The organism is Comamonas guangdongensis (genome assembly GCF_041079535.1).
In the GTDB taxonomy this organism is placed as follows: domain Bacteria; phylum Pseudomonadota; class Gammaproteobacteria; order Burkholderiales; family Burkholderiaceae_C; genus Comamonas; species Comamonas guangdongensis.
Window position 1 is genome coordinate 1 of the sequence record NZ_JBFYGN010000019.1, and the last position, 94,333, is coordinate 94,333.

General features: G+C 63.8%; 84 protein-coding genes, 5 tRNA genes, 1 other RNA gene and 1 pseudogene. 44 read left to right on the forward strand and 47 right to left on the reverse strand.

The window, feature by feature from the left end; all coding sequences use genetic code 11:
- The 3 genes from AB6724_RS15480 to AB6724_RS15490 form a co-directional block, all read right to left on the reverse strand.
- A partial coding sequence (locus AB6724_RS15480; RefSeq protein ID WP_369339425.1) for a hypothetical protein occupies positions 1–188 on the reverse strand: 188 nt, incomplete at its 3' end.
- A gap of 547 nt (positions 189–735) precedes the next feature.
- Positions 736–1,869, reverse strand: a complete 1,134-nt coding sequence (locus tag AB6724_RS15485; RefSeq protein ID WP_369339426.1) for a thiolase family protein — start codon at positions 1,867–1,869, stop codon at positions 736–738.
- Between the two features lie 21 nt (positions 1,870–1,890).
- Positions 1,891–2,691 (reverse strand): SDR family NAD(P)-dependent oxidoreductase, encoded by an 801-nt coding sequence (locus AB6724_RS15490; protein WP_369339427.1) that lies wholly within the window; start codon positions 2,689–2,691, stop codon positions 1,891–1,893.
- Between the two features lie 117 nt (positions 2,692–2,808).
- On the opposite strand from AB6724_RS15490, the gene AB6724_RS15495 reads away from it, so the two are divergent.
- Positions 2,809–3,765 (forward strand): GlxA family transcriptional regulator, encoded by a 957-nt coding sequence (locus tag AB6724_RS15495; RefSeq protein ID WP_369339428.1) that lies wholly within the window; start codon positions 2,809–2,811, stop codon positions 3,763–3,765.
- On the opposite strand, the gene AB6724_RS15500 is transcribed toward AB6724_RS15495, so the two are convergent.
- From AB6724_RS15500 to AB6724_RS15510, 3 genes are all read right to left on the reverse strand, one after another.
- Positions 3,762–4,121, reverse strand: a complete 360-nt coding sequence (locus AB6724_RS15500; protein ID WP_369339429.1) for a hypothetical protein — start codon at positions 4,119–4,121, stop codon at positions 3,762–3,764. The two genes, AB6724_RS15495 and AB6724_RS15500, sit on opposite strands and share 4 nt — an antisense overlap.
- A gap of 160 nt (positions 4,122–4,281) precedes the next feature.
- Positions 4,282–4,443: a hypothetical protein gene (locus tag AB6724_RS15505; protein ID WP_439329880.1), complete on the reverse strand. Its 162-nt coding sequence runs from the start codon at positions 4,441–4,443 to the stop codon at positions 4,282–4,284.
- Between the two features lie 73 nt (positions 4,444–4,516).
- The gene (locus AB6724_RS15510; RefSeq protein ID WP_369339430.1) at positions 4,517–5,530 is read right to left on the reverse strand and encodes an NAD-dependent epimerase/dehydratase family protein; all 1,014 of its coding nucleotides are present in this window, start codon (positions 5,528–5,530) and stop codon (positions 4,517–4,519) included.
- A gap of 94 nt (positions 5,531–5,624) precedes the next feature.
- On the opposite strand from AB6724_RS15510, the gene AB6724_RS15515 reads away from it, so the two are divergent.
- Positions 5,625–6,506: a LysR family transcriptional regulator gene (locus AB6724_RS15515; protein WP_369339431.1), complete on the forward strand. Its 882-nt coding sequence runs from the start codon at positions 5,625–5,627 to the stop codon at positions 6,504–6,506.
- A gap of 174 nt (positions 6,507–6,680) precedes the next feature.
- On the opposite strand, the gene AB6724_RS15520 is transcribed toward AB6724_RS15515, so the two are convergent.
- Positions 6,681–8,159 carry a sensor histidine kinase gene (locus AB6724_RS15520; protein ID WP_369339432.1) on the reverse strand — a complete coding sequence of 493 codons (1,479 nt, stop codon included), beginning with the start codon at positions 8,157–8,159 and terminating at the stop codon, positions 6,681–6,683.
- Positions 8,159–8,869 (reverse strand): winged helix-turn-helix domain-containing protein, encoded by a 711-nt coding sequence (locus AB6724_RS15525; protein WP_369339433.1) that lies wholly within the window; start codon positions 8,867–8,869, stop codon positions 8,159–8,161. The genes AB6724_RS15520 and AB6724_RS15525 overlap by 1 nt, the downstream gene beginning before the upstream one ends.
- A 95-nt stretch (positions 8,870–8,964) precedes the next feature.
- Here AB6724_RS15525 and AB6724_RS15530 point away from each other — a divergent pair, with 95 nt between their 5' ends.
- From AB6724_RS15530 to AB6724_RS15565, 8 genes are all read left to right on the forward strand, one after another.
- Complete coding sequence (locus tag AB6724_RS15530) at positions 8,965–9,615, forward strand: cytochrome b/b6 domain-containing protein (RefSeq protein ID WP_369339434.1); 651 nt, start codon at positions 8,965–8,967, stop codon at positions 9,613–9,615.
- Complete coding sequence (locus AB6724_RS15535) at positions 9,612–10,394, forward strand: molybdopterin-dependent oxidoreductase (RefSeq protein ID WP_369339435.1); 783 nt, start codon at positions 9,612–9,614, stop codon at positions 10,392–10,394. The genes AB6724_RS15530 and AB6724_RS15535 overlap by 4 nt, the downstream gene beginning before the upstream one ends.
- A 74-nt stretch (positions 10,395–10,468) precedes the next feature.
- Positions 10,469–10,780 (forward strand): hypothetical protein, encoded by a 312-nt coding sequence (locus AB6724_RS15540; protein WP_369339436.1) that lies wholly within the window; start codon positions 10,469–10,471, stop codon positions 10,778–10,780.
- A 506-nt stretch (positions 10,781–11,286) separates the two neighbouring features.
- The gene (locus AB6724_RS15545) at positions 11,287–12,288 is read left to right on the forward strand and encodes an HlyD family secretion protein (RefSeq protein WP_369339437.1); all 1,002 of its coding nucleotides are present in this window, start codon (positions 11,287–11,289) and stop codon (positions 12,286–12,288) included.
- A complete protein-coding gene (locus AB6724_RS15550; protein ID WP_369339438.1) occupies positions 12,285–14,057 on the forward strand; it encodes an ATP-binding cassette domain-containing protein in 1,773 nt (590 codons plus the stop codon). The genes AB6724_RS15545 and AB6724_RS15550 overlap by 4 nt, the downstream gene beginning before the upstream one ends.
- Positions 14,054–15,193, forward strand: a complete 1,140-nt coding sequence (locus AB6724_RS15555) for an ABC transporter permease (protein WP_369339439.1) — start codon at positions 14,054–14,056, stop codon at positions 15,191–15,193. The genes AB6724_RS15550 and AB6724_RS15555 overlap by 4 nt, the downstream gene beginning before the upstream one ends.
- Before the next feature lie 5 nt (positions 15,194–15,198).
- Positions 15,199–16,302: an ABC transporter permease gene (locus AB6724_RS15560; protein WP_369339440.1), complete on the forward strand. Its 1,104-nt coding sequence runs from the start codon at positions 15,199–15,201 to the stop codon at positions 16,300–16,302.
- Between the two features lie 14 nt (positions 16,303–16,316).
- Entirely contained in the window at positions 16,317–17,819 is a 1,503-nt protein-coding gene (locus AB6724_RS15565; protein ID WP_369339441.1) for an efflux transporter outer membrane subunit, read from the forward strand.
- Between the two features lie 107 nt (positions 17,820–17,926).
- On the opposite strand, the gene AB6724_RS15570 is transcribed toward AB6724_RS15565, so the two are convergent.
- A tRNA-Pro gene (locus AB6724_RS15570) sits at positions 17,927–18,003 on the reverse strand.
- Positions 18,004–18,519: 516 nt separating this feature from the next.
- Between AB6724_RS15570 and AB6724_RS15575 the strand changes: the two genes are divergently transcribed.
- The gene (locus tag AB6724_RS15575; RefSeq protein ID WP_369339442.1) at positions 18,520–19,557 is read left to right on the forward strand and encodes a porin; all 1,038 of its coding nucleotides are present in this window, start codon (positions 18,520–18,522) and stop codon (positions 19,555–19,557) included.
- Positions 19,558–19,644: 87 nt separating this feature from the next.
- Here AB6724_RS15575 and AB6724_RS15580 read toward each other — a convergent pair whose 3' ends face one another.
- From AB6724_RS15580 to AB6724_RS15595, 4 genes are all read right to left on the reverse strand, one after another.
- Positions 19,645–20,301: a hypothetical protein gene (locus AB6724_RS15580; protein ID WP_369339443.1), complete on the reverse strand. Its 657-nt coding sequence runs from the start codon at positions 20,299–20,301 to the stop codon at positions 19,645–19,647.
- A gap of 56 nt (positions 20,302–20,357) precedes the next feature.
- The gene (locus AB6724_RS15585) at positions 20,358–21,332 is read right to left on the reverse strand and encodes an MlaD family protein (RefSeq protein WP_369339505.1); all 975 of its coding nucleotides are present in this window, start codon (positions 21,330–21,332) and stop codon (positions 20,358–20,360) included.
- A gap of 79 nt (positions 21,333–21,411) precedes the next feature.
- Positions 21,412–22,215: an MlaE family ABC transporter permease gene (locus tag AB6724_RS15590; RefSeq protein ID WP_369339444.1), complete on the reverse strand. Its 804-nt coding sequence runs from the start codon at positions 22,213–22,215 to the stop codon at positions 21,412–21,414.
- Positions 22,216–22,272: 57 nt separating this feature from the next.
- Positions 22,273–22,746 carry a Cd(II)/Pb(II)-responsive transcriptional regulator gene (locus tag AB6724_RS15595; RefSeq protein ID WP_369339445.1) on the reverse strand — a complete coding sequence of 158 codons (474 nt, stop codon included), beginning with the start codon at positions 22,744–22,746 and terminating at the stop codon, positions 22,273–22,275.
- Between the two features lie 39 nt (positions 22,747–22,785).
- Here AB6724_RS15595 and AB6724_RS15600 point away from each other — a divergent pair, with 39 nt between their 5' ends.
- The 8 genes and pseudogenes from AB6724_RS15600 (at position 22,786) to AB6724_RS15635 (ending at position 30,176) form a co-directional block, all read left to right on the forward strand.
- Complete coding sequence (locus AB6724_RS15600; protein WP_369339446.1) at positions 22,786–24,939, forward strand: heavy metal translocating P-type ATPase; 2,154 nt, start codon at positions 22,786–22,788, stop codon at positions 24,937–24,939.
- 111 nt (positions 24,940–25,050) lie between these two features.
- The gene (locus AB6724_RS15605; RefSeq protein ID WP_369339447.1) at positions 25,051–25,515 is read left to right on the forward strand and encodes a hypothetical protein; all 465 of its coding nucleotides are present in this window, start codon (positions 25,051–25,053) and stop codon (positions 25,513–25,515) included.
- Positions 25,516–25,629: 114 nt separating this feature from the next.
- Positions 25,630–25,968, forward strand: coding sequence for a hypothetical protein (locus tag AB6724_RS15610; RefSeq protein WP_369339448.1), 339 nt, complete (start codon positions 25,630–25,632; stop codon positions 25,966–25,968).
- Positions 25,965–27,401, forward strand: a complete 1,437-nt coding sequence (locus AB6724_RS15615; protein WP_369339449.1) for a TolC family protein — start codon at positions 25,965–25,967, stop codon at positions 27,399–27,401. Before AB6724_RS15610 ends, AB6724_RS15615 begins: the two co-directional genes overlap by 4 nt.
- Before the next feature lies 1 nt (position 27,402).
- On the forward strand, positions 27,403–28,785 hold the full coding sequence (locus AB6724_RS15620) for a multicopper oxidase family protein (protein WP_369339450.1): 1,383 nt from the start codon (positions 27,403–27,405) through the stop codon (positions 28,783–28,785).
- Between the two features lie 14 nt (positions 28,786–28,799).
- Positions 28,800–29,281 (forward strand): annotated as a pseudogene (locus AB6724_RS15625) (cupredoxin domain-containing protein).
- A gap of 17 nt (positions 29,282–29,298) precedes the next feature.
- On the forward strand, positions 29,299–29,796 hold the full coding sequence (locus AB6724_RS15630) for a DUF411 domain-containing protein (RefSeq protein WP_369339451.1): 498 nt from the start codon (positions 29,299–29,301) through the stop codon (positions 29,794–29,796).
- Positions 29,797–29,819: 23 nt separating this feature from the next.
- Complete coding sequence (locus AB6724_RS15635; protein ID WP_369339452.1) at positions 29,820–30,176, forward strand: copper-binding protein; 357 nt, start codon at positions 29,820–29,822, stop codon at positions 30,174–30,176.
- Between the two features lie 124 nt (positions 30,177–30,300).
- Here AB6724_RS15635 and AB6724_RS15640 read toward each other — a convergent pair whose 3' ends face one another.
- Together AB6724_RS15640 and AB6724_RS15645 are read right to left on the reverse strand one after the other, a co-directional pair.
- Positions 30,301–31,137 carry a MetQ/NlpA family ABC transporter substrate-binding protein gene (locus AB6724_RS15640; RefSeq protein ID WP_369339453.1) on the reverse strand — a complete coding sequence of 279 codons (837 nt, stop codon included), beginning with the start codon at positions 31,135–31,137 and terminating at the stop codon, positions 30,301–30,303.
- Between the two features lie 178 nt (positions 31,138–31,315).
- A complete protein-coding gene (locus AB6724_RS15645) occupies positions 31,316–32,287 on the reverse strand; it encodes a LysR family transcriptional regulator (RefSeq protein ID WP_369339454.1) in 972 nt (323 codons plus the stop codon).
- Positions 32,288–32,433: 146 nt separating this feature from the next.
- Here AB6724_RS15645 and AB6724_RS15650 point away from each other — a divergent pair, with 146 nt between their 5' ends.
- The 3 genes from AB6724_RS15650 to AB6724_RS15660 are packed head-to-tail and all read left to right on the forward strand — an operon-like array spanning position 32,434 to position 34,002.
- Entirely contained in the window at positions 32,434–33,318 is an 885-nt protein-coding gene (locus AB6724_RS15650) for an MBL fold metallo-hydrolase (RefSeq protein WP_369339455.1), read from the forward strand.
- 4 nt (positions 33,319–33,322) lie between these two features.
- The gene (locus AB6724_RS15655) at positions 33,323–33,718 is read left to right on the forward strand and encodes a nuclear transport factor 2 family protein (protein WP_369339456.1); all 396 of its coding nucleotides are present in this window, start codon (positions 33,323–33,325) and stop codon (positions 33,716–33,718) included.
- Positions 33,719–33,741: 23 nt separating this feature from the next.
- On the forward strand, positions 33,742–34,002 hold the full coding sequence (locus AB6724_RS15660) for a hypothetical protein (protein WP_369339457.1): 261 nt from the start codon (positions 33,742–33,744) through the stop codon (positions 34,000–34,002).
- Positions 34,003–34,066: 64 nt separating this feature from the next.
- Here AB6724_RS15660 and AB6724_RS15665 read toward each other — a convergent pair whose 3' ends face one another.
- Positions 34,067–34,903, reverse strand: coding sequence for a MetQ/NlpA family ABC transporter substrate-binding protein (locus tag AB6724_RS15665; RefSeq protein WP_369339458.1), 837 nt, complete (start codon positions 34,901–34,903; stop codon positions 34,067–34,069).
- Between the two features lie 160 nt (positions 34,904–35,063).
- Between AB6724_RS15665 and AB6724_RS15670 the strand changes: the two genes are divergently transcribed.
- On the forward strand, positions 35,064–36,092 hold the full coding sequence (locus AB6724_RS15670) for a P1 family peptidase (protein WP_369339459.1): 1,029 nt from the start codon (positions 35,064–35,066) through the stop codon (positions 36,090–36,092).
- Here AB6724_RS15670 and AB6724_RS15675 read toward each other — a convergent pair.
- Both AB6724_RS15675 and ettA read right to left on the reverse strand, forming a co-directional pair.
- A complete protein-coding gene (locus AB6724_RS15675) occupies positions 36,089–38,236 on the reverse strand; it encodes a DUF1631 family protein (RefSeq protein WP_369339460.1) in 2,148 nt (715 codons plus the stop codon). The two genes, AB6724_RS15670 and AB6724_RS15675, sit on opposite strands and share 4 nt — an antisense overlap.
- Positions 38,237–38,284: 48 nt before the next feature.
- Complete coding sequence (gene ettA / locus AB6724_RS15680) at positions 38,285–39,946, reverse strand: energy-dependent translational throttle protein EttA (protein WP_369339461.1); 1,662 nt, start codon at positions 39,944–39,946, stop codon at positions 38,285–38,287.
- A 264-nt stretch (positions 39,947–40,210) separates the two neighbouring features.
- On the opposite strand from ettA, the gene AB6724_RS15685 reads away from it, so the two are divergent.
- Positions 40,211–42,004: a DEAD/DEAH box helicase gene (locus AB6724_RS15685; protein ID WP_369339462.1), complete on the forward strand. Its 1,794-nt coding sequence runs from the start codon at positions 40,211–40,213 to the stop codon at positions 42,002–42,004.
- A gap of 176 nt (positions 42,005–42,180) precedes the next feature.
- The gene (locus AB6724_RS15690) at positions 42,181–43,920 is read left to right on the forward strand and encodes a M14 family zinc carboxypeptidase (protein ID WP_439329881.1); all 1,740 of its coding nucleotides are present in this window, start codon (positions 42,181–42,183) and stop codon (positions 43,918–43,920) included.
- Positions 43,921–44,050: 130 nt separating this feature from the next.
- On the opposite strand, the gene AB6724_RS15695 is transcribed toward AB6724_RS15690, so the two are convergent.
- Positions 44,051–44,127 (reverse strand) — tRNA-Arg (locus tag AB6724_RS15695).
- A gap of 480 nt (positions 44,128–44,607) precedes the next feature.
- Between AB6724_RS15695 and AB6724_RS15700 the strand changes: the two genes are divergently transcribed.
- Both AB6724_RS15700 and AB6724_RS15705 read left to right on the forward strand, forming a co-directional pair.
- Positions 44,608–44,853 (forward strand): hypothetical protein, encoded by a 246-nt coding sequence (locus AB6724_RS15700; protein ID WP_369339464.1) that lies wholly within the window; start codon positions 44,608–44,610, stop codon positions 44,851–44,853.
- A gap of 114 nt (positions 44,854–44,967) precedes the next feature.
- Positions 44,968–45,426 (forward strand): universal stress protein, encoded by a 459-nt coding sequence (locus AB6724_RS15705; protein WP_369339465.1) that lies wholly within the window; start codon positions 44,968–44,970, stop codon positions 45,424–45,426.
- A gap of 101 nt (positions 45,427–45,527) precedes the next feature.
- On the opposite strand, the gene AB6724_RS15710 is transcribed toward AB6724_RS15705, so the two are convergent.
- The gene (locus AB6724_RS15710) at positions 45,528–46,997 is read right to left on the reverse strand and encodes a sensor domain-containing diguanylate cyclase (protein WP_369339466.1); all 1,470 of its coding nucleotides are present in this window, start codon (positions 46,995–46,997) and stop codon (positions 45,528–45,530) included.
- Between the two features lie 341 nt (positions 46,998–47,338).
- The gene (locus AB6724_RS15715) at positions 47,339–47,659 is read right to left on the reverse strand and encodes a hypothetical protein (protein WP_369339467.1); all 321 of its coding nucleotides are present in this window, start codon (positions 47,657–47,659) and stop codon (positions 47,339–47,341) included.
- A gap of 527 nt (positions 47,660–48,186) precedes the next feature.
- On the opposite strand from AB6724_RS15715, the gene AB6724_RS15720 reads away from it, so the two are divergent.
- A complete protein-coding gene (locus AB6724_RS15720; RefSeq protein WP_369339468.1) occupies positions 48,187–48,567 on the forward strand; it encodes a cupin domain-containing protein in 381 nt (126 codons plus the stop codon).
- Between the two features lie 299 nt (positions 48,568–48,866).
- Here the strand turns inward: AB6724_RS15720 and AB6724_RS15725 are convergent, their stop codons facing one another.
- From AB6724_RS15725 to AB6724_RS15745, 5 genes are all read right to left on the reverse strand, one after another.
- Positions 48,867–50,567, reverse strand: a complete 1,701-nt coding sequence (locus AB6724_RS15725; protein WP_369339469.1) for a Na/Pi cotransporter family protein — start codon at positions 50,565–50,567, stop codon at positions 48,867–48,869.
- A 12-nt stretch (positions 50,568–50,579) separates the two neighbouring features.
- Positions 50,580–52,052: a GntP family permease gene (locus AB6724_RS15730; protein ID WP_369339470.1), complete on the reverse strand. Its 1,473-nt coding sequence runs from the start codon at positions 52,050–52,052 to the stop codon at positions 50,580–50,582.
- A gap of 2 nt (positions 52,053–52,054) precedes the next feature.
- Positions 52,055–53,134: a patatin-like phospholipase family protein gene (locus tag AB6724_RS15735; protein ID WP_369339471.1), complete on the reverse strand. Its 1,080-nt coding sequence runs from the start codon at positions 53,132–53,134 to the stop codon at positions 52,055–52,057.
- A 1,023-nt stretch (positions 53,135–54,157) separates the two neighbouring features.
- Positions 54,158–54,376 carry a DUF7661 family protein gene (locus tag AB6724_RS15740; protein ID WP_369339472.1) on the reverse strand — a complete coding sequence of 73 codons (219 nt, stop codon included), beginning with the start codon at positions 54,374–54,376 and terminating at the stop codon, positions 54,158–54,160.
- Positions 54,377–54,434: 58 nt separating this feature from the next.
- On the reverse strand, positions 54,435–54,611 hold the full coding sequence (locus AB6724_RS15745; protein ID WP_369339473.1) for an FMN-binding negative transcriptional regulator: 177 nt from the start codon (positions 54,609–54,611) through the stop codon (positions 54,435–54,437).
- A 143-nt stretch (positions 54,612–54,754) separates the two neighbouring features.
- Between AB6724_RS15745 and AB6724_RS15750 the strand changes: the two genes are divergently transcribed.
- Both AB6724_RS15750 and AB6724_RS15755 read left to right on the forward strand, forming a co-directional pair.
- Positions 54,755–54,934 (forward strand): hypothetical protein, encoded by a 180-nt coding sequence (locus AB6724_RS15750; RefSeq protein WP_369339474.1) that lies wholly within the window; start codon positions 54,755–54,757, stop codon positions 54,932–54,934.
- A gap of 173 nt (positions 54,935–55,107) precedes the next feature.
- A complete protein-coding gene (locus AB6724_RS15755; protein WP_369339475.1) occupies positions 55,108–55,608 on the forward strand; it encodes a site-specific integrase in 501 nt (166 codons plus the stop codon).
- A 143-nt stretch (positions 55,609–55,751) separates the two neighbouring features.
- Here AB6724_RS15755 and ssrA read toward each other — a convergent pair.
- From ssrA to ompA, 4 genes are all read right to left on the reverse strand, one after another.
- Positions 55,752–56,128, reverse strand: a transfer-messenger RNA (tmRNA) gene (gene ssrA, locus AB6724_RS15760).
- A 12-nt stretch (positions 56,129–56,140) separates the two neighbouring features.
- Complete coding sequence (locus tag AB6724_RS15765) at positions 56,141–56,806, reverse strand: HAD family hydrolase (protein WP_369339476.1); 666 nt, start codon at positions 56,804–56,806, stop codon at positions 56,141–56,143.
- A 5-nt stretch (positions 56,807–56,811) separates the two neighbouring features.
- Complete coding sequence (gene ubiG, locus AB6724_RS15770; protein ID WP_369339477.1) at positions 56,812–57,525, reverse strand: bifunctional 2-polyprenyl-6-hydroxyphenol methylase/3-demethylubiquinol 3-O-methyltransferase UbiG; 714 nt, start codon at positions 57,523–57,525, stop codon at positions 56,812–56,814.
- 84 nt (positions 57,526–57,609) lie between these two features.
- On the reverse strand, positions 57,610–58,257 hold the full coding sequence (gene ompA / locus AB6724_RS15775; protein WP_369339478.1) for an outer membrane protein OmpA: 648 nt from the start codon (positions 58,255–58,257) through the stop codon (positions 57,610–57,612).
- Positions 58,258–58,486: 229 nt separating this feature from the next.
- Here ompA and gyrA point away from each other — a divergent pair, with 229 nt between their 5' ends.
- The 9 genes from gyrA to lapB all read left to right on the forward strand — a co-directional run bounded on the left by gyrA (position 58,487) and on the right by lapB (position 70,522).
- Positions 58,487–61,180, forward strand: a complete 2,694-nt coding sequence (gene gyrA / locus AB6724_RS15780; RefSeq protein WP_369339479.1) for a DNA gyrase subunit A — start codon at positions 58,487–58,489, stop codon at positions 61,178–61,180.
- A gap of 100 nt (positions 61,181–61,280) precedes the next feature.
- Positions 61,281–62,390 (forward strand): 3-phosphoserine/phosphohydroxythreonine transaminase, encoded by a 1,110-nt coding sequence (gene serC / locus AB6724_RS15785; protein WP_369339480.1) that lies wholly within the window; start codon positions 61,281–61,283, stop codon positions 62,388–62,390.
- Positions 62,391–62,511: 121 nt separating this feature from the next.
- Complete coding sequence (gene pheA, locus AB6724_RS15790; protein WP_369339481.1) at positions 62,512–63,612, forward strand: prephenate dehydratase; 1,101 nt, start codon at positions 62,512–62,514, stop codon at positions 63,610–63,612.
- On the forward strand, positions 63,612–64,514 hold the full coding sequence (locus AB6724_RS15795; protein WP_369339482.1) for a prephenate dehydrogenase: 903 nt from the start codon (positions 63,612–63,614) through the stop codon (positions 64,512–64,514). Before pheA ends, AB6724_RS15795 begins: the two co-directional genes overlap by 1 nt.
- Before the next feature lie 88 nt (positions 64,515–64,602).
- On the forward strand, positions 64,603–66,663 hold the full coding sequence (locus tag AB6724_RS15800) for a bifunctional 3-phosphoshikimate 1-carboxyvinyltransferase/cytidylate kinase (protein WP_369339483.1): 2,061 nt from the start codon (positions 64,603–64,605) through the stop codon (positions 66,661–66,663).
- Between the two features lie 185 nt (positions 66,664–66,848).
- Positions 66,849–68,531, forward strand: coding sequence for a 30S ribosomal protein S1 (gene rpsA, locus AB6724_RS15805; protein WP_369339484.1), 1,683 nt, complete (start codon positions 66,849–66,851; stop codon positions 68,529–68,531).
- Positions 68,532–68,636: 105 nt separating this feature from the next.
- A complete protein-coding gene (locus tag AB6724_RS15810) occupies positions 68,637–68,954 on the forward strand; it encodes an integration host factor subunit beta (protein ID WP_369339485.1) in 318 nt (105 codons plus the stop codon).
- 82 nt (positions 68,955–69,036) lie between these two features.
- Positions 69,037–69,375, forward strand: coding sequence for a LapA family protein (locus AB6724_RS15815; RefSeq protein ID WP_369339486.1), 339 nt, complete (start codon positions 69,037–69,039; stop codon positions 69,373–69,375).
- Positions 69,365–70,522, forward strand: a complete 1,158-nt coding sequence (gene lapB / locus AB6724_RS15820) for a lipopolysaccharide assembly protein LapB (RefSeq protein WP_369339487.1) — start codon at positions 69,365–69,367, stop codon at positions 70,520–70,522. Before AB6724_RS15815 ends, lapB begins: the two co-directional genes overlap by 11 nt.
- A 60-nt stretch (positions 70,523–70,582) precedes the next feature.
- On the opposite strand, the gene AB6724_RS15825 is transcribed toward lapB, so the two are convergent.
- From AB6724_RS15825 to AB6724_RS15860, 8 genes are all read right to left on the reverse strand, one after another.
- On the reverse strand, positions 70,583–71,776 hold the full coding sequence (locus AB6724_RS15825) for an MFS transporter (RefSeq protein WP_369339488.1): 1,194 nt from the start codon (positions 71,774–71,776) through the stop codon (positions 70,583–70,585).
- Positions 71,773–73,293 carry a DNA recombination protein RmuC gene (locus AB6724_RS15830; protein ID WP_439329882.1) on the reverse strand — a complete coding sequence of 507 codons (1,521 nt, stop codon included), beginning with the start codon at positions 73,291–73,293 and terminating at the stop codon, positions 71,773–71,775. The genes AB6724_RS15825 and AB6724_RS15830 overlap by 4 nt, the downstream gene beginning before the upstream one ends.
- A gap of 376 nt (positions 73,294–73,669) precedes the next feature.
- Positions 73,670–74,077, reverse strand: a complete 408-nt coding sequence (locus tag AB6724_RS15835) for a tautomerase family protein (protein WP_369339490.1) — start codon at positions 74,075–74,077, stop codon at positions 73,670–73,672.
- Positions 74,078–74,216: 139 nt separating this feature from the next.
- A complete protein-coding gene (locus AB6724_RS15840) occupies positions 74,217–75,194 on the reverse strand; it encodes a 2-hydroxyacid dehydrogenase (protein WP_369339491.1) in 978 nt (325 codons plus the stop codon).
- A gap of 105 nt (positions 75,195–75,299) precedes the next feature.
- Entirely contained in the window at positions 75,300–76,691 is a 1,392-nt protein-coding gene (locus AB6724_RS15845; RefSeq protein WP_369339506.1) for a sodium:proton antiporter, read from the reverse strand.
- A gap of 112 nt (positions 76,692–76,803) precedes the next feature.
- Positions 76,804–78,024, reverse strand: a complete 1,221-nt coding sequence (pncB, locus tag AB6724_RS15850) for a nicotinate phosphoribosyltransferase (protein WP_369339492.1) — start codon at positions 78,022–78,024, stop codon at positions 76,804–76,806.
- Positions 78,025–78,257: 233 nt separating this feature from the next.
- Positions 78,258–78,728, reverse strand: a complete 471-nt coding sequence (locus tag AB6724_RS15855; protein WP_369339493.1) for an acyl-CoA thioesterase — start codon at positions 78,726–78,728, stop codon at positions 78,258–78,260.
- A 144-nt stretch (positions 78,729–78,872) separates the two neighbouring features.
- The gene (locus AB6724_RS15860; protein ID WP_369339494.1) at positions 78,873–79,001 is read right to left on the reverse strand and encodes a hypothetical protein; all 129 of its coding nucleotides are present in this window, start codon (positions 78,999–79,001) and stop codon (positions 78,873–78,875) included.
- Between the two features lie 76 nt (positions 79,002–79,077).
- Here AB6724_RS15860 and AB6724_RS15865 point away from each other — a divergent pair, with 76 nt between their 5' ends.
- The 5 genes from AB6724_RS15865 to AB6724_RS15885 all read left to right on the forward strand — a co-directional run bounded on the left by AB6724_RS15865 (position 79,078) and on the right by AB6724_RS15885 (position 86,132).
- Complete coding sequence (locus AB6724_RS15865; protein ID WP_369339495.1) at positions 79,078–79,626, forward strand: phasin family protein; 549 nt, start codon at positions 79,078–79,080, stop codon at positions 79,624–79,626.
- A 249-nt stretch (positions 79,627–79,875) separates the two neighbouring features.
- The gene (locus tag AB6724_RS15870; RefSeq protein WP_369339496.1) at positions 79,876–80,634 is read left to right on the forward strand and encodes a 3-hydroxyacyl-CoA dehydrogenase; all 759 of its coding nucleotides are present in this window, start codon (positions 79,876–79,878) and stop codon (positions 80,632–80,634) included.
- 104 nt (positions 80,635–80,738) lie between these two features.
- On the forward strand, positions 80,739–81,881 hold the full coding sequence (locus tag AB6724_RS15875) for a GGDEF domain-containing protein (RefSeq protein ID WP_369339497.1): 1,143 nt from the start codon (positions 80,739–80,741) through the stop codon (positions 81,879–81,881).
- A 56-nt stretch (positions 81,882–81,937) separates the two neighbouring features.
- Complete coding sequence (locus AB6724_RS15880) at positions 81,938–83,659, forward strand: hypothetical protein (protein ID WP_369339498.1); 1,722 nt, start codon at positions 81,938–81,940, stop codon at positions 83,657–83,659.
- Positions 83,660–83,798: 139 nt separating this feature from the next.
- Entirely contained in the window at positions 83,799–86,132 is a 2,334-nt protein-coding gene (locus AB6724_RS15885) for an ATP-binding response regulator (RefSeq protein ID WP_369339499.1), read from the forward strand.
- 26 nt (positions 86,133–86,158) lie between these two features.
- Here AB6724_RS15885 and AB6724_RS15890 read toward each other — a convergent pair whose 3' ends face one another.
- The 9 genes from AB6724_RS15890 to AB6724_RS15930 form a co-directional block, all read right to left on the reverse strand.
- Entirely contained in the window at positions 86,159–86,776 is a 618-nt protein-coding gene (locus AB6724_RS15890) for a LuxR C-terminal-related transcriptional regulator (protein ID WP_369339500.1), read from the reverse strand.
- Positions 86,777–86,861: 85 nt separating this feature from the next.
- A tRNA-Asp gene (locus AB6724_RS15895) sits at positions 86,862–86,938 on the reverse strand.
- 48 nt (positions 86,939–86,986) lie between these two features.
- Positions 86,987–87,062: transfer RNA gene (locus tag AB6724_RS15900), tRNA-Glu, on the reverse strand.
- Positions 87,063–87,099: 37 nt separating this feature from the next.
- Positions 87,100–87,175 (reverse strand) — tRNA-Ala (locus AB6724_RS15905).
- A 138-nt stretch (positions 87,176–87,313) separates the two neighbouring features.
- Entirely contained in the window at positions 87,314–87,646 is a 333-nt protein-coding gene (locus AB6724_RS15910; protein ID WP_369339501.1) for a P-II family nitrogen regulator, read from the reverse strand.
- A gap of 14 nt (positions 87,647–87,660) precedes the next feature.
- Positions 87,661–90,750, reverse strand: a complete 3,090-nt coding sequence (locus AB6724_RS15915; protein ID WP_369339502.1) for an efflux RND transporter permease subunit — start codon at positions 90,748–90,750, stop codon at positions 87,661–87,663.
- Positions 90,751–90,754: 4 nt separating this feature from the next.
- Positions 90,755–91,969: an efflux RND transporter periplasmic adaptor subunit gene (locus AB6724_RS15920; protein ID WP_369339503.1), complete on the reverse strand. Its 1,215-nt coding sequence runs from the start codon at positions 91,967–91,969 to the stop codon at positions 90,755–90,757.
- Positions 91,970–92,021: 52 nt separating this feature from the next.
- Positions 92,022–93,299, reverse strand: coding sequence for a TolC family protein (locus AB6724_RS15925; protein ID WP_369339507.1), 1,278 nt, complete (start codon positions 93,297–93,299; stop codon positions 92,022–92,024).
- A 327-nt stretch (positions 93,300–93,626) separates the two neighbouring features.
- Positions 93,627–94,034: a hypothetical protein gene (locus tag AB6724_RS15930; protein ID WP_369339504.1), complete on the reverse strand. Its 408-nt coding sequence runs from the start codon at positions 94,032–94,034 to the stop codon at positions 93,627–93,629.
- Positions 94,035–94,333 lie beyond the last annotated feature (299 nt).

Genomic DNA, 94,333 nt, shown 5'->3' on the forward strand with positions numbered 1-94,333 from the left:
AGGTTGGCGCAGCCGGTGAGCCAGATGGCCGACCCCAGCAAGGCCGTCAGCTGGACGCGGCCACGAAAATTTTTCTCAGACCGGTCGTGAGCAAGAGCGTTCATATTTGCGAGGGGGATGGTGGCACAGACGGTTTGACAAAAGATCGAAAGGAAATCGATCTGCGGACCGCGCAAGAAAGTATGCAAAGGTCTTAATTGTCAAAAAATGTGTTTGCAATACTACCAAGCAAAGCTGGCAAAGCAATCACTGAAATCAGGTATTTTTTGTGACCGATGCGCCCCTGCAACTCCTCATTCATTTTTGCCCCAAGATGGTGCGAAAAATAAGCGATAGCCAAAGACAGGAAGACTCAACTGAAGTGTTGTGAAGGTCTGCTGTTGGCCGAGATCTCTATTTCATTCATGCCCCCGAAAGAAGTCACCTGCAGGTCTGTTGTTCACACGAGCGTCTGTTCCGAAGCTTCGTATCGACCTCACATTTCCAGCCGATAGTTGTCGGCCGGTGCATCTTTTGGGCCGCATGGAATGGCGCAATCCGCCGGCCACGACAGCTCAATGCAACTGCCTTGAGCCGTCCAGGCTTTCATAGGATTTGCAGCGATCAAGATGCGTGAATCCGGCCTGGCCCGGTCAAGCTAATCAGCGCATTCCACAACAGCTGCACGGTGGTGCCTGCAGCAGGCCCTAGCAGGCCCTGTAGATCTGCCGCTGCTTCAGTCTGGCAGATACTTGCTCACGCCCGCTCCAGGACCGTGGCAATGCCCTGCCCGCCACCTATGCACTGCGTGGCCAAGGCGTAGCGCCCCCGCTGCCGCAACAGCAAGGCGGCAGCTTTGCCCGTGATGCGCGCACCCGTGGCACCTAGCGGATGACCGATGGCCAGCCCCCCGCCGTCGATGTTCACCGTGGCCATGTCCAGACCCAGGTCGCGGATACAGGCCAGTGCCTGCGACGAAAAAGCTTCGTTGATCTCCACCACATCCAGATCGGCCACCGTGAGACCGGCACGCGCCAGGGCCTTGCGCGCGGCCGGAATCGGGCCGATGCCCATGATGGCCGGATCTACCCCCACGGTCGCAAAGCTGCGAATCCGCGCCAGCACCTGGAGGCTGTGGCGTGCGGCGAAAGCGTCGCTAGTGACCAGCACGGCCGCCGCGCCATCGGTCAATGGTGACGAGGTTCCCGCCGTGACCACACCATCGGCGTTGAAGGCGGGCTTGAGCCCCGCCAGCGCCTCCAGCGTGGTGCCTGGGCGGATGCAGCCATCGGCCTCGACCGTCTCGCCATCCGGCAAACGGATAGGCACGATTTCATCGGCCAGCCGGCCCTGTTCGCGGGCTGCGGCGGCCTTCTGGTGGGATTGCAGCGCCAGCAACTCCTGGTCTGCGCGGCTCACGCCCCAGCGCTGCGCCACGTTCTCCGCCGTCTCGCCCATGGAGATATAGGCGTCGGTATTTGCCTGCAGCTCGGGGTTGGGCGAGAAATTGAAGCCGCCCTGCGGCACCATGCTCATCGACTCCACGCCCACGCAAAGAAAAGCCTCCCCCATGCCGGCCTCGATCTGCGCAGCGGCGATGTGCACGGCCTGCATTGACGAGCCGCAGAAGCGGTTCACGGTCATCCCGCCCACGGTCTCGGGCAGGCCGGCCAGCAGGCCGGCGATGCGCGCCAGGTTGTTGCCCTGCGCGGCCTCGGGGTAGGCGCAGCCGAGGATCACATCCTCCAGCAGTGCGGGATCCAGATCGGTGCGCTGTAGCAGGCCCTGCACAACCTGGGCGGCCAGTGTGTCGGGCCGCACCTCGGCCAGGCGGCCCTTGCGGGCGAAATGGAACGGCGAGCGCGCGTAAGCGGCAATGACGGCTTTCATGGCATGGGCTCCTTGCGGTAATCAGTGCCCAGCGGCGTAGCGCTGGGCGACGGTGTTGCTGGACAGCTGGCCCGCCATGGCGCGGCGCGCGGCCTCATAGGCATCCCACTTCTCGCCGGCATGCAGCGAGGGGATGGTGACCGTCTCGCCACGCGCAAAGCCCAGCAACGCGGCATCGACCAGGTCCTCGGCGCTCATCACGATGCGTGCATCCAGGTTCTCCACGGGCAGCCCCCCTGTGGCCCAGAAGTCCGTTGCCGTGGCGCCGGGCAGCACCGCCTGCACCTGAACGCCTTTGTCGGCCAATTCGTGCTGCAGCGACTGGCTGAAGGCAAGAACGAAGGCCTTGCTGGCGCCATAGACGCCATTCAAAGTCTCAGGGGAGATAGCGACGATGGACGCAATATTGATGATCGCCCCGCGTCCGCGAGCCACGAAGCCTGGAGCCGCCGCATAAGCCAGCCGCATGGGCGCCGTGACATTCAGCTCGACCATGCGGGTCATCTGCTCCACGTCACTGCTGAGCAATGATGTATGTGTGCCCATGCCGGCGTTGTTGACCAGCAGGGTGATGCTGGCGTCCGCGCGCAACCGCTCTTCCACGCGTGCCAGCTCTGCGCGGTCGTTCAGGTCGGCCGGCAGCACTTCTACCCCACGGCCGGTGCGGGTGTTGATGCGGCTTGCCAGTGCATTCAGTCGCTCGCGGCTGCGGGCGACCAGGATCAGGTCATAGCCACGCTGCGCGAGCTTTTCTGCATACAGCGCACCGATGCCGGTGGAAGCCCCGGTAACGAGGGCGGTGCCCAGATGGGTTTGTGCCATGGTGAAACTCCTAGAAGATTGATGGATGCTGTCCATGGCATGAATGGTGCGATGCGCAGAAAATGTCGTAAATGACGTATATAGTCATTAAAAAGGACACCAGAAAGGACACGTCTTATGCACCGCATCGGCTACCTGCTCCCCGAAGGCTTCCAGGTCATGGCGCTGGCCACCCAGGCCGTGTTTGAACTTGCCAACCTGGTGGCGGACCAGCCTTTCTATGCCGTGGAAACCTATGCGCTGGGCGGTACGGCCCGAGCCTCGACAGGCCTTGCACTACAGGCGAAGCCGCTCACCGCGCGCAGCAGCGCCGATACCTGGCTGGTGGCAGGAACCATCGCTCCGCTGGCCATGCCTGCTGCGCCCGAGTTGCTTCAAATGCTGGGCAAGGCCGCCGTGCGCGCGCGGCGCATCGCCGGCCTATGCACGGGCGCTTTCCTGCTGGCCGAGGAGGGCCTGCTCGATGGGCGGCGGGCGACGACGCACTGGTATTGGGCCGAGGCTTTGCAGCAGCGCCACCCCAGCGTGCAGGTGGAGGCCGACCGCATCTACATCGCCGATGGGTCGGTGTGGACTTCCGCGGGCATGACGGCGGAGTTGGATCTGGCGTTGGCTCTGGTGGAGAAAGATCTTGGTGCCGATGTTGCGCGCTCCGTGGCGCACCAGTTGGTCATGCACCAACGCCGCTCCGGCGGGCAGTCACAGCACTCCGAAATGCTCAAGCTCGCCCCCAAATCCGACCGCATCCAGCAGGCGCTGGAGCATGCGCGGCGCAATCTTGCGCAATCACTGAGCGTGGAAGAACTGGCCGAAGCCGCCAATCTGAGTCCACGCCAGTTCAGCCGGGTGTTCACGGCGGAAACAGGCCAGTCACCCGCCAAGGCTGTGGAGGGCCTGCGGCTTGAAGCGGCGCGACTGATGATCGAGAGCAGCAGACATCCTCTGGAGGTCGTTGCTCGCGAAACGGGCTTTCGCGACCGGCGCCATATGCGCGAGGCTTTTCTGCGTGGCTTCGGCATGCCGCCTCAAGCCGTGCGGCGTGAGATGACGGCAAGCAAGTCCGCGTTGAGCTAGAAATGGTACCGAATCCAGCCGCAGAGCACACGCTGCGTCATGACTGGATCGAACACTTCCGCCTGGGGATGGTGGACCAGCGTTTCGACAGCTCTCAGGGCCATGGCCCGTTGCAACTGCAAGCCATGCGACAAATTCTGACCGAGCTGCCGCAAAGCACTGGCCTCCACGTCGTCATGCTCCCGCAGCAGGAATGCGAACTCGTCCAGCCTTTGTCGGAAGGCCCAATTCTGAGTATCACCCCATTCGAGGTCGGATTGAATCGACCGGCACATCTCCAGAAGCTCAATGTGCTGGGAGTCCAACAGTGGATCTTGAACACTCATGCTGAAGGTCCAGTGTGGGATGGGAGTCATGGTTCTGCTCCTTCGAACGCACTAGGAGCCTATTGTCCAGAAACTGGTTTCGGCCGATCGGCAGAAACCCTGATTCGACTCCGCCTACCCGCCACATGCATCGGTTCTCGAACCGGGGTGCTATCAAGAGCGCAATGAGCTCTCAAGCCCTGCCCCGGGTTCATTTCGCGCCGACATCGATACCCCGGACCAAGCGGGTCGCCAATCGCTCGCTGTTCAATTGCTCCAGCCACCAGTCCAGCGCACGCCCCTCATGATCGCTGCGCCAGGACACGAGCAGCTGGTTGGGTTCGCGCGAATCGCGCATCTCCTTTTCGAGCAATGCACCGCTTTCGAGCAGACTGGCTACGCGAAAGTGCAGCAGGCGGCCCGGGGCCGCCCGCTGCGAAATCGGATCATGTGCGGGACAGCGGCCGTCCCGGAGCTTGCTTCATAGCCATGAAGGGCAAGCACCCCAGTCCTTGCAGCGTCGCTTCGATGGCGTTATCCAACGGGGTCAACGGTTCACGGCCAAGCACCTCGACCAGGCGGTCATTGCACATGCGCACCGGCGTCTGCCACAGATAGCGCATCTCCAGCAGCTCGCGCAGCGTGGCGGCAAACGGCGATGCCAGGCTCACCAGCCACCATGGAAAGGCTCGCAGCCTGGGCTCGGGGCCACCATGGCGGGCGACAGCACGGCCGATCGCTGCGGCCACCCGCATGCCGTCGTCATCCCAGTGGCCGGCCATGTGAAAAGTGCTAAACGCCTCCAGCCTGTCGCTGCAAGCAAGCAACTCGAGCATCGCGCGCGCCACATCCGGCAGATAAGCCCATTGGTGGCCTATGCCCCGGGTGCCGGGCAGGCCGATTGCCGCGACCGGCTTCCCGGGTTGCACAAGAGCTTGCGAAAACCAGCTGCTCGCGGCCTGCGGGCCGAAAAAATCCCCTGCCCGCACGACGATCGCGCGTGCGCCCTGGTCTGTCGCAGACTGCAGACGCCGCTCCAGCTCCACGCGGATCGCACCCTTGCGGGTGACTGGATGTTGGGGCGAATCTTCGCTCAGCAGCGGAAAAGCATCGGGCCCGTAGTTGTAGACCGTGCCCGGCAGCACGATGGTCGCACGCTCCGCAATGGCGGCGGCCACCGTGTTGTCTATCATGGGCAGCACCAGCTGCGGCCATCGCCGATATCCGGGCGGATTCACCGCATGCACGATGACGGAGCAGCCACGGGCCGCACGCATTACCTCGTCCCGGTTCATGGCATCGCCGCGCAGCCAGGTCATGCCATCCCTGCGAACTTCGGCCTCCATCAGCCCGCGCTTCAACGCACGCACCTCCCAGCCGGCATCACGCAGCTGGCGCGCCATTTCCCCTCCGATTCCACCTGTCGCCCCCAGCACCAGAGCCGCGCTTGTGCCTGCCATGTTTCTTCCCCGTCGAATTGCGATGGAGGAATTTTGGGCAAGAGCTCACGCAAAAGGAATTGCTGAAGATATAGCAGCAGCTATACATTTATGCATGGACAACAAGCTAGGCTGGGATCTTTATCGCTCCTTTCTTTCGGTGCTCGCGGAAGGCTCCCTCTCCGGTGCGGCGCGTGCGCTGGGCATCGCCCAGCCCACGGTGGGCCGACATATCGCGGCACTGGAGAAGGCCCTGGGCGTCGCCCTGTTCACCCGCATGCAAACCGGGCTGATGCCGACCGAGGCCGCATTGAGCCTGCGCGGCCATGCAGAGACCATGAGCAGTGCCGCAGCGGCGCTGCAAAGAGCCGCCGAGGGCTGCAGCGGCGAAGGCGTGCAGGGCACGGTCCGGGTCTCGGCCAGCGAAGTGGTTGGCGTGGAGCTGCTGCCGCCCATCATTGCCGCGCTGCGGCAAGCTCATCCCCGGCTGCGAGTCGAGCTGGTCCTGACCAACCGCGTCCAGGACCTGTTACGGCGGGAAGCGGATATCGCCGTGCGCATGACCCAGCCCCAGCAGGATCTCCTGATTGCACGGCGCGTTCGCAGTCTGGCCGTCGGCCTGCATGCGCACCACAGCTATCTCGTCCAACATGGCATGCCGCAAACCATGGCCGAACTCGGCCGGCACGCACTCATAGGCTTCGACCAAGAAACGCCTTTCATACGGGCAGCCAGGTCGGCATGGCCCAGTTGGACACGCGAAGCCTTTGCGCTTCGCAGCGACAGCGACCTCGGTCAGCTGGCACTGATTCGCGCCGGCTGCGGCATAGGGGCCTGCCAGGTGGCGCTGGCCCAGCGCGAGCCCTCGTTGATTCGGGTATTGCCCCAGCAGTTCGAGCTCCAGCTGCAAACCTGGATCACCATGCATGAGGATTTGCGCGGCAACGCCGCCTGCAGAGCCACTTTCGACGCCCTGGTCAAGGCCCTGGGTGGCTAGATCCGGACGCCGGAGCGGTCGGCACCGGTTGGAAAACGCAATCCACCCTATGCGCGCTGCGCCGCATGGCTGCGGCCACGCAGGCTTCGGCGCTCGCCTGACCGATACGCGCCAGCGGCTCGACATCCTTCCAAGGATCTGAACCCCATATCGAGCAAGCAGACGGCCAGGGCCTTAGCGAATGACAAAGCGAAATGCCGTCCCGGCATCCGATTGCGGCAGCAGACAGATCGCGCTTTCGTGCAGCTGCAAAATGCGATGGACGATCATCAGCCCGAAGCCGCCGGAGCGCGCGCCGGGTGCAAATGCAAAGCCTGCGAATGCCGGGCGCTCGAACAGATGCTCCTGCAATGCAGAGGCAACGCCGGGCCCCGTGTCGCGCACCGTGACCTCGATGCCGCCCCGGGCATGCGGCTGCAGTTGCACGGTGATTTTTCCACCCTCGGGTGCGGCACGCACCGCGTTGTCTATCAGATTCACCAGAACGCGCTCCATCATGGCGAGATCGGCCGTGATCGGCGGCAACCCCGGTGCGATCTCCGCGGCTAGGCTCTGATTCTTGGCCTCCACCGCGAGCTCGAATTTCTGGAACACGTCCTGCAGCAGGTCGCTGAGGAAGAACTGCTCCATCTCCGGCTTGACCACGCCATATTCCAGCCGCGCGAGCTCGAACATTTCCTGAGCCAGGCGGCCGACCTTGCGGCTCTGTTCCAGTGCGATATCGAGGTAGCGGCGCTGCTCCTGCGGCTCCAGCACCTCGGACTTCAGGCGCAAGGTCTCCAGATAGCCATGCAATGAGGTCAGCGGCGTGCGCAAATCATGCGAGAGGTTGGCAAAAAGCTCCCGCCGCTGCTGATCCTGGCTGCGCAGCGCCTCCCATTGCTCCTCGGTGCGCAGCACCAGTCGCTCGAAACTCTGGCTCAGCAATGCAATCTCTCCTCCGCCACGCGTGGCCTGCTTGAGCAGCGGCCTGGCCTGCGGCAGCCAGGACATGCCATGCGTTTCGAGCCCGCGCACAGCATCGGTGAGTATGCGCAGCGGGCGGGTTATGAGACGAAATGCCGTGAGCCCCGCGACCAGGCCGAGCAAGGCGACCAGCGCCATGGACCACAGCATGGCATTTGCCGCGCTGCCCAGACTCACGTGGGCGGCCAGCGATTCTCGGCTCTCGCCTTGAAGAATCACATAGACATAGCCCACCTCTCGGCCCGCAACTTTTAACGGGGCTGCGCTGAAGACCTTGCGACCATCAAGGCTGCGCGGGTCGTCCCCAAAGATGGGCATCACGCCGCCATTCAGCAGCTGCAGCACCGGCGCCAGATTCACCTGCAAGCGCTTGACCGCCCCCTCGGGGGCCGAATACGACTTGATATGCCCGCTCATGTCGAGAAGGTATACCTCCACGCTGGGATTCACCGCCATGAGCTTGTCGAACAGCCCGTGCACAGCCGGAGGATTGAATCCCTGCGGCTCCATCAGCTCAGGATAGCGGGCAATCTGCGGCGCCAGATCTTGCGAGAGCCTCTGGATGACCTCCTGCTCGTGCCTCTCGCTGTCACGCATCTGCAGAGCCACCGAAGCGGCGCAGCAGGCCAGCAGCAACACGACAAACACGGCGGACAGGCGCTGGGAAAGTGACAGGCGCTGCATCATCACAGGGCATCCTCTGCAAGCTTGTAGCCGCGCCCCCAGACCGTGAGGATGCGCTTGGGATCGGCCGGATTTCTCTCGATCTTGACCCGCAGCCGGTTGATGTGCGTATTCACCGTGTGCTCATAGCCATCGTGCTGATAGCCCCAGACCTGATTGAGCAAATCCAGCCGCGAGAACACCTTGCCCGGCTGGCGCGCAAAGAAGTACAGCAGGTCGAACTCGCGCGGCGTAAGCTCGACGGCCTGCCCGTCTACCTGGGCTTCGCGCGCAATCGGATCGATGCTGAGTCCGCCTATGGTGAGCACGCCGGCCTCGAGCTTGGCGTTGCGGGCCAGGGCTTCGCTGCGGCGCAGCAGGGCCCGCACGCGCGCGATCAGCTCCAGGACGGAGAACGGTTTGGCCAGATAGTCATCCGCACCCAGCTCCAGCCCCAGGATACGGTGCACCTCGCTCGAGCGGGCGCTGGTGATGATGATGGGAACGTAGTAAGCCATGGCACGGGCGCGCCGGCAGATTTCAAGGCCATCCACCCCGGGCAGCATCAGATCGAGCACCAGCGCATGCCAGCCTCCGCGCTCCACGGCGGCAAGGCCCTGGTTCCCGTCGGCCACATGTTCGACTTCGTAGCCTTCGTCGCTCAAATGCATGCGCAAGAGCTCGGCGATGTTGCCATCGTCCTCGACGATCAGAATGCGTTTGGGAGCGTCCATTCGTGCATTCTCGCGCAGCACAGAGCGTCGAGGTATCACGTTTTTTTGAACTTTCGGTGAGGACTTCGAGACCAGGCGCGCCGAACAATGCGCTCATGCCGTCACCCAAACCCTCACCGAAAAAACCTGGCAAGCCGCTGCAGCCGCTGTGGCTGCGCGTTACCCACTGGCTCAACGCCTTGGCGGTATTGGTCATGGTAATGAGCGGCTGGCGCATCTACAACGCCTCGCCGATTTTTGACTTCGCCTTTCCGTCCGGCCTCACCCTGGGCGGCTGGCTTGCCGGTGCGCTGCAATGGCATTTCGCCGGCATGTGGCTGTTCGTGCTCAACGGGCTCGCCTACCTGCTTCTCAACCTGGCGACCGGCAGACTTGCGCACCGCATGCTGCCCGTGAGCGTGCGTGGCGTGCTTCATGATGCCTGGCTCGCGCTGACGGCGCGGCTGTCGCATGCAGACCTGGGCCACTACAACCAGGTGCAGCGTGCGGCCTATCTGTTTGTGATTGCGGACCTCGTGCTGCAGGTGCTCAGCGGGCTTGTCATCTGGAAGTCGGTGCAATTTCCGCTGCTGCGCGAACTCCTGGGCGGCTATGAGATGGCCAGGCGCATCCATTTCTTCTGCATGGTCGCGATCATCTGTTTCGTGAGCGTGCACATCCTCATGGTCATGCTGGTGCCGCGATCGCTGCTGGTGATGCTGCTGGGCCGGTCCACGCTGCGCCGGACGGCCGAGGAGAACACATGAACACCTCGATCTGGCATCAGGACAACGCCGAAGCCGTGGCTGCCGAAGCACGCAGATTGCTGCTCAAGCGTCTACCGCAGGCCTCGCGCCGGCAGTTTCTGCAACGCGGCCTCACGCTGGGCGGACTGGGCCTGTTGAGCGGTTGCAGCATCGACGACAACGCCACCGCGGAAGCGGCGCTGGCACGCATCTCGCGCTTCAACGACAGAGTGCAGGGCTGGCTGTTCGACCCATCGCGCCTGGCGCCAACCTACCCCGAGTCGATGATCACCCGGCCCTTTCCGTTCAATGCCTTCTACGAAGAAACCGAGGCTCCCCGGGTCGATGGAGCCCGCTTTCTTCTGGAAGTCACCGGACTCGTGGCCGACAAGCACCGCTGGACACTGCACGAGCTGCGCAAGCTGCCTCAGTACACCCAGGTCACGCGCCATATCTGCGTGGAAGGCTGGAGTGCCATAGGCAAATGGGGCGGCCCGCGCTTCGGGGATTTTCTGCGCGCCATTGGCGCCGACCTCAGCGCACGTTATGTGGGCTTTCAGTGTGCCGATGACTACTACACCAGCATCGACATGGCAACAGCCCTGCACCCGCAGACCTTGCTTGCGCTCGACTGGGACGGGCAGCCTCTGCCCCCCAAGTACGGCTTTCCCATGAAGCTGCGCATGCCCACCAAGCTGGGCTACAAAAACCCCAAGCACATCCGAGCCATCTTTGTCAGCAACACTTTCAACCGCGGCTACTGGGAAGACCAGGGCTACAACTGGTTCGGCGGCAGCTGAGGAAACCATGGAGCGCTTGATTCTCGTCGCGGCATATGCCGCCTTTTTCCCACTTCAACCAAGGAAGCAGCAATATGAAAACCTCATTCATCACCACCGCGCTCTCCATGTGCCTCGCCTTAGCTACGAGCTCGGCCCTCGCCGCCGAAGCCATGGCTCAGGACTCCATGGGCAAAGACTCCATGGGCATGGAGAAGTCCACCACGGACAAGGATGCCAAGCACAAGAACGCCATGGGCATGCACAAGGGGATGGGCAAGGAAGCCGCGCCCCAAAAGAGCGGCAAGTCCTCCATGGATCACATGGGCAAAAATGGCATGTCCAAGGACTCCATGGGTAAAGACAGCATGTCGAAGGACTCCATGCCCAAGGACGGAATGTACTGACAAGCCGGACTTGGCAGCCAAGATGCAGTCCTCAGACGACCCGGCCATGCACGGCCGGGAACCGCAGGGTCGGCAGAACGGCAGCCTAGACGGTAATTTCGCTTGCCGATTCGCGCGAGCCCCGGTCGGAGACCGGATCTTGCTCTAAGAAAGCGCTCCCCTGGAGCGCTTTTTCCTGGCCCTCGTTCAGCGCCGCCGCGCCACACGGGAAATCCGGCGGTTCCACGACGGAGGCTCCATGAATCCGATCCGACGGTGCACAAGAGCGCCCCCCTCAGGCAGGCCCTTGATTTGGCCCAAAAGCCTGGCCGGTAATGTCCGCCCGCCGCTTCAGTTGACCAGGCGCGGGCGGTGCGCCAACCCTGCCAAGGAAGCAGGAGGCTTTTATTGGCTCCTTGGTTTTCCCGTGAAAGTACGGCTGTCCTGGTTTTGCTTGACCTGAACATCGGAATTAAATTGAATTCAGCGTTGTTGCAGGCACATTCTGGAAACCACAAATATCGACCATGAAGAAGCCGTTCATCTTCCTTGCCGCTCTCGCGGGCATGGCACTTGTTGTCTGGGGAGGCTGGCATTACAGCCAGCGCGGCAAGGACCAGGGACTGGTGTTTCACGGCAATGTGGATATTCGGCAGATCTCATTGGCTTTCGATGGCAGCGGCCGGGTCAAGCAACTGAATGTCCAGGAAGGCGAGCGCGTGAAAACGGGAGCCACCCTGGGCATGCTGGACACACAGACCACGGCCTTGCAGGCCGACCAGGCCCGAGCGCAGATTGAGGTGCAGCGGCAGTCGCTCCTGCGCCTGCGCAATGGCGCGCGCCCGCAGGAAATTGCGCAGGCCAGCAGCAGGCTGCTGGCCAGACAGGCGGATGCCGCACGCGCCGAAAAAGACCTGGCGCGCTTGCAAAGCATTGCGGCCAACACCCAGGGACGTGGCGTAAGCGCGCAGGACCTGGACAGAGCCAGGAGCAGCGTGCAGGTGGCCCAGGCCCAGGTCACCGAGCTACAGCAAGCGCTGCGCCTAATCCAGGAAGGCCCGCGCAAGGAAGAAATTGCCATGGCCGAAGCCCAGCTCAAGGCCTCGCAGGCGCAACTGGCCCTGCTACGGCATCAGATCGACCTGGGTGAGCTCAAGTCTCCTGTCGATGCCGTCATCCGCTCCCGCCTGCTGGAGCCCGGAGATATGGCCACGCCACAGCGGCCCGTGTTTGCGCTGGCCTTGCTCCAGCCCAAATGGGTGCGCATCTATGTCGATGAAACCAGGCTCGGCAGGCTCAGCCCTGGCATGGAAGCACGCGTGGTGACCGACAGCCATCCCGATCAGGCGCTGACAGGCAGGGTCGGCTATATCTCGTCGGTGGCCGAGTTCACGCCGAAATCGGTGCAGACCGAGGAACTGCGCACCAGCCTGGTCTATGAGGTGCGCGTGCAGATCGAGGATCCTCGGGACATGCTGCGCCTCGGCCAGCCCGCCACCGTACATCTGGCAGCGGACGCAGCACGATGAGCGACGCCGCCACCATCATTGCTTCCGGCCTGCGCAAGACCTTTGAGGCGCCGGGAGGCGGCGCTCTGCATGCGATCGACGAGGTCTCTCTGCGCGTGCGCCCTGGCGAGCTGACGGCGCTGGTCGGACCCGATGGCGCGGGCAAGACCACGCTGCTGCGCATGATGGCCGGACTGCTCAGGCCGGACGCGGGCAGCTTGCAGGTGCTGGGCATCGATGTCACCCGGGCCCCCCAGGCGGTACAGGATCGCATCAGCTATATGCCCCAGCGTTTCGGCCTGTATGAGGATCTGAGCGTGCAGGAGAACCTCGATTTGTACGCCGATCTGCACGGCGTACCTCAGGAGCTGCGGCGCGAGCGCTTTGCGCGCATGCTGGAGATGGTCGACATGGCGCGCTTTACCGAGCGGCCGGCGGGCAAGCTGTCGGGCGGCATGAAGCAGAAGCTGGGCCTGGCCTGCACGCTGGTGCGATCCCCGGACCTGCTCCTGCTCGACGAACCCAGCGTGGGCGTCGATCCGCTGTCGCGGCGCGATCTGTGGAAGATCGTGCAGCAACTGGTCGAATCGGAGAAGCTCAGCGTGATCGTCAGCACCGCCTATATGGATGAGGCGCAGCGCTGCCAGCAGGTCTATGTGCTGCACGCAGGCCGTTTGCTGGCCGAAGGCTCGCCGGCCTCGCTGACGGAACGCGCGCGGGGCCTCAGCTATACGGCAATTCCGCCCGCACCGCTGCCGGCCCGCGGTCTGCAGGCGCGCCTGCTCGACGCCACGGAGCTGATCCTGGATGCCGTGCCCCGAGGAAGTGCCGTGCATTTTGTGCGCCGGCCTGAGGCCGACGAGCGGGATCTGGCCCAGATACTCGGAAGCGCCGAGCTTCAGACGCGCCCCGCCGAGCTCGAGGATGCTTTCATGATGCTGCTGCGGCGCAATCAGCAGGAGCCCGACTCCGGCACGGCCCGGTCGCAGCCGCCCGAGAAGTCCATCGCCCGCAGCCAGGACCATGGGCCGTTGATCGTGGTGCGCGATCTGGTGCGCAAATTCGGCGATTTCACCGCGGTGGCGAGCACCTCGTTCGAGGTCAATCGTGGCGAGATATTCGGCCTGCTCGGCCCCAATGGCGCGGGCAAGACCACCACGTTCCGCATGCTTTGCGGCCTGCTGCCGGCTACCAGCGGCCACCTGGAGGTTGCGGGCCTGAACCTGCGCACCGCCCGCGCGCAGGCACGCGGGCGCATAGGCTATGTGGCACAAAAATTTTCGCTCTACGGCAATCTGACGGTGCGCGAGAACCTGGAGTTTTTCGGCGGTGCCTACGGGCTCCGCGGCCAGGCCAGACAGAAGCGACTCGGCGCAATGCTGGAGCAGTTCGGACTCGACCCCCAGACGGTCAGCGGCATGCTTTCCGTCGGCCACAAGCAGCGCCTGGCGATGGCCGCGGGCCTGCTGCACGAACCGGAAATCCTGTTCCTCGACGAGCCGACCAGCGGCATCGACCCCTTGGCGCGTCGGGCCTTCTGGCGCACCATCACGGCACTGGCGCAAACCGGGGTGAGCATCATCATCACCACCCACTTCATGGAAGAAGCCGAATACTGCGATCGCATCGCGATCCAGGATGCCGGCAAGATGCTCGCCCTAGGCACACCGCAGCAGGTACGCGAACAGGCGGGCGGGAACAGTGCCACCGACATGAACCAGGCCTTCATCGCCATCATCGAGCAGGGCCGCGGCCAGCTCCCGCACCACGAGGCCGGAGGCCGGACATGAACACCGGCTTTCTCAGGCGCTTCAGCGCACTGCTGCGCAAGGAGATGCGGCAGATGCTGCGCGACAGAAGCACCCTGACCGTGGGCCTGCTGCTTCCCGCCGCGCTGATCCTGCTGTTTGGCTATGGGCTGTCGTTCGATGTCAGGAACGCGCCGGTGGCGGTGGTCATGGAAGACAGCTCCCCGATTGCGCGCGAGATCGCCGACGGCCTGCAGGGCTCGTCCTATCTCTCCCCCGTCTGGTCGACGAGCATGGTCGACGCCCAGGCTCGGATGCGCGCCGGCGATGTGGACGGCATCGTGCGCATTCCGGTGGATTTCTCGCGGCGCCTTGCCGGGGGCGATGCCCGCGTGCAGCTGGTGCTCAACGGCGCCAACACCACGATCGCACAAGCGGTCGAAGCCTATGTCGGCGGCGCTCTTGCCGCCCGGATGCAGAAACAGGCCGATCGCAGCGGCAGCGACCGTGACAGCACGCAGCCCGGAACGGGCAATGTCGAAGTGGTGCAGCGCATCTGGTTCAACGAGGCCGGCAACAGCACCTGGTATCTGGTGCCGGGCCTGATCGTGCTGGTGCTGACGCTGATCGGGGCCTTTCTCACCTCGCTGCTCATCGCCCGCGAATGGGAACGCGGCACGCTTGAATCCCTGTTCGTGACGCCGGTACACCCGACGGAGCTGGTGCTGGCCAAACTGGCGCCCTATCTGGCCATCGGGGCCATCGATTTGCTGCTGTGCCTGCTGGCGGCCAGATTTCTGTTCGATGTGCCCATGCGCGGCTCGCTGTGGGTCATCGTCTGCATCTCCATGCTGTATCTGAGCGTCTCCCTGCTGCTGGGATTGCTGATATCCGGGCTCACGCGCAACCAGTTTCTCGCCAGCCAGGTCGCTCTGGTCACCAGCTTCATGCCCGCGATGATGCTCTCGGGCTTTGTCTTCGATCTGCGCAATGTCCCGCTGGCGGTCCAGGCGGTGAGCCATGTGCTGCCGGCCACCCACTTCATGGGTTTGATCAAGACGCTTTTCCTCGCCGGCAACGACTGGCCGAGCATCTCGCGCAGCACCCTCATCCTGACCGGGTATGCGGTGCTGCTGACCCTGGCGACCCGGCGCACCCTGCGCAAGACACTGGATTGACGGCCATGGCGACGCTTGCACAGCTCGGCGCATTGATCCTCAAGGAGCTGCTGGCTCTCATCAAGGAGCCCTCTAGCCGCATCATCCTGTTCGCACCGGCGCTGATGCAGGCTCTGCTGTTCGGCTACGGCGCCACCTATGACCTCAAGCATGTGCCCTATGCGGTACACGACCAGAGCCGCAGCGCCGCATCGACGGAACTGCTGGCACGGCTGGACGGCAGCGGAGTGTTCGAGCGCGCAGCGACATTGACGTCTTCACGGCAGATCGCGGCACAGATCAACGCCGGGAAAGTGCTGATGGTGATCAGCATTCCCGCCGATTTTCAGGACCAGCTCGCTGCGGGCCGGCGTGCGCCGCTGCAGGTGATTCTTGATGGACGCAATTCCTCCACCGCATCCGCCGCCTCCGCCTATGTCGGGGCGATCGTGGCCAGCTACAACGCTTCGCTAGCCGGCGGCGGCCAGGGCGTCGCCATTGAGCGGCGCGCCTGGTACAACCCGAACCTGGAATCCCGCTGGCTGCTGATGCCCGGCCTGATCGCGGCCCTGAGCATGGTCCAGACCCTGCTGATATCAGCCCTCTCGGTCGCGCGCGAGCGCGAGCAAGGCACTTTTGACCAACTGCTGGTCACGCCGCTCACGCCCATGCTCATTCTGATCGGCAAGGCGCTGCCGGCGATTCTGGTGGGCCTGCTTCAGTCCAGCATCATTTTCCTGATCATCCGCTTCTGGTTCCAGATACCCATGAACGGTTCGGTGGGCCTGCTGTATCTGGGCCTGCTGAGCTTCAACATCGCGGTGGTCGGCGTGGGGCTTTCGATCTCGGCGCTGTCGACGAGCATGCAGCAGGCAATGCTCTACACCTTCCTAGTCATCATGCCTCTGATGCTGCTCTCCGGCCTGCTGACCCCGGTGCGCAATATGCCGGAGCCGCTCCAGATTGCCACCTATGCCAATCCGCTGCGTTTTGGCATGAGCATCGTGCGCAGCGTCTATCTCGAGGGCGCGGGGCTGCAGGAGGTGGGCCTCGAATTCATCCCCCTGCTGGCCTTGGCCGTGGTCACGCTGCCGCTGGCCGCCTGGCTGTTCCGCAACCGCATGTACTGATTGTGAGCCGCCTCATGTTCGAACTGCATGGCCCCACTCCTGCGCCGCGCTTCGGCCTCGTGACCGGCGCTCTGGCGCTGGCTTTGGCGCTGATTTTGGCGGCTTGCTCGGCGCTGGGCCCCGATTTCACCAGGCCCGCTGCTTCCGGCCCGGACACCTGGTCCGGCTGGCATGCTGCCGACGAGTCGCTGCTCATGCCTGTTGACGCAACGCGGGCGCTGTCCGCGCAGTGGTGGCAGGCGTTCAATGACCCGGTCCTGAATCGCCTGGAGCAGCGCGCCCTCGACGCCAGCCCCGATCTGCAGAGCGCCGCGCTTCGCTTTGCCCAGGCCCGCGTGCAGCGCAGCGTGGTCTCTGCCCAGCGCGGACCGGAAATCGATGCCGGCGCCGGCATCGACCGCCAGCGCCAGAGCGAATACGGGGCAGCGACGCGCATGCTCGACCTCATAGGCGGCAACCGCGCTGCTCTGGCCCAGGCTTTGAGCCGGCCGTTCACGCTCTATCAGGCGGGATTTGATGCCTCCTGGGAGCCTGACCTCTGGGGCCGCGTGAGCCGCTCCATCGAGGCCGCCGACGCGGACGTAGACGCTCAAGCAGCGCTGCTGGACCTCGCCCGTCTCGCGTTGGCCAGCGATATGGCGCGCAACTATTTTGAGCTGCGGACCACGCAGCGCCAGCTAGGCCTGGCGCGGGAAGACGCAGCCGCTCTGCGCGAGCGCACCGAGATTGTGCGAGAACGCGTGAAAGCCGGCGTGGTCGAACATGGCGATCTGGATAGGCAGCAGGCCGAGCTGGCAGCGCTCGACGCCCAGCTGCCCGGCCTGCTCGCACAGGAAGGCATGGGCATCAACCAGATTGCGCTGCTTCTGGGCGAGCCACCGGCCAGCCTGCGCCGCGAGCTTTCAGCCCCGATCGAAGCCGGCCCTGCGGCCCTGCCGGACTTCGCCCTGGGCCTGCCCTCGGAAGTCGCCAGGCGCAGGCCCGACATCCTGGTTGCCGAGGCACGCCTGCACCGCGCGACGGCCAACATCGGCGTGGCCAGAGCCGAGCTCCATCCCAGCATCCGGCTCGGCGCGCATTTCGGCTACGAATCCTATCTGGGCCAGGAGTTCGGTGACTGGCGCAGCCGAACCTGGTCGGTCGGCCCCAGCCTGAGCCTGCCGCTGTTCGATCGCGGCCGACGCAAAACCGTCATCGTTCTGCGCGAACTGGAGCAACAGGAGGCCGCCGTGAACTATCAGCGGACGGTGCTCGGGGCATGGCAGGAAATCGACGATGCGCTCACCGCCTATGCAGCCGAGCTGCAACGCTCGGAGCACCTCAAGGATCGGGTCCAGCGTGCCGCCGATGTCTATGCACTGTCCCGCGCGCGCTACACAGCAGGCGCCACAGACTTCATCGCCGTGCTGGATGGCCAACGCAGCCTGCTCCAGGCTCGCCGCGATCTTGTGGCCAGCGAAGGACGCTTGAGCGCGCAATATGTGGCGATAAACAAAGCCATCGGCAATGTGCGCTAGAGGCATTTCGGCCACTGCATGGCCGCTGAGCCGCAGCCCCGATCCGCGAAACATTTGCCGGAAAAGAAAAAGGGCTCCTAGCCAAAGCTAGGAACCCTTATCTATTTTGGTCGGAATGGCGGGATTCGAACTCGCGACCCCTTGCACCCCATGCAAGTGCGCTACCAGGCTGCGCTACATTCCGTGTCGATGGGATGAATTATAGGGACAAAAAATAACCTCCCCGGGGAAAACGCGAACTTTTTTCAAAAAAGTGTCAGAAGCGTCCGACGCAGGCCGCGATTGCGCCTTGCTGCCGCAAGCCCTCTACCCATGGAAAGCATGGCTGTACAGCATGGGGAGTGCGGCCCGGTATCGGCGCCCCATCCATTCAGCACAGTGATATGTAAGCGCTGAAATTGGGCCCCCACCCGGGGATCGCCATGCGAATAACTGTTATTCCCATGCAACTCTCTTGCCGGGGCTTGCCGCGGCGCAAGCCCTTGTCGCAGCAGGCACTGCGCCGGATCGCTGCCTGCGGTGCAACGCGCACCAAGGGGTGCATACAGGTACTTTCCCCTGCCCTGCTGATGTGAAAAAACCACTGTCATCTCGTCGAAACGATGATTTCATTGGTTTCTGCGACGTCCGGGCCCGGGGATTGCGCCTGGCGCCGCTATATTTCCAAACGAAACTCAAACACTCAACAAGAGAGAACTCCATGAAGAAGACTTTCATCGCCATGGCTGCGGCCCTGGCCGGCACTGGTGCGGCCTACGCTCAGAGCAATGTGCAGCTGACCGGCCTGGCCGATATGTATGCCGGCTCCGTCAAGATGGCCGGCCAGGATCGCAAGTCGGTCGTGGGCTCCGGCGGCATGACCACCTCCTGGTGGGGCCTTAAGGGCACCGAAGACCTGGGCAGCGGCCTGAAGGTCGACTTCAACATCACCTCCTTCATGCGCATGGACACCGGCGAGCCCGGCCGCTTCCCCGGCGACACCTTCTTCTCGCGCGATGCCAACATCGGCCTGAACGGCAGCTTCGGCCGCATCGGCCTGGGCCGCGACAAGGCTCCCAACTTCCTGCCCACGATTCTGACCAACCCCTTTGGCGATTCGTTCACCATCTCGCCTCTGGTGCTGCACGCCAACACGCCCACGGCAGCCTGGGGCGGCGCTCGCCTGACCACCCCCGCCGACACCGGCTGGAGCAATATGGTGGTCTACACGACGCCCAACTTCAGCGGCCTGACCGCCAACGTGTACTACCAGTTCGGCGAGCAGTCGACCTCCGGCAACAAGAGCAAGAAGAACGTGGGCGTGAACGCCCTGTACTCCAGCGGCCCCTTGAGCCTGACCGCCTTCTACGAGCGCGACCAGATCACCAACCCCGGCGCCGGCGTTGTCATGCCCACCAAGACCGACTGGATGCTCGGCGGCAGCTATGACTTCAGCCTGGTGAAGCTCTATGCAACCTATGGTCAGGCCAAGGTCAAGGATCTGGACAGCAAGAGCAAGACCTACTCGCTGGGTCTGGACATTCCCGTGGCCGGCACCCCTGGCACCGTCAAGGCTGCCGTGGCCCGCACCAAGTACGAGGCTGCCACCGACGCCACCCGCACCACCGCCACGCTGGGCTACGACCACTTCCTGTCCAAGCGCACCGATGTCTACACCGCTCTGATGTATGACCGCGTGAGCGATGCCACTCCCAAGACCGGCACCAGCCTGATCGCCGGCATCCGTCACCGCTTCTAAGCGACGGACGACGGCAGGTCCGGCGCCTGCCCCAAAAAAGCGAGGCCATGGCCTCGCTTTTTTCTTTGGAACGTCCTGGGCTCTGGCCTATTTGGGTGCCGAGGCATCCAGCAGGCGCAGCCGCCGCTCCAGTGGCGCAGCTGCCGCCGTGTCGCCGGCCTGCTGCGCGGCCTTGAGCTGCAGCAGCAGCCAGGCCATCAGAGGACGGCGCCAGCCCTGGGAAGATGCGGTATCGACACCGAGTTGCAGCAGCCGCGGCGATGCGGCACCGCCGCGCAGCAGCACGGCGGCGGCCAGCAGCCTGGACAGGGGCTCCGGGATCGCGGCCACCGCGTCCAGCAGGCTGTCGTCCGCCGAGCCCCCCGCGGCCAGCCGCGCGGCCACGGCACGCTGGGCCTGCGGCAGCAAAGCCAGATCCTGGGCCAGAGGCTGTGCATGCAGATAGCGTGCATAGGCCTGCTCCTCGGCCGTCGCGTCCTGGGCCAGCCCCTCATATTCGGTGCAGCCATTCCAGTCCAGGCTGGCCACCCTGGCGGCGCAGCGCATCAGCTCCAGCCTGGCCGCCTGATCCGGCCGGCCGGTGCTGGCCACGGCCTGGCGCGCTGTTTGCCATTGCAGGGTTTCGATGCGCTGCTGGCCTTGCAGATAGGCGCTCCCGGCTCTCTGGGCCGCGGCCTCGGCATTCAGGGCCCAGTCGGGCGCCGGCGGCCGGTTGCCGCAGCCCGCAACCACTACGACAACCATAGCTGCCAGCGCTTTACAGACCTTGGTTGCAGGCGCTTTATTGCAAAAATCTGGGTTCATGGCAGTTTCAGCTCCGGCTTATGGGCAAACGGCCATTTGCGCTGCAAATCGTTGAGCACCGACTCGAGCCGCAGCAGATTGCTTTCCACCTCGGCACGCAGAGCTACGAGGTCCGTCGATGCCTCACGCGCATTGCCGCCTACCACCTGCATATCGGCCAGCACGGCATCGACCTTGGCCATGCTTTTGCGGGTATCGGCCAGCAGGGCATTGAGCTGCTCGACCGTGACCCGCACCTGGGGCATGACCCCGTTGGCGTCGAAGACCTGGCTGTCCGCGCGCGCCACCATGCGGTCCATGCGGCCCAGCACGGAGTTCGCCCGCTCCAGCAGCACCCCCACCTTCTTTGCCTCCTCGTCGCTGCCCAGCACCACGCTCAGCGCACCGCCCTGGCCCTGCATGCGCTCGGCCAGCTTGCGCACCTCGGCCAGCGACGCGCCGAGCGCCGAATCCGAGGCGGTCATGGCCGCCACATTGGCCAGCAGCTCCTTGGCGGAATTGATGATCTGCGGCAGCTCGGCCATGGCATCGCCACTGAGCACCGGGCGCACGGAGTCCGGCGGCAGCGGCGCATCGGTCAGCACCCCGCTATAGGCCTTGATGGTGGTGCCACCCACGATTCCCTTGACCAGGGTGAAGACGCTGGACTGGCGCAGCCAATGGGCATCCTTCTCGGGCACATCTACCAGGATGCGCACCGAGCCGTCTTCGGCCAGTTGGATCTCGCGCACCCGGCCTATGGGAAAGCCGGAAAACGTCATGTCCATGCCCACGATCACGCCTTCGGAATCGTCGGCGGTCAGCACCAGGCGCTGCGTGGGCTCAAACACGCCGCGCGCATACAGCAGATAACCGGCTGCGCCCAGGATCAGCAGCAGGGTCAGCAGCAGCAGCGCAGCCGCCTTGGCGCGCAGATGGGCCACGGGTTTGAGGTGGAGCAGCTCCTCGTCGATCAGCTGCTCCTCCGCCATCCGGGGTACGGCCCCGCTCGTCCCCGACCCCGTCGGTCGCTCAGCATCGTGCCGGCTATCGGTCATTGCTGCGTCCTCATCAGTAATAGTTGCCCATGAGCGAGACCATCTCGATCAGGAGCAGCACCGCAAACATGCGCGCAAACCCGCCGAGCTCCGCCCCGCCCTGCCTGTGCCGCGCCACCGGCGTATACAGGGCCGAAGCCATGGGCATGACGGCCACGGTGAGGCTGAAGAACCAGGTCTTGAGCACGAACACCAGGGTCAGCGACGGCGCGAAGATCTGGCCGAAGATGCGGGTGTAGGCACCAAACCCGGCCAGGCTGAAGCCGTAGACGCTCCAGTACACGGTCACCAGCGCCACCATGCAGCTCAGCGCCGCCAGGGTGATGGCCGCAAACACGCCCGCGGCCGCGCGCGGCACCAGGGCCGCGCGAATCGGGTCCACGCCGCGGGCCTTCCAGGCCGCCAGCTGGCCGCGCATGCGCAGCTGCACCACCTGCACGCCCGCGGGAATGGTGCAGCGCATGGCCACGAACAGCGCCGCCGTCAGCGGGATCAGCTCTATCACCATCACGCGCACCACCAGGTCCAGCGCATAACGCGACAGGCCATAGCTTTGCGCGGTGACGATCACGATGCGCGCGATCACCGCACACAGCAGTGCGGCCAGCGCCGTAAAGCCGGCCAGCACGGGCATGGTCTGCGCATACATCTGTCCCAGCAACATGCCGCGCGCGCCGCGCCCATAGCTGGAAGGCGACAGCACCAGCACCAGAATCACGGCGGTCAGATAGATGCTGCGCCACCAGGCCAGGGCCTGTGCGCCCAGCGCCGCCCAGAGGCGACCCGGTAGCTTGAGGGTAGTCTCACTCCAGCTCATGCAGGAATGATAGCGTCCGCTTCAAGTCTCGGGCTTGCATCGTTCGGCAGAGTCTTGTCAGACATGGCGCTTTGCGGCCGTGCCGGCCAGCAGGGTCTCGGGCAGCGGCTCATCGGCCTGGGCGTGCAGGGCCTCGATGATGTGGCAGTAGCTGTCCGTGCCATCGCACTGGCTGCGCAGCTGCAGCAGCTCATGCTCCAGCGCGCGCAGCTCGGCCAGGCGCTCGCGCACATGGCCCAGGTGGGCGTCCAGGGTCTCGTTGGCGGCCACGCAGTCGGCCTTGCTTGCCCCGTCCAGCGCCAGCAGGGTGCGTACTTCATGAAGCGACATGTCCATGGCCCGGCACAGGCGGATAAAGCGCAGCCTATGCACATCGCCATCGGTATAGAGCCGGTACTGGTTGTCCTCGCGCACGCCGGGCGAGAGCAGCCTTTCCTTCTCGTAATAGCGGATATTGGCCGCCGCAATGCCGGAGCGCTTGGCCGCCTCGCCAATGCGCCAGCGCGGAATGTCGCTGGGTTTGATCGCCATGCTTGACCTTGAAGTGACTTTATTGTTTTCAATACTGCCATGAAGCAAGAAAGCCCGTCCAGCCATGGCCATCACGGCCATCACGGCCATCACGGCCATCACGGCCATCACGGCCATCACGGCCATGATCATTCGCACGATCACCACCCCGCCCAGCCGAATGCGGCCGTGGCAGCCCTGCCGGCCTCCTCCTGCGGCACGGGCTGCTGCGCCCCTTTCACGCTCGGCGAACCGGCCCATCCCCAGGCACACCAGCACGGGGATGGGCATGACGCCCATGCCGGCCACGACCATGGCGTGCTGCCCGGCTGGCCGCGCATCTACGCGGCACTGGCCGCCGCCCTGGCGGCCGAGGCCTGCCATTGGCTGGGTGGCGACGGCGCCAGTCCCGCGCTGCAGTATCTGGGCATGGCCCTGGCCGTGCTGGGCATAGCGCTGTCGGGCCTGGGCGTCTACAAAGCCGGCCTCAAGGATCTGCTGCGCTTGCGGCTGGGCATCCACGCGCTGATGGCCGTGGCCGTCACCGGCGCCTTCATCATCGGCCAGTGGCCCGAGGCCGCCATGGTCATGGCCCTGTATGCAGCGGCCGAGCGCATCGAGGACCAGGCCATGGACAAGGCCCGCCTGGCGATTCGCAGCCTGCTGCAGCTGGCGCCCGAGACCGCCGACGTGCTGCAGCCCGACGGCAGCACCCAGCGCCTGGCCGCCAGCGAGGTCCCGCTGGGCGCCGTGCTGCGCGTGACGCCGGGCGCGCGCGTGCCGCTGGACGGAGAGGTGACCGAAGGCGAAAGCTCGGTCAACCAGGCGCCCATCACCGGCGAAAGCGCTCTGGCCCACAAAGGCCCGGGCGATGCGCTCTACGCGGGATCGATCAACCAGGACGGCGAGCTGCATCTGCGCGTCATGGCACCGGCCAATGACAGCCTGATTGCACGCATCGTCCATGCCGTGGAGCAGGCCCAGGCCTCCAAGGCGCCCACCCAGCGCTTTGTCGACCGCTTTGCCGAGATCTACACCCCCATCGTACTGATTCTGGCCGTGGCCCTGGGCCTGCTGGCACCCTGGGTCATGGGCTGGGCCTGGCACCAGGCCGCCTATCAGGCCCTGGCCCTGCTGGTCATCGCCTGCCCCTGCGCCCTGGTCCTGTCCACTCCCGTCACCGTGGTCAGTGCCCTCACGGCTGCCGCCCGACGCGGCATTCTGATCAAGGGCGGCAGCGCTCTGGAGTCGGCCCGCGGCCTCAAGGCCATTGCGCTCGACAAGACCGGAACCCTGACCACTGGCGCGCCCCGGCTGGTGGACTGGAAGACCTGGAGCGACGCGGCAGGCACCGAGATGGCCGCGCGCGCCTATGCTCTGGCATCGCGCTCCGATCACCCCGTATCGCGCGCTATCGCCCAAGGACTGGAAACCCTGGTCGGCAAGGGCTTTGCCGAAGCCCAGCAACTGCAGGCCCTGCCCGGGCGCGGCGTGCAGGCCCAGGTCGATGGCGAGCTCTGGACGCTGGCCAATCTGCGCTGGGTGGGCGAGCAGGGCTGGGACAGCGCGGAGCTCAAGGCCGCTCTCGGCGAGCAGGAGCAGCAGGGCCGCACCGTCACCCTGCTGGCCAACAGCCAGGGCGTGCAGGCGCTGTTTGCCGTGGCCGACCCGCTGCGTCCCCAGGCCAAGGCCGCCGTGGCGCAGTTGCAGGCGCTGGGCGTCAAGCCCATTGTGCTCAGCGGCGACAACAGCGCCACCGTGCGCACGGTGGCCGCGGAAGCAGGCATCAGCGATGCACGCGGCAATATGCTGCCCGAGGACAAGCTCAAGACCCTGAGCGAGTTGCAGCGCGACATCGGCCCCACGGCCATGACGGGAGACGGCATCAACGACGCGCCGGCGCTGGCCCAGGCCGACATAGGCTTTGCCATGGGCGGCATGCATGCCACGGGCATGGCCATGGAGACCGCCGATGTGGTGCTCATGAACGACGACCTGCGCCGCATTCCCGATGTGGTCGATCTATCACAGCGCGCCCACGGCGTGCTGTGGCAGAACATAGGCCTGGCCCTGGGCATCAAGCTGGCCTTCTTCATGCTTGCCCTCAGCGGCAACGCCAGCATGTGGCTGGCCGTGCTCGCCGACATGGGCGTGAGCCTGCTCGTCGTGGCCAATGGCCTGCGCCTGCGCCACTGGGGGAGCGAACGCAGCTGAGAGGGAAATCGGCCTTCAGCCCTTTGTGGATGAGCGCCGGCAGCTCTCTATTCTGTGATTTTGTGGAGCCGGGCCGGGAACTAAACCCCGCCCGTCGCTATCATTCACCCCATGCGCCGCTTTTTGTCCCTGTTCATGGTTGTGCTGCTGGCCCTGCGCGGTCTGGCGGGCGACGCCATGGCCATGGAGTTGAGCGGCCAGCCCCTGCATGCGGGCCATGCCCAGGTCCATGCCCGGGCCCTCGACGAGATGGTGGCCATGGCCCACAGCCTGCATCACGCGCCTGCAGACCCCTTGACGGATGCCCGGCCATCCGGCCATCACGACATGGGCCCGCACCATGGCGCGGTGCCGAACACCGCCGCAGTCTGCAGCGCCGATGCCGGCAACAGCGACTGCCACCAGCATGAAGGCCATTGCACGGCCTGCGGCATCTGCCACTCGACACTCGCCAACCCACAGTTCACGGCTCTGAGCCCCGGTGAAATGCGCGCCGAACTGTCGATCCACGGCACGGAGCGCTTTGCCAGCGCCGCGCCTGCCGAGCTGGTCAAACCACCGATTTCTGCACTCTGACGCCCTAGGTGCGTCCGCATTTTGATAGCAGCCTGCGCGCTTGCTGTCTGGGCTTGAGCGTGAAACGTCTCAAACCTGCGGACCTTCTCTTGGTTTTAGACGACAGGAATCCCCATGCGCCCAGCGCATCCCATTTTTTTGACGACCACGGCCGTCGCAGCCCTGGCTGCGCTCAGCCTGCCTGCCCAGTCCGGCACACCGGCCCAGGCCACTCCCTCAACTGCCGCCGACAAGGTCTTCAGCCCCTCGGCGCCCACTCTGCCCCTGCGCCACCAGCCTTTGGCCGCCAGCGGCGCCATCGTGGCCCAGCCCGGCGACTGGAAGGCCGCCAACGCCGCCGTGGCCGAGTTTCCGCGCGGTCATGCCGATGTGCTCAAGTGGGAAAAAGCCCGGGCTGCCGCCGCAGGCCAGCCCGCGGGCATGGCCGCACCCAGCCACGGAGGCCAGCCATGAAGCGTCCGGCCCTCACCGCCGCTGCGCTGCTGGCGGCCCTGGCACTGGCGGGCTGCGCCAGCGTCTCCCCCGACGGACTGCGCGGCGACGTGATCAAGCACATCGAAGGCCGCTTGCCGACCGGGGCGCAACTGCCGTCGCCGGACGCCCAGGCCCAGCAGGATGCGCAGGCAAGGATCGCCGACTGGCTGAAAGCACCTATCGATGCCGACACCGCCGTGCGCATCGCGCTGCTGGGCAACCCCGGTCTGCAGGCCCAGCTGGCCCAGCTCGGCATCGCCGACGCGCAGCGCGTTCAGGCGCTGACCCTGCCCAACCCCAGCTTCACCTTTGGCCGCTTCCATAGCGGCCATGAGCGCGAGATCGAGCGCCAGCTGAGCTTTGGCCTGGTGCAGCTCATCACCCTGCCCTGGCGCAGCCGCTGGCAGGGCTGGCAGATGGAACAGGCCACGCTGACGGCGGCCCAGCAGGTGCTGTTGCTGGCCGCCGACACGCGCCGCGCCTGGCTGCGCGCCGTGGCCGCCGAGCAGGCGCTGGCCGCCAACGAGCGCATGCACGAGGCCGCCGCCCTGGGTGGAGAGCTGGCCCGCCGCATGGCCCAGGTCGGCAACTTCAGCAAGCTGGACCAGGCCAGAGAGCTGGCCCAGCAGCAGCAGGCCGCAGCCCAGCTGGCGCGCGCCAGGCTCAATGCGCAGCTGGAACGCGAACAGCTGGCACGCCGCATGGGCCTGTGGGGATCGCAGCTGGCTTTCAAGCTGCCCGATCAATTGCCCGCCATCCCCAAGGATGCGAAAGAGCTGCGCAGCGGCGACGACGCCGAGGCCACGGCACTGCGCGAGCGGCTGGATCTGGGCGCACTGCGCCGCGATCTGGAGGTGAGCGCCGGTCGCCAGGGCTGGGCCACCATAGGCAGCATCTTTGGCGATATCGGCGCCACCTACAGCAACAACACGACCACCGAACGCGCCACCGGCCATAGCGACAAGACCCAGGGCTGGGAGCTCGACGTGCCGCTGCCGCTGTTCGACTGGGGCTTTGCCGCGCGCGGCATGGCCCGCAATCAGGTGCTGCGCAGCGCAGCACTGCTGCGCGACAACGCCATACGCGCGCGCAGCGAGGCGCGCAGCAACTGGCTGGCCTACCGCACGGCCTGGGACCTGGCCCAGCAGCAACAGGCCGAGGTGCTGCCGCTGGCCCAGCTGATGCAGGAAGAGACCGTCTACCGCTACAACGGCATGTTCATGAGCGTGTGGCAGCTGCTGGCCCAGGCGCGCGGTACCACCCAAGCCGTGGTGACGGCCACCGAAGCCCAGCGCGACTTCTGGCTGGCCGAGACCGATCTGCAACTGGCCCTGAGCGGCACATCACCAGGTACATCGCCCACCCTCACCACCACGGCAGCCCCTGCTGCCAGCACCGAAGCAGGCCACTGATATGCAACGCCGTCACTTCTTCACCGGCGCCGCCACCGCAGTCGCCGCCGCCTCCGTCAGCCGTGTCGCCATGGCCGCGCTGCCCGAGCCCGTCATCCAGAGCAGCGCCGACACGGCAGCGCCGCTGGCCCCGCCCAATGGCCGGCCCTACCGCCCCGTGGTCACGCTCAACGGCTGGACCACGCCCTGGCGCATGAATGCCGGCGTCAAGGAGTTCCACCTCGTAGCCGAGCCCGTGGTGCGCGAGGTCGCGCCCGGCTTTTTCGTCAATATGTGGGGCTATAACGGCCAGTCGCCGGGGCCGACCATCGAGGTCGTCGAAGGCGACCGGGTGCGCATCTTCGTCACCAACCGCCTGCCCGAAAACACCACCATCCACTGGCATGGCCAACGCCTGCCCAATGGCATGGACGGTGTGGGCGGACTCAACCAGCCGCATATTCCACCGGGCAAGACCTTTGTCTATGAGTTCGAGGCGCGCCGCCCAGGCACCTTCATGTATCACCCGCATTCGGACGAGATGGTGCAGATGGCCATGGGCATGATGGGCTTGTGGATCACCCACCCCAAGACAGCCCATCCGCTGATCGACAAGGTGCAGCGCGACTATGCCTTCCTGCTCAGTGCCTATGCGGTCGAGCCCGGCACCATGACGCCGCGCATCAACGAGATGACGGATTTCAATATCTGGACCTTCAACAGCCGCGCCTTCCCCGCCATCAGCCCACTGGTAGCCCGTCAGGGCGACAAGGTGCGCATACGCGTGGGCAATCTGACCATGACCAACCACCCCATCCATATCCACGGCCATGAGTTCGAGGTCACGGGCACCGACGGCGGCCTCGTGCCCAGGACCGCGCGCTGGCCCGAGGTGACGACGGATGTGGCCGTGGGTCAGATGCGCCAGGTGGAGTTCATCGCCGATGAGCCCGGCGACTGGGCTTTCCACTGCCACAAGAGCCACCACACCATGGGCGCCATGGGTCACGACGTGCCCACCATGATCGGCGTGGACCACCGCGGCCTGGTGGGCAAGATCCAGAAGATCGTGCCCGACTACATGCTGATGGGCGAGCGCGGCATGGGCGATATGGGCACCATGCAGATGCCGCTGCCCGACAACACCTTCCCCATGATGACCGGCAAAGGCCCCTACGGCCCTATCGAGATGGGCGGCATGTTCACCAGCTTCAAGGTGCGCAAAAACCTGGGCGCCAACGACTACCGCGATCCCGGCTGGTACCCGCAGCCCAAGGGCACGCAAGCCTATGAATGGAAAGGCGCTCCGCTGGATGCCAGCGCACCGCGCCAGACCACGCCAGGCCAGGCGCCCGGCGCACCCAGCGTGCGCCGGCCCGAGAACGACACACACCACGCCCACTGAAGGAAACGCTCACCATGAAAACCATGCAATTCATAGCAGCCTGCGCTTTGCTGATGGGCGCTGGCAGCAGTTTCGCCCATGGCAATGTCAGCCATTCCCCGGCAGATGCTTCAGCCCCCAGCATCAAAGAACAGCAAGCCTGGGGCATTGCGGGCGAAGCCCGGGAGGTGCAGCGCACCATCACGCTGAACATGACGGACGACATGCGCCTTGCGCCCGGCCACTTCAACGTCAAGCGCGGCGAGACCCTGCGCCTGCGCGTGGTGAACCAGGGCCAGGTCATGCACGAGCTGGTGCTGGGCACCCAGGCCTCGCTCGACGAGCATGCGCGGCTGATGCTCAGATACCCGGGCATGGAGCATGCCGAGCTGTGGCCCCCGGCAAAAGCGAAGACCTGATCTGGAGCTTCAACCGCACCGGCCAGTTTGACTTTGCCTGCCTGATCGCCGGCCACTACCAGGCGGGCATGACGGGCCGCTTCACCGTCACCGAATAAGCAAAGAAAGGACCACTATGAAATCCACCAACCGCCGCCACGCTTTGCGGCTGCTGGCCGCTGCCGCCGCTTTCACCTCCACCGCCGCCCTGCCCACGCTGGCGGCTACGCCCGCCAAGATTCCCATGGAGGTCTGGAAAGACCCGAACTGCGGCTGCTGCAAGGACTGGGTCGCCATCATGGAAAAGTCGGGCTTTGCCGTGACCGTGCACGACACGGGCAACAACGCCGTGCGCGCCAAGCTGGGCCTGCCCCAGCGCCTGGGCTCCTGCCACACCGCTCTCGTCGGCGGCTATCTGGTCGAAGGCCATGTGCCGGCCGCCGATGTGCACAAGCTGCTCAAGGAAAAGCCCAAGGCACTGGGGCTGACCGTACCCGGCATGCCCGTGGGCAGCCCCGGCATGGACGGACCCGAATACGGCGGCCGCAAAGACCCGTATGAGGTGCTGCTGGTCACCAAGAACCTGATGAACAGCGAGGTCAGCACCAGCGTTTTCACCGGCTATCGCGGCTGAACACCTCTTTTGGAGAAGAACCCATGAACAAGACGCTTTATTCCCTGATTACAGCCTTTGGCCTGGCTCTGGCCGCCCCTGCCATGGCACAGGATCACTCCACCCATGGCGACCATGGTGCGGCCCCTGCTGCCGCAGCCACCAGCGGCGCCGAGGCCGTGATGACCGTGGGCGAGGTCACGCGCGTCGACGCCCGCGGCGGCAAGCTCACCATACGCCACGAGGAGATCAGGAATCTGGACATGCCGGCCATGACCATGGTGTTCGGACTCAAGGACGCCACGCAGGTGGCCGGCTTCAAGCCCGGCGACAAGGTGCTGTTTCATGCCGAGGAGAATGGCGGCGCGCTGAGCATCACCCGCATCCGCATCGCTGAGTAGGCCCGCCTGAGGCGGCCCTGCCGTCACAGGCTGGGCCATCCCGATTCCGCAGTGCAGCTGCAGCGATCGAGCAGCGCGCACTGCGCCGCCTCAAGGCCGCGAAGTTCAGGCGCACGGTCCCGCCTTATTGCAGAAAAGCCGGCTTGGCATAGCCGGCGAACTTGCTGTCCACCACGGCCTTGAACTCGGGCGAGCGGTAGGCGGCGGCCAGGTCCTTGGCCCATTGCGCGTCCTTGTCCTTGGTCTTGACAGCCACGATATTCAGATACTGCTCGGGCGTCTTCTCCAGCAGCACCGAGTCCGAGAGCTTGAGGCCCGAGGAAATCGCGAAGTTGCCGTTGATGATGGCGTACTGCGCATCGTCGAGCGCACGCGGCAGGTGGGCAGCATCCAGCGGCACGAGCTTGATCTTCTTGGGGTTGGAGGCCAGGTCCAGCTCCGACACCCGCAGCGGGTTCACGCCGTCCTTGATCTTGACCAGACCGGCCTGCTGCAGCAGCAGAATGCCGCGCGCCAGATTGCTGGCGTCATTGGGCAGGGCCACGCGATCGCCCTCCTTGAGCTCGGCCAGCGACTTGCGCTGCTTGGAATACACGCCCATGGGCGCGATCGGCCCTTGCACCAGAGCCGTCAGGTCCAGCTTGCGGTCGCCCTTGAACTGGTTGAAATACACCTCGTGCTGGAAGAAGTTGGCGTCGAGCGAGCCGTCGGCCAGCGCCAGATTGGGCTGCACATAGTCGTTGAACTCCACCAGCTTGACCTTGTAGCCCTTCCTCTGAAGTATGGGCACGATGCCGGCCTGAAGCTGGTCGATGTTGGAGCCAGCCGTGCCGCCGATCACCAGCTGCTTCTTGCCGGCATCCTGCGCGGCAGCCGGTACAGCCGCCACACCGGCCACGGCGAGTGCGGCAACGGCCAGAAAATGGCGGCGAGCCCGCGCTGCAGAGAAGGAAAAGTCCATGAGATGCTCCTATTGTTTCTTGAATGAAATCTCTTGCGGCCTACGGCCTTGAAACGACGGCAGAAAGCGCCGACCCGATGCAGTATCCGGACAAGCGGAGCAATCGCAAAACAATAAAAATCAATCTCGTTATCTAAAAATTCATATAAGCCTCACCGAACGCATTTCTCATGAGCCTTCAGTTCTGCGACCCCGTGCCAGCGGGCAGCGCATGAGCGGCCGCTCGCCGCTCTCTTTCCATCAGCAAGTCCACAAAAGCCTTCACCTTTGCGGCCCGGAAGCGCGCCGCCGGGAACACGACATGAATTCCGCCCGATGGCAGCCTCCACTCTGCCAGCACCTGGATCAAGCGCCCGGCCTCCAGGTCCTCGGCCACCGCATAGTCCGGCAGCACCGAAAGGCCTGCGCCCTGGCGTACGGCCTCTCGCACCGCGAGGGTTGCGTCCAGCGAGATGAGCGGGTGAACGGCCACGCCCTGCTGCCCCGAGCTCCTGTGCGCAAAGCTCCAGAACGCGGGCTCGCGCAGCGCAGTGTTGGCGACAAAGGGCAGAGCCTCGATCTCTCCGGGCTCTTTCAGGCCCTGCACCCGTCCAGCCAAGGACGGCGCTGCCACCAGCAGTTGTCTGAAGCTGCCGATCTGCCTGGCCTGCAGACCCAGCTCGGTCAGCCAGCCCACGCGGATTGCCAGCTCCACCTGTCCCGACATCAGATCAAGCGACTGGTCGCTGAGCACGGCGTCCACCTTGCATTGCGGATAGCGGCGCGTGAACTCCGCGATGGCCGGCACGACGGCGGTAATGCCGTAGTCCAGCGCCGCCGTCAGCCGGAGCGTGCCCGAAGGCTCCGACGCCACCTCGGCCAGCTCATCGAAGGCCTCGCCTGCCTCCTTGAGGATCAGCGCACAGCGCTGGTAGAAGGTTCTGCCCGCGTCGGTGGCTGCCACCCTGCGCGTGGTGCGCGTCAGCAAACTCGTCCTGAACTCGCGCTCCAGCCGGGCCACCTGCTGGCTGACCACCGCCTTGGTGATGCCCAGGCGGTCGGCGGCGGCCGTGAAACTGCCCGTCTCCACCACGGCCGCGAAATATGCCAGCCGCTTGAGGTTGGCGAAGTTGCCCGAGCCAGGTTCTTCGATATTGTTTGCTTTTTGCATACAGCCTATCTATTTCATCGCTATTTATTTGTCAATTCATTCTTCCTACCATCGCTGCATCTGCTTGAAACCAAGCCCGGCATGCGCAAAACCTGCATGACGGTTCCTGAAATCCATCCTCTGCTCGATCTTTAGAAGGAAGCACCATGTTGAATCGCCGCGATTTCGTTCTGACCACCGCCGCCGCACTGGCGGGCTGCGCCGCCCCTTCGGGCCAGGCCGGCACGCTGCAATGGAAGCATCTGCCCGCCGGCGAAAAAGGCTTCTTCCGCGCCCCGGTGCTGCTGTCGGGTGCCCGGGAAGCCATGCTGATCGACGGAGGTTTCTCGCTGTCCGACGGCCGCGCCGTGGCCGAGGAAATCAAGGCCTCGGGCAAGACGCTGACCAGCATCTACGTCAGCCAGAGCGACCCGGACTACTACTTCAGCCTGGGTCCCATCAAGGCGGCGTTTCCGCAGGCCAGGGTGATCGCCGCATCCGACACCCTCGCCGCCATCCGCGCAAACGTGCAAAAGAAAATCGACACCTGGGCCCCCCAGCTCAAGGAAAACGGACCGCAAAAGCTGGCCGACATCGTTCTGCCCGAGGCCTTCGATGCCCCGTTGCTGACGCTGGAAGGCCACGCCATCGAGATCGTGAAGGCCCAGGGCATGGACAACCGCCGCTACCTGTGGGTACCTTCGCTGCAGGCAGTGTTCGGCGGCGTGCTCATCTTCTCGGGCCTGCATGTGTGGACGGCCGACACCCCGACGCCGGCCGCGCGCTCGGCCTGGATCAGAAACCTCGAAGCCATCGCCGCGCGCCAGCCCGCCGTGGTGGTGCCGGGCCATATGGCCGCGGGCGGCGCGCTGGATGTGTCGGCCGTTCACTACACCCGCGAGTACCTGCTGGCCTTCGAGCAGGAAGTGGCCAGGGCCGCCAACAGCGACGCCTTGATCGCCGCCATGAACCGCCGCTATCCGGGCGCGGGCCTGGCGCCGGCACTGCAGATCGGCGCCAAGGTCGCCAAAGGCGAGATGAAGTGGGGCTGATGCGATGGAGAGCAATCTCGACATCATCCGGGCGACCTACGAAGGGACTGCTGAAGAAAACGGCGGCAATCTGCTCTCCGTGCTGGCACCCGAGGCCCGCTGGACCGAAGCCGCCGGCTTTCCCTATGCGGGCACCTATGTGGGGCCAGTGCAGATAGTTGCCGGTGTCTTTCAGCGCCTGGCCACCGAATGGGAAAACTATCGGGCCCGGGTCCATACCTATCTGGCCGACGCGGACCATGTGGCCGCCTTCGGCGTCTACTCGGGCACTTATCGCGCCAGCGGCAAGTCCATGAGCGCCGCCTTCGCCCATCTCTACCGCCTTGAGGCCGGCAAGATCGTGAGCATGGAGCAGGTCGTGGACAGCCATCAGGTGCGGCAGGCCTTGCGGGCCGACTGAGCGCCCGCGGAAAAGGAGCGGCCATGAACGATAAACTAGCCGACCTGCGCAGCATCCTCGCCCTGCTGCGGGCAGGCCAGTGGGCCGCAGCCCATGACCAGGTGCAGCGGCATCAGAGCCCGTTGGCAGCCTGGCTGCATGGCCTGCTGCATCTGCAGGAAGGCGATCTGGAAGACGCCGAAAACTGGTACGAACGCGCGGGAAGGCGCTTTCGGCAGCGCGGCACCCTGGCGCAGGAGCTGGCTCTGTTCGAGGCCGCGCTGGACGAGCCGCCACCCTGCTGATGCAAAAAGGGGACCGGCGTAGCGGACCCCTTGTTCAAATCGGCCGGCTTTGCACCGGCTGCGCTCACTTCAGGAAGGCAGGCTTGGCATAGCCTGGGAACTGGCTGTCCACCACGGCCTTGAATTCTGGCGAACGGTAGGCAGCAGCCAGATCCTTGGCCCACTGGCTGTTTTCATTGCCGGTCTTCACGGCCACCACGTTCAGATACTGGTCGGGCGTCTTTTCCAGCACCACGGCCTCGCTGAGCTTCAGCCCCGAAGAAACCGCGAAGTTGCCGTTGACCACCACATAGTCGGCATCTTCGAGCACGCGCGGCAGCTGAGCCGCTTCCAGCGCCAGGAATTTGAGCTTGTGCGGATTGGAGGCCAGATCCAGCTCGGAGATGCGCGCCGGGTTCACGCCTTCCTTGACCTTGACCAGACCGGCTTGCTGCAACACCAGCAGCGCACGGGCCAGATTGCTAGGATCGTTGGGCAGGGCGATCTTGGCGCCGCTCTTGATGTCGGCCAGGCTCTTGTGCTTCTTGCTGTACACACCCATGGGGGCGACAGGGCCCTGGACAATGGCGCTCAGCGCCAGCTTGCGGTCGCTGGTGAACTGGTCAAAGTAGGCACGGTGCTGGAAGAAGTTGGCATCCAGAGAGCCGTCGCTGAGCGCCAGATTCGGCTGGACATAGTCGTTGAACTCGACCAGCTTGATCTTGTAGCCCTTTTGCTGCAGCTGGGGCAGTATGCCTTTTTGCAGCAGGTCGTAGTTGGAGCCGGCGGTGGCGCCGATCAGCAGGTTTTTCTTGGCGCCATCATCGGCCATTGCCGGGGTGGCGAGGGCGGCAGCAAAGGCCAGGGCAGCGGCGGCCAGCACGGCGCGGCGGCCGGCGGCAAAAGACAGACTTGCGGACATGAATCACTCCTTGAGATCGAATACCTTCAGCAGCGCGATGCGGATTGGCTTTTGCGCTGCAACAATGGAGCGAGTATGAACCGCCTACGGACTAACCCTAAAGAATAAAAATCCATCTGTTTATCCGTAAAACTATATAAGCAATCCACAGGAACCGTGCATGAATTCCTCCCATGATCTGCTGGCCCACCAAGGGCATATCGCCCGCGTCCATGGCATACGCATAGGCCAGTTCACCGACCCACGCCGCCCCACGGGCTGCACGGCCGTGCTCTGCGCCGAGGGCGCGGTGGCCGGCGTGGATGTGCGCGGTGCGGCTCCGGGCACGCGGGAAACCGATTTGCTTCACCCCAGCAATCTGGTGCAGCAGGTCCACGCCGTCATGCTGGCCGGCGGCAGCGCCTGGGGGCTGGATGCAGCCACGGGCGCGGTACGCTGGCTGGAGCAGCAAGGCGCGGGCTTGGACATAGGCGTGGGCCGGATTCCGCTGGTGCCCGCTGCCGTGCTGTTTGACGTGATGCTGGGCGATATGCGCATCCGCCCCGATGCCGACGCTGGCTATTCGGCCTGCGAGAGCGCCGGCACCGCACGACCCGCGGAAGGCAGCGTGGGTGCCGGTGCCGGCGCCGTGGTGGGCAAGGTCTTCGGCCATGAACGCGCCATGAAGGGCGGCATAGGCACGGCCAGCTTCACGGTGAATGGGGTGACGGTGGGCGCCATCATTGCCTGCAACGCTCTGGGCGACGTGTTCAACCCCTTCACGGGAGAGCTGCTGGCCGGCGCCCGCAGCGCCGACGGGCGGCAGCTGCTCGGCACGCGCAACGCCTTGCTCGCTGGCGAGGAGCCGCGCCCCGTGCTGGCGGGCAGCAACACCACGATTGGCGTGGTGGCGACCGATGCCCAGATCACCAAGGCCCAGGCCCACCGCCTGGCCGTGGTGGCCCATGACGGACTGGCCCGCGCCATCAACCCCGTGCACACCATGAGCGATGGCGACAGCCTGTTTGCGCTGGGTACGGGCCTGAGCGGCCAGAGCCTGGGCATGATGACGCTGTGCACCATGGCCGCCGAGGCCGTGGCCGTAGCGACGGCGCGCGCCATACTGCTCGCGCAGTCGGTGTCTGTCGAGGGGCAGGCCATCCTGCCCAGCCATGGCGATCTGCAGCGCCAGGCCGGCGCGCCGGTCTAGACCGCGATCCTGCGCAGCTGCCCCTGGGTCAGCAGCTTGTCGCGCATGCGGCGTGTCATGGACTGGGTGCTGCCGTCCTCTGCGGTAAACAGGAACAGGCTTTGCTGCGGGCTGACCCAGGTGAGCCGGGTGCGCAGCTGCTGGCGCTCGTTGTGCAATTCCACCCAGGTACCCAGCGACCATTCTCCGCTTGGCGCATCGGCCACGAGCACCGCCTGCGGCGCGACAACGGCTTCCGCGGCAAGCGGCTTTCGCTCCACGACCTCGGTCAGCACGGGTAACCCATCCTGCAACACGAGCGGCGTGGACTCGGCGCCGCCCTCCAGGTCCGCCAGCACGCTGGGCAGCTCGTCCAGCACATCGGCGGCCTGGGCCGGCCGGGCACGGGCCGCGGCTTCGGCAATGTCCAGCACGCGCTGCTGCAGGCTGCCGATGCGCGCCGCCAGGGCCGCGATTTCCATCTCCGAGCGCCCCACGCTGCGCAGGCCGCGCGCCAGACGCCGCTGCAGCCTGGGGGCCAGGGCCACCAGCCGGGATGTGTCCTGAGCGGCCTGTGCGGACACGCTCCACAGCAGGCTGGGCACCAGGGCCAGATAGCCGCCGGGGTCACGCTCCTGTGGATCGGCGGACTGCTGCTGGGCCTGGGCGATCACGCCGGCCCAGGGGCCGGTCACGAAATCCAGAATATCCTCGGGCACGCCCCGGGCGCTGGGCAGATTGCGAATGATCTGGGCGATGCGCTGCGTATCGGGCTCGGGTTTGCCGAAGGCGGAGACCATCTGCCGGTCCATCAGGCCCAGGGCCGAGCTCATCAGTCCTTGGGTGGAGGTCTCGTCGTCGCCCAAGCCGAGCACGCCGATATTGCTGGCCCGCCCCTCGGGCGGCCATTGCTCGCGCATATATTGCAGCGCCAGCGCAAACACCTGGGCATCGGCCTGGGGCAGGCCGGCCAGCTTGCCCGCCGCGGCCTCGGCGACGCCGATGAAATGCGCAAAACCCAGGGCCGACTCGCTGGAGAACCAGAGGCTGCGTGCCGTCAACTCGTCCAGCAGCTGGCGCGCAGGATGCTGGCTGTCATCAAAAAAGCCGGCGTCCTGTCCGACCAGGCGCTGCAGCGCGGGCTCGAGTCGCTGCAAAACTCTTTGTACCGCCGGCAGCAGGCGCGCATCGCCCGTCATATGCGCCATCATCCGCTGCAGCGTGCGCACCTGCGCCAGGGCCTGCGGCGCCTGGCTTGGCATACCGATACCGCTCAATGTCGTTGGCTGATGAATCGTCTGCAGCGCCGTGGCCGAATAGGAAGTCCAGCCCGTCTGCAGGCCGTCGACCGGTGCAACCTTGGCATCCCAGGGCAGGCCTGCCAGCATGGAGTCCGTCAGCGACTGAGGGACGGCGAAATGGCTGTCATCGATCCAGCGCCTGTCGGATGCCATTTCCTGCAGCAGGCGCAGCGTGAGCAGACATTGTGGCGGGCTGCCCGCCACAGTCGGATCGACACCATACTGCGCGGGCTGCACGCCTTGCTGGCGCAGCAGGCCCGTGGCGCGCGCGTACTCCGACACCAGAATGCTGCCCAGCTGCTGGCCCATGAATTCGCGCCAGCAATCGGCGACCTCCGTGGCGGGCTGCACGGCCGTCAGCGACTGATCCAGCGCCCGTACATAGTTTTCCGGGCGCAGGGGATTGCATTCGGGCTGTACCCATCCCAAGCCTTGCGCACCGCTGATCAGTGCATCCAGATCGGCCAGGGCCAGTTCCAGCTGGGGAGCGACCATCTGCAGCAGTTTTTGCTCGGCCTGGAGTTGCCGCTTGGCCGATGCCGCCATGGAGGCCAGGGGCGCGAGCTGGGCGCCGCCGGCATCGAAAGACTGGGCCGTGAAGGAAAAAGGTTGCCTGGCCGAGAGGACCAGGGCCTCCAGCAGGTTCTGCGGATAGCTGCCGATCAGATAGCTGCGATGCTGCTGCAGGTTGTGCAGCGCAGCACCGAGTACATCGCGCCGCGCCGCAGCAAAGCCGGCCGAAAGCGTCTGCTCCAGCGCGTATTCCGTTCGCTGAATCAGCCTCAGCACCAAGGCGTCAGCGCCGCGCACTGCCTGGACAAGGCAGGTGCGCAGCACGGAGATGGATGCATGGGCGAGACTCATAGCCCGCAAGAATACCCTGTCCAGCCGAAGCTGGAGACATTTTGACGCTTACTTCAACGCTTTGTAACGCATGCGCTTGGGCGCAGCGCCTTCCTCACCCAGGCGCTTCTTCTTGTCGGCCTCGTATTCCTGGTAGTTGCCGTCGAAGAACACCCACTGCGAATCGCCTTCGGCAGCCAGGATGTGGGTGGCAATACGGTCCAGGAACCAGCGGTCGTGGGAGATCACCAGCACCGTGCCCGCGTATTCGAGCAGCGCGTCTTCCAGCGCACGCAGGGTTTCCACGTCCAGGTCGTTCGAGGGCTCGTCCAGCAGCAGCACGTTGCCGCCCTGAATCAGGGTCTTGGCCAGGTGCAGACGACCGCGCTCACCACCGGAGAGGTTGCCGACCTTCTTCTGCTGGTCCTGGCCGTTGAAGTTGAAGCGACCTGCATAGGCACGCGAGGCCATCTGGAACTTGCCAACGTTGATGATGTCCAGGCCGCCCGAGATGTCTTCCCACACGGTCTTGTCGTCGCCCAGCGCATCGCGATGCTGGTCGACGAAGGCCATCTTCACGGTCTGGCCGATGTCGACGGTGCCCGAATCGGGTTGTTCCTTGCCGGCGATCAGCTTGAACAGCGTCGATTTACCGGCGCCGTTGGGGCCGATGATGCCGACGATGGCGCCCGCAGGAATGTTCATGCTCAGGTTGTCGATGAGCACGCGGTCGCCAAAGCTCTTGGTGACGTTGCTGAACTCGATGACCTTGGAGCCCAGGCGTTCGGCCACAGGAATGAAAATTTCCTGCGTTTCGTTGCGCTGCTGGTATTCGTAATCGCTCAGCTCTTCGAAGCGGGCAATACGGGCCTTGCTCTTGGCCTGACGACCCTTGGCGTTCTGACGCACCCACTCCAGTTCCTTCTTCAGGGCCTTGGCACGGGCTTCCTCGCCCTTTTGCTCGGCTTCCAGGCGGTTGCCCTTCTGGACCAGCCAATCGGAGTAATTGCCCTTGTAGGGGATGCCGTGGCCGCGGTCCAGTTCCAGAATCCACTCGGCGGCGTTATCGAGGAAGTAGCGGTCGTGGGTGATGGCCACCACAGTGCCGCTGAAGCGGTGCAGGAATTGTTCCAGCCAGTCCACGGATTCGGCGTCCAAGTGGTTGGTGGGTTCGTCCAGCAGCAGCATGTCGGGCTTGGACAGCAGCAGCTTGCACAGGGCCACGCGGCGCTTTTCACCGCCGGAGAGCTGGCCGACGATCGCGTCCCAGGGCGGCAGGCGCAGGGCGTCGGCAGCGATTTCCAGCTGGTGCTCGGAGTCCGTGCCCGCAGCCGCGATGATGGCCTCGAGTTCACCCTGCTCGGCGGCCAGGGCGTCGAAGTCGGCATCTTCCTCGGCATAGGCCGCATACACCTCTTCCAGGCGGGCCTTGGCGTTGTTCACCTCGGCCATGGCCTCTTCCACGGCCTGGCGCACGGTGTGTTCGGGGTTGAGCTGGGGCTCCTGGGGCAGATAGCCGATGGACAGACCCTGCATGGGAATGGCTTCGCCCTCGAACTCCTTGTCCACGCCCGCCATGATCTTCAGCAGCGAGGACTTGCCCGAGCCGTTGAGGCCCAGCACGCCGATCTTGGCGCCGGGGAAGAAACTCAGCGAGATGCCTTTCAAGATCTGCCGCTTGGGCGGCACGGTCTTGGTCAGCTGATTCATCGAAAAAACGTATTGAGCCATGTCCGAATTGCTTTGAGTTGCTTGAATTTACGCAAAAAAATGTGCCGCTTTTCACGGCAAACAAACCATGATTATCGGTGCATGCGACAATACCCCTCGCGACAGGCGTCCAGTTGCCTGCTGCAGCAGCACTTCAGCTGGGGACAATGGAAGCGTTTCCGGGCTCCCAACACGCAACTTTATCTGCCTACAACTGGCCCGCAGCCCCACGGGCTGCCACGACAGGCTGATACCCCGCGCCCAGGATTGGCGCAACTGATCACAATGACATTTGAAGAACTGAATCTGGCTCCCGCCATTCTCAAGGCCGTACAAGAACAGGGTTATGAAAACCCGACCCCCATCCAAGCCCAGGCCATTCCGCTGGTTCTCGCGGGCCACGACCTGCTTGCCGGCGCCCAGACCGGCACCGGCAAGACCGCGGCCTTCACGCTGCCCATGCTGCAGCGCCTGTCCAGCGGCACCGCACCCAAGAACAAATTCGGCGGCAAGGGCATCCGCGCCCTGGTGCTGACCCCCACCCGCGAACTGGCTGCCCAGGTTGAAGAAAACCTGCGCGGCTACGCCAAGCACCTGGACATCAACTCCACCGTGATCTTCGGCGGCGTGGGCATGAAGCCCCAAATCGCCCGCATCGAAAAAGGCGTGGACGTACTGGTCGCGACGCCCGGCCGCCTGCTGGATCTGGCCGGCCAGGGCTTTATGGACCTGTCCACGGTCGAGATGCTGATCCTGGACGAAGCCGACCGCATGCTGGACATGGGCTTCATCCACGACGTGAAAAAGGTGCTGGCCCTCGTGCCCAAGAACAAGCAGAGCCTGCTGTTCTCGGCCACCTTCAGCGACGAGATCCGCGAACTGGCCAATGGCCTGCTCAAGAACCCGCAATCCATCCAGGTCACACCGCGCAACACCACGGTGCAGCGCATCAAGCAGGTGATCCACCCCGTGGGCCGCGGCAAGAAGAAGCAGGTGCTGCTGCACATCATCCAGGAAAACAACTGGAGCCAGGTTCTGGTGTTCACGCGCACCAAGTTCGGCGCCAACAATGTGGCCGAATACCTGTCCAAGAACGGCGTCACCGCCATGGCGCTGCACGGCAACAAGAGCCAGAGCGCCCGCACCCAGGCCCTCGAAGGCTTCAAGACCGGCGAACTGCGTGCACTGGTGGCGACCGATATCGCAGCACGCGGTATCGACATCGACGAGCTGCCCAATGTGGTCAACTACGAGATTCCGAATATCTCGGAAGACTATGTGCACCGCATCGGCCGCACGGGCCGCGCAGGCCGCGAAGGCAATGCCGTGAGCCTGGTCTGCATGGACGAAGAAGGCTTCATGATGGACATCGAGCGCTTCACCAAGCAGGAGATTCCCGTGCAGCCGCTCGAGGGCTTTGGCCCCGAGGAAGGCGAAAAAGCCGAGCCCATTGCCATGGGCCGCCAGACCCTGTGGGGTGGCGCAGGCAAGCCTCCCAGCCGCGACGTCATGCAGGCTGCGGCCAAGGCAGCACGCCAGGAAATGATGGAGCGCATCCGCACGAACAAGGCGCCCAATGGCGGCCGCGGCGCGCGCCGCCCCGCCGCAGATGCCCAAGGCGAAGCACAGGGCGAGGCCGATGGCGAGCGCCCCGCACGTCAGCAAAAGCCACGCGGCAATGGCCGCGTCAACAACCAGCGCGGCCAAGGCCAGCAAGGTGCGGAGCGCAACAGCCAGCAGGGCCAGGCCGAACGTGCACCACGCCCTCATCACGGTGACGGCCAGCAGCGTCCGCCCAAGCGCGGCGGCGCCCGCCAGTTTGGTGACCGCGAACGCGGTGGCCGCTACGACGACCAGCCCCCGCGTGCCGATGCCCACCTGGGCACCCAGCAAGGCCATGCCCGCAGCAATGCGGCGCGCGGCGGCAACGGCGGCGGCCAGCCCGACCCCATGCGCACCAGCGTGGACAGCATGGCCGACCGCGGTCGCCGTGGCGGCTTCGGCGGTGGCCGTGGCGGTTTTGGCGGTGGCAACCGTGGCGGAAACCGCGGCGGCTTTGGCGGCGGTTACGGCCGCTGATAGGCAACAGAGGGGCTGACCCTCTCACAGAAGGGCTGCGATGCAGCCCTTCTGCCTTTCTGACCTCCGCTTGGCCGACAGCCGAGCGCAAGCCAGCAGCCCTAACATCTCCCCAGAATGTGCGAAGCTTGTGCCAGCCATTTCGGGCGCATTCTTTTTCTATTCATATTGAGACCATGATTTTTCTACCCACATCCGTGCCCCCTCATGCTGTGCGTGCGCCCTCTTCCTGGGCCTGCGGTGTGCTCAAGCTCACGGCCGTGGGTGCCGCTGCTTTGCTCACGGCCTGCGCCAATGTGCAGCTGCCGCCCTGGACCGGTGCTTCGGCGCCGGCTCCGCTCAAGGCCAGCCAGACCGCGCCAGCCCCCAGCGCTCCCACCGCGCCGGTTGCCGTCAGCCAGCCCGTGGCCCGGGCACCGCAGCTCACGGCCCTGCCCTACAACCCGGTCATCGAAGCGCGCTTTCCCGACCCCAGCACACGCTATGACACACCGGGCCTGAGGGACGAGCGCCGACAGTTCACCACCCAAGCCGAGATGGAAGCCTGGCTGCAGGCTTTGGCCGGCAAGGCCGGCAACGGCCAGCACCTGGACAGCATCAGCATCGGCACCTCGCAGCGCGGCCTGCCCATCCCTGCCTTGATCGCAGCCCAGGCCTCCGGCACCCAGGCCACGGCATTGAACAGCAATGGCAAACCCACGATCCTGCTGGTAGGCCAGCAGCGTGGCGATGAACCCGCCAGCGCCGAGGCCCTGCTCATCATCGCCCAGGAGCTCGGCCGCGGCGGCCTGCTGGCGCCACTGCTGCAGCAGATCAACATCATCATCGTTCCCCGCGCGAACCCCGATGCAGCGGAGACCGCAAGCCGGCTGACCGCGGACGGAACCGACCTCATCCACGATCACCTGACGCTCAGCACCCCCGAAGCCCAGGCTCTGGCCCAGCTGGTCAGAAACTATCGGCCGGCAGCGGTGATGGATCTGCGCGAATTTGCGGCGGGCGGCATGTTCCTGCAAAAATTCCGGGCCGTGCAGCGCTACGACGTGCTGCTGCAGCCGGCAGCAACCGCCAACGCCCATGAATTCGTGAACAAGGCGGCCCGCGAATGGTTTGCCGAACCCATGCGCAATGCGCTGAGCCAGTCCGGCCTGAGCAACGAGTGGTATTACGAAACCAGCCCCGCGACCGATGACAAATCCCTGTCCATGGCCAGCCTGGCCGCCGACACGCTGGACAACTCCAGCAGCCTCAAGAATGCGGCGGCGGTGCTGATCTCCAGCCGTGGCTCGGACCTGGGCCGTCTGCACATCCAGCGCCGCGTACACAGCCTGGTGACGGCGGCCACCAGCGCTTTGCGCGCCACTGCGGAAAAGGCGGCGAACCTGAATCAGGTCGAGTCCTTTGTGACGCGCGAAACCGCATCTCTGGCCTGCCGCAATATGCTGACCATTCAGGCCCAGCAAACGCCCGAGCAGCGCACCATCAGCATGCTGCAGGCCGACACCGGCCAGGAGCTGCAGGCCCGCGTGGACTGGAACTCGTCGCTGACGCTCAAATCCAGCCAGACCCGGCCGCGCCCCTGCGGTTACTGGGTGTCCGCGGGATCCAGCCAGGCCGTGGAGCGCCTGCGCATGCTGGGTGTCCAGGTCATGCAGATTGCCGAACCCGGCCAGATGCTGGCCGACAGCTATCAGACGCAGCGCAGCGCCAGCCCGGTGCTGACGCGCGGCGCCATCGATGCGCCGGCTGGCAGCTACTATGTATCGCTCAATCAGGCCAAGGCCCATCTGATCGCCGCCGCACTGGAGCCCGACACGCCATACAGCTATGTGAGCAAAAGCCTGATCACCACGCCTTCCGATATTGCACGCGTGGTAGCGGCCCCCTCGGTGGTGTTCGAAGAAGAAGCCGAATAAGCCCTGGCTTGCGGCAGAGCAGGCAGCCATTCGATGGCCTTGGCTTGAAAATCCCTGTGCCAAGGCCCCCAATGCAAAACCCGCCATGTTTTCACATGAGCGGGTTTGTTGTTTTTGGATATGGCTCCAATGGCCTGCCCGACAGGGATCGAACCTGTGACCCACAGCTTAGAAGGCTGTTGCTCTATCCAACTGAGCTACGGGCAGATATTTGATTTCACTAGGTTTTCAGAGATCTTCCACAACCTAGATTTATGGCGGTTTGCGTGGCAGCTCACCCCGGCCATCGCAGCCTGCCATGACCGGCCGCCATTATGCCCCGAATCGCCTCGCATATCCGGCTGACCGCCCATGCCGGGCGACAGGCGGCGGTTTGAAACACCGTCATCGCATCGGTTCCCGAGACCAGCTGTGCAATGCGTACGATCTAAGCCTGATAGTTGCAGCTTCTGCGGTATCGGCCGTCTCCCCCCCCCCTGCTGTCGGGTGATGGGGATGTACCCGCCAAACATCCGCTTTTGATAGCAACACTCGCTTGCTAGACAATGGCTTACGGTGGATTTCTTTCTTGTAGAGCAAGGCCTTGAGTTGCAGCCACCGACATGCCAGGAATACCTCGAACAGGGGATTGTTCTAGATCACTGACAGTGGAAACATTCGCACACACCTGTCAAAAAGGAAGCGCCCATGTGTGCATACCGCAGGCTCATGGAGCGCATACAGGCCCGGGACGCCGAGGGCAATCTGCACATCATTCTTGTCCATCAGGATTTCGATGAAGTCGCCACAGACCATGGCGTCTGCATCCGCCCCGGCACCCAGCTCTTCGAGACGGCCGAGCGCCTGAAAATCAACTGGCTGAACGAGCGGCAGTTCGAGATCGACTCGACCGGCGAGATACTGAACCGCATTCCACCGACCCCGGCCAAGTAGTCCCGTAGGCAAAGATCCGAAGGTGCCGGCTCGGCGGCTTTTTATCGACCGAACGTTGCAAGAGGCCCGAAGCTTGGAATAAATTAGCAACAATGCAGCGCCAGGAGATTGAACATGTTCAAACATCTGCTCATCCCCACAGATGGCTCCAAACTGTCGGAAGCGGCGGTTCGTACCGGCATGTGCCTGGCACGCGAACAAGGCGCCAGGGTGACCGGCCTCTATGTGATGCCGGATTACCGCGCCATCATCTATGGCGCAGATGCTTTGCTGACATACAACAGCGCCGAATTCGAGCGCAGCGTCAACAAGGACGCCGACAACGCCTTGCAGTTCATGGAGCAGGCCGCGCGGCAGGAGGGCGTGCCCTGCGAGTTTGTGCGCGTGACCAGCGCTTCCATATACCAGGCAATCGTCAAGCAGGCCAAGGAAAGCGGTTGCGACCTGATATGCATGGCCTCCCACGGGCGCAAGGGTATTAGCGGAATCCTGCTGGGCAGCGAAACCCAGAGAGTGCTGACCCACACCAATGTCCCGGTGCTGGTGCACCGACCCGCATCGGTGGGCCACTGAACAAGCTGGTACCAGCGGTTACCAAGCGCGAGGCTGTGGCGCTGCTCAAAGCCGTTCCCACCTAGGTGTCGGCAACGATTCCGAGCAGGCGGAGAACCTCTTCAAACAGCATTCAAACGCCGGTCGCGCTCCTTGGTCTGATAGATGCGTGCCTTCTCCGCATACATCGCCTGATCCGCGCGCTGCACTATGGCCTCCACGGACGAACCTTCCTGCCCGCTGGCATGCCCCATGGACACCTGAATGCTGTGCCCGGGATAGAACTGGTTGTTCAGTTCCAGCAAGGACAGAATCCGCTCCTGCAACGCCAGCGCCCCTCTCTCATCCGTACCCGGCAGCAGCACCATGAACTCGTCGCCGCCGATACGCGCCGCGCAAGCCGGCTCATCCACGGCCTTGGCCAGCACCTCTCCCATGCGGCGTAGCATCGCGTCGCCGGCTGCATGACCATGCTCGTCGTTGACGGCCTTGAGACCATTCATATCGATCGCAATCAAGGACAGGGGCCACGGCCCTCTGCGAGAGAGTCGATTCAACTCCTCGGTGTAGAAAGCGCGGTTGCGCAGCTGGGTCAGCACGTCATGCTTGCCCAAGTACTCCAGATAGGCTTCCGCCTTTTTGCGCGCCGTGATGTCCACCAGCGACAGCAGCACCAGGCCCCAGTTTTCCGCATGGCTTGTCATGATGGCGAACTCCAGGTGAATGTGGAGCACATCGCCTGCGATACCGTAGTTCACCACCTCCCGCTGCTGCACCAGCTTGCCATCCCAAAGATCGATCAACTGCTCGGCAAACGAGTCATACATCTCTCCCCGGAAAATCTTGGGCAGACTCTGCAGCAGCTGGGATTTGCTTTCGGCGCCAAACATCTTCAGGGTCTGGCGATTGACATCGATCACCTGGATTTCCTGCATGCAGCGCGTCACGAACTCGGGGTGAACTTTCAGGAACGTGCGGAAGTCGGTGATGCCGCGCTCGCGCACTTCGTCAAGCAGGCGCTTGACCACGCTGAAGTCCTCGACCCACAGCGATACCGGTGAATACTCGAACAGGTCGCGCGCATATTCCTCGCTGCGCTGCAATCTTGCGGTGCTCTGCACTTCGGCCGTCACATCTTCCAACGACACCAGCACCCGGCTCCAGCTGTCCTCATAGCCCGGCAACACGCGAGCCCGGACCTGCACATCCAGCCGCCGCCCATCGAGGGCATAGTTGACCGATCGGGTCTCGAAACCCAGCTGCCCCTGCCAAAGTGCCAGCAGCTCGTTCACTATGCTGCCCAGCATGTCTCCGCGGAAGATCTCATGCAGCCGGCTTTGCAAGACCTCCTGGTCCGCCGCCTTGAAAAGATCCAGGGTGTATTGGTTGACCCGCAGCACCTTGTAGGACTGGCTGCAACGCTTGAGCCGCTCCGGATCCTCATTCAAGAAGGCGAGCAGGTCGGTGACTCCCTCCGCTCGCCACTGATCGAACAATCGCTTGAGCCCGCTGTAATCCTCCATCCAGAGCGATACGGGGGCAAGATTGAACATGTCCTCAAAGTCCAAGCCTTCCGCGAGAGAATTTGCCACAAAAGATACCTCCTCTCACAATTATTGCCTACCTCATCAAAGTGACCGCTCTATTGCAGACCGGCGTAAGCGCTGTTGCATGGATCGGGATTTGGCGGCAGGCAGTTTGTGCGAGGGACGGCATCAGCCGATGCCCGGCTCTGCCTGGGGCAAGGGTTCGGGCACACTTCACGTCAAGTGAAGCCCCCGACCTCAGCGAGGCTTGTGATGCCAGAAGCAGATTCCATGGGTGACGCGAGGCCTGCCCCGCTTGAATCCATGTCAAGGCTTGCGGCCCGACCTCGGCGTCACGGATGCTTCACACGGCCTCGGCCATGAATGGAAGACCAAGGGCCAGACTCTCAATCATCTTCGTCTTCACGGTGCCAGCGCTCATGGTGGTGACGTCGCCACCATTCGCGTCTGCGCCACTCGTCCTCGCGCCATCGCCACTCAGGCTCGTACTGCGGTGCAGGCGCCACGACCATGGGGCGAGGTGCATAGACCGGGCGAGGTACATATACAGGAGGCGGAGCACCGTAAACCGGCGCGGGCACATAGTAAGCGGGAGGCGCCACCGGTGCGGGAATGCCGATGCCCACATCCACACTGAAATTTCCAGCAAAAGATGGAACTGCTGCCGCACTGACCAAAGCCGCGAGCGCTAACGACATAAGTTTCATAGCAACCTTTCAACTCCCCGAAAAATGTTGGGCGGGAATCTATAAGCAATCAACGCAGGAAAAACCACTTCGTTGACGGAAGTTTGTAACCGGCTCATGCAGACGTAAGCACCAAGAGACATTGACTCATGAGCTTTGGCCATGCCAGTGCCGATTCGCATGCCGCAGCTCCCCTTGCACCCTCTCCGGTTCACCCCCACGGTTTCCGGTCAGGCGGAAGACCCTGCCTTGGTGCAAACCAATTCGATCTGCCGGCCGCCTATGGATCTGCAAAATTTGTGTGCGCTTGTGGATGCTCCAGCCAGGGCTGCATGGGCTCGGTAGGCAGCATGGCCTAGCTAACACTGAGCAAGCATCTTGGCCGGAGCAGGCAATGCCAGCCACATTCGCTTGAGCGGTAACCGAGCCACAGTTCATAGCATTGCCAAGCATATGACGCAGTGATAGGTTTTTATCTGCCCTCCGGCTCGCCAGCTGTCCTCAAGAATTCCGCGGGAGCGGGGGCTGCTCAATTGAAGGAGAAAGTCATGGTCACTCCAGTCAGCGTTGAGAAGCTGGAAGTCAGATCGCACGGCACGCCGGACGAACTGCGCACCCCCAGCAAAACCCGCGTCGAGGTCGTAAGGCTCCAGGGCTATACGATCGGGCGCTTTCACTTCGAACCCGGATGGCGTTGGTCCGAATGCATCAAGCCCGTGGTGAAAACAGAGTATTGCCAGCTCTCGCATGTGGGGCATGTCGTTTCGGGAAAGCTCACGGTCCGCATGCAGGACGGCTCTGAGAAAATGCTCAGTGCAGGAGAGTCTTACGCAATTCCGCCCGGCCACGATGCCTGGGTCGAAGGTAACGAACCTTTTGTAGGCCTTGAAGTGCTAAGTGCCGACGTCTACGCCAAACCTGCCCAATAACGCAGCGGCAAGTGCCCGCATAGGGGGCGACGCGGCCGGGCAGGCCGACAGCGAGGGTTGTGCCATGAGTCTGTTTGCGGGTGCAGAAATGCCGATGACATGGGCCCGAGTCTGGCCTATCTGAGCTGTACCTGTAGATGAGCCGATGAAAAGCGGAAGTTTTGAATCAAGCTTGCCGATAGGTGTCTGGTTTGAGGAATAGCGATCTGCATCGCCTGCACGCTGGCGATGCAGATCGGCAAAGCGAACGCAACAATGCCCGCCCTTCTGGCCGGATGTGATCTGGGTTTTTCCTTGACTCAGTTCAATGACTCCGGCACTTGCACGCCATTCAATGACCGGCAGGCCTTGACGATGGCACGGCTCAATCGTGCGACCTCGTTGAGATGCTCGATCATGTCGCTGGCCAGACGAAAGCCGACAGCATCAGCCTGATTGCGCAGCTGCAACACCTGCAGGGCATGCTGGCGAGCGGCTTCGGCCTGAGCCTCAATCCCGGATTTGGCATTGAGGATACCTGTCACGACATCTGGCTCTGGATGCACGATGACATGGATGGCCAGCGAGAAATTCTCCATGACCGCCTGGGTAAACTCCGAAGCCTCGATATTGCGCAGATTGCCATCCTCCACGCCGCGCGCAATGCGCCGCTGGCTCAAGGTCAGCATGCTGGTGGTGGCGACCTCCCGGATGGAATCGAGGCAGACGCCGATACGAGCCAGGTCCACCAGTTGCAGGCCCTCACCATCCGTATGGACTGCCTCCGAGAGGCGCCCCACATAAGTCAGGATGGCGGTACTCAGCGCATCGGCAGCCTTGTCATCCTCCGTCAACGCGGCCAAGGTTTGGGGATTGTTTTCGACGACCAGAGCCATGCTGCGCCGAATCAGTTCCTGAACCTGCTGGCCCAGCACCGCCAGCTCAAGTTGAACCCGGGCAATGGCCAGTGCCGGGGTGTCTACCAGAGACTCGTCAAGATAGCGCGATTCGCCGGGCAGCTGCCAGTCCTTGTGCGCTGCCGGAGCCAATCTCTGCGCCAGCTTACCGATGGGCCCGGTGAACCAGATCAGTACGGCGGTGCTGAACACGCTGAACACCGTATGGGCGTTGGCCGCCTGGCGCGGCATCTCGGCGGCGAGGCGGGCAGTGCCGCTCAGCTCGGGGGCTGATGGCGAGATATGGCGGATGAATTCCGCGAACTGCGGGATCACGAAGACCAGAAACAGTACGCCGAGCAGGTTGAAGATCAGATGCACGATGCCGACCTGCGCGGCCTCTGCCGGCTTCCCGATGGACGCGAGAAGAGCTGTTCCGCAAGTGCCAACGTTGGCACCGAGGATCAGCGCGATACCGGACTCCAGCGGAATAAGCCCCTGGCTGCCCAGCGCGATCACGATCGCCAGCGTGGCGGCGGAGCTTTGCACAACGGCCGTAAAAATGGCGCCAGCCGCGATGCCAAGCCATGGATTGCGCATATCCTGCATGGCGGCGATAAAGGGTTCGTAATTGCGCAGAGGCCGCGTGGCATCTCCCATGAACTCGATGCCGAGAAACAGCAGGCCCAGGCCCATGAGCACCCCACCCAGTTCCTGCAGCACTTCGCGCCTGGCGAAGCCATGGAGCAGGAAGCCCCCGGCCAGAAAAAACGGTATGACTGCCGAAATATTGAAGGCAATGATCTGCGCTGTCAGCGTCGAGCCGATGTTGGCCCCCATGATCAGAGGTATCGACTGCTGCAGCGTCATGAGCCCCGCAGATACAAAGCCGACCAGCAGCACGGTGGTGATCGTGGACGAATTCAGCAAGGCTGTGATGCCTGCGCCGGCCAGCACTCCACGCAACCGGTTGGCCGTAAGCGTCCCCAGCAGCGACTGCAAGCGGGAGCCGGCAATGGCTTTGAGTGCCCCGGTCATGAGCTCGAGGCCGAACAGGAACAGGGCTAGGCCGCCGATCAGCAGGCCGCCGATTTCGATCGGGTTCAAGTTGACTCCAGCTTGCATGGATGAGGCTTTCTAGAAGCTGCCGAACCAGGTACCTAATACCAAGACAATGATCAAGGCCAGCAGCGCACCCACGATCGACACCATGACGATATCCCGGTAGCTCTCGCGATGCGTGCAGCCGCACACGGCCAGCAGCGAAACCACGGCACCGTTGTGCGGCAGGCTGTCGAGGGTGCCGGCACCGATCACCGCCAAACGATGCAGCAGCGAAGGGTCCAGATGGATTTGCTGTGCGATCTCCATATATGCCGGACCCAGCGTTTCAAGCGCGATCGTGAGACCGCCGGAGGCCGAGCCGGTCAGCGCCGCCAGCAGATTGGTCGACAGGGCCAGCGAAACCAGGGGGCCGGCTTCGATGTTCATTACCCAGTCGCGCACGGTGGAGAACGCCGGCATATCGGCGACCACCGCACCGAAGCCCACCAGACTGGCGACCGACATCACCGGCAGGACTGCCGCATTGGCACCGGCATCCACGCTGCCGCGCAAATTCGCCAGACGGCCACGATGCAGCAGCAACAGCGCCACCAAGCCTGCGGCCAAGCCCAGCAGCACGGCCCAAAGGCCTGCGACCTGCCCGGCCCGAAGGCCGCCGAAGCGAGCCGTTTCCAGGTAGGAAAGATCGGCCCTGGGCAAAAGCCACAGTCCAGCGACCAGATTCACGCCAATCACGACCATCAGCGGAATCAGCGAGCCGAGCGTGCCGGGCTGCGCCTCTTCCGCGTTTCCCGTGTCTGCTGTAGGCCGCGCGCCATGCGCCATCTCCATCGGATCGAAATGGGTAGCGGTGCTGCCGCGCTCACGCAACAGAGGATCCTGCGCATCGGCCAATGCCCGCGTTGGAGACGCATACCCTTCGGAGCGCCGACGCGCCCGCGCCTCGCTGCGCGACAGCCACCACAGGCCGAAGCCAACCATGACGACAGAGGCGATCACGCCGAGCCCCGGCGCGGCAAACGCCGTGGTGCCAAAGAACGGCATGGGAATCGCATTTTGAATGGAGGGCGAGCCAGGCAGTGCCGACATCGTGAAGGTCGAGGTTCCCAGCGCGATGGCAGCAGGCATCAGCCGTGCCGGCAAGTTGGCCGTGTGAAACAGGGCATGGCCCATGGGCGCCAACACAAAGAAGGCCACGAACAGGCTTACCCCGCCATAGGTCAGCAAGGCGCCAGCCAGCACGATGGCCAGCAGCGCCCGCTGAGGCCCAAGCCAATGTGTCATGCCGCGCGCGATAGACAGCACCGCCCCGCTATCGTCCATCAGCTTGCCAAAGATGGCGCCGAGCAGGAAAAGAGGGAAATACTGCGCCACGAATCCGGCCGCCGCCCGCATGAAGGTCACGGTCCAATGCGCCAGCAGCGGCTCGCCCGCAAACGCCGCAGCAATCAGCGCAGCGGCTGGCGCGAGCAGCAATACGCTCCAGCCCCTGTAAGACAGCCAGATGAGAACTCCCAGGCCGACGAGAATGCCCACAAAGCTCATGCTCAGACTCCTTGCAAAAGAACATCGAGGTCTAGCGTCGAGCGTTGCCCCAGGTCGCTCCGGTGCACTGCCAGAAAGGCATCCGCCGCATCGCGTCCCTTGTCGCGCAGCAGGCACAGAAACGACCACTCCGCCAGCATTTTGGAAGAAGCGCTCAGATCCTCAATGAGGTCTGTGCCGATACGGTGAATGCGCATTTCGGCCCATTGCCTCCCCTCGCTATGCCCGGGATCGGCCACCTGACGCAACAGCGCCATCATCCGCAGCTCCTTGAGCAGCGGGGCATTGAACGAAATCTCATTGATGCGGTTATGAATCGCCTGCGCATTGCGCACCGGCCGCTTGCGCTCAATCGGGTTGATCTGCACCAGAATCGTGTCCTGCGACTGGCAGTGCCGTATCAACGGCGTAATCGTCGGATTGCCGGCAAAACCGCCGTCCCAGTATTCCTCGCCGTCGATCTCGACGGCATGGAACATCGTGGGCAGGCAAGCCGAGGCCAGCAGCACCTCGGGACTCAACTCCGCATTGGAGAAAACGCGGCCTCGCCCGGTGTGCACCTGGGTTGCCGTCACGAACAGCTTGATCGGCGACGCCGCCAGGCGCTCGAATTCGACATGTTCCGCGAGCAGCTTTGTCAGCGGATTGCTTCCGCGCGGATTGAGAACGTAAGGCGACCACAGGCGCGCAGCCAGATCGAACAACAGATAGGCCGGCGAGCTATCCAGAGACCAACGTCCCAGCATCACGTCCAGGGGGCCACGTTGAAGCGGGCTCAGCATTGCGGCATCGGCGACGGCCCGCCAGAAGGCCTCCAGGGATGCCTTGGCATCTGCCCGCCCTCCTCGCTCCAGGCCGCTGAGCATGACCGCGGCATTCATGGCTCCGGCCGAAGTGCCCGAGATACCGTCAAGCCACAATCCGCGCTCGTCCAAAAGGCGATCCAGCACGCCCCAGGTGAACGCCCCGTGAGAGCCGCCACCTTGCAACGCGAGATTGACCAGCGTGGGAGACGGCTCCTGCCGTGCCTTGCCGGAGCCTCGAGCATTCTCACTGGATTCAACGCTGCCGGAGTGAAGCATCTTTCTTCAGGCCTTTGCGAATTCAAATGCACAAACCATCTACTCAGGATGCTCATAATGCCCGATTACCGCGCTTTTCGTTCTTGACGAAAGTTCATTCAAGACCATATTTATTCAACTCGACTCTCCCTTAATGAAGTTGTAGCAATCAGATCAGGACTTTCATGCACTCAATGGTGAAGCCCCTGATTTTCTTCAATGCAGCTTGCCCGACAGGGAGTCGCCAGCACCCATGAAACGCCTCCATATGGAAATGGGCGGTTTACCCGTTTCCTGGACTGGACAGCTCTGATCCAGAGGCATCGCCCCATGCTTTATTCATTGACGATAGAGAGGCGGATAGATGACATCTATCAAAATACCCGCAGCGGAAAATAAATGCTCGCCTTTTTGAGCCACAGCCGGTTTCGCAGCGTCATGCTCGAGCGCAAAAATATTCGGCAAAAGCTTGCGAACGTTGATGGGAGATAGAGATATCGAACTCCATTCGCATCGGAATTCCAGGCCAACTGCATGTGGACTACCCCTAGGCAGGTAGGCAACCTCGGTCTATCTTTTGAGGGCCGCGACCCAAGCCACCCCGGCGTGATTTTTCACACCCAGTACTCGATGACCATATAGACCGCCCAGGCCACCAGCAGGATGACCAATTGCAGAACCCAGAATTGAGTCATGACCAAGGACATCGCCGCTCTCCTCCAAGTGCGTTGATGGGCTCATCGTCTCACTGTGAGTGCCTGCTGGCAAACGGAGACAGCTCGCCAGTGCGGGCTTTTTTTTACGTCCGCCAGTCGTCCCTGACCTCGTGGATTACCAGGGCCACGAGCACAGCCACCACCCCCAGGCCAGCCAGGTGCATCATGAAGGAAGACATCGTCGCTCTCCTTGAAGTGCAATGATGCACCCATAGTCCCACTTGGAAGGCCTTTCGGCAAATGGAGACAGCCCGCACCTTGCGGGCTTTTTTGTGATCGAGCCAGCACCTCAGATCTTTAGCAAGCAGCTGGTGTGCTCCAAAGAGGCTCAGGTGATCTCAAAGATGTCGTCATCGGACGATGCTGCGCTCTCGTGGTAGATGTCGTAGAGGTACTGAGGCAGCTCGTCGTATGTGACTTCAGAAGGAATAGCCAAGTCCACAGGACCGCGCTTGCCATCTGCCCCGACCAAATAGCAGCGCCATTGCGCATTGGCGCGCTCGATGGCCAGGATGTCGCCAAACACATTGAACCGGTACTTTTCCATGCTTGCTCCATTACTGAGCATTGCATCCTAGCCGTCCCCTGTGCCTCCCTCAGTCACATCAGCCCAATCGGATGAACAGCCGCCCAAACGATCCGGACTCAACCCATAGCAGAGGCAATAAGTTGACTTCCATTTCACCGGCGCTGTCCGCAATCAGTGTCGCAAGCGGGTAGTCACGCATGACCTGTTGCAATGCATCAATCTCGGGAATCGAGAAAAGTGGCCGTATGTACATTCGTTGCTGCCTCCTTGGTGGACAGCAACCAGTGCCGAGTAGCGGCAGGTATCTGAAAGTCGCCTCGGTGCCTGCACCTTCACAGGAGCGAGGACGCTAAGCAGAACCTTGCGTGTACGGCTGCGGCTAAGTAAGGTGTCCCGATGACACGCATCAACACCACCGAGATTTGGGAGCGCCACGGCTATCGCGTAGAACGCATAGAGCAACCCATGGGAGCTCCCCAACGCAATGTGTACGGGCCCGATGGCGTGCTGCTGATCGAGGACACCGAGTACACCGACGAAATTGAAGCCCTGCGCGATCTCGGATTTATTGAATGACCACTGCCCGCCTTAAGCGGGTTTTCTTTTGCCAGCCACCCTAGAAGTGGCTTTTTTGCACCCGGAAATTTTGAAATGTGAGCGTTTAGCCAGCATCCGGCATGCATATGCCCTCCCCGCGGGGCTAAGCGGGGCCATCAAGAAAGAGCGCGGTACTGAAAAACTGCAACCGGGTGATCGAATTCACCCCCTTTGACCGCATTGCCCTGGCTAAGCTGATTCGTCAGACCGCCAAGGCCAGCGACTATGTGGTGCAGCCATTTACGCAAACTGAGCAGCAGGCCATTCTGGACGCCTGCCGCCAGGACGAATGGCCCATGCTCCAGTTCTGGTTCAACTCAGGACTGCGCCCGGGTGAAATGCAGGCACTGCAGTGGGACAACATCGACCTAGACAGGAAGACCGCGAGGATCGTGCTCAACCAAGTGGCCGGCGTCATCAAGGCACCCAAGACAGAAGCAGGCAAGCGAGACGTCGAGGCGGTCGAGGCATTAAAGCTGCAGCGCGCCATGAGCCAAGCCCGGAACCCCTATCAAATCAGGCATACCTATGCATCAACCCTGCTGACAGCTGGTGCCAATCCCTGGCATGTGACCCAGCAGCTGGGGCATGAGGGTGGAAATGGTCTTTCGGACCTACGGCAAGTTCATCCGAGAGGACTACCAGAAGCCTAAGACGGAACAACGGCTTGTCAGCGGGGAGTGATCGGTGCGAATCATGTGCGAAATCGGTGCGAATTTAACGACACCTTACGACACTTTTGGGCAAGAAAAAACCGCCACACGCCGATGTTCTCAGTGTGTGACGGTGTCTTGGGTGGTGGAGCTGGGGGGAATTGAACCCCCGTCCGTAAGCCTTCGCCGGACAGATCTACATGTTTAGTGCTCTGTTTTAAATCTCGCCATCCAAACCCCGCAGGCACACGCTGCTTGGATAGCCAGCTTCCTTAAATCTTGCCAAATACCAAGAAGCCCGGTACCCAGCCAGCTGATGTGAATTCCCTTGCAGCCGGGAGGTATTGCTACCCCCTTGCCCAGCCCATCAGCGTGCTGTTGCAAGGCTCACCGGATTAAGCGGCGAGTGCGAAACGTTCGTCGTTTGCAGTTAGTTTTGTGAATGGAGATTTACGAGCGTCACTCAAGCTCGACATGCACCGCACCGGTCCCGAACCCACGTCGAAACCAGGACAGCCCCTTGATCGCTATTTTAGCCTCTTCCCAGCAATTTCAAGAGCTCAATCGGAGAATTGATGTGTGCATCTGCGCCCCAATGCGAAGTATCGGCCTTGGAGCCCAGATATCCGTAACAGGCAGCCACGGTTTTCATGCCCGCCGCCAGACCGGCCTGGATGTCACGCTCGTCGTCGCCCACATAAATGCAGCTCTCGGGCGCGATCTGCATGCGTCGCGCGGCCTCGAGCAAAGGAGCGGGATGCGGTTTGGAGTGCGGCGTGGAGTCACCGCTGACCACGGCCGCGGCATTGGCGAACAACGGCATCTGACGCGTCAGCGGATCGGTGAAGCGCATAGACTTGTTGGTCACCACGCCCCAGGCCAAAGAGGCCGACTCCAGGTTGTTGATCAGGTCCGACACACCATCAAAAGCATAGGTGCGATGCGTCATGCATTGCTCGTAGTTGCGGAAGAACTCTTCCCGCATCTCGGCAAAGCCCATGGAATCCGGCGTCATGCCGAAAGCAATCCCGAGCATTCCGCGCGCGCCCGCGCCCGCCATATGCCGGTAGGCATTGAGCGGCAGCGAGGGCATGCCACGGTCGATACGCATCTTGTCCGCAGCAGCACCCAGGTCCGGCGCACTGTCGATCAAGGTGCCATCCAGGTCGAAGAGAACGGCTTTCACATGTGTCCACATGCTGATCACTCCTGCGGGCGGCGTGTCGCCAACATATAGTTGATCGAGGTGTCGCTGCTGAGCCAGTAACGACCGGAGATGGGATTGTGCCCCAGCCCCTTGCTGCCCTGGACATCCAGCCCGGCATCGCGCGCAAAGCGAGCCAGTTCGCTGGGGCGCAGCAGCTTCGTATATTCGTGCGTGCCCTTGGGAATCATCTTGAGCACATATTCGGCCGCCACGATCGCCAGCCCGAATGCCTTGGCATTGCGGTTGATGGTGGAAAAGAACACCCAGCCGCCGGGCTTGACCAGGGCGGCACAGGCATGCACGATGGAAGCCGGGTCGGGCACATGCTCGAGCATCTCCATGCAGGTCACCACGTCGAAGGAAGCCGGCCGCTCCTGGGCCAGCTGCTCGACGCTGACCTCGTGGTACTGGATATTGGGAGTGCCGGTTTCCAGCGCATGCAGCTGTGCCACGCGCAGCGCCTTGGTTGCGAGATCGACACCCATGACCTCCGCGCCCTTGCGTGCCATGGAGTCCGCCAGAATGCCACCGCCACAACCGACGTCCAGCACCCGCTTGCCCTGCAACGGCGCCTGCGCATTGATCCAGTCCAGCCTCAGCGGGTTGATCTGGTGCAGGGGCTTGAATTCACTCTCAGGGTCCCACCAACGGTGAGCCAGGCTTGAGAACTTTTCCAGTTCTGCCGGGTCGGCATTGATCGTGTTGTTCATGCCGCCATTGTCGGCGATTACCAGACCGAATCAGGCATAAAAAAAGCCCCGTTGCCGGGGCTTTCTTGTGTCGCAATCAAAAGATTACTGAGCAGCGCGAGTGCCCACCACTTCGATTTCCACGCGACGGTTCTTGGCGCGGCCAGCAGCAGTCTTGTTGTCTGCCACGGGTTGGCTCTTGCCCTTGCCTTCGGTGTACACGCGGCTCTTTTCGATGCCCTTGGACACCAGATAAGCCTTCACGGCTTCAGCGCGACGCACCGACAGCTTCTGGTTGTAAGCCACGGAACCGATGGAGTCGGTGTGACCCACGGCGATGACCACTTCCAGGTTGATGTCCTTGATCTTGCCGGTCAGGTCGTCCAGCTTGGCCTTGCCTTCGGGCTTCAGCACCGACTTGTCGAAGTCGAAGAAAGCGTCAGCCGAGTAAGTGACCTTGGAAGCCACGGCAGGCTGGGGAGCGGGAGCAGGAGCGGGAGCAACAGCTGCAGCGGGGGCAGGAGCAGCAGCAGCCTTCAGAGCGCCGTCGCAATCGGCAGCGGCCGTTGCGGGCGTCCAGCTAGCATCACGCCAGCACAGTTCGTTCGTGCCGTTCTTCCACACCAGCTCGCTGGTGCCGTTTTGCCAGTTGTCGATAGTCTTGCCACCGTCAGCAGCCTTCACTTGTGCGCCAGCGGCCGTCACGAGGGCAGCAGAGGCAAACAACATCGCCACTTTGTTCAGTTTCTTCATGGTTCTCCTCTTGGGGAAAAAGCCGCAGCAGGGCTGCGAATTTGTGGACGTCATCAGTGACCATCACCAAAAACGTTGAAACGATTGTGCCATACGTAACATGCAAGAGTGTTGTCAACTAGGCACCAACAAGTAGGACAGCTGCGTAATTCCCAAGTTATGTTGCTCTGCTGCCACAGGCCATTCGACCTAAAATGGTTGTTTTCCAGCCGTCAAAGTATCGCTAGACATGACCCAGTTTGCTAAAGAAACTCTGCCCATCAGCCTTGAAGAGGAGATGCGTCGCAGTTATCTCGATTACGCCATGAGCGTGATCGTGGGCCGGGCGCTTCCTGATGCGCGCGATGGCCTCAAGCCCGTGCACCGCCGCGTTCTGTACGCCATGCACGAACTCAATAACGACTGGAACCGGCCCTATAAGAAGTCGGCCCGTATCGTCGGTGACGTGATCGGTAAATATCACCCTCACGGCGACAGCGCGGTCTACGACACCATCGTGCGCATGGCCCAGGACTTCTCGCTGCGCCACATGCTGGTTGACGGCCAGGGCAACTTCGGCTCGGTGGACGGCGACAGCGCCGCCGCCATGCGTTACACGGAAATCCGCCTCTCCAAGATCGCCCACGAAACCCTGGCCGATATCGATAAGGAGACCGTGGACTTCGGCCCCAACTACGACGGCTCCGAGCAGGAACCGCTGGTATTGCCCACGCGCCTGCCCAATCTGCTGGTCAATGGCTCCTCGGGCATTGCGGTGGGCATGGCCACGAATATTCCACCGCACAACCTCAACGAGGTGGTTGACGCCTGCCTGCACATGCTGCAGAACCCTCAGGCCTCGATCGACGAGCTGATGGAGATCATCCCCGCGCCGGACTTCCCGACCGCGGGCATCATCTACGGCATCAACGGCGTCAAAGAAGGCTACCGCACGGGCCGCGGCCGCGTGGTGATGCGCGCCAAATGCCATTTCGAGGACATCGATCGCGGCCAGCGCCAGTCCATCATCGTTGACGAGCTGCCCTACCAGGTCAACAAGAAGACGCTGCAGGAGCGCATGGCCGAGCTGGTGCACGAGAAGAAGATCGAGGGCATCAGCCATATCCAGGACGAATCCGACAAGTCCGGCATGCGCCTGGTGATCGAGCTCAAGCGCGGCGAAGTGCCCGAGGTGGTGCTCAACAACCTGTACAAGCTGACCCAGCTGCAGGACACCTTCGGCATGAATATGGTGGCGCTGGTCAACGGCCAGCCCAAGCTGTGCAACCTCAAGGACCTGATCCAGGTCTTCCTGGAGCACCGCCGCGAAGTGGTGACGCGCCGCACGGTGTTCGAGCTGCGCAAGGCGCGTGACCGCGGCCATGTGCTCGAAGGCCTGGCCGTGGCCCTGGCCAATATCGACGATTTCATCGCCATCATCCGCAACGCCCCCACGCCACCCGTGGCCAAGGCCGCGCTGATGGAAAAGTCCTGGGACAGCAAGCTGGTGCGCGAGATGCTGACCCGCACGCGCGTGGACGGCGGTGTGGTCAATGCCGACGACTACCGTCCCGAAGGCCTGGAGGTCGAATTCGGCATGCAGGGCGACGGCCTGTACCGCCTGTCGGAAACCCAGGCCCAGGAAATCCTGCAAATGCGCCTGCAGCGCCTGACCGGCCTGGAGCAGGACAAAATCGTGGCCGAGTACAAGGACATCATGGCGGTCATCGAAGACCTGCTGGACATCCTGGCCAAGCCCGCGCGCGTCTCCACCATCATCGGCGAAGAGCTGGGCGCCCTGAAGGCCGAGTTCGGCCAGAACAAGAAGGGCGAGCGCCGCTCCACCGTCGAGTACAGCGCGCAAGACCTGTCCACCGAAGACCTGATCACGCCCACCGACATGGTGGTGACGCTCTCGCACACCGGCTATATCAAGAGCCAGCCCTTGAGCGAGTACCGCTCGCAAAAGCGCGGCGGTCGCGGCAAGCAGGCCACGGCCACCAAGGAAGACGACTGGATCGACCAGCTCTTCATCGCCAACACGCACGACTATCTGCTGTGCTTCTCCAACCGCGGCCGCATGTACTGGCTCAAGGTCTGGGAAGTGCCCTCGGGCTCGCGCGGCTCGCGTGGCCGCCCCATCGTCAACATGTTCCCGCTGCAGGACGGCGAGAAGATCAACGTGGTGCTGCCGCTCACGGGCGACAACCGCAGCTTCCCCGAAGATCACTATGTCTTCATGGCCACCAGCATGGGCACCGTCAAGAAGACGGCGCTGACCGAGTTCAGCAACCCGCGCAAGGCCGGCATCATCGCCGTGGGCCTGGACGAAGGCGACTACCTGATCGGCGCGGCGCTGACCGACGGCAAGCATGACGTGATGCTGTTCAGCGACGGCGGCAAGGCCGTGCGCTTCGACGAGAACGATGTGCGCCCCATGGGCCGCAATGCGCGCGGCGTGCGCGGCATGAACATCGAAGAGCATCAGAACGTGATCGCCATGCTGGTCGCCGAGGCCGACGACGGCTCGGGCAACGTGGTGGCCGGCTCGCAAAGCGTGTTGACCGCCACCGAAAACGGCTATGGCAAGCGCACGGCAATCAGCGAATACACGCGCCACGGCCGCGGCACCAAGGGCATGATTGCGATCCAGCAGTCCGAGCGCAACGGCAAGGTGGTCGCTGCCACCCTGGTGGCGCCCGAGGACGAGATCATGCTGATCACCGATACCGGCGTGCTGGTGCGCACCCGCGTCGCCGAAATCCGCGAGCTGGGCCGCGCCACGCAGGGCGTGACGCTGATCAACCTGGACGCAGGCGCCAAGCTCATCGGTCTGCAGCGCATCGTGGAAAACGATGCGAACGACAGCGCGGACGGCGGTGACGGCGCCGAAGGCGAACCAGCCGCCGGCGACACGGCCGAAGATTCCGGCAACGCCGCATAAGCCACACACCAAGTCGTCACGGGGCCGCCCGTGACGCATTTTTTGATAGTTGAAAGCGCAGGCTCTGCAAGCGCTTTCATATGTTTTGAGCGTAAATCCGATGAACCGCCCCTACAACTTCTCCGCCGGCCCCGCCGCCATCCCTGAAGAAGTGCTGCAGCAAGCTGCGGCCGAAATGCTCGACTGGCATGGCTCCGGCATGGGCGTGATGGAGATGAGCCACCGCGGCAAGGAGTTCATCAGCATTTACGAGGCCGCCGAAGCCGATCTGCGCGAGCTGCTGGCCGTGCCCGCCCACTTCAAGATCCTGTTCATGCAGGGCGGCGGCATTGCCGAGAACGCCATCGTGCCGCTGAATCTGTCGCGCGCCGGCGTGGTGGACTTTGTGGTCACCGGCAGCTGGAGCCAGAAATCGGCCAAGGAAGCCGGCAAGTACGCCAGCGATGCCCATGTGGCCGCGACAGCCAAGGACAGCGACTACACCACGATCCCCGCCGCCAGCAGCTGGCAGTTGAGCCGTGGAGCCAGCTATGTGCATATCTGCAGCAACGAGACCATCCACGGCGTGGAGTTCCACGAGCTGCCCGACCTCAAGGCCCTGGGCTCGGACGCGCCGCTGGTCATCGATTTTTCCTCGCACGTGGCCTCGCGCTCCATCGACTGGAGCCGCGTGGGCCTGGCTTTTGGCGGTGCCCAGAAGAACATCGGCCCCGCAGGCCTGACCATCGTCATCGTGCGCGAGGATCTGCTGGGCCATGCCCTGCCCATCTGCCCCAGCGCCTTCGACTATCGTGTCGTGGCCGACAACGGCAGCATGTACAACACGCCGCCGACCTGGGGCATTTACATGGCGAGCCTGACCTTCCAGTGGCTCAAGCGCCAGACCGAAGGCAGCCTGACAGGCGTGGCCGCCATGGAGGCGCGCAATATCGCCAAGGCCCAGCTGTTCTACGACTATGTGGACCGGTCCTCGTTCTATGTGAACAAGGTCGCCGAAAACTGCCGCTCGCGCATGAACATCCCGTTCTTCCTGCGCGACGAGTCGCGCAACGACGCCTTCTTGGCCGGCGCCAAGCAGGCCGGCCTGCTGCAGCTCAAGGGCCACAAGTCCGTGGGCGGCATGCGTGCCAGCATCTACAACGCCATGCCCCTGGCCGGCGTGCAGGCGCTGATCGCCTATATGCAGGACTTCGAGCAGCGCCAGGCCTGAGCCCCGCCAGTCACCCTATAAGAGATGAGCTGCCAGCGCCTGATCTGCAAGTACTTCACCAAGGTTTTGGTTTGAAGTCGTCACTGGACAAGCGCCAGCAGCTACGAAATTTGAGGAATTCATGAGCCAAGAACCCCAAGCCAGCCCCGAGCTGCTGACGCTACGCAATCAGATCGACTCGCTGGACCGCCAGTTGCTGGAACTGGTCAACCAGCGCGCCCGCGTGGCCGAACAGGTGGGTGAGCTCAAGAAACTGGAAGGCTCGGCCTTCTTCCGCCCGGACCGCGTGGCCCAGGTCATCGAGAAGATCAAGTCCAACAATCCCGGCCCGCTCAAGGGCGCGCATGTGGCCGCCATCTGGCGCGAAATCATGTCCGCCTGCCTAGCGCTGGAATCTCCGCAGCGCGTGGCCGTGCTCGGCCCGGCCGGCACCTTCTGCGAAGAAGCAGCCATCCAGTACTTCGGCGGCGCGGCCGATCTGATGTACTGCAACAGCTTCGAGGAAGTCTTCCACGCCACGGCCGCGGGCAGCGCCCAGTATGGTGTGGTCGGCGTGGAGAACTCCAACGAAGGCGTGGTCACGCGCTCGCTGGACATGTTCCTGCACACGCCCTGCCATGTGGTCGGCGAGGTCAGCATGCTGATCCGCCACAACCTCATGCGCACCAGCAACTCGCTGGACGGCGTGGAGGTCGTGGCCGCCCACCCCCAGGCTCTGGCCCAGTGCCAGGGCTGGCTGTCCAAGCATCTGCCGCATGCCGAGCGCCGCCCCGTGGAAAGCAATGCCGAAGGCGCACGCCTGGCGGCCCTGCACCCCAACTGGGCCGGCATCGCCAGCGAACGCGCGGCCCAGCAGTTCGGCCTGCACATCGTCAGCCATGCGATTCAGGACGACGCCTACAACCGCACGCGCTTTGCCGTGATCTGCCTGCCGCACACGCTGGCCACGACCCCCCCCAGCGGCCACGACTGCACCAGCCTGGTCATCTCCGTGCCCAACAAGGCCGGCGCCGTGCACGATCTGCTGGTACCGCTCAAGAAGCATGGCGTCTCCATGACGCGCTTCGAGTCGCGCCCCGCGCGCACCGGTCAGTGGGAGTACTACTTCTACATCGATATCGAGGGTCACCCGGCCCAGGCCAATGTGGCCGCGGCACTGGACGAACTGCGCGGCCTGTGCGCGTTCTACAAGGTACTGGGTACCTACCCGGTGGCCAAGTGATGGCGGATCAGGAATTGCAGCCCTTCGAGCAGCTGGGCCTGATTGGCTGCGGCCTCATGGGTGGCTCGTTTGCCCTGGCACTCAAGCAGGCCGGTCTGGTCAAGCGTGTGGTCGGCTACAGCAAATCGCCTTCGACCACCGAACGCGCGCGCCAGCTCGGCGTGATCGATGTGGAAGCCCCCTCCGCCCTGCTGGCCGCGGCCGGCGCCGACCTGGTGCTGCTGGCCGTGCCGGTGGCCGCCACCGAAGCCACGCTCAAATCCATCAAGCATCTGGTCACGCCCCAGATGATGATCATGGACGTGGGCTCGACCAAGGTCGATGTGGTGCAGGCCGCACGCTCGGCGCTGCGCGACCAGATCGGCAGCTTTGTGCCCGCCCACCCCATCACCGGCAAGGAAGTGGCCGGCGTCGAGCATGCCGACGTCAATCTCTACCAGGGCGCCCAGGTCATCCTGACGCCCACCGAGCGCACGCTGACCGCGCATCTGGCCAGAGCCCAGACGCTGTGGCAGGCCCTGGGCTGCAATGTCAAGGCCATGTCGCCCGAGGCGCACGACGGTGCGCTCGCCACCGTCAGCCACCTGCCCCACCTGCTGGCGTTTGCGATGATGCAGAGCGTGCTGGGCCAGCCCAATGCCGACGAGATGCTGTCGCTGGCCGGCCCCGGGTTTCGCGACTTCACGCGCATAGGCGCGGGCGACCCCAAGCTCTGGCGCGATGTGCTGCTGGCCAATCGAGAGCAGGTGCTGGCCCAGTCGCGCCAGTTCCGCCAGGCACTGGAGCAGCTCGAAGGGCTGATGCAGGCCAATGACGGACAAGGTCTGCAGGACCGGCTGACCCTGGCCAGTGCCGCGCGTGCCGACTGGAGCATGGGCGGTAAACGCAGCCCCAAAGTCTGAGGTTTTCACCTTGGAACCCAGGCAGGACAATGGCCATTAGCCATCAAGCGCCAATGCCCTGCCCTTTTTAATCTCGCTGGATCGCGTCATGTTCACCACCGAATTTCTGGATCTGCCCGCACTGGACTCCGCCCATGGCTGCGTCAGTCTGCCGGGCTCCAAGAGCATCTCCAATCGCGTGCTGCTGCTGGCCGCGCTGAGCCAGGGCACGACCACCATCCACGACCTGCTGGATTCGGACGACACGCAGGTCATGCTGGCCGCGCTCAAGCAACTGGGCTGCAAGATCAAGCCAGACAGCGTCACGCCCGGCCAGGCCATAGCCGTCACGGGCATCGGCGGCCAGTTGCCGGGCGGCACCTCGGCCACCCTGTTCCTGGGCAACGCGGGCACGGCCATGCGCCCGCTGACCGCGGCCCTGGCCTTGCTGGGCGGCAACTTCGAGATGACGGGCGTGCCGCGCATGTACGAGCGCCCCATCGGCGACCTCGTCGACGCGCTGCGCCAGCTGGGCTGCCGCATCGACTATCTGCGCGATCAAGGCTTTCCGCCGCTCAAGATCGGCGCGCCCGATTTCAGCCAGTTCAGCAGCCTGCCCATTCAGGTGCGCGGCGATGTCTCCAGCCAGTTCCTGACCTCACTGCTGATGGCCCTGCCCTTGCTGGCCAAGGACCGCGACGTCACCATCGAAGTCGTGGGCGAGCTGATCTCCAAGCCCTATATCCACATCACGCTGGAGCTGCTGACCCGCTTCGGCATCGAAGTGCGGAACGACAACTGGCAGCGCTTTGTGATTCCCGCAGGTAGCCGCTATCGGTCGCCCGGCGCCATCCATGTGGAAGCCGATGCATCGTCTGCCAGCTACTTCATCGCCCTGGGCGCGATCGCCACAGGTGCAGCCGACGAGGCCGATGCCGACAACGCTGCCGAGCCCAAGAGCATCCGCATTCTGGGCGTGGGCCGGGACTCGATTCAAGGCGATATCCGCTTTATCGAGGCCGCCCAGGCCATGGGCGCCCAGGTCGAAAACGGCCCCAACTGGCTGCAGGTCTCGCGCGGCAGCTGGCCGCTCAAGGCCATAGACCTGGACTGCAACCATATTCCCGATGCGGCCATGACGCTGGGCGTGATGGCGCTCTACGCCGATGGCGTGACCACGCTGCGCAATATCGCCAGCTGGCGCGTCAAGGAAACCGACCGCATCGCGGCCATGGCGACGGAGCTGCGCAAGCTCGGCGCCACGGTGGAGGAAGGTGCGGATTTCATCCGCATCACCCCCCCGGCCGCCAGGGCCGACTGGAAAGCCGCCAGCATCCACACCTATGACGACCACCGCGTCGCCATGTGCTTCTCCCTGGCCGCCTTCAACCCGGCCAAGCTGCCGCTGCGCATAGAAGATCCCAAGTGCGTGGCCAAGACCTTCCCCGACTATTTCGAGACCCTGTTCTCGGTCTGCCAGAGCGCCTGCCAGCAGATTCCCGTGATCTGCATCGACGGCCCCACGGCCTCGGGCAAGGGCACGATCGCCGCGGCCGTGGCCGAGGCCCTGGGCTACCACCTGCTGGACTCGGGCGCGCTCTACCGCATCACCGGCCTGGCCGCATCGCGTGCGGGCCTGGAGCTCGACGAAGCTAATGAAGAGACGATTGCGGAGATGGCGCTGGACCTGCCGGTGCGCTTTGGCGCCGACCAGCGCGTGTGGCTGGGCGACGAAGACATCAGTCTGGCCATACGCACCGAGCAGGCCGGCATGAACGCCTCGCGCGTGTCGGCACTGCCGGCCGTGCGCGCCGCGCTGGTGGACCTGCAGCTGTCCTTCCAGCAGCTGCCAGGCCTGGTGGCCGACGGCCGCGACATGGGCACGGTGATCTTTCCCCACGCTCCGCTCAAGGTCTATTTGTGGGCCTCCGCCCAATGCCGCGCCGAGCGCCGATATAAACAATTGATTTCCAAAGGGATTTCAGCTAATATATCCACCCTTTTGGCAGACCTTGAGGCGCGTGACGCGCGCGACATGCAGCGCGCTACCGCACCGCTCAAGCCCGCCGAGGATTCTCTGCAACTCGACAGCTCCGAGATGACCATTGAAGAAGTGGTCGTCCAGGTGCTGACGTGGTGGCAGGAACGCCAGCCGTTTGGCCGCGCTTGATTTATCAGGCGCAGCCCCGCAGCTGACTTGTTGGCCCTTGAAGTCAGGCTTTTGCAGATCGCGAGCCGGCAGCAAGGTTGTTAACCTTTAACCCCGTGGGCCTCAAAACCCGCAACCCTCCGCATTCAGTCATAAAAACGGTGGCGATGGTGCTGCCGGAAACCTGTTTGCGGTCAAGGAACTACATGTCTGAATCTTTTGCCGCCCTTTTTGAAGAGTCGTTGACACGCACCGAAATGCGTCCTGGCGAAGTTATCACCGCTGAAGTCGTGCGCGTTGAGCACAACTTCGTGGTGGTGAACGCTGGCCTGAAGTCGGAAGCCTATGTGCCTCTCGACGAGTTCAAGAACGACCAGGGCGAAGTCGAAGTCCAAGTGGGCGACTTCGTGTCCGTGGCCATCGGCTCCATCGAAAACGGCTACGGCGACACCATCCTGTCGCGCGACACCGCCAAGCGTCTGGCTTCCTGGCTGTCGCTGGAAAAGGCTCTGGAGTCTGGCGAATTCGTGACCGGCACCACTTCCGGCAAGGTCAAGGGCGGCCTGACCGTTCTGGTCAACGGCATCCGCGCATTCCTGCCTGGTTCGCTGATCGACACACGTCCTATCAAGGACCTGACTCCCTACGAAAACAAGACCATGGAATTCAAGGTCATCAAGCTGGACCGCAAGCGCAACAACGTTGTGCTGTCGCGTCGCGCTGTGGTGGAAGCCTCCATGGGCGAAGAGCGCGCCAAGCTGATGGAAACCCTGAAGGAAGGCGCTATCGTTCAGGGCGTGGTCAAGAACATCACTGAATACGGTGCGTTCGTGGACCTGGGCGGCATCGACGGCCTGCTGCACATCACCGACATGGCATGGCGCCGCGTGCGTCACCCCTCGGAAGTGGTGACTGCCGGCCAGGAAATCACGGCCAAGATCCTGAAGTTCGACACCGAGAAGAACCGCGTGTCCCTGGGCCTGAAGCAGATGGGCGACGATCCCTGGATGGGCGTGGCTCGCCGCTACCCCTCCGGCACCCGCCTGTTCGGCAAGGTCACCAACATTGCCGACTACGGCGCTTTCGTGGAACTGGAACCCGGCATCGAAGGCCTGGTGCACGTTTCCGAAATGGACTGGACCAACAAGAACATTGCTCCCACCAAGCTCGTGTCCCTGGGCGACGAAGTGGAAGTCATGGTTCTGGAAATCGACGAAGACAAGCGTCGCATCTCCCTGGGCATGAAGCAGTGCAAGGCTAACCCTTGGCAAGAATTCGCCCAGAACACCAAGCGCGGCGACCGCGTGAAGGGTCCGATCAAGTCCATCACCGACTTCGGCGTGTTCGTGGGTCTGGCTGCCGGTATCGACGGCCTGGTGCACCTGTCCGACCTGTCTTGGAACGAAGCCGGCGAAGCCGCCGTGCGCAACTACAAGAAGGGCCAGGAAGTCGAAGCCATCGTGCTGGCCGTGGACGTCGAGCGCGAGCGCATCTCCCTGGGCATCAAGCAACTGGACAGCGATCCCTTCACGACCTTCGTGACCGTGAACGACAAGGGCCAGATCGTGACCGGCAAGGTCAAGACCGTGGACGCCAAGGGCGCTGAAATCGACCTGGGCGAAGACATCGTTGGCTACCTGCGCGCTTCCGAAATCTCGCAAGACCGCGTGGAAGACGCTCGCTCGGTGCTGAAGGAAGGCGACGAAGTGACGGCCGTGGTGGTGAACGTGGATCGCAAGAGCCGCAACATCCAGCTGTCCATCAAGCAAAAGGACCACGCCGAACAGCAAGAAGCCATGGCTTCCCTGTCCGCCCAGTCCTCCAAGGAAAACGCCGGCACCACCAGCCTGGGTGCTCTGCTGCGCGCCAAGCTGGACGCCGACAAGTAATCAACGTCAGCAGGTCGGTCGGCTCGCCTGACTGACCGCTACGCGTCAAAAACAACGGGCGCCCTGTGCGCCCGTTGTTGTTTCCAACCTAGTTTCCGCCATCCGATGACCCGATCCGATCTCGTCGAAGAACTTGCTGCCCGATTTGGCCAACTCAACCAACGCGATGCCGAGCAGGCCGTCAAGTCCATTCTGGATGCCGTCAGCGATGCCCTGGTGCGCGGTCACCGCATCGAGATCCGTGGCTTTGGCAGCTTTGCCATCAATCACCGCCCGCCTCGCATAGGCCGCAACCCACGCAGCGGAGAATCCGTTCAGGTGCCCTCCAAGCGCGTACCCCATTTCAAGCCCGGCAAGGCCTTGCGCGAAGCCGTGGACAATCTCAAGACCGACACGCCCCCCACGCAGGACCAGGCTGCCTGAGCTGCACCCGCCGCCTTTTGCGCCGATTTGCCGACCGAGGCATGGGCTGGCCTAAAATCTTTCCCGTCACACAAGGGAAAGCATGAAATACCTGCTGTGGCTGCTCAAGGCAGCCATTTTTTTCACTCTGTTTGCGTTCGCACTCAACAACCAGCAAGACGCCACCGTGCACTTTTTCTTCGGCACGGCATGGACGGCGCCTCTGGTGCTGGTGGTGCTGACGGCTTTTGCGCTGGGCCTGTTCATCGGCGTGCTGGGCATGGTGCCACGGTGGCTGAAGCACCGTGCCGCGGCCCGCGAGGCGCGTGCGGCCAAGGCCCGCCAGGCCGAAGCTGCCGACAGCAGCGCAGCAGCGCCGGTGGCCGCCGCCCCGGCTCCGACCTCTCCGATCATTGTGCCGAGCGACGTGCATGGAATTTAATCTGACCTGGATCCTGCTGGGCCTGCCCATGGCTTTTGTGCTGGGCTGGCTGGCCTCCCGCTGGGACTTGCGCCAGGTGCGCGCCGACAACCGCCAGGCGCCCAAGGCCTATTTCAAGGGACTGAACTTTCTGCTCAACGAGCAGCAGGACAAGGCCATCGACGCCTTCATCGAGGCCGTGCAGAACGACCCCGACACCACCGAGCTGCACTTTGCGCTGGGCAATCTGTTCCGCCGCCGCGGCGAATACAACCGTGCGGTGCGCGTGCACGAGCATCTGCTCAGCCGCGCAGACCTCTCGCGGCCGGACCGCGACCGCGCCCAGCACGCGCTGGCGCAGGACTTTCTCAAGGCCGGACTGCTGGACCGCGCCGAGGAATCGCTGCACCGCCTTGAAGGCACGCAATACGAAGCCGAGGCGCGCCTGGCCCTGCTGGCCATCTACGAGCGCTCCCGCGACTGGACTCAGGCGGCCAGCATTGCCCGCAAGATGCAGGCCGCAGACCAGGGGGACTTCAGCGCCCGCCTGGCTCACTATCTGTGCGAGGACGCGCAAGCGCAGATCGCCCACGGCCAGCTCGACACGGCCGGCAGCCGGCTGCAGCAGGCTCTGGAGACCGCTCCCCACGCTCCGCGTCCACGCCTGGAGCTGGCCCAGTTGCAGCACCGCCAGGGGCAATCGGCCCAGGCTTTGCAGACCTTGCAGCAGCTGGCGGCGCAAAGCCCGGCCGCCCTGCCCCTGGCCGCCAGCCTGCTGGTCGAAACGGCGGTCGCCAGCGGCGAGATCGCCGCGGTCCAGGCCCTGCTCGCCCACCACTATGCGCAAGCGCCATCCCTGGACCTGCTGCAGGCCCAGGTGGCACTGGACAAGAAAAGCGGCGACGCCGAGGCCGCCGGCCGCGCGCGCCTGGTGCAGCACCTCGAGCATGAGCCCTCGCTGGTCGCGGCCGCCCAGTGGCTGGCGGGCGAAACCCTGACCGAAGAGCAATACCATGGCGCGGTGCAAAAAGCGCTGGACCACGCCGCCAAGCCTCTGACACGCTATCGCTGCGCGGCCTGCGGCTTCGAGGCCCGCACGCATTTCTGGCACTGCCCCGGCTGCCAGAGCTGGGACAGCTATCCGGCCCGCAGGGTGGAAGAGCTTTAGACCGACCCCTGAATCAAAAAGAGCGTCCCCGGACGCTCTTTTTTGTGTCACGCTGCCTCGCTAATGCGGCTCCCACTCCGCGCCGGGCATGTCTTCGCGCCCTATCAGCCAGGGCAGGCGCGACGAGGCCCCGACCATGGCCCCCACCCCCCAGAACAGCACCGAGACCCCGACCACGGCGCCTATCGAGCCGAACAGCACCGGCATCACCACGCTGGAGCCGTTGATGGCCATCATGCGCAGGCCCAGAGCCTCGCCGTGGCGGTCCGCGGGCGTGATCTGGTGGATCATGCTCATCACCATGGGCTGGACCGAGCCCAGCACCAGGCCCAGCAAGACCGAGCAGCCACCCATGCTCCAGGCATCGGGCATCAGCGGATAGAGCAGAAACAGCACGCATGCGCCCAGCATGGCCCCCATCACCACCACCCACTCGCTCAGATGCCGCGTCAGCACGGGCATGAGCAGGCGGATGACGGCAGCCGCAATCGCAAAAGCGCCAAGAATGCTGCCGATGACCGAAGCCGGCAGGCCGCGCTCATGCCCCAGGATGGGCACCACGAAGGTGTGCACATCCCAGCAGGACGACAAGGCCCAGTTCAGCAGCAACAAGCGCCTGAAGCCCTGGTTCTGCAGCAGATCCCAGGCCGCGCTCTGCTTGCCGCCGGGCGAGGTCTCGGGCGACGGCAATTCCTGCACCGTGCGCGCCCAGAACCAGGCCGCCACGGGCAGCAGGGCCAGCAGCAGAAAGGCCGCCCTGAAGCCGGTCAGGCTGGCCTCCTGCCCGCCCGCATAGTCGATCAGCAGGCCCGCGAAAAACGGCCCGAGAAAATTGGAGACCGCCGGACCTATGGCCAGCCAGCTGAAGACCTTGCGCAACTCCTCCTTGCTGTGGGCCGATCGGCCCACATGGCGCTGCAGCGCGATGATGGCCGCGCCCGCGGCACCGCCCGTCAGCAGCGCGCCCAGACAAAGCGCCGCATAGCTGGGAAAGAGCACGGCCACACCGGCGCCGCAGGATGCCGCGATGACGCTCAGCAACAAGGGCTTTTTCAGACCGTGGCGGTCCGCATAGCGGCCCGCGGGCAGCGAGAGAAAGACCTGGGTCAGCGCAAACAGCGCCAGCAGCATGCCCACCGCTGCCGCGCTATAGCCCTGCTTGAGCGCCAGCAAGGGCGTTGCCATGCGCATGCCCGTCATGCAGGCGTGAATCGAAATCTGGGCGAGTATGAGTCGCAGCAGCGCCGCGTTCATTCCTCTTCATCCTCGGGCTGAGCCACGGCCGGAAACAGCGGCAGGCCGCCGGCCTCTCCGTCGGGCTGAGGCAAGGCCTGGACATTGCGCAGATGGCGCTGAATCGCGCGCGTGCGCACCCCGACCTGATCGAATTTGCGCGCGGCCGCATCGATGGACTTGCGCGTGGCCTCGACCACCTCGCCGAACTTGGCAAACTCGGTCTTGACCTGGCCCAGCACGCCCCAGACTTCGGACGAACGCTTTTCTATCGCCAGCGTCTTGAAACCCATCTGCAGGCTGCTGAGCATGGCTGCCAGATTCGCCGGTCCGGTGACCACGATGCGGCTCTCGTTCTGCAGCGCCTCCACCAGACCCGGGCGGCGCAGCACCTCGGCAAACAGGCCTTCGGTGGGCAGATACATCACGGCAAAGTCCGTGGTGTGCGGCGGAGCGATGTACTTGCTGGCGATCTTCTTGGCCTCGGCGCGGATGGAGCTCTCGAAGGCATTGCCGGCCGCGGCGATGCCCGCGCGGTCCGCGCTGTCCTGCGCATCCTGCAGGCGCTGGTAGTGCTCCACCGGGTATTTGGCATCTATGGGCAGCCAGACCGGCTGCTCGTCGTTGCGGCCCGGCAGGCGAATCGCGAACTCCACCAGCTCGTCGCTGCCCGGCACGGTCTTGACGTTGCGCGCGTACTGCTCGGGCGTGAGCACATTGTCGATGATGGAGCCCAGCTGCAGCTCGCCCCAGGTGCCGCGCGACTTCACATTGGTCATCACGCGCTTGAGGTCCCCCACGCTGCCGGCCAGGGTCTGCATCTCGCCCAGGCCCTTGTGCACCTGCTCCAGCCGGTCGCTGACCAGCTTGAAGGACTCGCCCAGGCGCTGCTCCAGCGTGGCATGGAGTTTCTCGTCCACGGTGCGGCGCATTTCCTCGAGCTTGGCGGCGTTGTCGCTCTGGATGGTGGCCAGGCGCTCGTTGAGCGTGCCGCGCAGCTGCTCGGCCGTGGTCTGCTGGCCCTGGGCCAGAGCGCCCAGCTGCTGGCTCACCGCGTCCTGCAGCACGGCAAACTGATGGCGCAGCTGCTCGCCGTGGCCGCCGAGCTGGTCCTTGAGCGCCGCGCCCATGCTGGTGCTCATATGGCTGAGCTGCTGCTGGATGTCGCCCTTGAGCGAATCCAGCGTGCCGCGCGTGGTTTCGGCCAGGGCCTCGAACCGCTGCTGCACATGGACCGTCTGCTCGGCACTGCTTTGCGCCAGCGCGGCGCGCGCCTGCTGGCTGTCCGCGGTCAGGCGCGTGGCCAGCTGCGCGACTTCTTCACGAAACGCGGCCAGCGCCGCGCCCTGCTCGCGCCTTGCGGCCTGCGCATCCTGCTGGGCCTGGGCCAGCTGGGTCTGCACCTGCAGCGTGACCCGATCCAGGGCGCCATCGCTTTTGGCCACCGTCATCTGCGTGGTCTGGCTGCTGCGCTCGAGCTGCTGCAGCCTCAGGTCCAGCGCCTGCATGCCCTGCAGCAGCTGGGCCTGCAGGCGCATGGACTCGGGCCCGAATGCGGCTTGCAGCTGACGGTGCAGACCGAGCAGCCACCACAGCAGCACCAGCAGCAAGACCACGACCAAGGCGACCGCTGCCGCCAATCCAAGCCCCCAGGTAGTCACCGTTCAGCCAGCCTTTCACACTCTTGTTTTCATAGCTGATAGCGCTTGCAGAGTAAGCGCTATCAGCCATTTCCCCGATTCTTCATGCACCTCACGGCCCGATGGGCGGCGCGGTGGCACAAGCTTGATGCGCGCCGAAGTTTGCAGACACTTGCGCGCTCGCAAATTATCGGTGCTGCAAGGCCGGGCAAAAGCAAGCGGATCAAAACAGATGCTGCGGGCTGTGCAATTGGCGACAGTGAAACGCCAGGCCTCAGGCGTTGGGGCCCACCTGCTGGGCGATGGCCATGGCGAACCTGCCGCCGCCCACGGACCAGTCGGAGTAATCGTTCTCGTGCGTGAAGATGAACACGTCGTTGGGCGCCACACCCGCATTCTTTTCCAGGTTGGCGGCGATATTCGCGTACAGGGCGCGCTTCATGGCATCGCTGCGACCGCGGCGCATGGTGATCTCGACCACCACCACGCGTTCCGAGCGCTGGTAGCCGTTGAAAGTGCGGCTGAAGAAGAACTTCTGCTCGTCATAGTCGTCAACCATATTGAACAGCTCATCGGCCGGCATGCCTATGCCGTCGATCAGGGCCTGATGAATACCGTTGACGATGGCCTGGCGCTGGGCGGCCGTGGTGTCCTTGTGGACGCTGGTGCGGATAAAAGGCATTGCTGTCTCGCTTGAAATAGAAAAAGCCCGCCGTGCGCTCAAGCGCCGGGCGGGCAGAAATTATCAAAGCCGAAAAAGCACTCAGATCACGCATCCGCCCTCAAACTGATGTGACGAGAGCCGACCTAATGAAAACGCATCAGGCAAGCCGATTGACGGGCGTCAGCGCCCCCTTGCCCGCGAAGAAGGAGATCAGATTGTCGGCCGCCAGGCCCGCCATGGCCGATCGCGTGCCCTGGGTGGCGCTGGCGATATGGGGCGTCAGCACCACATTGGGCACGGTGAGCAGATCCGGATGCACGACAGGCTCGCCCTCGAACACATCGAGGCCCGCCGCCGCAATGCGCCGCTCGCGCAGCGCCCGCGCCAGGGCCGCGTCGTCCACGATGCCGCCACGTGCGATATTGATCAGCGTGGCCGTGGGCTTCATCTGGGCCAGCTCGGCTTCGCCTATGGTGTGATGGTTCTCCTGGGTGAAGGGCAGCACCAGCATCACATGGTCTGCGCTGCTCAGCAGTTCTTGCTTGCCCACATAACGCGCCTGGCATTCGGCTTCCAGCGCGGCATCCAGACGCGAGCGGTTGTGGTAGATGACCTTCATGCCGAAACCATGGGCGCCGCGTCTGGCGATGGCCTGGCCTATGCGGCCCATGCCGATGATGCCCAGCGTGGAGCCATGCACCTCGGCACCCGCAAACAGGTCGTAGCGCCAGTCCTTCCATTGGCCGGCACGCAGATAGTGCTCGCTCTCGCAGATGCGCCGGGCCGTGGCCATGAGCAGCGCAAAGCCGAAGTCCGCCGTGGTTTCCGTCAGCACATCGGGGGCGTTCGTGCCCTGCACGCCGGCGGTCGTCATCGCCGGCACATCGAAGTTGTTGTAGCCCACGGCCATATTGGCCACGATGCGCAGCTGCGGGCAGGCCGACAGCAGCGCCGCATCGATGCGCTGCGAGCCCGTGGTCAGCACGCCGTCCTTGCCCTGCAACTGCTGCGCCAGCTCCTGGGGCGACCAGACCACATCCTCCTGATTGGACTGGACGTCAAAGTGCTGCTGCAGGCGCTCTACCACTTCGGGCGAAATGGCCCGGGCAATCAGAATACGGGGCTTGCTGTGCATATCGTTCTCTCCTTGGTATGGGGCGCGGTAGTCATCCACGGTTCCGAGCGCATGCCGGCAGGCCTGCCAGGGCCGCCGCGCAGCGGCTCAGGGGTGGTCTCATTTTCAGAACCAGATCAGCGTGATGGCGATCAGCAGCGGCACCAGAATGCCGAGCGACCAGAGCATGTAGCCGAAAAAGCCCGGCATCCGGACTCCGCGGTCCTCGGCAATCGCCTTGACCATGAGATTGGGCGCGTTGCCGATATAGGTGTTGGCCCCCATGAACACGGCGCCTGCCGAAATCGCGGTCAGGGTCAGCGCCATCTCCGTCATCAGATGCGCAGGCTCGCCGCCGGCCGTATTGAAGAACACCAGATAGGTCGGGGCATTATCGAGGAAGGAGGAAAGCAGTCCCGTCGCCCAGAAGTACATGGCCGGATTGGGCGTGCCGTCGGCATGGGTGACCGCTCGCACCACGGCACCGAACGGGCCGTCAACACCGGCCTTGAGCATGGCGATGACCGGGATGATGGTCAGGAAGATGCCCGCAAACAGCTTGGCCACCTCCTGCATGGGGCCCCAGCCGAATTCGTTGGCCTCGTGCACGCTCCTGGGCGTGAGCTTGAGCGACAGCAGCGCCACCGCAATCAGGCCCGCATCGCGCAGCAGCCCCGGCAGGCCCAGGTGTACGCCGGCCAGCTCCAGGCCAGCGGGCGTGCGCCAGATGCCGCTGATCAGCACCAGCGCCACGACCACGGCCAGCAGCGCAAAGTTCACACCGCCCTCAAAGCCCAGGCGGCTTTGCGCTCCGGTCGCGTCCAGACTGGGCGTGGGGTCCGGCAGCTCGGTCTCGCCGGACTGCCCCATCAGGCGCCGGTCCAGCACATAGAAGATGGCCAGCAGCGCCAGCGTGAGGAACAGCATGGGCCCCCAGACATGGCGCACGGTCCAGAAGAAGTCCACGCCCTTCAGAAAGCCCAGAAACAGCGGTGGATCGCCCAACGGGGTAAGCGCACCGCCGGCGTTGGAGACGATGAAGATAAAGAACACCACCACATGGGCCTGATGGCGGCGGTTGTCATTGGCACGCAGCAAGGGGCGGATCAGCAGCATGGAAGCGCCCGTGGTCCCCATGAAGCTGGCCAGCACCGCGCCTATGGCCAGAATCGCGGTGTTCAGGGCCGGCGAGCCGCTCAGATTGCCGCGTACATAGATGCCGCCAGCCACCGTATACAGGGCAGTGAGCAGGATCACGAACGGCAGGTACTCGCCCAGCAGCGCATGCAGCAGGTTGGAGGCCGCCGCATCGAAGCCAAAGAACAGCGCGAACGGCAGCAGAAACGTCAGGGCCCAGCCCGCCGTCACCTTGCCGAAGTGGTGATGCCAGAAGTGGGGCGCAAACAGCGGCACCAGGGCTATCGACAGCAGCATGCCCACAAACGGCATGCCCCAGGCCACGGACATCGCCGCGCCATCCATTTGCGCGGCCTGCGCGCTGCCCACGGCCAGAGCCATGGCCGCAGCTGCCGCGGCCTTGATCCTCGATTGATTGCTGTTCAAGGGCTTGCCTCCGTCGTCCTTGCTGAGAAGCAGGTCTGGCCTGCTCTTTCTTTTGTGTCTTGGATATTCAGGCCGCTGTCGCGGCCACAGGCGCGACATCGAAGACCTGGCGCAGATAGGCCAGATATTTTTCGTCGTCGCACATGCTCTTGCCCGGCGTGTCCGAGAGCTTGGCCACGGGCTGGCCGTTGCAGCGTGTCATCTTGATCACGATCTGCAGCGGCACATGCTCGGGCGGGCTGCCCAGATCATTGGTCAGATTCGTGCCTATGCCGAAAGCCAGCTTGCAACGGCCGTTGAAGCGCTGGAACAGCTCTATCGTCTTCGGCACCGTGAGGCCGTCGCTGAAGATCAGCACCTTGGTCAGCGGGTCGATCTTGTTGGCCTTGTAGTGGGCGATCAGGCGCTCGCCCCAGTCGAACGGATCGCCGCTGTCATGGCGCGCGCCGTCGAACAGCTTGCAGAAGTACAGATCGAAGTCGCGCAAAAAGGCCGACATGCCGTAGACGTCGGACAGCGCAATCCCCAGATCGCCGCGGTACTCGCGCGCCCAGGATTCGAAGCCGAAGATCTGGCTGTCGCGCAGGCGCGGGCCCAGCGACTGGCAGGCCTGCAGATACTCGTGGGCCAGCGTGCCCAGCGGAATCAGGCCCAGCTTCATCGCATACAGCACATTGCTGGTGCCCGCCAGCTGGCCGGGCTTGCGCTCCGGGCCTTCATGCCCGAGCCTGGCGCAGAGCACGCGCAGCACCTCTTCATGCCAGGCCTTGGAAAAGCGCCGGCGCGTGCCGTAATCGGCAATCTTGAGCGGCTCCAGCCCCGGCTGCTGCAGCAGCGCGATCTTCTCCTCCAGGCGCTTGCGCCCCTCGAGAAAGTTGGGCACGGGCTGGCTGTTGCGGAAATACACCTCGTTGACGATGGCCAGCACCGGAATCTCAAACAAGATGGTGTGCAGCCACGGGCCCTTGATGGTGATATCGATTTCCCCGCTGGGCAGCGGCGTGAGCGTGATGTATTTGTCGTTGAGCTGGAACAGGCTCAGGAAATCCACGAAATCGCTTTTGATGAAGCGCAGCGAGCGCAGATAGGCCAGCTCAGCATCCTGGAAGCGCAGCTTGCACAGCGAACGGATTTCCTCGCGGATCTCGTTGACATAGGGCGCGAGCTGCACGCCCGGATTACGGCATTTGAAGCGGTATTCCACCTGCGCGCCTGGGAACTGGTGCAGCACCACCTGCATCATCGTGAATTTGTACAGGTCGGTGTCTAGCAGGCTGGTGATGATCATGGACGACAGTGGGCCAGGCGGTCCGCTCAATCAGGGAAAAAAGCCGGCACGGCACGCAGGGCCGCCAGCAGCAGTCGGTCTACGAGTGTAGGCGATTCCACAATGCTCACGGCTCTTGCAAGCCCCTACCGCCAAAGGCAGCTTGGGGGCTTCAGCGCCGCGCCCCAGAACCAGCATCAAACAAGCCTCAAATCATTGAAAGTCAAGCGTCTGTAGCTATCAATTCAATGGATTCAGCCCTGCCTCGACAGCACCCGCAAGGGCTCCAGCGCCGCACGCAGCGCAACCGGCAGCGCCACGGGCCGGCGCGTTTCGCGGTCCACATAGACATGGACAAAATGTCCGGCGGCCGCCGACTGCGCTTCACCAGCGGCAAACAGGCCCACCTCGTAGCGCACGCTGGAGCTGCCGATATGCGCCACGCGAATGCCGGCCTCAACCGTCTGCGGAAAGGCCAGCGGCGCAAAGTAATTGCACTGGGTTTCTATCACCAGGCCTATGGTCTGCCCTCCATGGATATCCAGCGCCCCTTGCTCTATCAGATAGGCGTTCACGGCCGTGTCGAACCAGCTGTAGTAGACGACATTGTTGACGTGGCCATAGACATCGTTGTCCGACCAGCGCGTGCTGATCTGGCGCAGAATGGGATAGGCGCCGCGTTGCTGCGGCTGGGCACGCACGGGTTGGCTGGGGCTGATAGGCATGTGCTCATTGTGCCGGGACTGCCGGCTCGCGGCCTGCGCCTTCGGGACAGCTCCGGCCACTGCCGCCAGAACTGGCAGCAGTGGCCAGGGAGCGATTTCCGGGTCGTTTCATGTCGCTTATCCGACATAAAAAACTGTTTCAAATCAATAACCTGCAAAAACCCAATAAGCATATGAATTTTTTGTTGCACCGCAGCAATTTAATGCTTGCATTCCCCAAAAAACTCTTTCACAATCAGTTTCATGCTGCGCTGCAACATGCATATCGCTCAAGGCGGGTGCTCATGTCAGAGCAGATGTTTCCTCCGGTCCGATCCCTTTGTTAGATCCGTAATTTTGGAGAATTGAAATGAGCCTGACCCCTGACCAGATCCTGAGCGCCCACAAAGCCAATATCGAAACTCTGTTCGGCCTGACCAGCAAAGCTTTCGAAGGCGTGGAAAAGCTGGTGGAGCTGAATGTGACCGCTTCGCGTGCGGCCCTGAACGAAGCTGCCCAGCACACCCAGGCCGTGCTGAGCGTCAAGGATGCTCAGGAGTTGCTGGCTCTGCAAGCCGGTCTGTTCCAGCCTCTGGCCGAGAAGACCGCCTCCTACAGCCGCCATCTGTACGACATTGCCAGCAGCACCGCTGCCGAGTTCAACAAGGCTCTGGAAACCCAGTCCGTCGAAGCCCGCAAGAACTTCAACACCCTGCTGGAAACCACGGCCAAGAGCGCTCCCGCCGGCTCCGAATCCGCGGTCGCCATGATGAAGAGCGCCGTCTCTGCCGCCAACAACGCTTTCGAATCCGTGCAGAAGGCCGTCAAGCAGGCCTCCGATGCGGCCGAAGCCAACTTCAATGCGGCCACCAAGACTGCGGCCGAAGCCGTCAAGGCCGGCACCGCTGCCAAGCGTTAAGCACATGGTTTTTTGACATGGCTGGCATAAATCCAGGGTTTACCCTATAATTACCAGCATGTCAGGTCGATATCGACCTTGCGCAAGTTGTCTCCTTGGATCCTCCTGAAACCCCCGTTTCATGGATCCCTTACAGCCCGGCCCTCTTGGTCCGGGCTTTTTTTTATGCGCGCTTTCCTCAGGTCGGCAGTCGGCGGGCAGCATGCATAATTGACGTTTACGTTAACGTCATATTTCAGGAGACAGTCCATGCAGATTCAGGATCGCGTGTTCATCGTGACGGGCGGCGCCTCGGGCCTGGGTGAAGGCACGGCACGCATGCTGGCCGCCAACGGCGGCAAGGTCGTCATTGCCGACATGAATGCAGACAAGGGCGAAGCCGTCGCACGCGAAATTGGCGGCGTCTATATGCGCTGTGACGTCAGCAATGAAGCCGACGGACAGGCCGTTGTCGAGAAGGCCGTCAGCCTGGGCAAGCTCGCGGGCCTGGTGAACTGCGCAGGCATCGCGCCCGCCGAAAAGACCGTGGGCAAGAACGGCCCGCACAGCCTGGGCGTCTACACCAAGACCATCATGGTCAACCTGGTCGGCACCTTCAACATGATTCGCCTTGCGGCCGACGCCATGTGCAAGAACGAGCCCGAGAGCACGGGCGAGCGCGGCGTGCTGATTTCCACGGCCAGCGTGGCCGCCTACGACGGCCAGATCGGCCAGGCCGCCTATTCGGCGTCCAAGGGCGGCGTGGTCGGCATGACGCTGCCGATTGCGCGCGATCTGGCCCGCAGCGGCATTCGCAATATGACGATTGCTCCCGGCATCTTCGGCACGCCCATGCTGTTCACCATGCCGCAGGACGTTCAGGATGCGCTGGCAGCCAGCGTGCCCTTCCCCAGCCGCCTGGGCAAGCCCGAGGACTACGCCAAGCTGGTCAAGCAGATTCTGGAAAACGACATGCTCAACGGCGAGGTGATTCGCCTGGACGGCGCCATCCGCCTCGCACCGCGCTGATACCGGCCGCTCGCGGCAAAGCCAAGGCCTGCCCATCGCGCAGGCCTTTCGCTTTTGAAGATGTTTGACAACAATTTGTATTGATTTGTTGCAAACTTAAGCGAATGCCGCATGTCGACCCGCGTTCCATCATCTATGTCGCCGGCCTCACCTGTGCCGTCATGACCATGGTTCTGTGGGGTGTGCGCCGCAATCTGCCGGTCGCCATGCCCGGCGTGCCGGCCTGGTCCATGGCCCCGCTGCTGTGCGCAGCCTCCACCGTCTTCTTCAGCCTGGACCAGCGGCTGCCAGGCTTTGTCGTCATGCTCGCCGGCAACGCCTTGCTGATGAGCGGACTAGGCCTGTTCTATTTCGGCAGCCTGCGCTTCTGGCACCAGTCATGCCCATGGCGCAGCTGGACCGCAGGCGGTGCCGCACTGCTCGCAGCCATGAGCTATTTCTACTGCTTCCAGCCGGACTTTCGCGCGCGCACCATGCTGTTTGCGGGCAGCATGGCCGTGTGCGCTTTCGCGCACGCGCGGCTGCTGCAGCGCCACGGAAAAGGCTTCTCCTGCCGGCTCTCGGTGATCGTCCTCGCCACACTGTGCGGCGTATCGATGCTGCGCGCCGCCACGACCTTCTGGCTGGATGCACCGGACTCGACACGTGTCATGCAGATGCCCATGCAACAGCTCTATGCAGTCAGCTTCCACCTGGCCGCCTTGCTGCTGAGCATCGGCGGACTGCTGATGCTCAGCGAGCGCGTGCGCTACGAGTTCGAACACCAGGCTTCACACGACAGCCTGACCGGAGCGTTCACCCGGCGCACTCTGTTCCAGGCCGGCGAAAGGGAATGGACGCGCTGGACGCGCTATGGCAGGCCGTTTTCCGTGCTGCTGCTCGACATCGACCGTTTCAAGAGCATCAACGACCGGTGGGGCCACCCGACCGGCGACAAGGTGCTGCAGGAGTGCACGACCCTGATCGCCGCCCTTCTGCGCAGCGGCGATGCGCTGGGCCGCTACGGCGGCGAGGAGTTTGTCGTGGTGCTTGGCGAGACCGACGGCGCTGCCGCCTGGATGGCCGCCGAGCGCATTCGCCAGGCCCTGGAGCAGCACCGTGCGCCGGATCTTCCCGCCTATACGGCCAGTATCGGCGTGGCCACGGCCGCCGCAGGAGATACGGGTTTCGGCAACCTGCTCAAGCGCGCCGACATGGCTCTGTACCAAGCCAAAGCCAGCGGCCGCAACCGGTCTATTGCCTTGTAAGAGGGCAATACATCCAAGAATGTAAACACATGTAGCCAACCCAACCCATCGGCCACATGGCCGATAGCGCGCACCTGACGCTCGTTTCAATAATCCGGCCCAAACCAACCTTTGAGCAGGGAGAAGACATGAAACCTCAGATGACCACCATTGCACGCGTTGTTACCACCCTTGTGCTGCCTGCAGCCCTCGTCGCTTGCGGCGGCGGAAGCGGAAGCGGAAGCGGTGGTGAACAGCCAAAAACCTCGACCCTGAAGATCTCGGGCACGGCGGCCACGGGCGCCGCCATGGGGGGCGCCGCCATCAACGCAATATGTGCCACAGGGTCCGGCACAGCCACAGCCGGGCCTGACGGCAGCTATATCGCGAGCATCAACGACGGCGCTCTGCCTTGCGTGCTGAGCGCCAGCAGCGGCGGCACCACTCTGCACTCGATTCTCGGCGGCTCCGGCCAGGCCTCCAGCGCCACGGCCAATATCACCCCCCTGAGCGAACTGCTGATCGCGCAATTCGCGGGCAGCAGCCCGAAATCTTTCGCCGATGCGTTCGGTTCCGGCACGCAGGTCAATCCGTCCGACATTGCCGCCGCACAGACGGCGCTGCTGCAAGCCTTGACGGCAGCCGGCGTCGATACCTCCTCGGCCGGCGATATTGTGGGCGGAGCCCTCCTGGCCGGCAGCGGTACCGGATATGACGGAGTGCTCGACAAGCTGCAGGACATGCTGAAAAAAGCCGGCTCGCAACTCTCCGACCTCACCGCCATAGTCGCCACCAGCAGCCAGCTGGGTGACACGAAAGGCCTGTCATCGGTCATGAACACCGCCCTGGCGCCCGCCGCATCGGACTGCCCGGGCCTGAAGACCGGCAAGCTGCGCTACGTCAATATCTCCGGCAGCGGGAGCGGTACGCTGGACGTGGATGTCGCCGCCATGACGATTGGCGGCCAGGCGCTGACCGGCTCTGCATGCGATTACACCGTCACCGTCAACAGCAGCACCACACGCATTCTCGTATCGCGCTCCGGTGCGGCGTTCATGCTGACGGGTTCGGGGTTGAGCGGAGCTGCGGCCATAGCCGTTCCCGAGCAAAACCTCTCCCTCGCAGCACTGGCGGGCAGCTACAACCGTGTGGGCTATTCCCAATCTTTCGACACGCAGGTCGGCGATTATGGCGACACGGAGTTCTCTGCCGACGGTGTGAATGGCCTGTCGCACAACTGCCCGTCCGGCGCAAATGCCTGCGTCCCGGACAGCACTGCCAAAGGCACCTTGGTCGCAAACCCCAACGGCGGTTTCGACTACACCGAGCAGGGCAGCGTTTCGGACCGGGTGTTTGCCTTCCGCAACAGCTCCGGCAAGACCATGCTGCTGGCCCAGAGCACCGATCTCAGCAACCCCGCCATTGCGGCAATGGTTTCCAAGGGAAAGCTGGCACTGCCGGCCGTGGGCGATACCTCGTCCTACTGGCAAGTCATGCTGAACGCCACCGGAGTCGTTCCACAGCCGGACGACACCAACACGATTGCCACCGTGGACAGTGCCAGCGGCGTGGTGACCCGCAGCTTCGGTTCGGACGGCCACACCGATACGCTGACCTACAACATCCCCTTTGACGGCACACGCTATCGCGCAAGAAACGCCTGCACGGGAGCCGGCGGACAGGGAACGGGCTCGTGCAGCGGCACGGTACAGCTTCCCTTCGGCGGCATGACTCTGACCACCCGGGCCGACACCAACATCAGCAATCGCTTCTTCTCGGTGTCCATAGGCAAGCCCTAGACCATCGCCCAGTCAAGCCCAAGGCGGTGTGGCGTTCGGGCCCGCCGCCTGTTTTTCATGCGGCTGGCCGCCAGATCGCCGGAGCTAGAATGGGCTGGCGATTGCCTTTCGGATCGGTAGCCTTCCATCCTTTACCACCATGCGCATGTTCGCCCTCGCCATGTACCGCGGCCTGCATGCCTGCTCCAGGATCACGCTTTGGCTGCTTGGCGCTTGGTGGTTCGGCCTGTCCGGTGCCACCCACGCCGAATCTGCCGGCATACAGGTGCTGGACCATGCCGAATTCCGCAGCAGCGACACCGAACCCTGGACGCCGGTCACGCTGCCCGACACCTGGGCCTTGCGCGGCAAGCCATCGGGCGGCAGTGGCGAATACCGCTTGACACTGCGCCTTGACGCGGTACCCGACATCCCCTGGGCACTGGAGCTGGATCGCCTATCCCCTGCGCACCAGATCTACCTCAACGGGACGCTGATTGACATGCATCCGCCCGAGGAGCGCATGGTGCCTGCGCCAGGTCTGATCCGCCTGCCGCCGCAGCTGCTGCGCGCGGGTGACAACCAGCTCCAACTGAAGCTGCAATACAGCCATCGCGGCGGCCTATCGAGCCTTCAAGCCGGGCCCACCTATCTGATGGAGCGCGCCTACGCTCACGCCATGTGGTGGGAGCACGAGCTGGTCCAGCACCTCAATCTCGCCGCCGCCGTATTGGCCGCGCTTCTGCTGACCGTGGCCTGGCGTCAGCCACACGAACATGCCATAGGCCTGTTCGGCGCACTGGGATTCATCAGCAGCGTACGCAACTATGTGTTCTACGGCGACCTGCTGGGCTGGCCCATAGACTGGATGGAGAAATTCGTCTTCGCAGCCATGATCTGGATGGGAGCGCTGCTGCTGGCCTATGCCCATTGCCTGCGTTTCAAGTGCCTGCTCCCCCGGCCCAGACTCTTCTGGGGTCTGCTCTGCGCCATCCCCGTGCTGGTGACTTGCCTACCTGCGTCGTGGCTGCCGACCACACGCATCATTGCGTATGCGGTGCTTGCCGTGGTGAACCTGCGCTCGATACAGCTGGTGGTGGCAGCGGCACGCTCGGCCAGAGATTTCACGCACTGGGCCCTGTGCGCATGCTTGCTGACCATTTTTTTCGCAGCCCTGCATGACTTTGCGTTTCAGCTCCTGGGCTGGCTACCCATCACGCATTCACCCGCGCTCACGCGCGTGCTGCCCCTGGTGCTGTGCGGCTATTCTGGCCTTCTGCTGCTGCGCCTGTTCGACGCCATGGCCCAGGTGGACCAGCTCAACCGCAGCCTGGAGACGCGGGTCGCCCTGCGCACCCGGGATCTGGATGCCGCCAATGCGGCCAAGACCCGCTTTATAGCCACCGCCAGCCACGATCTGCGCCAGCCGCTGGTGAGCGTCAGCCTGCTGCTGGGCCTGCTGAGCCAGGAGATGGCGAAGACCGCTTCCAGCGCTGCGGTCCAGGACCTGTTTGCGCGGCTGGGACGCGCCGTGTCGGCCATGGAGGACCTGCTCAAGCATCTGCTCGACTTCTCGCGGCTCGACGGCGCCGACCGCAAACCACCCAAACCCAGCCCCGTGCGCCTGCAGGACATTTTCGAAGCCGTGCTGGCTCACGAGTCATCGCATGCACAGCTCAAAGGTCTGGACCTGCGCATGCGGCCGACCCCGCACAGCGTCCTGTCCGACGCCGTTCTGCTGGAACAGATACTGCGCAATCTGGTGAACAACGCCATCCGCTATACGGAGCGCGGCGGCGTGCTGGTGGCAGTACGAACCCGCCCATCATCCGGACAGGTGCGGCTATGCGTCTGGGATACGGGCTCCGGCATTGCCGCAGATGCTCGGGAAGCCATCTTCGAGCCTTTTGTGCAATTGCATAACCCCAGCCGTATCGCATCCGAGGGACTGGGCCTTGGCCTGACCATTGTGCGCCATGCCACCCTGCAGCTGGGTCATGCTCTGGAACTCGCATCGCAGCCAGGGCGCGGCAGCTGCTTCCGGATCACACTGGCCCTGACCAATGCCTCAGGTCCGCGCACAGCACACCAGATGCCGGCTGCCGACGCCGCCATTCTGCGTGGCCGCACGGTCTGGCTGATCGAGGACAACGACACCGTGCGCGAGACGCTGGCCCTGCAGCTCATACGATGGCAGGCGCGGCTCAAGGCCTTTGCCTGCGCCGCAGACCTGCAGGCCCATATGCTGGCTACGCAGGACTGGCCGGACCTCGTCGTCAGCGATGCGCTGCTGCCCGACGGGAACGGACTGGAGCTGATCATGGAGTTGCGCGCGAGCGCCCCCATGCCGATCGCAGCCCTGCTGGTGACGGGAAACACCTCGCCCGATCAGCTGGCGCGCCAGGAGCAATCAGGCATTGCCGTACTCCACAAGCCCTTTGGCAGCGAGGAGCTGCTGCAGGCCCTGAGCCTGGAGCTGCGGTCCCTGCGCTGAAGCGCAGTCCTGGTTCGACGCCAGGCTCAGACGTCTTTGACGCCCCGGCGGACCACCTCCACGATGGCCTGGGTGCGTGAACGTACGCCGAGCCGCTGATAGATCTCGGACAGATGGGTTTTGACGGTGGAAGCCGAGAGATCGAGATCGCGGCAGATCAGCTTGTTGGGCTTGCCCTGCAGCACCAGCTTCAGGACCTCCCATTGACGCGGGGACAGGCCGAGCACATCGGAGGCAGAGACCGCTGCGGGGCGCTCCACAAACGACGATGGCAGCGCCACATGGCCTTCCATCACGCTTTGCAGCGCCTCGACGAACTCCACGCTGTCCGTCGCCTTGTGCAGAAAGCCTGCCGCGCCCGCATCCAGCGCAGCATAAATCGTCTCCGACCGGTCATCCGCCGAAACCACCACGGCTCTGGCCTGCGGCGCCATCTCATGCAGCACGAGCAGGGCTTCCAGCCCCTGCGAATCCGGCAGGGAGAGATCGATCAGCAGAAGGTCGGGAATAAACGTGGCCAGAGCGTCGCGAGCCTGGGCCAGAGTGCTGGCACAGCGGAAGCTGGCTTGAGGAAAGCGCTGTGTCAGCAGCAATACCAAGGCATCGCGCAACACGATATGGTCATCAACCAGCAGCACTCGCATCGGGACCAGCTTTCTTTTTTGTCATCTCCGCCTGCCTCGGAAGATAAAAGAAAACCCGTTGAAAAATCAACGGGTTTCTAGGTATTGGCGGAGTGGACGGGACTCGAACCCGCGACCCCCGGCGTGACAGGCCGGTATTCTAACCAACTGAACTACCACTCCTGGCAGGAAGCTTTGCTCACTACGCTGTAGCGACAAGTGCCTCAAACTTGGCGACCCTACGGGGATTCGAACCCCGGTACTCACCGTGAAAGGGTGATGTCCTAGGCCTCTAGACGATAGGGTCAAAACCTAAGAACCGATTTCTCGTTTCCGAAAATCTTTGGTGGAGGTAAACGGGATCGAACCGATGACCTCTTGCATGCCATGCAAGCGCTCTCCCAGCTGAGCTATACCCCCTTCGAGCAACCAATCGCTTGATTGCTGCAATACAAAAATTGTAGCACAGGCCCGGACATGCTTTTTCCGCCGGCCGGCATTTTTTGCATGCCCGGCGAAAAAGAGAGGCTCAAACTCTCTTCTTCGCTGCGCCGGCGCCTAGAGCGTGCCGCCGTCACGGATGCGGTGCATCTCGGCGATCTCCACGGTCCAGACCAGGCCGTCGCCGATCTGGCCCGTGCCGCAGGCGGTGAAGATGGCCTGCCGTATGGGCTCGACCATGGCATCTTCCGCAATCACGCAGAGCATGAGCTTGTCCGAGAAGTCGGTCAGCTCCTCCTTGACCGATCGCTTGTCCACTGCGGCCGGCGCGGTGAAGCCTTCCGCCTTGAAAAGAGTCACGCCCGGAAAATTGGGAATGGCGCGCAGCGACTCGCGCAAGCGCTCCAGTCGGCTGGGGCGCACGATGGCGCGGATTTCTTTCATCGTCATTTCCTTTCAGGTGATCAAGCCTCGGTAGGCTTTTCATCGAACCAGCGGTACAGCGTGGGCAGCACCACCAGGGTCAGCAGCGTGGAAGAGATCAGGCCGCCGATCACCACGATGGCCAGCGGGCGCTGCACCTCGGAGCCCGGCCCGGTGGCGAACAGGAACGGCACCAGGCCCAGCAGGGCCACGGTGGCCGTCATCATCACCGGGCGGAAGCGCTGCACGCAGCCCTCGCGCACGGCCTGGGCCACGTCCAGCCCGTCCTCGCGCAGCTTGCGTATGCAGGTGACCAGCACCACTCCGTTGAGCACGGCAATACCCCACAAGGCGATGAAACCCACGGAGGCCGGCACGCTCACATATTCGCCGGTGACGAACAGGCCGATCAGGCCGCCGATGGAGGCGAAAGGCAGGACCAGGATGATCAGCGCGGCCAGCTTGACCGAGTTGAACAGCAGGAACAGCAGGAAGAAGATGGCGGCGATGGTCAGCGGCACGATCACCTGCAGCGTGCCCATGGCGCGCTCCATGTTCTCGAACTGGCCGCCGAACTTGAAGTAATAGCCATCGGGCAGCTTCACTTCCTGTTGCAGGCGCTGCTCGACCTCGGCCACAAAGCCCGCAAGATCGCGTCCCTCCACATTGGCCCCCACCACCACGCGGCGCTTGCCGCCTTCGCGGCTGATCTGGGCCGGCCCGTCGACCAGCTCGATCCTGGCCACGCTGTTGAGCGGCACCTGGGCGCCGGTGGCCGTGCTCAGCAAGGTGGCGCCGATGGCTTCGGGCGAGCCGCGGAAGGCCTCGGGGAAGCGCACGCTCACCGCATAACGGCGCTCGCCTTCGTACAAGGTGGTCACATCCTTGCCGCCGATCGCCGACTCGAGCACGCTTTGCACATCGGCCACGTTGAGGCCGTGACGGGCCATGGCCTTGCGGTCGATGTCCACGGTCAAGGCCTGCTGGCCCGAGAGGCGCTCGACGCGGATGTCCGTGCTGCCGGGCACGCTCTTCAGGATGCGCGCCACCTGCTCGGAGACCTGCTTGAGTTCCTCCAGCTCGTCGCCGAATACCTTGACGGCCAGCTGCGAGCGCACGCCCGTCACCATCTCGTCAACGCGCTCCGAAATCGGCTGCGACAGCACGATCTGCACGCCTGGAATCTTGGACAGACGCTGGCGAATGTCCTCGTCGATCTCATCCTGGCTGCGGTCCGACTCGGGATCAAGCAGCACGATGGGGTCGGACTCGTTGGGGCCCGCGGGGTCGGCTGGCGATTCGCCGCGACCGAGTTTGGACACCACGGACTTCACGCCCGGCACCTGCGCCACCTCCTTCATGGCGGCCATTTCCATGCGTATGGATTCTTCAAGCGAAATGCTGGGCACGCGGTTGATCTGCGGCGTCAGGGCACCCTCCTTCATGGTCGGCATGAAGGACTTGCCCAGCAGCGGGAACAGACCCAGCGAGCCTATAAGCAGGGCCACGGCCAGAGCCAGCGTGAGGCGGTTGCGCGAGGTCGCGGCCTCCAGCAGCCTGAGATAGTGACGCTTGAGAAAGGCAATCAACCGGGTGTCGTGATCCGCTCCGCCCTTGAGGAAGTAGGAACACAGCACCGGCGACAGGAACAGCGACACGGCCAGCGAGATGGCCAGCGCGATCGCGATCGTCAGCGCCAGCGGTCCGAACATCTTGCCCTCGATACCCTGCAAGGTCATCAGCGGCAGAAACACCAGCACGATGATGGCAATGCCGAAGATGGTGGGCGTCGCCACCTCGGCCGTGGCGGAAAGCACGGTGCGCACGCGCTCGCCCTGGCTACTGCCGGCCTGGCCCAGCTTGTGGAACACGTTCTCCACCACCACCACCGTGGCATCCACCATCAGGCCGATGGCGATCGCCAGCCCCCCCAGGGACATGAGATTGGCCGAGATGCCGTACCTGTTCATCAGGATGAAGGTCGTCAGCGGCGTGATGATCAGCGTGGCCACGACGATCAGGCTGGAGCGCACGTCTCCGAGGAAGATGAACAGCACCACCACCACCAGGAAAATGCCTTCCAGCAGCACCTTGCCCACGGTCCACAGCGCCGAATCGACAAGGTCGGTGCGGTCGTAGTAAGGCACGATCTGCAGGCCGCCGGGCAGCATGCCCTTGGCGTTGATCTCGGCCACGCGCTCCTTCACACGGGTCACGACCTCCTTGGCATTGCCGCCGCGCATCATGAGCACGATGCCCGACACGCCTTCGGTATAGCCGCCCTTGATGATCGCGCCCTGGCGCACCTCGGCGCCGATCTGCACGGTGGCCACATCGCGCACATAGACGGGCACACCGCCCTGCTCCTTGAGCACGATGTTGGCGATGTCCTCCAGAGAGCGGATCATGCCCACGCCGCGGATCAGATACTGTTCCGTCACCTGGGGCAGAATGCCGCCGCTGGCGTTGGCATTGTTGTCCGCCACGGCCTGCACCACCTGGCGCACCGTCAGGCCGTAGTGGCGCAGGCGGCCCGGATCCACCAGCACCTGGTATTGCTTGACATAGCCGCCTTGCGAGTTGATCTCGGCCACGCCGGGAATGGAGCGCAGCAGCGGGCGCGCCACCCAGTCCTGAATGGTGCGGCGCTCCGTCAGTTCGGCCTGCGTCAGCGCGCGCTGACCGTCGTCGGGATGATCCAGCGTGTACTGATAGACCTCGCCCAGGCCCGTGGAAACCGGGCCCAGCACCGGCACAATGCCCTCGGGCATGCGCGGCGTGACCTCGATCAGGCGCTCGGTGACGAGCTGGCGTGCGAAATACACATTGCTTTCGTCGGAGAACACCAGCGTGATGATGGACAGACCGCTTTTGTTGAGCGAGCGCATCTCGACCAGCCCCGGCAGGCCGGTCATGGAGATTTCCAGCGGCACGGTCACAAAGCGCTCGATCTCTTCGGGAGAACGGCCCGGGGCTTCGGTGGCAATCTGCACCTGCACATTGGTCACATCGGGGAAGGCATCCACCGACAGGTTCATGGCGGCGCGCAGACCGAAGCCGCACATCACCAGAGCCAGCACGATCACCACCAGCCGCTGCGATAGCGCGGCGCGAATCATGGAGCTAATCATGGGCTTACTCCAGCTCGGCGCGCTTGCGCTCGTTGTTCAGATGGAAAGCACCGTCCACCACGATTTGCGCACCTTCGCTCAAGCCCTTGAGCACGGGACGCTGGCCGCCGCTGGCTGCGCCCAGCTCCACCGGCGTCAGGCGATAGTGGTTCTCGGCCTTCTTCGCATAGACATGGTCCTTGTCGTTCTCGCGCACCACCGCTGCGGCGGGAAGGGCCAGCGTCTTTTCCATGCGGCCCAGAATCCTCATGGTGGCCAGCATCTGGGGCTTGAGCGCTCCGTCCTTGTTGTCCACCTGGGTGCGTATGGTCACCGTGCGCGTATCGGGCGCCACGGTGTCGCCCACGTAGATGATCTTGCCGGAGATCGGTGCCTCCTCCGCCGACAGGCCGAGTGCAGGCACATCGATCTGCACGCTCTGGCCCACCTGCACGCTGCGCGCCATCTGCTCGGGCAGGGCGCCCACCACCCAGACCTCGGAGAGATCGGCCACGGTGAACAGGGGATCGCCGGGCTGGGCTACCTGGCCCTGGCTGACCTGGCGCTCGATCACGATGCCGGCCGAGGAAGCCGTGATGGCCGCGTTGGGCGCGACACTGCCCTGGCCGCGCAGACGCGTCAAGGCATCGCCGGACAGCCCCATGAGCTTGAGCTGATCGCCCGCGGCGCGCAGCTCGGCATGGGCGATCTGCACCTCCGACTCGCGACGCTGCAGCTCGGCGGAGCCGATCACATCCGCAGCGATCAGCTGGCGCGCACGCTCCACCGAGCGCTCGGCGAGCGCCGCATTGGCGCTGGCGCGCATATAGGCCAGCTGGGCCGTGGTCAGCTCGGGGCTGGCCACGCGCGCCAGGGCCTGGCCCGGCTTGACGCGGTCGCCGGTTTCGGCCAGCACTTCGGTCACGCGACCGGTAACGGCCGCACCTATGCGGGTGACCTTGCGCTCATTGGCCTCGATGCGGCCCGCGATCTCCTGCAGCGAAGCCATATCGGCCAGCGCCACCGGTGCGGTCTTGAAATTGCCGGCCATATCGGCCGAGACCAGCACTTCCATGGGATCGAGATCGGCCCGGCTCTCGGCCGTGGCCGGCACGGCAGCAGCTTCATTCTTGCCGCATGCGGTCAGGCTCAGCGCCATCAGGCCGGCCGTGGCCAAGGACAGGACCAGGGTTGCGGGACGAGTGCGGCCCGCCAGAAAAGAGATGTGTTGGGAGGACATAGAAGATATGTGAAACAGATGGGACGGGGTGAAACGGCGCGCGGCATCGCCCTCAAATGGCGGCCGCCTCGGCATAGCGGCCCGCCAGAAAGTCCAGCTCGATGCGGGCCGACTGCAGCTGGTAGCGGGCCTCCAACAGGTCGGCGCGCACGGCGCGCAGCACCCGCTGGGCATCGAGCACATCCAGAATGCCGCGCTCGCCGAAGCGGTAGGCGGCCTCGGCCACGCGCAGCGCCGATTCCGCTTCGCGCACCGCACCCTCGCTCAAGGCCTTGGTGCGCACCTGGGCCATCTCCAGCACCTTCCGGGCCTGTTGCATCTGCTGCTCGAGCTCGGCCCGGCGCCCCTCGAGGCGCAGGCGCGCGCGCTCGGCCTCCGAAGCGGCCTCGTCGATAGGACCCCGGCGCTGATCGAACAAGGGGATTTGCACCGTCACGCCCACGGTGTTGTTGCGGATATCGGGCTCGCGGGTCTGGGCGTAGCGCAGCTCTAACCCGGGCCAGCGGCCGGCCTTGGCGCCCTGCTTCAGGGCCTCGGCCCGGTCCACCTCGGACTGCAGCTGCAGCAGCTCGGGATGGGTCTGCCAGGCCATGTTCTCCAGCCTCGCCGGGTCCACGCCGTCCTGCAAGGATAGCGCCAGATCGAAGCGCGTCGGCAGATGGCCTGCCGCCAGGCGATTGAGCGTGAGCTGAGACTGCTCCACGAGCAGCTTCGCCGACTGCTCCTGCTGGCGCGCATTGATCAGCTCGGCATCCGCCTTGATGATTTCGTAACGCGCGGCCTCGCCACTCGAGACGCGCACGCGCACGCGCTCGTGCACCTGCTCCAGCAGCTTGACGGCATCGTGCGCGGCCCGGGCCTGGGCCTCGCGCAGCACTACCTCATAAGCCTTGAGCTTGACCTGGGCCACCAGCGCATTGCGCGCTGCCGCGATCTGGTGCGCCGATGCGCGTTGCCCCGCCTGCGCAGCCTCGACGCGGGCACTGCGCAGCGCGGGCATCTCTATGGGCACCGAAATGCCCATGGTCTGGACGCTGCCGGGTGTGGCCGATGCCAGGCGCGCCCGGTTGTCGCCCCGGCTCCACTCCAGTTTGGGATTGGGCAGGGCTGCAGCACTGACGACCGCGGCCTGGGCCGTCACGCTGGACTGCTGTACCGAGCGCAACTCGGGGTTGTTGTCGAGCACGGTCTGCACCAGTTGCGCCAGGCTCAGCCTGGGCTGGCCCGGACCGGCGGCGTGCGCGCCAGTGCCGGCAATGGCTGCGGAATCCGCGGCCTGCTGGGCCTGCGCGCACAGACCTGCGCTCAGACAGAGTCCAAACACTGCAATTTTCGCAAGGCGCGACGACGGGGCACCGCCCTGCGCACCGATTCTGGTCGGCAGAAAAGCCGACGCCATGGTTCTATAGGACATGGAACACAGCTGCCCTCATGGGGGCAGATAAAGTGAGAAAGAAGTGGATTCGCTGCAGGCACGCCGCGGCGCAAGCGCGCGCATATGCCGAAATAGGAGCCAGGCGCTCCGCACCGATGACGAAGCCGCCTGTCATGCGCCAACAGGCCAGGCCCATGGCAAGCACATCCGGGCCAATCAGGCCAGGACGTCGGCAGGAGTCAGGAAATACAGCTCAGCGTGCAGACCTGAGGCCGCGAGGCATCAGACGCGCTGGAGCTGGCCTGCCTGGGGCAGGCCCATACTGGGCGGGCGCAACATGCTCTCCGGCCAGGGGAAGGTGGGATGCGCCACATGCGCGTGTGGAGGCACCCAGACATGGGCCACGCCGACGACGACGGCTTCGGGCGGCCCGAACAGTTCATTGCGATCTTCTTGCGCCGTATTCACCTCGGCGGCGCGGTGCGGGCGGTGGATGGAAAACTCCACCGCATCCTCCTCCACGTCTTCTTCGAATTCCTGCAGCACATCCACGCCGTACTCTCGCGGTTCGGCCTCCTGCATGTACGCCACGGTCACCGCATCCTGCGCAGGCCACATGACGGCGATCTGCACGCCCACGATGGCGGCAAACAGCAGCAATGACAGCAGAAAAGACGATGCCGGGCGCATGAGACAAAAGCGTGGTTGCAACAGGCTGCGAAGTGAATGGAATGCCAGCATCAAACCAGGCGGCCGATGCAGACAAGTGGTGTCCATGTCTGTGACAAAAGTTCCCGCAATGGAAAAATTTCGTCATGTTTTCGCACAAATGTGAACGATAGCCTATCGCCATAGCACTTGCATGGCAAGGGTATCTTGCTAGAAAGTCAGGAGCATGCAAGTCTAGGCCACAAACAAAAAAGCCACCCGCGTAAGCGGATGGCTTTGCTGAATCTGGCGGAGTGGACGGGACTCGAACCCGCGACCCC

Excerpts from the sequence above, each read along its gene's own strand:
- AB6724_RS15485 (WP_369339426.1), bottom strand. The coding sequence starts at position 1,869 with ATGAAAGCCGTCATTGCCGCTTACGCGCGCTCGCCGTTCCATTTCGCC.
- AB6724_RS15490 (WP_369339427.1), bottom strand. The coding sequence starts at position 2,691 with ATGGCACAAACCCATCTGGGCACCGCCCTCGTTACCGGGGCTTCCACC.
- AB6724_RS15495 (WP_369339428.1), top strand. The coding sequence starts at position 2,809 with ATGCACCGCATCGGCTACCTGCTCCCCGAAGGCTTCCAGGTCATGGCG.
- AB6724_RS15500 (WP_369339429.1), bottom strand. The coding sequence starts at position 4,121 with ATGACTCCCATCCCACACTGGACCTTCAGCATGAGTGTTCAAGATCCA.
- AB6724_RS15510 (WP_369339430.1), bottom strand. The coding sequence starts at position 5,530 with ATGGCAGGCACAAGCGCGGCTCTGGTGCTGGGGGCGACAGGTGGAATC.
- AB6724_RS15515 (WP_369339431.1), top strand. The coding sequence starts at position 5,625 with ATGGACAACAAGCTAGGCTGGGATCTTTATCGCTCCTTTCTTTCGGTG.
- AB6724_RS15520 (WP_369339432.1), bottom strand. The coding sequence starts at position 8,159 with ATGATGCAGCGCCTGTCACTTTCCCAGCGCCTGTCCGCCGTGTTTGTC.
- AB6724_RS15525 (WP_369339433.1), bottom strand. The coding sequence starts at position 8,869 with ATGGACGCTCCCAAACGCATTCTGATCGTCGAGGACGATGGCAACATC.
- AB6724_RS15530 (WP_369339434.1), top strand. The coding sequence starts at position 8,965 with ATGCCGTCACCCAAACCCTCACCGAAAAAACCTGGCAAGCCGCTGCAG.
- AB6724_RS15535 (WP_369339435.1), top strand. The coding sequence starts at position 9,612 with ATGAACACCTCGATCTGGCATCAGGACAACGCCGAAGCCGTGGCTGCC.
- AB6724_RS15540 (WP_369339436.1), top strand. The coding sequence starts at position 10,469 with ATGAAAACCTCATTCATCACCACCGCGCTCTCCATGTGCCTCGCCTTA.
- AB6724_RS15545 (WP_369339437.1), top strand. The coding sequence starts at position 11,287 with ATGAAGAAGCCGTTCATCTTCCTTGCCGCTCTCGCGGGCATGGCACTT.
- AB6724_RS15550 (WP_369339438.1), top strand. The coding sequence starts at position 12,285 with ATGAGCGACGCCGCCACCATCATTGCTTCCGGCCTGCGCAAGACCTTT.
- AB6724_RS15555 (WP_369339439.1), top strand. The coding sequence starts at position 14,054 with ATGAACACCGGCTTTCTCAGGCGCTTCAGCGCACTGCTGCGCAAGGAG.
- AB6724_RS15560 (WP_369339440.1), top strand. The coding sequence starts at position 15,199 with ATGGCGACGCTTGCACAGCTCGGCGCATTGATCCTCAAGGAGCTGCTG.
- AB6724_RS15565 (WP_369339441.1), top strand. The coding sequence starts at position 16,317 with ATGTTCGAACTGCATGGCCCCACTCCTGCGCCGCGCTTCGGCCTCGTG.
- AB6724_RS15575 (WP_369339442.1), top strand. The coding sequence starts at position 18,520 with ATGAAGAAGACTTTCATCGCCATGGCTGCGGCCCTGGCCGGCACTGGT.
- AB6724_RS15580 (WP_369339443.1), bottom strand. The coding sequence starts at position 20,301 with ATGGTTGTCGTAGTGGTTGCGGGCTGCGGCAACCGGCCGCCGGCGCCC.
- AB6724_RS15585 (WP_369339505.1), bottom strand. The coding sequence starts at position 21,332 with ATGGCGGAGGAGCAGCTGATCGACGAGGAGCTGCTCCACCTCAAACCC.
- AB6724_RS15590 (WP_369339444.1), bottom strand. The coding sequence starts at position 22,215 with ATGAGCTGGAGTGAGACTACCCTCAAGCTACCGGGTCGCCTCTGGGCG.
- AB6724_RS15595 (WP_369339445.1), bottom strand. The coding sequence starts at position 22,746 with ATGGCGATCAAACCCAGCGACATTCCGCGCTGGCGCATTGGCGAGGCG.
- AB6724_RS15600 (WP_369339446.1), top strand. The coding sequence starts at position 22,786 with ATGAAGCAAGAAAGCCCGTCCAGCCATGGCCATCACGGCCATCACGGC.
- AB6724_RS15605 (WP_369339447.1), top strand. The coding sequence starts at position 25,051 with ATGCGCCGCTTTTTGTCCCTGTTCATGGTTGTGCTGCTGGCCCTGCGC.
- AB6724_RS15610 (WP_369339448.1), top strand. The coding sequence starts at position 25,630 with ATGCGCCCAGCGCATCCCATTTTTTTGACGACCACGGCCGTCGCAGCC.
- AB6724_RS15615 (WP_369339449.1), top strand. The coding sequence starts at position 25,965 with ATGAAGCGTCCGGCCCTCACCGCCGCTGCGCTGCTGGCGGCCCTGGCA.
- AB6724_RS15620 (WP_369339450.1), top strand. The coding sequence starts at position 27,403 with ATGCAACGCCGTCACTTCTTCACCGGCGCCGCCACCGCAGTCGCCGCC.
- AB6724_RS15630 (WP_369339451.1), top strand. The coding sequence starts at position 29,299 with ATGAAATCCACCAACCGCCGCCACGCTTTGCGGCTGCTGGCCGCTGCC.
- AB6724_RS15635 (WP_369339452.1), top strand. The coding sequence starts at position 29,820 with ATGAACAAGACGCTTTATTCCCTGATTACAGCCTTTGGCCTGGCTCTG.
- AB6724_RS15640 (WP_369339453.1), bottom strand. The coding sequence starts at position 31,137 with ATGGACTTTTCCTTCTCTGCAGCGCGGGCTCGCCGCCATTTTCTGGCC.
- AB6724_RS15645 (WP_369339454.1), bottom strand. The coding sequence starts at position 32,287 with ATGCAAAAAGCAAACAATATCGAAGAACCTGGCTCGGGCAACTTCGCC.
- AB6724_RS15650 (WP_369339455.1), top strand. The coding sequence starts at position 32,434 with ATGTTGAATCGCCGCGATTTCGTTCTGACCACCGCCGCCGCACTGGCG.
- AB6724_RS15655 (WP_369339456.1), top strand. The coding sequence starts at position 33,323 with ATGGAGAGCAATCTCGACATCATCCGGGCGACCTACGAAGGGACTGCT.
- AB6724_RS15660 (WP_369339457.1), top strand. The coding sequence starts at position 33,742 with ATGAACGATAAACTAGCCGACCTGCGCAGCATCCTCGCCCTGCTGCGG.
- AB6724_RS15665 (WP_369339458.1), bottom strand. The coding sequence starts at position 34,903 with ATGTCCGCAAGTCTGTCTTTTGCCGCCGGCCGCCGCGCCGTGCTGGCC.
- AB6724_RS15670 (WP_369339459.1), top strand. The coding sequence starts at position 35,064 with ATGAATTCCTCCCATGATCTGCTGGCCCACCAAGGGCATATCGCCCGC.
- AB6724_RS15675 (WP_369339460.1), bottom strand. The coding sequence starts at position 38,236 with ATGAGTCTCGCCCATGCATCCATCTCCGTGCTGCGCACCTGCCTTGTC.
- ettA (WP_369339461.1), bottom strand. The coding sequence starts at position 39,946 with ATGGCTCAATACGTTTTTTCGATGAATCAGCTGACCAAGACCGTGCCG.
- AB6724_RS15685 (WP_369339462.1), top strand. The coding sequence starts at position 40,211 with ATGACATTTGAAGAACTGAATCTGGCTCCCGCCATTCTCAAGGCCGTA.
- AB6724_RS15690 (WP_439329881.1), top strand. The coding sequence starts at position 42,181 with ATGATTTTTCTACCCACATCCGTGCCCCCTCATGCTGTGCGTGCGCCC.
- AB6724_RS15700 (WP_369339464.1), top strand. The coding sequence starts at position 44,608 with ATGTGTGCATACCGCAGGCTCATGGAGCGCATACAGGCCCGGGACGCC.
- AB6724_RS15705 (WP_369339465.1), top strand. The coding sequence starts at position 44,968 with ATGTTCAAACATCTGCTCATCCCCACAGATGGCTCCAAACTGTCGGAA.
- AB6724_RS15715 (WP_369339467.1), bottom strand. The coding sequence starts at position 47,659 with ATGAAACTTATGTCGTTAGCGCTCGCGGCTTTGGTCAGTGCGGCAGCA.
- AB6724_RS15720 (WP_369339468.1), top strand. The coding sequence starts at position 48,187 with ATGGTCACTCCAGTCAGCGTTGAGAAGCTGGAAGTCAGATCGCACGGC.
- AB6724_RS15725 (WP_369339469.1), bottom strand. The coding sequence starts at position 50,567 with ATGCAAGCTGGAGTCAACTTGAACCCGATCGAAATCGGCGGCCTGCTG.
- AB6724_RS15730 (WP_369339470.1), bottom strand. The coding sequence starts at position 52,052 with ATGAGCTTTGTGGGCATTCTCGTCGGCCTGGGAGTTCTCATCTGGCTG.
- AB6724_RS15735 (WP_369339471.1), bottom strand. The coding sequence starts at position 53,134 with ATGCTTCACTCCGGCAGCGTTGAATCCAGTGAGAATGCTCGAGGCTCC.
- AB6724_RS15740 (WP_369339472.1), bottom strand. The coding sequence starts at position 54,376 with ATGGAAAAGTACCGGTTCAATGTGTTTGGCGACATCCTGGCCATCGAG.
- AB6724_RS15745 (WP_369339473.1), bottom strand. The coding sequence starts at position 54,611 with ATGTACATACGGCCACTTTTCTCGATTCCCGAGATTGATGCATTGCAA.
- AB6724_RS15750 (WP_369339474.1), top strand. The coding sequence starts at position 54,755 with ATGACACGCATCAACACCACCGAGATTTGGGAGCGCCACGGCTATCGC.
- AB6724_RS15765 (WP_369339476.1), bottom strand. The coding sequence starts at position 56,806 with ATGTGGACACATGTGAAAGCCGTTCTCTTCGACCTGGATGGCACCTTG.
- ubiG (WP_369339477.1), bottom strand. The coding sequence starts at position 57,525 with ATGAACAACACGATCAATGCCGACCCGGCAGAACTGGAAAAGTTCTCA.
- ompA (WP_369339478.1), bottom strand. The coding sequence starts at position 58,257 with ATGAAGAAACTGAACAAAGTGGCGATGTTGTTTGCCTCTGCTGCCCTC.
- gyrA (WP_369339479.1), top strand. The coding sequence starts at position 58,487 with ATGACCCAGTTTGCTAAAGAAACTCTGCCCATCAGCCTTGAAGAGGAG.
- serC (WP_369339480.1), top strand. The coding sequence starts at position 61,281 with ATGAACCGCCCCTACAACTTCTCCGCCGGCCCCGCCGCCATCCCTGAA.
- pheA (WP_369339481.1), top strand. The coding sequence starts at position 62,512 with ATGAGCCAAGAACCCCAAGCCAGCCCCGAGCTGCTGACGCTACGCAAT.
- AB6724_RS15795 (WP_369339482.1), top strand. The coding sequence starts at position 63,612 with ATGGCGGATCAGGAATTGCAGCCCTTCGAGCAGCTGGGCCTGATTGGC.
- AB6724_RS15800 (WP_369339483.1), top strand. The coding sequence starts at position 64,603 with ATGTTCACCACCGAATTTCTGGATCTGCCCGCACTGGACTCCGCCCAT.
- rpsA (WP_369339484.1), top strand. The coding sequence starts at position 66,849 with ATGTCTGAATCTTTTGCCGCCCTTTTTGAAGAGTCGTTGACACGCACC.
- AB6724_RS15810 (WP_369339485.1), top strand. The coding sequence starts at position 68,637 with ATGACCCGATCCGATCTCGTCGAAGAACTTGCTGCCCGATTTGGCCAA.
- AB6724_RS15815 (WP_369339486.1), top strand. The coding sequence starts at position 69,037 with ATGAAATACCTGCTGTGGCTGCTCAAGGCAGCCATTTTTTTCACTCTG.
- lapB (WP_369339487.1), top strand. The coding sequence starts at position 69,365 with ATGGAATTTAATCTGACCTGGATCCTGCTGGGCCTGCCCATGGCTTTT.
- AB6724_RS15825 (WP_369339488.1), bottom strand. The coding sequence starts at position 71,776 with ATGAACGCGGCGCTGCTGCGACTCATACTCGCCCAGATTTCGATTCAC.
- AB6724_RS15830 (WP_439329882.1), bottom strand. The coding sequence starts at position 73,293 with ATGCGCCTGCAGGCCCAGCTGCTGCAGGGCATGCAGGCGCTGGACCTG.
- AB6724_RS15835 (WP_369339490.1), bottom strand. The coding sequence starts at position 74,077 with ATGCCTTTTATCCGCACCAGCGTCCACAAGGACACCACGGCCGCCCAG.
- AB6724_RS15840 (WP_369339491.1), bottom strand. The coding sequence starts at position 75,194 with ATGCACAGCAAGCCCCGTATTCTGATTGCCCGGGCCATTTCGCCCGAA.
- AB6724_RS15845 (WP_369339506.1), bottom strand. The coding sequence starts at position 76,691 with ATGGCTCTGGCCGTGGGCAGCGCGCAGGCCGCGCAAATGGATGGCGCG.
- pncB (WP_369339492.1), bottom strand. The coding sequence starts at position 78,024 with ATGATCATCACCAGCCTGCTAGACACCGACCTGTACAAATTCACGATG.
- AB6724_RS15855 (WP_369339493.1), bottom strand. The coding sequence starts at position 78,728 with ATGCCTATCAGCCCCAGCCAACCCGTGCGTGCCCAGCCGCAGCAACGC.
- AB6724_RS15865 (WP_369339495.1), top strand. The coding sequence starts at position 79,078 with ATGAGCCTGACCCCTGACCAGATCCTGAGCGCCCACAAAGCCAATATC.
- AB6724_RS15870 (WP_369339496.1), top strand. The coding sequence starts at position 79,876 with ATGCAGATTCAGGATCGCGTGTTCATCGTGACGGGCGGCGCCTCGGGC.
- AB6724_RS15875 (WP_369339497.1), top strand. The coding sequence starts at position 80,739 with ATGCCGCATGTCGACCCGCGTTCCATCATCTATGTCGCCGGCCTCACC.
- AB6724_RS15880 (WP_369339498.1), top strand. The coding sequence starts at position 81,938 with ATGGCCGATAGCGCGCACCTGACGCTCGTTTCAATAATCCGGCCCAAA.
- AB6724_RS15885 (WP_369339499.1), top strand. The coding sequence starts at position 83,799 with ATGCGCATGTTCGCCCTCGCCATGTACCGCGGCCTGCATGCCTGCTCC.
- AB6724_RS15890 (WP_369339500.1), bottom strand. The coding sequence starts at position 86,776 with ATGCGAGTGCTGCTGGTTGATGACCATATCGTGTTGCGCGATGCCTTG.
- AB6724_RS15910 (WP_369339501.1), bottom strand. The coding sequence starts at position 87,646 with ATGACGATGAAAGAAATCCGCGCCATCGTGCGCCCCAGCCGACTGGAG.
- AB6724_RS15915 (WP_369339502.1), bottom strand. The coding sequence starts at position 90,750 with ATGATTAGCTCCATGATTCGCGCCGCGCTATCGCAGCGGCTGGTGGTG.
- AB6724_RS15920 (WP_369339503.1), bottom strand. The coding sequence starts at position 91,969 with ATGTCCTCCCAACACATCTCTTTTCTGGCGGGCCGCACTCGTCCCGCA.
- AB6724_RS15930 (WP_369339504.1), bottom strand. The coding sequence starts at position 94,034 with ATGCGCCCGGCATCGTCTTTTCTGCTGTCATTGCTGCTGTTTGCCGCC.